Source organism: Tissierella praeacuta (assembly GCF_040396155.1).
In the GTDB taxonomy this organism is placed as follows: domain Bacteria; phylum Bacillota; class Clostridia; order Tissierellales; family Tissierellaceae; genus Tissierella; species Tissierella praeacuta_A.
Map to the genome: position 1 here is coordinate 1 of NZ_JBEBOY010000012.1, position 86,564 is coordinate 86,564.

At 29.3% G+C, this 86,564-nt stretch carries 87 protein-coding genes; 7 read left to right on the forward strand and 80 right to left on the reverse strand.

Annotated elements, in window-relative coordinates:
* Positions 1-227: 227 nt before the first annotated feature.
* The 6 genes from miaB (at position 228) to ABWP20_RS07835 (ending at position 8,671) form a co-directional block, all read left to right on the forward strand.
* The gene (gene miaB, locus ABWP20_RS07810; RefSeq protein WP_503012518.1) at positions 228-1,595 is read left to right on the forward strand and encodes a tRNA (N6-isopentenyl adenosine(37)-C2)-methylthiotransferase MiaB; all 1,368 of its coding nucleotides are present in this window, start codon (positions 228-230) and stop codon (positions 1,593-1,595) included.
* Between the two features lie 28 nt (positions 1,596-1,623).
* The gene (gene mutS, locus ABWP20_RS07815; RefSeq protein ID WP_353095231.1) at positions 1,624-4,245 is read left to right on the forward strand and encodes a DNA mismatch repair protein MutS; all 2,622 of its coding nucleotides are present in this window, start codon (positions 1,624-1,626) and stop codon (positions 4,243-4,245) included.
* Positions 4,238-6,088 carry a DNA mismatch repair endonuclease MutL gene (mutL, locus tag ABWP20_RS07820; protein ID WP_353095232.1) on the forward strand — a complete coding sequence of 617 codons (1,851 nt, stop codon included), beginning with the start codon at positions 4,238-4,240 and terminating at the stop codon, positions 6,086-6,088. Before mutS ends, mutL begins: the two co-directional genes overlap by 8 nt.
* Before the next feature lie 12 nt (positions 6,089-6,100).
* Entirely contained in the window at positions 6,101-7,063 is a 963-nt protein-coding gene (miaA, locus tag ABWP20_RS07825) for a tRNA (adenosine(37)-N6)-dimethylallyltransferase MiaA (protein WP_353095233.1), read from the forward strand.
* Positions 7,064-7,065: 2 nt separating this feature from the next.
* A complete protein-coding gene (gene hfq / locus ABWP20_RS07830; RefSeq protein WP_353095234.1) occupies positions 7,066-7,287 on the forward strand; it encodes an RNA chaperone Hfq in 222 nt (73 codons plus the stop codon).
* Between the two features lie 82 nt (positions 7,288-7,369).
* Positions 7,370-8,671, forward strand: a complete 1,302-nt coding sequence (locus ABWP20_RS07835) for a methionine gamma-lyase family protein (RefSeq protein WP_353095235.1) — start codon at positions 7,370-7,372, stop codon at positions 8,669-8,671.
* Positions 8,672-9,436: 765 nt separating this feature from the next.
* On the opposite strand, the gene lexA is transcribed toward ABWP20_RS07835, so the two are convergent.
* Positions 9,437-10,054 carry a transcriptional repressor LexA gene (gene lexA / locus ABWP20_RS07840; RefSeq protein WP_353095236.1) on the reverse strand — a complete coding sequence of 206 codons (618 nt, stop codon included), beginning with the start codon at positions 10,052-10,054 and terminating at the stop codon, positions 9,437-9,439.
* A gap of 179 nt (positions 10,055-10,233) precedes the next feature.
* On the opposite strand from lexA, the gene ABWP20_RS07845 reads away from it, so the two are divergent.
* Positions 10,234-10,542 carry a LysM peptidoglycan-binding domain-containing protein gene (locus ABWP20_RS07845; protein ID WP_353095237.1) on the forward strand — a complete coding sequence of 103 codons (309 nt, stop codon included), beginning with the start codon at positions 10,234-10,236 and terminating at the stop codon, positions 10,540-10,542.
* A gap of 25 nt (positions 10,543-10,567) precedes the next feature.
* Here the strand turns inward: ABWP20_RS07845 and ABWP20_RS07850 are convergent, their stop codons facing one another.
* The 79 genes from ABWP20_RS07850 to ABWP20_RS08240 all read right to left on the reverse strand — a co-directional run.
* Complete coding sequence (locus ABWP20_RS07850) at positions 10,568-11,542, reverse strand: tyrosine recombinase XerC (RefSeq protein WP_353095238.1); 975 nt, start codon at positions 11,540-11,542, stop codon at positions 10,568-10,570.
* A gap of 1,322 nt (positions 11,543-12,864) precedes the next feature.
* Positions 12,865-14,058, reverse strand: a complete 1,194-nt coding sequence (locus tag ABWP20_RS07855) for a pyridoxal phosphate-dependent aminotransferase (protein ID WP_353095239.1) — start codon at positions 14,056-14,058, stop codon at positions 12,865-12,867.
* Between the two features lie 38 nt (positions 14,059-14,096).
* Complete coding sequence (locus tag ABWP20_RS07860) at positions 14,097-14,480, reverse strand: PadR family transcriptional regulator (RefSeq protein ID WP_353095240.1); 384 nt, start codon at positions 14,478-14,480, stop codon at positions 14,097-14,099.
* Positions 14,481-15,296, reverse strand: a complete 816-nt coding sequence (locus ABWP20_RS07865; RefSeq protein WP_353095241.1) for a PHP domain-containing protein — start codon at positions 15,294-15,296, stop codon at positions 14,481-14,483.
* A gap of 121 nt (positions 15,297-15,417) precedes the next feature.
* Positions 15,418-15,678: a stage V sporulation protein S gene (locus tag ABWP20_RS07870; RefSeq protein WP_094900137.1), complete on the reverse strand. Its 261-nt coding sequence runs from the start codon at positions 15,676-15,678 to the stop codon at positions 15,418-15,420.
* Between the two features lie 82 nt (positions 15,679-15,760).
* A complete protein-coding gene (gene rny / locus ABWP20_RS07875) occupies positions 15,761-17,317 on the reverse strand; it encodes a ribonuclease Y (RefSeq protein WP_353095315.1) in 1,557 nt (518 codons plus the stop codon).
* A gap of 138 nt (positions 17,318-17,455) precedes the next feature.
* A complete protein-coding gene (locus ABWP20_RS07880) occupies positions 17,456-18,109 on the reverse strand; it encodes an AAA family ATPase (RefSeq protein ID WP_353095242.1) in 654 nt (217 codons plus the stop codon).
* A 4-nt stretch (positions 18,110-18,113) separates the two neighbouring features.
* Positions 18,114-18,362, reverse strand: a complete 249-nt coding sequence (locus ABWP20_RS07885; RefSeq protein WP_353095243.1) for a hypothetical protein — start codon at positions 18,360-18,362, stop codon at positions 18,114-18,116.
* Positions 18,363-18,372: 10 nt separating this feature from the next.
* On the reverse strand, positions 18,373-19,815 hold the full coding sequence (locus ABWP20_RS07890; protein ID WP_353095244.1) for an AAA family ATPase: 1,443 nt from the start codon (positions 19,813-19,815) through the stop codon (positions 18,373-18,375).
* Positions 19,816-19,817: 2 nt separating this feature from the next.
* The gene (locus ABWP20_RS07895; RefSeq protein ID WP_353095245.1) at positions 19,818-20,816 is read right to left on the reverse strand and encodes a metallophosphoesterase family protein; all 999 of its coding nucleotides are present in this window, start codon (positions 20,814-20,816) and stop codon (positions 19,818-19,820) included.
* A 36-nt stretch (positions 20,817-20,852) separates the two neighbouring features.
* Positions 20,853-21,905 (reverse strand): recombinase RecA, encoded by a 1,053-nt coding sequence (gene recA, locus ABWP20_RS07900; RefSeq protein WP_353095246.1) that lies wholly within the window; start codon positions 21,903-21,905, stop codon positions 20,853-20,855.
* Positions 21,906-21,989: 84 nt separating this feature from the next.
* Positions 21,990-23,222 carry a competence/damage-inducible protein A gene (locus tag ABWP20_RS07905; protein WP_353095247.1) on the reverse strand — a complete coding sequence of 411 codons (1,233 nt, stop codon included), beginning with the start codon at positions 23,220-23,222 and terminating at the stop codon, positions 21,990-21,992.
* Between the two features lie 14 nt (positions 23,223-23,236).
* Positions 23,237-23,782, reverse strand: coding sequence for a CDP-diacylglycerol--glycerol-3-phosphate 3-phosphatidyltransferase (gene pgsA, locus ABWP20_RS07910; protein WP_353095248.1), 546 nt, complete (start codon positions 23,780-23,782; stop codon positions 23,237-23,239).
* Positions 23,782-25,107, reverse strand: a complete 1,326-nt coding sequence (rimO, locus tag ABWP20_RS07915; protein ID WP_353095249.1) for a 30S ribosomal protein S12 methylthiotransferase RimO — start codon at positions 25,105-25,107, stop codon at positions 23,782-23,784. The genes pgsA and rimO overlap by 1 nt, the downstream gene beginning before the upstream one ends.
* A gap of 1 nt (position 25,108) precedes the next feature.
* Complete coding sequence (locus ABWP20_RS07920; protein ID WP_353095250.1) at positions 25,109-27,292, reverse strand: FtsK/SpoIIIE family DNA translocase; 2,184 nt, start codon at positions 27,290-27,292, stop codon at positions 25,109-25,111.
* A gap of 147 nt (positions 27,293-27,439) precedes the next feature.
* Positions 27,440-28,138, reverse strand: a complete 699-nt coding sequence (locus ABWP20_RS07925) for a ClpP family protease (protein WP_353095251.1) — start codon at positions 28,136-28,138, stop codon at positions 27,440-27,442.
* 241 nt (positions 28,139-28,379) lie between these two features.
* Positions 28,380-28,580 (reverse strand): GNAT family N-acetyltransferase, encoded by a 201-nt coding sequence (locus ABWP20_RS07930; protein WP_353095316.1) that lies wholly within the window; start codon positions 28,578-28,580, stop codon positions 28,380-28,382.
* A 244-nt stretch (positions 28,581-28,824) separates the two neighbouring features.
* Positions 28,825-29,064: a YlmC/YmxH family sporulation protein gene (locus ABWP20_RS07935; RefSeq protein WP_353095253.1), complete on the reverse strand. Its 240-nt coding sequence runs from the start codon at positions 29,062-29,064 to the stop codon at positions 28,825-28,827.
* Between the two features lie 88 nt (positions 29,065-29,152).
* A complete protein-coding gene (gene dut, locus ABWP20_RS07940; protein WP_353095254.1) occupies positions 29,153-29,584 on the reverse strand; it encodes a dUTP diphosphatase in 432 nt (143 codons plus the stop codon).
* A gap of 15 nt (positions 29,585-29,599) precedes the next feature.
* The gene (locus ABWP20_RS07945; protein WP_353095255.1) at positions 29,600-30,871 is read right to left on the reverse strand and encodes a M16 family metallopeptidase; all 1,272 of its coding nucleotides are present in this window, start codon (positions 30,869-30,871) and stop codon (positions 29,600-29,602) included.
* Between the two features lie 17 nt (positions 30,872-30,888).
* Positions 30,889-31,602, reverse strand: a complete 714-nt coding sequence (locus ABWP20_RS07950; protein ID WP_353095256.1) for a polysaccharide deacetylase family protein — start codon at positions 31,600-31,602, stop codon at positions 30,889-30,891.
* A gap of 225 nt (positions 31,603-31,827) precedes the next feature.
* The gene (locus ABWP20_RS07955; protein ID WP_353095257.1) at positions 31,828-32,472 is read right to left on the reverse strand and encodes an L-fuculose-phosphate aldolase; all 645 of its coding nucleotides are present in this window, start codon (positions 32,470-32,472) and stop codon (positions 31,828-31,830) included.
* A 19-nt stretch (positions 32,473-32,491) separates the two neighbouring features.
* A complete protein-coding gene (locus ABWP20_RS07960; RefSeq protein ID WP_353095258.1) occupies positions 32,492-33,682 on the reverse strand; it encodes a trans-sulfuration enzyme family protein in 1,191 nt (396 codons plus the stop codon).
* Positions 33,683-33,879: 197 nt separating this feature from the next.
* Positions 33,880-34,647, reverse strand: a complete 768-nt coding sequence (locus ABWP20_RS07965) for an S-methyl-5'-thioinosine phosphorylase (RefSeq protein ID WP_353095259.1) — start codon at positions 34,645-34,647, stop codon at positions 33,880-33,882.
* 337 nt (positions 34,648-34,984) lie between these two features.
* Complete coding sequence (gene mtnA, locus ABWP20_RS07970) at positions 34,985-36,022, reverse strand: S-methyl-5-thioribose-1-phosphate isomerase (protein ID WP_353095260.1); 1,038 nt, start codon at positions 36,020-36,022, stop codon at positions 34,985-34,987.
* A gap of 207 nt (positions 36,023-36,229) precedes the next feature.
* Positions 36,230-38,350, reverse strand: coding sequence for a polyribonucleotide nucleotidyltransferase (locus ABWP20_RS07975; protein WP_353095261.1), 2,121 nt, complete (start codon positions 38,348-38,350; stop codon positions 36,230-36,232).
* Positions 38,351-38,443: 93 nt separating this feature from the next.
* Entirely contained in the window at positions 38,444-38,710 is a 267-nt protein-coding gene (rpsO, locus tag ABWP20_RS07980) for a 30S ribosomal protein S15 (protein WP_353095262.1), read from the reverse strand.
* A 122-nt stretch (positions 38,711-38,832) separates the two neighbouring features.
* Entirely contained in the window at positions 38,833-39,747 is a 915-nt protein-coding gene (locus ABWP20_RS07985) for a bifunctional riboflavin kinase/FAD synthetase (protein ID WP_353095263.1), read from the reverse strand.
* 10 nt (positions 39,748-39,757) lie between these two features.
* Positions 39,758-40,648, reverse strand: a complete 891-nt coding sequence (gene truB, locus ABWP20_RS07990; RefSeq protein WP_353095264.1) for a tRNA pseudouridine(55) synthase TruB — start codon at positions 40,646-40,648, stop codon at positions 39,758-39,760.
* 8 nt (positions 40,649-40,656) lie between these two features.
* Positions 40,657-41,625, reverse strand: a complete 969-nt coding sequence (locus ABWP20_RS07995) for a DHH family phosphoesterase (RefSeq protein WP_353095265.1) — start codon at positions 41,623-41,625, stop codon at positions 40,657-40,659.
* Positions 41,618-41,998 carry a 30S ribosome-binding factor RbfA gene (gene rbfA, locus ABWP20_RS08000; protein ID WP_353095266.1) on the reverse strand — a complete coding sequence of 127 codons (381 nt, stop codon included), beginning with the start codon at positions 41,996-41,998 and terminating at the stop codon, positions 41,618-41,620. The genes ABWP20_RS07995 and rbfA overlap by 8 nt, the downstream gene beginning before the upstream one ends.
* Before the next feature lie 16 nt (positions 41,999-42,014).
* Entirely contained in the window at positions 42,015-44,156 is a 2,142-nt protein-coding gene (infB, locus tag ABWP20_RS08005) for a translation initiation factor IF-2 (RefSeq protein ID WP_353095267.1), read from the reverse strand.
* Between the two features lie 37 nt (positions 44,157-44,193).
* Positions 44,194-44,469 carry an RNase P modulator RnpM gene (gene rnpM, locus ABWP20_RS08010; RefSeq protein ID WP_353095268.1) on the reverse strand — a complete coding sequence of 92 codons (276 nt, stop codon included), beginning with the start codon at positions 44,467-44,469 and terminating at the stop codon, positions 44,194-44,196.
* An 11-nt stretch (positions 44,470-44,480) separates the two neighbouring features.
* On the reverse strand, positions 44,481-45,527 hold the full coding sequence (gene nusA / locus ABWP20_RS08015; RefSeq protein ID WP_353095269.1) for a transcription termination factor NusA: 1,047 nt from the start codon (positions 45,525-45,527) through the stop codon (positions 44,481-44,483).
* A gap of 13 nt (positions 45,528-45,540) precedes the next feature.
* Positions 45,541-46,005 carry a ribosome maturation factor RimP gene (rimP, locus tag ABWP20_RS08020; RefSeq protein ID WP_353095270.1) on the reverse strand — a complete coding sequence of 155 codons (465 nt, stop codon included), beginning with the start codon at positions 46,003-46,005 and terminating at the stop codon, positions 45,541-45,543.
* Positions 46,006-46,138: 133 nt separating this feature from the next.
* Positions 46,139-50,401 carry a PolC-type DNA polymerase III gene (locus ABWP20_RS08025; RefSeq protein ID WP_353095271.1) on the reverse strand — a complete coding sequence of 1,421 codons (4,263 nt, stop codon included), beginning with the start codon at positions 50,399-50,401 and terminating at the stop codon, positions 46,139-46,141.
* A gap of 44 nt (positions 50,402-50,445) precedes the next feature.
* Positions 50,446-51,495: a flavodoxin-dependent (E)-4-hydroxy-3-methylbut-2-enyl-diphosphate synthase gene (ispG, locus tag ABWP20_RS08030; RefSeq protein WP_353095272.1), complete on the reverse strand. Its 1,050-nt coding sequence runs from the start codon at positions 51,493-51,495 to the stop codon at positions 50,446-50,448.
* A gap of 12 nt (positions 51,496-51,507) precedes the next feature.
* Positions 51,508-52,515, reverse strand: a complete 1,008-nt coding sequence (gene rseP, locus ABWP20_RS08035) for an RIP metalloprotease RseP (protein ID WP_353095273.1) — start codon at positions 52,513-52,515, stop codon at positions 51,508-51,510.
* Positions 52,516-52,533: 18 nt separating this feature from the next.
* Positions 52,534-53,310: a phosphatidate cytidylyltransferase gene (locus tag ABWP20_RS08040; protein WP_353095274.1), complete on the reverse strand. Its 777-nt coding sequence runs from the start codon at positions 53,308-53,310 to the stop codon at positions 52,534-52,536.
* Positions 53,311-54,060, reverse strand: coding sequence for an undecaprenyl pyrophosphate synthase (gene uppS, locus ABWP20_RS08045; protein WP_353095275.1), 750 nt, complete (start codon positions 54,058-54,060; stop codon positions 53,311-53,313).
* 49 nt (positions 54,061-54,109) lie between these two features.
* Positions 54,110-54,667, reverse strand: a complete 558-nt coding sequence (frr, locus tag ABWP20_RS08050; protein WP_353095276.1) for a ribosome recycling factor — start codon at positions 54,665-54,667, stop codon at positions 54,110-54,112.
* 2 nt (positions 54,668-54,669) lie between these two features.
* Positions 54,670-55,383, reverse strand: coding sequence for a UMP kinase (pyrH, locus tag ABWP20_RS08055; protein WP_353095277.1), 714 nt, complete (start codon positions 55,381-55,383; stop codon positions 54,670-54,672).
* Positions 55,384-55,449: 66 nt separating this feature from the next.
* Positions 55,450-56,097 carry a translation elongation factor Ts gene (gene tsf, locus ABWP20_RS08060; protein WP_353095278.1) on the reverse strand — a complete coding sequence of 216 codons (648 nt, stop codon included), beginning with the start codon at positions 56,095-56,097 and terminating at the stop codon, positions 55,450-55,452.
* 71 nt (positions 56,098-56,168) lie between these two features.
* The gene (gene rpsB, locus ABWP20_RS08065; RefSeq protein WP_353095279.1) at positions 56,169-56,876 is read right to left on the reverse strand and encodes a 30S ribosomal protein S2; all 708 of its coding nucleotides are present in this window, start codon (positions 56,874-56,876) and stop codon (positions 56,169-56,171) included.
* A 144-nt stretch (positions 56,877-57,020) separates the two neighbouring features.
* Positions 57,021-57,440 carry a DUF6115 domain-containing protein gene (locus ABWP20_RS08070; protein WP_353095280.1) on the reverse strand — a complete coding sequence of 140 codons (420 nt, stop codon included), beginning with the start codon at positions 57,438-57,440 and terminating at the stop codon, positions 57,021-57,023.
* 12 nt (positions 57,441-57,452) lie between these two features.
* Positions 57,453-57,764, reverse strand: a complete 312-nt coding sequence (locus tag ABWP20_RS08075; protein ID WP_353095281.1) for a hypothetical protein — start codon at positions 57,762-57,764, stop codon at positions 57,453-57,455.
* A gap of 11 nt (positions 57,765-57,775) precedes the next feature.
* Positions 57,776-59,155: a flagellar assembly protein A gene (locus ABWP20_RS08080; RefSeq protein ID WP_353095282.1), complete on the reverse strand. Its 1,380-nt coding sequence runs from the start codon at positions 59,153-59,155 to the stop codon at positions 57,776-57,778.
* Between the two features lie 10 nt (positions 59,156-59,165).
* Positions 59,166-59,915 carry a FliA/WhiG family RNA polymerase sigma factor gene (locus ABWP20_RS08085; protein WP_353095283.1) on the reverse strand — a complete coding sequence of 250 codons (750 nt, stop codon included), beginning with the start codon at positions 59,913-59,915 and terminating at the stop codon, positions 59,166-59,168.
* Positions 59,916-59,935: 20 nt separating this feature from the next.
* Complete coding sequence (locus tag ABWP20_RS08090) at positions 59,936-60,424, reverse strand: chemotaxis protein CheD (RefSeq protein WP_353095284.1); 489 nt, start codon at positions 60,422-60,424, stop codon at positions 59,936-59,938.
* Between the two features lies 1 nt (position 60,425).
* Positions 60,426-61,040: a chemotaxis protein CheC gene (locus tag ABWP20_RS08095; protein WP_353095285.1), complete on the reverse strand. Its 615-nt coding sequence runs from the start codon at positions 61,038-61,040 to the stop codon at positions 60,426-60,428.
* Positions 61,041-61,051: 11 nt separating this feature from the next.
* The gene (locus ABWP20_RS08100; RefSeq protein WP_353095286.1) at positions 61,052-61,483 is read right to left on the reverse strand and encodes a chemotaxis protein CheW; all 432 of its coding nucleotides are present in this window, start codon (positions 61,481-61,483) and stop codon (positions 61,052-61,054) included.
* A gap of 13 nt (positions 61,484-61,496) precedes the next feature.
* Entirely contained in the window at positions 61,497-63,530 is a 2,034-nt protein-coding gene (locus ABWP20_RS08105; protein WP_353095287.1) for a chemotaxis protein CheW, read from the reverse strand.
* Positions 63,531-63,532: 2 nt separating this feature from the next.
* A complete protein-coding gene (locus ABWP20_RS08110; RefSeq protein ID WP_353095288.1) occupies positions 63,533-64,582 on the reverse strand; it encodes a protein-glutamate methylesterase/protein-glutamine glutaminase in 1,050 nt (349 codons plus the stop codon).
* A complete protein-coding gene (locus ABWP20_RS08115) occupies positions 64,583-65,245 on the reverse strand; it encodes a flagellar brake protein (protein ID WP_353095289.1) in 663 nt (220 codons plus the stop codon).
* Positions 65,246-66,139: a MinD/ParA family protein gene (locus ABWP20_RS08120; protein WP_353095290.1), complete on the reverse strand. Its 894-nt coding sequence runs from the start codon at positions 66,137-66,139 to the stop codon at positions 65,246-65,248.
* Positions 66,132-67,217, reverse strand: a complete 1,086-nt coding sequence (locus tag ABWP20_RS08125) for a flagellar biosynthesis protein FlhF (protein WP_353095291.1) — start codon at positions 67,215-67,217, stop codon at positions 66,132-66,134. The genes ABWP20_RS08120 and ABWP20_RS08125 overlap by 8 nt, the downstream gene beginning before the upstream one ends.
* Positions 67,217-69,244 carry a flagellar biosynthesis protein FlhA gene (gene flhA, locus ABWP20_RS08130; RefSeq protein WP_353095292.1) on the reverse strand — a complete coding sequence of 676 codons (2,028 nt, stop codon included), beginning with the start codon at positions 69,242-69,244 and terminating at the stop codon, positions 67,217-67,219. The genes ABWP20_RS08125 and flhA overlap by 1 nt, the downstream gene beginning before the upstream one ends.
* 11 nt (positions 69,245-69,255) lie before the next feature.
* Positions 69,256-70,338 carry a flagellar biosynthesis protein FlhB gene (gene flhB, locus ABWP20_RS08135; RefSeq protein ID WP_353095293.1) on the reverse strand — a complete coding sequence of 361 codons (1,083 nt, stop codon included), beginning with the start codon at positions 70,336-70,338 and terminating at the stop codon, positions 69,256-69,258.
* 15 nt (positions 70,339-70,353) lie between these two features.
* The gene (gene fliR / locus ABWP20_RS08140) at positions 70,354-71,121 is read right to left on the reverse strand and encodes a flagellar biosynthetic protein FliR (RefSeq protein WP_353095294.1); all 768 of its coding nucleotides are present in this window, start codon (positions 71,119-71,121) and stop codon (positions 70,354-70,356) included.
* A gap of 10 nt (positions 71,122-71,131) precedes the next feature.
* On the reverse strand, positions 71,132-71,401 hold the full coding sequence (fliQ, locus tag ABWP20_RS08145; RefSeq protein WP_353095295.1) for a flagellar biosynthesis protein FliQ: 270 nt from the start codon (positions 71,399-71,401) through the stop codon (positions 71,132-71,134).
* A 10-nt stretch (positions 71,402-71,411) separates the two neighbouring features.
* On the reverse strand, positions 71,412-72,170 hold the full coding sequence (gene fliP, locus ABWP20_RS08150) for a flagellar type III secretion system pore protein FliP (protein WP_353095296.1): 759 nt from the start codon (positions 72,168-72,170) through the stop codon (positions 71,412-71,414).
* A 14-nt stretch (positions 72,171-72,184) separates the two neighbouring features.
* Entirely contained in the window at positions 72,185-72,655 is a 471-nt protein-coding gene (locus tag ABWP20_RS08155) for a hypothetical protein (protein WP_353095297.1), read from the reverse strand.
* 3 nt (positions 72,656-72,658) lie between these two features.
* Positions 72,659-73,021, reverse strand: coding sequence for a response regulator (locus ABWP20_RS08160; protein WP_353095298.1), 363 nt, complete (start codon positions 73,019-73,021; stop codon positions 72,659-72,661).
* 23 nt (positions 73,022-73,044) lie between these two features.
* Positions 73,045-74,214, reverse strand: coding sequence for a flagellar motor switch phosphatase FliY (gene fliY / locus ABWP20_RS08165; protein ID WP_353095299.1), 1,170 nt, complete (start codon positions 74,212-74,214; stop codon positions 73,045-73,047).
* Positions 74,204-75,202, reverse strand: coding sequence for a flagellar motor switch protein FliM (gene fliM / locus ABWP20_RS08170; RefSeq protein WP_353095300.1), 999 nt, complete (start codon positions 75,200-75,202; stop codon positions 74,204-74,206). The genes fliY and fliM overlap by 11 nt, the downstream gene beginning before the upstream one ends.
* 13 nt (positions 75,203-75,215) lie before the next feature.
* A complete protein-coding gene (locus ABWP20_RS08175; protein ID WP_353095301.1) occupies positions 75,216-75,632 on the reverse strand; it encodes a flagellar basal body-associated FliL family protein in 417 nt (138 codons plus the stop codon).
* Between the two features lie 22 nt (positions 75,633-75,654).
* Positions 75,655-76,377 carry a flagellar motor protein MotB gene (locus ABWP20_RS08180; protein WP_353095302.1) on the reverse strand — a complete coding sequence of 241 codons (723 nt, stop codon included), beginning with the start codon at positions 76,375-76,377 and terminating at the stop codon, positions 75,655-75,657.
* Positions 76,377-77,162 (reverse strand): motility protein A, encoded by a 786-nt coding sequence (locus ABWP20_RS08185; protein WP_353095303.1) that lies wholly within the window; start codon positions 77,160-77,162, stop codon positions 76,377-76,379. Before ABWP20_RS08185 ends, ABWP20_RS08180 begins: the two co-directional genes overlap by 1 nt.
* Before the next feature lie 3 nt (positions 77,163-77,165).
* On the reverse strand, positions 77,166-77,378 hold the full coding sequence (locus tag ABWP20_RS08190) for a flagellar FlbD family protein (protein WP_353095304.1): 213 nt from the start codon (positions 77,376-77,378) through the stop codon (positions 77,166-77,168).
* A 56-nt stretch (positions 77,379-77,434) separates the two neighbouring features.
* Entirely contained in the window at positions 77,435-78,832 is a 1,398-nt protein-coding gene (locus ABWP20_RS08195) for a flagellar hook protein FlgE (protein ID WP_353095305.1), read from the reverse strand.
* 76 nt (positions 78,833-78,908) lie between these two features.
* Positions 78,909-79,289, reverse strand: coding sequence for a TIGR02530 family flagellar biosynthesis protein (locus tag ABWP20_RS08200; protein ID WP_353095306.1), 381 nt, complete (start codon positions 79,287-79,289; stop codon positions 78,909-78,911).
* Between the two features lie 15 nt (positions 79,290-79,304).
* The gene (locus tag ABWP20_RS08205; RefSeq protein ID WP_353095307.1) at positions 79,305-79,724 is read right to left on the reverse strand and encodes a flagellar hook assembly protein FlgD; all 420 of its coding nucleotides are present in this window, start codon (positions 79,722-79,724) and stop codon (positions 79,305-79,307) included.
* Positions 79,725-79,738: 14 nt separating this feature from the next.
* Positions 79,739-81,061 carry a flagellar hook-length control protein FliK gene (locus ABWP20_RS08210; protein WP_353095308.1) on the reverse strand — a complete coding sequence of 441 codons (1,323 nt, stop codon included), beginning with the start codon at positions 81,059-81,061 and terminating at the stop codon, positions 79,739-79,741.
* Positions 81,062-82,315: a MotE family protein gene (locus ABWP20_RS08215; protein WP_353095309.1), complete on the reverse strand. Its 1,254-nt coding sequence runs from the start codon at positions 82,313-82,315 to the stop codon at positions 81,062-81,064.
* Between the two features lie 11 nt (positions 82,316-82,326).
* A complete protein-coding gene (gene fliJ, locus ABWP20_RS08220) occupies positions 82,327-82,764 on the reverse strand; it encodes a flagellar export protein FliJ (RefSeq protein WP_353095310.1) in 438 nt (145 codons plus the stop codon).
* 24 nt (positions 82,765-82,788) lie between these two features.
* Positions 82,789-84,114: a flagellar protein export ATPase FliI gene (gene fliI / locus ABWP20_RS08225; RefSeq protein ID WP_353095311.1), complete on the reverse strand. Its 1,326-nt coding sequence runs from the start codon at positions 84,112-84,114 to the stop codon at positions 82,789-82,791.
* 4 nt (positions 84,115-84,118) lie between these two features.
* A complete protein-coding gene (locus tag ABWP20_RS08230) occupies positions 84,119-84,898 on the reverse strand; it encodes a FliH/SctL family protein (RefSeq protein WP_353095312.1) in 780 nt (259 codons plus the stop codon).
* A complete protein-coding gene (fliG, locus tag ABWP20_RS08235; RefSeq protein WP_353095313.1) occupies positions 84,891-85,895 on the reverse strand; it encodes a flagellar motor switch protein FliG in 1,005 nt (334 codons plus the stop codon). Before fliG ends, ABWP20_RS08230 begins: the two co-directional genes overlap by 8 nt.
* A gap of 12 nt (positions 85,896-85,907) precedes the next feature.
* Positions 85,908-86,564, reverse strand: a 657-nt coding sequence (locus tag ABWP20_RS08240; protein WP_353095314.1) for a flagellar M-ring protein FliF C-terminal domain-containing protein, incomplete at its 5' end; no start/stop codon positions are given.

Here is an 86,564-nt window from a genome sequence, read left to right on the forward strand (position 1 = left end):
AATAATTGGTAAATTTATCTAATCTCAAATTTACTAGCACAACAGGTTAATTTATTTATGAAAGAACTTTAGACTAGGATTAGTTTCCTAGTCTTTTTTTATTCTATAAGGTTTGGTATAATCTAATATAATGAGTTAGATAATTATTGAGGAGGAAAAACATGAACGAAAGAAAAAATGAAGATATAGATATTCTCCAAGACAACTTAATGAAGCAAGAATATTTTATGGATAAAATAAGACAGTTAAATGACGAATACTTTGTAAAGACTGGGAAAAGAAAAACCTATCTCAAGAAAACCTATGGTTGTCAAATGAATGAACACGATTCTGAGAAAATATCTTGGATACTGGAAAATATGAACTATATTGAAACTGAAAATATAGAAGAGGCAGACTTTATAATATATAATACTTGTTTAATTAGAGAGAATGCAGAGGTTAAAGTATATGGGCATCTTGGTTCTTTAAAGAAATTGAAACGACAAAACCCTAATTTAATGATTGCAATCTGTGGATGTATGATGCAGAAGGAAGATATTAGAAATGTTATATTATCTAAACACAAACATGTGGATATAATATTTGGAACACATAATATTCATAAACTACCTCAGTTGATTGATAATCATTTGCAAACTGGTGAGACTACTGTAGATGTATTTGAAGATATTAAGGAAATAGATGAAAATATAAATGCTAATCGAAAATATTCCTATAAAGCTTTCGTTAATATCATATATGGATGTAATAATTTTTGTACCTATTGTGTAGTTCCGTATACTAGGGGAAGAGAAAATAGTAGGGAACCGGAGAATATAATTAATGAGATAAAAGAATTAGCTAAAAATGGATGTAAAGAAATCATGCTATTAGGTCAAAATGTAAATTCTTATGGGAAAAATTTAAATAGAGATTATAGTTTTACTGATCTTTTGAAGGATATTAATAAGATAGATGGAATTGAAAGAATTAGGTTTATGACATCTCATCCTAAGGATTTATCGGATGAGTTAATCAATTGTTATGCTACTTTAGATAAATTATGTGAACATTTACATTTACCTGTTCAGTCAGGTAGTGATAGAATGTTAAAAGAAATGAATAGGCATTATACCAAAGAAGATTATTTAAAGATTATCACTAAATTAAAAAAGGCAGTACCAAATATATCAATTACAACTGATATTATAATAGGTTTTCCAGGAGAAACAGAAGAGGATTTCAATGACACATTAAAACTGGTTAAAGAAGTAAGGTTTGATTCAGCTTTTACTTTCCTATACTCTATGAGGGAAGGAACTAAAGCTGCAAGAATGGAAAACCAAATAGATGATAAAATAAAGCATAATAGATTTCAGAGATTAACAGACACATTAAATGATATCGGTTTAGAAATAAATCAAAGTTTGATAGGAGAAACATTTGAAGTATTAGTGGAAGAAGTAAGTAAAAACAACACGGAAGTTTTAACTGGAAGGACAAGAGCTAATAAACTTGTTCATTTTAAAGGTGGTAAACAACTTATAGGTTCCATGGTTAATGTGAAGATTGAAAATGTTAAAACTTTTACGCTAGAGGGCAACTTAGTTTAATTTGTTCTTGCCCAAAGGAGGAAATATTTTGGAAAATTTAACACCAATGATGCAACAATATATGAGTATAAAAAAACAATATAAAGATTCCATACTTTTCTTTAGGTTAGGAGATTTCTACGAAATGTTTTTTGAAGATGCTTTAATTGCTTCAAGGGAATTAGAAATAACCTTAACTCAGAGAGATTGTGGAATGAATGAGAAAGCTCCAATGTGTGGAGTACCTCACCATGTATGTGACTCTTATATATCTAGATTAGTGGAAAAGGGATATAAGGTGGCTATATGTGATCAGATAGAGGATCCTGCATTGGCTAAGGGAATTGTAAAAAGGGATGTAATAAAGGTTGTTACTCCTGGTACTATAACAGATCAGGCTATTTTAGATGAGAAATCTAATAACTATTTAGCATCTATTTATTTAGACAATACAGGAATTGGAATTTCATATGTGGATAACTCAACTGGAGAGATGTATACTACAGAATTTATAGGAGAATATGAGACAATCAACTCTTTTATCATAGATGAGATTGGTAAGATACTTCCTTCAGAAATCATATGTAATGAAATGTTTAGCGAAAATACAAAGATTCTAAGAGTTTTAAAAAATACTATTAATCCCTATATTAATATTTATAATAATGCAGAAGCAGAAGAAAAAGATTGGTCGGCTGTAATTTTAAAACATTTTAATATATCATCTTTAGAAGAATTGGGATTAAATAAAAAAATATATTCTGTTATTGCAACTGGTAAATTAATAGAGTATTTATATATTACACAAAAATCTTCTTTAGAGCATATTAATAATTTGTCCTATTATAAGCCTAATAATTATATGATATTAGATATAAACACTAGAGCTAACCTTGAAATACATGAAACTATTATAAAAAAAGATAGAAAGGGAGCATTAATCGGATTATTAGATAAAACATCTACCTCAATGGGTGGTCGACTTCTAAAAAAATGGTTAGAGCAACCTTTAATTAATATACTGGATATAGAAAGACGAAATAGTGTAGTAGAATATTTTTTAAATAATATTTTAATTATGGATGAGAGTAAATCTCTTTTAAAGCAAATATATGATATTGAAAGGCTTACTAGTAAAATATCCAATGGGAATTGTAATGCGAGAGATTTGATTTCTTTAAAATCTTCTATTTCTGTATTACCAGATTTAAAGGTTGTATTACAAAGTTCTGATAACAGTGAATTGAATAATATGAGTATTAATCTCGATACATTAGAGGATGTTTATTTATTACTAGATAAAAGTATTAATGAGAATCCTCCCATCTCTTTAAAGGATGGAGGGCTAATAAAAGAAGGCTATGATGTGGAATTAGATGAAGTTAAAGAAGCGTGCTTAAGAGGAAAAGAGTGGCTGGCAGACTTAGAATCTAAAGAAAGAGAAAAAACTGGTATTAAGAATCTAAAAATTGGATTTAATAAGATTTATGGATATTATTTTGAAGTTACTAAGTCTAATATTTCTTTAGTTCCTAATTATTTTATTAGAAAACAAACATTGACTAATTCAGAGAGATATTATACTGAAGAATTGAAGAATATGGAAGATAAAATACTAGGCGCAGAGGTTAAATCTTTAGATTTAGAATATCAAATTTTTACTAATATTAGAAATCAAATTAAAAAAAATATTGTAAGAATTCAAAACGCAAGTAGAATAATATCTCAGGTTGATGTATTAAATGCATTTGCACAAGTAGCATATAGATTTAATTTCGTTAAACCAAGTCTTAATAAAAAAGGAATAGTTAATATTGTGGATGGAAGACATCCTGTAGTAGAAAACAATATTGAAAATAACTTATTCGTACCAAATGATACTTATTTAGATACAAATAATAATATGGTTCAAATAATTACAGGACCAAATATGGCTGGTAAATCAACTTATATGCGACAAGTAGCTATCATTACACTTTTAGCACATATAGGATCTTTTGTACCAGCAGGTAGCGCAGATATATCCATAGTAGATAGGATTTTTACTAGAATTGGTGCTGCAGATAATCTATCCCAAGGGGAGAGTACCTTTATGGTTGAGATGAATGAAGTATCTAATATTATAAAGTCTGCCACTAAGAATAGTTTAATTATTTTAGATGAGGTAGGTAGAGGTACGAGCACTTATGATGGTTTAAGTATAGCATGGGCCATAGTAGAGCATATTACAAATGTTATAAAGGCAAAGACCTTATTTGCAACTCACTACCATGAACTAACTCAGCTTCAAGAAAAGAATAAGGGCATAAAGAATTTAACAATAGTTGCAGAAGAAAAAGGAGACGAAATCGTATTTTTAAGAAAAATAGTTGAGGGAAGCACAAATAAAAGCTACGGAATAGAAGTTGCTAAATTAGCTGGCATAGATAAAAGTATCATTAATAGGGCTAATGAGATATTATCATTAATTGAAGGTAATCATCAGATAAATATTAATAATATACCAACAGAAGAACCAAAACAGTTAAATTTAATAGATTATAAAAAAGATTACTACCTTGATAAGGTTCTAAATCTAGATATAAATAGTATGACGCCTATAGAAGCCTTAAATATCCTTTATAGTTTAAAGGAGGATGCTAAGAATCTAAGGAGAGATAATAATGGGTAAAATAAAACTATTAGATAATATTACTATACAAAAAATTGCTGCTGGTGAGGTCATTGAAAGACCTTCATCTATAGTGAAAGAGTTAATTGAAAATTCTTTAGATGCTAATTCGAATAATATAACTATTGAAATTAGAGATGGTGGTAAATCTTACATTCGAGTTACAGATGACGGAGATGGAATTGAAGATGATGATTTAAATCTAGCTTTTAGAAGACATTCAACATCAAAATTATCATCTATTGAAGATTTGTATAAAATAAGATCTTTAGGGTTTAGAGGAGAGGCTTTAGCAAGTATATCCCATGTCTCTAAGGTAGAGGTAATGACTAAAACTAAAAATGCAATAGGAGGCACTCATGCCGTGGTAGAAGAAGGAAAAATTGTTTCTAAAGAAGTTGTAGGATGTCCAAAGGGAACTACTCTTATTGTAAAAGATTTATTTTATAATTTGCCAGTGAGAAAAGAATTTTTGAAATCGAATTTAATTGAATCCAATCAAATTTCTGATATAGTATATAAAGTGGCTCTTGGAAATTTAAACACTTCGTTTAAATTTATACGAGATGATAAAGTTGTTTTAAAAACTCCTCAAAATAAAAATATGGAGGCACATATATATAGTATTTTAGGAAAAGAATTTTCAAATAATTTAATTGAGATTAATTTTGAAGAATCTGGAATCCATATTCATGGGTATATATCTAATAATAATCTATATAGAGGTAATAGAAATCATCAGTATATATATATTAATGGAAGATATATATATAATATTAATATATCTAATGCTATCGAGAATCGTTATAAATCAATTATTCCACTAAATAGATTTCCATGCTTTATTCTTTTTATAGAATTGGATCCTAGTAGTATAGATGTAAATATACATCCTACAAAGCAGGAAATCAAATTTTCTAATCAATCTCAGATATTTTCGGTAATAGATAAAGCTATAAACAATGCACTATATCCTTCTTTATCAGTACCTAAAGTAAAGTTTAAAGAAAATGAGGTGATTAAGGAAGAAAATACTCCATTATTGTTTATGCAAAAGAATACGGATATAAATATGGATGTACAGGATGATATTATAGTTAAGGACTTTACTAATAAAACAATATTCGCAGAAGAAAGCCTATCTAATAGTGAACTCAGTATAATTGCAGAAAGTGAATCTATAATTAGTGAAAATACTAATAACGAATATAGGGTTTACAATGAGATAAATGTTGATGATTCATCTGAAAATATTAAAAATATTCTTTCAAATATTGAACCAATAGGGATAGTATTTAATACTTATATACTTGCTGAGGATAAAGTAAATGATAGTTTATATTTTATTGATCAGCATGCTGCTCACGAAAGAGTCATGTATGAAAAATATTTAGAGGAATATAAGAATGAAAGTATAACTGCTCAACAGCTTTTGGTTCCTGAGATTGCTGAATTAACAAATTCAGAGATGAACAATTTTTTAGAAAATGCATCAATTTTTAAAAAGTTAGGGTTCGATGTTGAGGAGTTTGGAAATAATAGTGTGGTTATAAGATCTGTTCCTTTGATTTTTGGTACACCTAAGATTAAAGGATTGTTCTATGATTTATTAGATAATATTAATAATATTAAAAGCAACTATGATACTAAATTAGATAAAATTATGAAGATAGCTTGCACAAAGGCTGTTAAAAGTGGGGATCATATGAGTAAGATTGAGATACTTAGCTTATTTGAACAATTGAAAAAATGTAATAATCCCCATAGCTGTCCCCATGGCAGACCAACTGTTTTAAAAATGAGCAAAACAGATATAGAAAAGGCATTTTTAAGGATTATGTAGAAGGATGATATAATGAAAAGTAAAAATAATTTATTTATTTTAATAGGACCTACAGCTATAGGCAAAACAGCATTATCTATTGAGTTAGCTAAAAAATTGAATGGAGAAATTATTTCGGCTGATTCTATGCAAATATATAAACATATGGATATAGGCTCGGCCAAAATTACTAAAGCAGAAATGGAAGATATTCCTCATTATTTAATAGATATAATTTCTCCAGATGAAGATTTTACTGTAGCCGATTTTAAGGGTAATGCTATTAAATTAATTAAGGATATTAATAATAAGGGAAAATTGCCTATTGTTGCTGGTGGAACTGGATTATATATTAATTCTTTAGTATATAATCTGAATTTTACTCAGGTGGCGCCAAATGATGAAGTTAGAGCTAAACTTGAATATTTAGCTGATGAATATGGAAATGAATATTTGCATGAAGAATTACAGAAAATAGATATAGAAAGTGCTAAAAGAATAAGTGTTAATGATAAGAAAAGAATAATTAGGGCAATAGAAATATTTAAACTAACAGGCAAACCAATGTCTGAGCATAATAAGAATTTTAGAAAGCCTGTAGAAGATTATAATTTGGTAATGATTGGGTTAAATATGGATAGGAAGAAATTATATAATCGAATAAACCTTAGAGTAGATATAATGCTTGAAGAGGGACTTATAGATGAAGTAAAGAAGCTCTTAAAAATGGGATATAGTAAGAATCTTATATCTATGCAGGGTATTGGTTATAAAGAGATTATAATGTATTTAGAAGGGGATATTTCACTAAATAGGTCCATAGAGTTAATTAAACAGGGTACAAGAAACTATGCGAAAAGACAACTAACATGGTTTAGAAGGGATAATAGAATTAAATGGGTAAATGTAGATGAGTTTTCTAATCTTAATGATTTAAGTCAATATATAATTGACTATTCTAAAGATAAGATTATAATTAATATAAGGGAGGAATAAGTATGAAACAGAATATAAGTCTACAAGATGTTTTCTTAAACAGAGCTCGTAAAGATGGAATCGGAATAACAATATTTTTAGTTAATGGTTATCAAATAAGAGGGCAAGTAAAAGGGTTTGATAACTATACTATAGTTCTAGAAAGCGAAGAAAAGCAGCAATTAATATATAAACATGCTATTTCTACAATAATACCTACGAAACAGATAGACTTAGATAACTAATTATTTAATAGTTTAGTTTTGCAAAAGGTCTCTGAAATTATCAGAGGCTTTTGTATTTTAAAATTAAGGAAAGGTGAATTGAATGAACGGATTAACCATAAAAAGATTATGTGAACAATTCGACATAGATAAAGAAGTTGTTGAATTTGTTAATAAAAAAGAAAACTTAATTCTAGATAAATTTAATAGAATTAATGAAATTAAAGAATACAATCAATATAAAGTTATAAATGCAATGCAGGAATGTAAATTGGCTTCTACAGATTTTAATTGGACAACAGGGTATGGATATGGAGATATAGGAAGAGATAAAGTAGAACGAATATATGCCCATGTATTTAATACAGAGGACGCCCTTGTTAGACCTGCTATTGCTTCAGGAACCCATGCTATTACATTAACTCTATCTGGTATTTTGAAGCCTGGAGATGAACTTGTAGCCATAACAGGAGCACCTTATGATACTCTTCAGAAAGTAATAGGCGTCAAAGGCAATATGTCTGGAACTCTTATGGACTATGGAGTTATATATAAGGAAATTCCTTTAAGAGAAAATATTATCAATGTTGAAGAAGTGATAAAAAATATATCTAAAGATACTAAAATTCTTATGATTCAAAGATCTACTGGATATAGTGATAGAAGGGCATTAACAATCGATGAAATCGAAACTGCAATTAAATCCATTAGGAAATATAATAAAGATGTAATCATTATGGTTGATAATTGTTATGGAGAATTCCTTGAGTTTAGAGAGCCTACTGATGTAGGGGCTGATATTATGGCTGGATCATTAATAAAAAATCCAGGAGGAGGAATTGCTTTATCAGGAGGGTATGTTGTAGGTAAATCTATTTTGGTAGAACAGATTGCCAATAGATTAACTGCACCAGGATTGGGAAAAGAATGCGGACTTACTTTTGGAACAACTAGATCTACTTTACAAGGACTCTTTTTAGCACCCCATATAGTATCTGAGGCAGTTAAGGGAGCGTTGTTAGTAGCAATTGTATATAAAGAACTGGGATTTAATGTGGTTCCTAAGGTTGATGATTTAAGATCTGATATAATTCAAGGAGTACAGTTAAATAATCCTGAAAGAGTTGTTGAATTCTGTAGGGGAATTCAGGCAGCCTCTGTAGTAGATTCATATGTAGTCCCTGAGGCTTGGGATATGCCGGGATATGAGGATAAAGTTATTATGGCAGCAGGTGGCTTTATTGAAGGCTCATCTATTGAGCTTAGTGCAGATGGACCAATAAGGGAGCCTTATTTTGCATATTATCAAGGTGGACTAACTTATGAACATTGTAAGTTAGGTGTAATGAAATCCTTAAATAATTTATATAGGAAAAATCTAATTGATGGAATCAAGGTATTATAATAATTATTATATTTGGCAGTAATCATTGAGATATGATGAATTAATTATATTAATTGGTAACTAAGTGTATAAAACTTTCCTAAAAAATAAATGGAAGAAATATTTAACTTGAAGTATAAATCGGAAAAAAGTTTACGTAACTATATTACGTAAACTTTTTCATTGTAAGACTAGATTTGATGAAAAGTTGTTAATTTTAATTTAGGTTATAATACTCTAGAATAGGATGTACTATAGCTATAAGAGAAAAAAGACTAACTGGATATTTAATTAAGGATTATGATATTTCGTATAAATTAAATAAAGTTGGGTGAATTTTATATGCGAAGTAGATGATTAGATGATAAGTATACAATTTATAATTAACTTACTGAGAAGGAATAGATAAAGAAGGTAATGAAATAAATATTCTGGATATTTTAGATTCAGATGTTGAGAAAATGGTTCAAGATATAATAATATAGTAAGATATATATTAATAGATGTTTTATAAGCTATAGTGTATAGAGGGTAATCTTATATTCTTTGGTATTTGAATAAGTCTTGATTATTATGATAGGAAATAGGAAAGTTAATTACTAACTGGTTTTAATAAAGGTACGAAAAGTTTTTTAAATAAACGTTAGGACTTGGAATGTTGAGCTGTAATTTGTTAAAGCATTATATAGATTTAGTGAATTTTATTTAATGAGGTATTCATGAAATAGGTTTAATTCGCAAAGGAGTAATATATTATACAACAATATATTACTCCTTCTATTATTTTTACATTTTTCTAAACAACCCTATGACTTTTCCTAAAATAGATACATCTTTAGTATATATAGGTTCCATAAACTGGTTTTCTGGTTGTAATCTTATTTTATCTTTTTCTTTAAAAAATCTTTTAACTGTAGCTTCATCTTCTAATAAAGCTACTACTATATCTCCGTTTAATGCGGATTTTTGCTCTCTAACTAAGACTAAATCACCGTCTAAAATTCCCGCGTCAATCATACTTTCGCCTTGAATTTTAAGCATAAATACATCATGTCCTTCAACAAGTTCTACAGGTACAGGGTAAGTATCTTCAATATTCTCTACGGCTAATATAGGGGCACCTGCAGTTACCTTGCCTAAAATAGGTATGTCAACAGTTTTTTTGGATACAAGTAAAAAGTCATCATTTCTGTCAAGAATTTCAATTGCTCTTGGCTTTGTAGGATCCTTTCTAATATATCCTTTGGCCTCAAGTTTTTCTAAATGACTATGAACAGTTGAAGTAGATTTCAAATTAACACCTTTGCAAATATCCCTAACAGATGGTGGATAACCTTGCCTTTGAACCTCAGATTTTATATATAATAAAATTTCAATCTGCTTCTGAGTTAAATCTTCATACATAAAACACACCTCTCATTCATAATATATTTTAATAAGTTTAATTTTGATTTATTATATCATATTATCTATTATTTTTCAAACAAAGGTTCGTTTTATTTGGAAAAACTATTGACAAAGAACCTACGTTTGTGTAGAATATCTATAGAACGATTGTTCAGAACTAACGTGCGAGGTGGGTTATGAAGAAAAGGTATAGGATAGTTAACAAAACAAGATTTTATTTATTCGTTACTTCATCGTTTACATTCATACTAATTTTTTCATTTATTTTATTATCAAGAAATAGGGCTTATAGTTCGGTGTATAAAGTTGGTTACAAAGAAGTAAAAGTAGTAGAAGGGGATACACTATGGAATATTGCTTTAAATTATCTTCCTCCAAAAACTGATGTGAGGAAACTGGTGTACGATATTAAAGAGTTTAACGAAATGGAAGATTTTTATATCTATCCTGGAGATCGTATTAAAGTTCCGATTATAAACCAATAAGGCAACAAAAAAGCTAAGAAAATTCTTAGCTTTTTTTGTTGGTTCTATTAGACAATGGATTGCTTTTTACAGCTTCTCTAAGTCTATCATTATCTATATGAGTATATATTTGCGTTGTAGATACCGATTCGTGTCCTAAGATTTCTTGTAAAGCCCTTATATCAACATTTCCGTATTTATACATCAATGTAGCAGCCGTATGCCTTAGTTTATGTGTGGAATAGATAGAAGTATCTAGACCTAATTTCTCCAGGTATCTATCAATCATATGCTGTATAGCACGATTGCTCATTCTGTTTTTTCTTTTACTTATGAACATAGCTTTCTCATCTGTTGGGTTCTTTGGCCTAACTGATAGATAATCTTCTATAGCTGATATACAAGCATCATTTAGAAAAATAGTTCTCTCTTTATTTCCTTTTCCTATGATAGATAATGTATCATTATCCTTTATTTTATCTATATCAATACTAGATAACTCTGATAATCTTAAACCGCAATTTAAAAACAACATAATTATGGCATAATCTCTTTTTCTATATTCTTCATTAGTGTTTTCTAATACTATGTTTAATAATGCTTCTGATTGCTCTAAAGTGAGGTAGACAGGATGTCTATTATCTGTTTTAGGGAATTCAAGAGATTCTGTAGGGTTTTTTTCTATTAAATTTACTATGGAATATAGATAATCAAAGAAGGACCTAAGGGAGGCAACCTTTCTAGATTTAGCAAAATTTTTATTATTTCTTTTTTTATCAGCGTATGAAATGTAAGCGTGCAAATCTTGAATTTTTAATTTCTTAATTAAATCTAAATCGATATCAGATATATCAATTTCATCAAATGGCTGCTCCGAATCAACCAATCTATATCTTGATTTAATAAATCTAAAAAATGTTCTTAGATCAAAGAAGTATTCTTTTACAGTATTTGGAGAGGAACCTTTAATAGTTTCCATGTAATTTAAGTAATCTTCAAGGATTAGCGGTATATTATTCACTATATCCCCCTTTTCATAATAACATTAGTCACAAAATAGTTATTTTGTGACTAATGTTATTTTACACCAAAATTATCCAAAAAGCAAATTATTAGGATATTTAAACTTTGATAATATTTTTAAGCAATAAAAGATAAAGTTATACAGATATCAGTCTGTTATATAATCTAAAAAGATTTGTTTGGATAATATAGCAATTAAAAATATGTCTAAATAATACAATTCTATTTAACCTTAATAACAGGTTTATACTTAGTTCTTAGATGCTCAATGATAAATTACATTAACATATATTATAAAATCGATTAAAATCGATTTTATAAGGTCAAAAAACAAAGATTGCACTTTTAAATTTAAAATACACAGTTAAATCTTGAATCATTAATTTTAAATTAGATTTAAATCAATATCTAATATATTGGTTCTGTTAAATGACTGGTTAGGATAAAACTGATCATTTTGTATCAAAACTATATATGGATTTTTAATAATTGCTACATAGCTAGCTGATGAATAATATATTTTAATATTTTATAAATATTTTATAATAATACTAGTTGAGATTTAATTTCTAAAGTTTATTATAATCCGATTATGGTTATTAATAATATAATTATTTTGAACGTTGGTATCTAAATATAATAATATTTATATTTTTATCTGTTTTAATACCATTACTTCTTTATTAACTTTAATGAATCTCAACAAAGTTTACATAAATATATTACGTAAACTTATTTTAATATATCGGATAAAAGTTTTCATTAATGTTGATTTATGTTTATTATGATATTAAATTTTATTATTTCTTCTACTTCTATATGAATGACACTATATTTATTAATTTAGAATAGCTTAACTAATATAGCCTTCTTGTTCTTTGAATTCTTCTATTATTTTTTATTTACGTTCTTATCAAGAAATAGTAGAATGTAGTAATCAGTTTCATATAATCTTTAATAGTTCATATTTTCCAATATCCAAGATGTTTTCTCAGAACCATAGGTTTCCTTGAGATCTGAATTATTTAACAGATAAATAATTTTATATAAATCAAAAATATCGCCTAAATTAACCTTATTCCTTAGAACATATTTAGTTAGATTGCCTACCTTCATTTTAAATATTTTCCGGATTATTAGAGTTTGAATCTTTCCCTATAATACCAGCAACTTTTTATTACATTCTATTTTCTCCTAATGATCTAGCAATAATAAGTTTACGTAACTATATTACATAAACTTATTAGGTGTGAGTGTGACTAAAAGAAAAAGGTTGACATAAATATAATACGTCAACCTTTTTCTTTTAAATATGTTATTTTATTCTTCTACTATTTGTTTTATTCTTTCTAAGCCTTTTTTGATATTTTCCATAGATGTTGCATAAGATAATCTTATATATTTATCATCACCAAAAGCTATACCAGGTACTACTGCTACCTTACCTTCTTCAAGTAATAAGCTTGCAAAATCTAAAGATGAATTTATTACTTTACCTTTGATTGTTTTTCCTAATAGCTGTGTAAAGTTTATCATTATATAAAAAGCACCTTGAGGTTTTCTACAGCTTAATCCTTTAATTGAATTTATTGTTTCATACATATAATTTCTTCTTTCCACGAAATGTTTTTTCATTTCTTCAACACTGCTTTGTTCCCCTAAAAGACCTTCAATACTTGCATATTGAGATATGGAACATGGATTAGATGTTGCATGGCTTTGCATATTACTCATTACTTTAACTATATCTTCATGAGCAGCGGCATATCCAATTCTCCATCCAGTCATTGCATATGCCTTTGACATACCATTTATAAGTATTGTTAATCTCTTTATATCTTTATTAAATGATGCAATAGAAATATGCTTATTATCATCATATACTAATTTTTCATATATTTCATCAGAAACAATAAATATATTATTTTTAACAGCCCAGTCTGCTATATTTCTTAACTCTTCCTCAGTATATATAGATCCTGTAGGATTGCTTGGACTATTTAATATAATAGCTTTAGTTTTATTAGTTAATACCTTATTTAAATCATCTACGTTAAATTTAAAATCATTTTCTTCCTTTGTTTCTATATGAACAGGAACACCATCTGCAAGTCTCACTAATTCAGGATAACTTACCCAATATGGAACAGCAAATATAACTTCATCACCAGGGTTTAATATTGCCATTAAAGCATTATGTATAGAATGCTTTGCACCACTGGATATTATAATATTATTTGTTTTATATTCTAAACCGTTATCTCTTTTTAACTTCTCACATATAGCTTTCTTTAAATCAACTATCCCAGAAGCTGGAGTGTATCTAGTTAGGCCTTCTTTTATAGCTCTAATACCTTCTTTTTGGATGTTTTCCGGAGTATTAAAGTCTGGTTCTCCAGCTCCAAAACTAACAACATCTATTCCTGATTCTTTCATAGCCTTTGCCTTTGCAGTAATCTCCAAAGTAATTGAAGGTGCTATCCTTAAACCTTTTTCTGATAAATTAAAATTCATAAAAATCATACCTCCAAAATAATATTTGTTTTATAGAGTTATATTCTTTCTCCATATATATCTTTTAACACATTTTTAACAATAAGTAAAGAATCTTCGAAAGAACTTTTATTTTGTAGCAACAATATTTTATAATGTCGCTTTCCCTCATCAGTTATTCTATATCTTCTTATGGATCTTTTTTCAGGTTCGTCCCACCATCCTTCAATATACCCCTCCCCTTCTAACTCTCTGAGAAGTGGGTATATCATACCTGGACTTGGCTCCCATCTATTATCTAGTCTACTTTTTATCTCGTCTTTAATTTTGTTTCCGTAGTAAGATTTTTCATTTAATAGATGTAGTATATAAAGCTTTACAAAAGAAGTAGTACTTATTTTTGTAGGAAACTGTCTTTGCCTTTGTCCCTTATATATAGTCAATTATATCCTCTCCTTAAATTCTGGGATTGTATCAATATCAACAAAATATTTACCTAATATTAATTCTCCATTTATAAGATCACCATGAAAATCGGAGCCACCAGTAATTATTAAATCATTTGTCTTAGATAGATTAATTAAAAAATCGGTATCTTCTTTACTATGTTTAGAATGTATACATTCTAAACCATTTATGTCTAATGAAATACAATAGTTTATAATATCTTTATCTTTTAAAATACCTGGATGAGCTAAAACTGAAATTCCTCCAACGCTTTTTATTAATGATATAGTTTCATCAATATTTATCTTATATCTTTCAGCATAAGCTGGCTTACCTCTATCTAAGTATTTATTAAATGCCTCTTGTATATCCGATACATAACCTTTTTTAATTAATGCTCTAGCTATATGAGGTCTGCCAATATATTCTTCTCCAGAAAATTCTTTTACTTCATCTATTGAAAGATCTAAGCCTAATTCATTAATTCTATTAATCATCTCTATTCCTCTAGTTAACCTTGATTTTTTTAATTGAGTAATAATCTTAATAAGCCTAGGGTCTTGGTAATTTATAAAGTATCCGAGTATATGAACTTCTTCATCCTTAAATACACAACTAAATTCAATTCCTGGAATTACAGTAAAATTATCATATCTATTACTGTATTCAATAGCTTTTTTAATTCCAGTTATAGTATCATGATCGGTAATTGCTATTCCATCTAAGTTTTTCTTAATTGCTAAATCAATCACTTCTTCTGGTGGAAATAATCCATCAGAATGATTTGTATGTACATGTAAATCAAAAATCATCAAATTCCTCCTTATATAATAAAGTATATTGATGAATTAGTAAGTGTAAGATATATATGATTATACAATTTTAGATTTTAGAGTATAAAAAACCTGCCATGCTGGCAGGTTTTTTATAATATTATCTCGGTTCAATAATTAGCTTTATAGCTGTCCTCTCTTCACCATCTATAATTATATCTGTGAAGGCTGGTATACAAATAAGATCGATTCCACTTGGAGCAACAAATCCTCTTGCTATTGCTACTGCTTTTACTGCTTGGTTTAAAGCACCCGCCCCTATTGCTTGAATTTCAGCAGCTCCCTTTTCCCTTAATACACCTGCTAATGCTCCTGCAACAGAATTTGGACTTGATTTTGCTGATACTTTTAATACATCCATTAAATTAGCCCCCTCTAATTAAATTTTTTAAATATATTTTTATATTATTTACTTCCATATTTAGTGTTTATTTAAAAAATTATTATTTAGCGTATTCAATAGCCCTAGTTTCACGGATTACATTTACCTTAATCTGACCTGGATAATCCAATTCAGACTCTATTCTTTTTACAATCTCCCTTGCCGTATGAATTATCTGACTTTCAGAAACTTCATCAGGTTTTACTAAAATTCTAATTTCTCTTCCTGCTTGAATTGCATAAGATCTTTCTACGCCATCGAAAGAATTTGCTATTTCTTCAAGTTTTTGCAGTCTCTTTATATAAGCTTCAAGAGTTTCTCTTCTTGCACCTGGTCTTGCTGCCGAGATAGCATCAGCTGCTTGTACTAAAACAGCCTCAACAGTTTGTGGCTCACAATCACCGTGGTGAGCAGCAATACCATGTAATACTTCTTTAGACTCTTTATATCTTCTAGCTAGGTCTACCCCTATATCAACATGAGGACCTTCTACTTCATGGTCCACTGCTTTTCCTAAATCATGTAATAAACCTGCTCTTTTTGCTATTTTTACATCAGCTCCTAATTCTGCAGCCATTATGCCTGCAAGATGAGCTACTTCAACAGAATGTTTCAATACATTTTGTCCATAACTTGTTCTATATTTTAATCTACCTAGAAGCTTAATTAACTCTGGATGAATCCCATGAACACCTGCATCAAAAGCAGCTTGTTCACCTTCTTCGCGAATAATATTCTCTACTTCTTTTTTAGCTTTTTCCACCATTTCTTCAATTCTAGCAGGATGTATTCTACCATCCACTATAAGTTTTTCCAATGCAATTCTAGCGATTTCTCTCCTTACAGGATCAAAACCTGATAGAACTACTGCTTCTGGAGTATCATCAATAATTAAATCTATACCTGTTAACGTTTCTAGAGTTCTTATATTTCTACCTTCTCTTCCGATAATTCTACCCTTCATTTCGTCATTTGGAAGAGCAACGACAGTTACTGTAGTTTCAGCTACATGATCAGCTGCACATTTCTGTATTGCGGTAGATATTATTTCTCTCGCTTTTTTATCTGCCTCTTCTTTAGCTTTGTTTTCCATTTCTTTAATCATAATAGCAGATTCATGAACTATTTCTTTTCTAGTCTCATCTAATAATAATTCCTTCGCTTCATCCGAGGTTAAACCAGAAAGTCTTTCTAACTCTAATACTTGCTTTTTGCAAATATCATCAATTAAAGTCTCCTTATCTTCAACATCTTTAAGTTTTTTAGCTAGGAGATCTTCTTTTCTTTCAATCGCATCACTTTTTCTATCAATACTTTCTTCTTTATTAAGTATTCGCCTCTCAAGTTTTTGAAGTTCAGATCTTCGCTCGCGATTTTCTTTTTCTGCTTCACTTCTAAGCCTATGGATTTCTTCTTTTACTTCTAGTAATAGTTCTTTCTGACGAGCTTCTCCATCTCTTTCAGCGTCTTCAATGATTTTTTTAGCTAACTCTTCAGCATTATTTATTTTACCTTCTCCAATAGTTTTTCTTATAAAGTAACCAGCGAGAATTCCAATAATTGCCCCAAGAATTGCAATTAAAATTTCAATAACTAAACACCTCCAATTGTATAAAATTTTCAAGTTCCATACTACATTTTCATTTTCATTAAATATAAGCGTATGTTACTAGCCTAATAAATTAAAATAATAAACTGTATAGAATATACCATATAACTCAATTTTATTACTTTTAAAAGATAATGTCAAGATGTATTAGGATGTAATCCTAGTTACCATACTTTTAGAGCCTTTTATGTCTACCCTATAAGCATTGTTCCCTATAGCTGCTAGATGATGGTTATGAGTTACCATAATTATTTGTCTGTTAAATAATTCAGATGTTTGTTTTAAGAAATCAGCAACATTAAAAATAAACTCATCACTTACATGCTTAGCAGGTTCATCTAAAATTAAAGGTCCTTCAATCTTAGGCTTATGAATCTGTAAAAAAGCAATTCTTAAAGCTAAAGAAACAATATCTACAACACCGCCGCCTCTAGATAACTCAGGTTTTGTTTTAATCAATACATCTTCAATTTTATTAACTACATAAAACTCAGCATTTGATTTTCCTCTTTGTTCTTCAATTTGAATTACAAATTCAATGTCAGATTCAAATATAAATTGTAGGCATTTAGTAACTAAAGATTCAATTTGATTTTTAGCCTGTTCTCTGGCAAACTCTGAAGTTTTTTGAAATAATATACTTACTTTAGACAGTAAATCTATTTCTATTTCAATAGTCTTAATAACTTCCTTCTGTATTTCCAATTGTTCCTTGATTTTATCTCTTTTTCCTGACTCTCTTGCAATATATTCTTTTGATTTAACTAAATAATTATCTAACTCTTGTAAATTGCTTATCATTTTATCACTTCTTTTCTAATAAATCTTTTGGCAATAACTCATTAGCTTCCTTAAATAACCTATCTATTTCTAATGTTAATTTATTGATTTCATTTTCCAATTCTTCTGGTTCAACACCTAAACCTTTTAATTCCTTTATTATTTCTTCTTCTTGTTGGTTTAATTGTTCCAATCTTGCTTCAGCCTTATATTTTAAATTTTTTGCTTTTTCAAGATTTTCTTTTAAACTATTAAGTTCTTTTTCATAATCCATGTTATACCTCCTAACTATAATGACTTATAATATGTTCGATTTTATCATCATCAATTATACTAAAACATAAAGGGCAAACCTCTTGTTTTAACAATAACTCTCTATAGCTTACTATTTGAGTTTCTACTTCATCTTTATATTTTTGTACTAAAATACCTACTTTTACAGCTTCATCTTTATTAGAGCTATAGGCAATAAATAAATCTTTTAAACTAGTTAGAAGATTTATTTTTCTTTGTGAATCAATATAGACCTTAGAAATATTATCTACGTCTTGTAGCTTTTCAATATATCGCATTCCTATAGCTAAACTTTTCTTTAATGATAAATCTCTTTCTTTTATAATATTAAGTTTTTTTAATTCATAAATATTGCTATTGATTGTACTTATTTTATCTTGTAACATATCAAGGTTAGTTAATTTATTTGATATTATATTAAATTCACTAATTTCATGTTGTATTATCTCTAACTTTGATTTATATTTCATTAATTTAACCCTTAGACTATATGATGAAATCATTTTACTAATATTATTTTCAGCTGTATTAAGATCCTTTAATGAATTAATAATTTTTATGTTTTCCTCTTTATATAAATATAATTTATTTATAAGATCATTTTGTCTTTTTAAATAATTAAGCTTACTAATAGCTGAGGAAATATTGCTTAAAATGTAATCTATTAAAGTTATATCCTTAAGTTTATCTATATAAAAGTTTAAATGTTTTTTTTCTTGTAAAATGGTTAAATGCCTTTGTAATAAATCTTTGTATTTATATATTATTTCCTCTTTTTGCTGTATTTCATCCTTAATCTTTTCAACTTGATTAATCCTATTATTTAATTCATCTAAATAATCATATTCCAACAATTCCTTTTCTAATTGAGAAATATTTTCTTCTGTAATCTTTTTATTGTTGGTTAAGTTACGGTTATCTTTTAAAGTCTCTCGTAAAGCATCATCTATAATATTAACACCTACAAGACGTCCAATAGAAGTTGCTCTAGTAGAACCTTTCTCTGAAAGTAAAAAGGCACCTTCTAGTTGATCACTTAAGTTAATTGAATTTGAAAGATCACTATCCAATAATATCTTTTTAATTCCTATTTTATCAATGATTTCTTGAGGAACAGAGGTACCAAAGCCTTCAAATTTAATTTCATTATCATCAGAATCATAAAGAAAATAAGTATTTTTGCTTTTGCTTCTATATCTTTTTACTTTGGTTCCATCATTAAATATAACGGTTACACTACATTCACTACTACCTTCCCTAATAAAGTAATCTCCAGAAGGTTCATTATAAAGAGCCCATCTAATTCCTCTAAGAATTGCTGTTTTTCCACTATCTGATGGGCCTACAATTACATTTAGTTGATCATCAAATTCTATAACTGAATCCTTATGTGATTGAAAATTTTCTAAAATTACTTTTTTAATATATTTCATATTTAATCACCAGTTAGACCTTTCATCTGAATCATTGCAATTCTTCTTAAGGATTCTACCTTAACTTTTTCCTCTACATTTTCAGCAGTAGATACTTCCATTAATACTTCATTTATATCCATTTTTTCAAAATCTAAAGCCGCATCTATAGTTTGTTTAAATTCAAAAATTCTCTCGCGTTTAAATAAATTGTTCTCTATTTCTTTTCTATCTAGTATTTCCTCTCCTGGTAATGCAGTCTTCAAAGGAATTTGTTTTATTCTTATATTTTCATCTAACTCTATTAATACTACTTGTGGAACCCTTTCAATTTCCTTTAAACTATTTGTTATTCTTACTAAGCTGCCTGGATTAATAAAATACTTTTCATCAATTTTAGTAGGTTTGAATCCTGCATGATAATGTCCTGAAAGAGTAATATCGGCTAATGTGTCTTTTATATCATCAATCAGGGTATATGGAATTCCCTTTATAAAAGGCCTGTCTAATAACATACCATGAACCATATGTATTGTATAGTTTACATTATCATTTTTTTCTTTTAATAAATAATAATCTAGATGATTAGGAGTGTCAATATCATATACATATGGCTGCCCGGTTAATTGAACTTTAATATTATCTTTCTCAAGAATTATTTTATCTCCACTTTTAACTAACTTAATTACTCCTAATACATCTAATAACCCTAGCATTGTTCTATTTATTGTTTCTGGATTATGCCCATAGATATCATGGTTTCCACTTATCAAATAAAAAGGAACTTCTATTTTATCTAAAATCATTGCAAATTTACTTGCAATTGCTATTGATACATCTGGTCTGTCAAATAAATCTCCTCCATGGAGAACAAAGTCTATTTTATTTTCTTTTATCATATCTACAATTTCTAATAATTTTTGTTCAATAGAATCTACAAATATATCTTTCCGATTTTTAGGTGTAGTTCCCCTAATATGAGTATCAGTAAAAAAAAGCAACTTCAAAATATAACACCTCACAAATAGACCTCCTATTAAAGGAGGTCTATATATTTCTTATTTATCTTTCTCCTTAGAATCCTCTGCTGATACATCTATGGAGTCAGTATTATCTTTATTTAAACCAAATTGGGTACGAACTTTATTTTCAACTTCTAATGAAACCTCGGGATTATCCCTTAAGAAATCTTTAGCATTCTCCCTGCCTTGGCCAAGTTTATGCTCATTATAACTATACCAAGAACCAGACTTATTAATAATCTCGGCAGCAACAGCCGAATCTAATATATTACCTTCTTTTGAAATACCAATTCCATACATAATATCAAATTCTGCCTGTTTAAATGGTGGAGCTACTTTATTTTTAACAACTTTAACTCTAGTTCTATTTCCAATAATTTCATCTCCCTGTTTTATTGAATCAATTCTTCTAACATCTAGACGAATACTGGCATAGAATTTTAATGCTCTACCACCTGTTGTGGTTTCAGGACTACCAAACATTACTCCAACTTTTTCTCTAAGTTGGTTGATAAATATTACAGTTGAATTTGATTTATTAATAGTTCCAGCTAATTTTCTAAGGGCTTGAGACATAAGTCTAGCTTGAAGTCCAATATGACTGTCACCCATTTCCCCTTCTATCTCTGCCTTAGGCACAAGAGCAGCTACAGAGTCAACTACAACTATATCTATTGCACCACTCCTTACTAAAGCTTCAGCGATTTCTAAAGCTTGTTCTCCTGTATCTGGCTGGGATATTATAAGATCTTCGATATCTACACCCAATCTTTTGGCATATGAAGGGTCTAAAGCATGTTCTGCATCTATGAAAGCCGCAATTCCACCTAATTTTTGTGCTTCTGCAATCATGTGAAGTGATACAGTAGTCTTACCTGAAGATTCAGGACCGAATATTTCAATTATTCTACCACGTGGAATCCCGCCTATTCCCAAAGCAATATCTAGATCTAAGGAACCAGTAGGTATTACCTCAACATTTAGTTTTGCATTTTCACCTAGTCGCATTATAGAACCTTTTCCAAATTGCTTTTCGATTTGGCTTAAGGTCAAATCTAAAGCTTTCTTCTTTTCAGTATTATCGATCATAAGTATTCCAGTTGAACTGGATTCACCCCTTTCTCTCTGCGAACATTCGTTCTAATTATATATTACAACATATCCAGAATTAAGTCAATCATTTATTAATAAAAATTTTCTCAGTTCAAAAAAAGCTCTTGTAGCTGTTTTATTTTGAATAGACTCTCTATTTCCATTAAAATTACATTTTATAGTGATGAATTTATTTCTATTGGAAATACCTATATATACTAACCCCACAGGTTTATCTTCTGTTCCTCCATCAGGACCAGCAATTCCAGTTACAGATAGTGCTAAGTCTAAGTTATTTCTAGTAAGTAATCCGTTAGCCATTTCAATGGCAGTTTCTTTACTTACCGCTCCATATTTTTCTAAAATATCGGATTTAACATTAACTTCTTCCATTTTTGCATTATTACTATAGGTAATGATACTTCTATCAAAGACTTCTGACACACCAGATATACGACTAAACCTACTGCTAATAAGTCCTCCTGTACAGGATTCACAAAAACCTATCTTATAGCTTTTCTCTCTTAATAGATTAAACACTATAATTTCTATGGGAATATTATCGAAACCGTATATATGTTCATTAAATCTATTTTCTAATATTTCAATTATATTATTAACTTTACTTTCAATATTATCTTTAGCTTTCCCTTTACCTACTATTTTAATCTCAACTTCTACTTCTTTGGCAAATGTGGCAATTTTAATATCTGGGTCTTTATCTATTAAATCTTTTATCTCCATTTCTAATTGAGATTCACCTATACCAATTATATTGACAGATCTATTCACTATATTAAGGTCTTCATGAAGTAGAGGAATTACTTCATTATCAAACATTAATTTCATTTCATTTGCAGGTCCTGGCAGCATTATTATTTTTTTATTATCTTTAGATAAAAAGATACCAGGTGCAGTTCCAATAGAATTCTTTAAAAATCGACTTCCTTCTGGTTTTGAAGCTTGTTTTAAATTATTAGTAGACATTTCTCTATTTAATTTAGTAAATATATTTTTAATATTTTCTTCCATATTTTTATCTTCAATTAATTCTAGTCCTAATGCTTCAGTAATAACTTCTTTTGTTAAATCATCATGTGTAGGCCCTAATCCACCAGTTGTAATTATAAGGTCTGCTCTTTTTAAAGATATTTTTATAATCTCTTTAAGTCTATTTTTATCATCATCTACAGAAGTATGATAATAAGTTTCTATTCCAAGTTCCAATAGTTTACTAGAAATATATTTACTATGGGTATTTAAAGTACTGCCCATAGTAATTTCTGAACCTATTGCAATAATTTCTGCTATCATAATACTATCATCCTTTATCTAATGCCCATTTTAAGGGCAGACTTATTTTTATATATATAGTCTACTCCAGATATTATTGTAAAAAACAAGGAAATATATAACATAATATAATCGAAAGAAAAATTAATTAAATTGAAAGGAAAGTTATTTAACAATAAAGCAATTATAGCTACCAATTGTGTAATAGTTTTTATCTTTCCTAATGGGCTTGCAGCTATTGTTATACCTTCAGAAGCTGCAATTATTCTAAATCCAGTAATAGTAAATTCTCTTGCAATAATTAATACCACTACCCAGCCAGGAATTTTACCTAACTCAACTAAAGAAATCAACGCTGCTGATACTAAAACCTTATCAGCCAAAGGATCTACAAATTTTCCAAAATTAGTAACCATATTTCTGCTTCTAGCAATATATCCATCTAAAGTATCTGTCAAAGATGCAATTATAAAAATTGCTGCCGCTAAATAAGTACTATATGGAAGACTAGAATATAGTACAATCATGAATATTGGAACTAGAAAGACTCTGAAAATAGTTATTTTATTTGCTAAGTTCACTAAATTACCTCCCCTATTAAATCATACTCCAAATAATCTATGATTTTAACATCAATAAAATCACCTAATACTAACTCTTCTGAAGAATTAACATAAACAACTCCATCAATCTCTGGGCTATCCATATATGTCCTACCAATATAAGTATTATTATCACAAACCTCTTCTATTAAAACATTAAATATTTTTCCAACCTTACTCATCATAATATCTTCTGATATATCTTTTTGAATCTCCATAATTTCATTTCTTCTATATTCTTTTACTTCTTCTGAAACTTGATTTGGAAAATCATAGGCAGGAGTATCCTCTTCATGAGAATAAGTAAAAACTCCTAATCTTTCAAATTTTATATCCTTAATAAAATTCAATAAATCATTAAAATCATCTTCTGTCTCACCAGGAAAGCCTACGATAAATGTTGTTCTTATAACTATTTCTGGTATTTCTTTTCTTAATTTATTGATTAATAATGTAATGTCTTCCTTGCTTGTTCTTCTGTTCATTTTCTTTAGAACATTATTATTTACATGCTGTAATGGAATGTCTACATATTTAACTATTTTTTGATTATTTTTAATTGATTTAATTAGATTATCATTAAAATTATCAGGATATAGATATAATAGTCTAATCCAAGTAATACCATCTATATTATTTAATTCATCTAATAATTTGTATAATGAATATTCACCATATAGATCAATTCCATAATCAGAAGTATTCTGACCAATTAAAATTACTTCTTTTACACCATTGGAGGATAAATATTTTACTTCATTTATTATATCTTCCATTTTTCTACTTCTATGTTTTCCTCTCAATTTAGGAATGATACAGTAGGTGCAGAAATTATCACATCCTTCGGAGATTCTAACATATTCAGTAATATTAAAATTAATTCTTTTTACTTCTTCTAAGTAATCTACATCTATATTTCCTATTTTTTTAATTCTTTGAGAATTTAATTCTAGTTCTTTAATAACAGAAGAGATTTCTTTAATATTTCCAGTACCAATTATTACATCAATATCTGGAATCTCATCCATTAATTCTTGAGAATATCTTTCAGCTAAACAACCTGCCAATATTAAATATTTACAATTACCTTCATTTTTATATCTAGTCATTTCCCAAATAGTTTCTATAGATTCCTCTTTTGCTTTTTCTATAAAACCACATGTATTTACAATAATAATATTTGCTTCATCTAATGAATTAGCCCTTATATAGTTATTATTTTTTAATATACTCATCATTAACTCTGAATCTATTTCATTTTTTGCACAGCCTAAAGTAACAATATAAATTTTTTCTGATTTCATCCTATCTCTCCTTAGCAATTGACTCTAAATCTTCTGGTGATAATAGTACTTTTCTAGGTTTACTGCCCTCATATCCTCCTATTATACCCCTTTCTTCCATTTCATCTACTATTCTTGCAGCTCTTGCATAACCAATTTTTAGTCTTCTTTGAAGTAAAGATATTGAAGCCTGTCCTTCTTCTACAACTAAAGATATGGCCGTTGGCAAGAGTTCATCACTATCGTTAAAATATATTTCCTTTGGATTTTCTACTACTTCAATAATATCTTCATTATATTCCGTTATATATTGGGTTTTAAGAGAATTAACCACGGCCTCTACCTCTTCATCTGATATAAAAGCACCTTGCAACCTAGAAGGCTTAGAATAAAACGACGGATAAAACAACATATCTCCTTTACCTAAAAGCTTTTCAGCTCCTGCCATATCTAAAATGGTTCTGGAATCTACTTGTGATGATACAGCAAAAGATATTCTTGAAGGTATATTGGCCTTTATAGTACCAGTTATAACATCTACAGAAGGTCTTTGAGTGGCTACAATGAGATACATTCCTGCAGCACGAGCCATTTGGGCAAGCCTGCAAATATAGTCTTCTATTTCTTGTGCTGCAACCATCATTAAATCTGCTAATTCATCAATTATTATGACTATTGTAGGTAGAACTTCTTCTTTATTATCTTTAAATTTGTTATTATAAGATTTTATATCCCTAACATTGTTCTGGGCAAATAATTTATATCTTTTTTCCATCTCAGTTACAGCCCAATTAAGAGCAAAGGCAGCTTTTTTTGCATCAGTTACCACTGGGATTAATAAATGAGGAATACCATTATATATATTTAATTCTACCATTTTAGGATCTATTAGTAGTAGCTTAACATCATCTGGAGATGATTTATATAGAATACTCATAATTATAGTATTAATACAAACAGATTTTCCTGAACCTGTAGCTCCAGCTATGAGTAAATGTGGCATTTTATCAATAGTAGATACTATTACATTACCCGATACATCTTTTCCAAGAGCTAAGGGAATAGGAGAATCAAGAGTATTATATGCCTCTGAAGCAATGATCTCTTTAAGTAATACGCTGCTTTTTACCTTATTAGGAACTTCAATACCTACAGCTGCTTTACCAGGTATGGGCGCTTCGATTCGAATATCAGATGAAGCTAGGCTTAAAGATATATTATCAGATAATGATACTATTCTACTGAGTTTAATTCCTGGTGAAGGTTGTAGCTCATAACAAGTAATAGTAGGTCCTTTATTAATTTGAGTAATTGTAGCATCAATTCCAAAGTTTCTCATGGTTTCTTCTATTATTTTAGCATTATTCAGCATCTCTTTTTTATCATCATTATCTTGATTGGATATTGGAGATTTTAATAAAGACAAAGATGGTATATTATATGTAGAAATATAATTCTTATTTTGTTTATTTTTTATTTCAATATCGATATTACTTACTTCTTCTTTAATATCTGTTTCTTTTATATTTTCCTTTCCTTGACTTTTAGCATAATCTAAGATTTTAATATCTTTTTTAGTATCTTTCTTAATATCCTGTTGATTTATTTCAGATTTTACTTCATTTATTATTTTAGGTTTATGTGCTTTTTTTTCTCGTTTTTTCTCTACATTGTTAAAGAGTAAGAAAATGTCTTTAATCTTAATATTTGTTATAAATAAAGTATTTATTATTATAATAAATGTTAGAACAAGATAAGAGCCTATTGGACCAAATAATTTATAGATAAAAAAACCAAAGAAACTACCTATTATTCCTCCACCTTTTCCCATCTGGCTTAATATAACAGAATTATCGATTCTATCAAGAAATTTATAATCAAAAGGATTTATTCCATCAAGCATAATTAATATACTCAAGAGGATAAATCCCATGGATAGAATCATTTTTCCTTCCATATAATTATAATCATCTAAGATAAAGATAATTCCAGAAGCTATTATAATTAAAGGAAAAAAATAAGCCCCAAATCCCATAAGCGAAAAAGTAGTGCCCTTAATTATAGAACCCATTATACCCATGTTAAAGCTAAACAAACTGACCATTGATAATACACCTAATGCAACAATAATTATTCCTATAATATCTCTATTATATTTATCTTTTGCCTGAGTTTTTTTAGCTGTTTTCTTTTTACCATTTTTCAATTAGTTCACCTCGATTTTAACTATAATAGATAATAAACTTATGTTATTTAGATATTATTGCAATAATTTGGAATAATAAAGTTTTAGAAAAACTCCCCCTTTTAAAGTACATGCTGTAGTTATTATAGCATAATTTAGAGTTCTATTCTATTTATTTTTCTCTTCCATCATATTATTGAGTTTTTTTAAAGCTGTTGAAAAGCCCCCTACTTCATCAATTAATTTATATTTTACAGCTTCCTCTCCTACTAATATAGTTCCAACGTCATTGGCAATTTCGTCTGTTGAATACATTAACTCAGTTAAAGTTTCTTTATCTATCTCTGAAGTTCTCAAAATAAAATTTATTATCCTTTGTTGCATCTTTTGAAAATATCTAAAGGTTTGTGGAACTCCAATGACTAAACCTGTAGTTCTAATAGGATGTACAGTCATAGTTGCAGTAGGCACAATGAAAGAATAATCAGTTGAAGTTGCCAATGGTACCCCAATACTATGTCCTCCTCCTAAAACTAAAGATACTTTAGGTTTATCTACAGAATTTATTAATTCAGAAAGGGCCAATCCAGCTTCTACATCTCCTCCTACTGTATTTAGAATAATAAAGATTCCCTCAATTTTAGGATCTTGTTGCGCAGCTATTAATAATGGAATAATATGTTCATATTTAGTAGCTTTTTTATCATTAGGAGAAATGGTATGCCCTTCTATTTCTCCTATAATAGATATGAATTGAATATTGTTTTTAATTTCTGGAATATTTGTAGTACCTATTTCTTTAATATTCTCTAGTTTTTTTTCTTCAACTGGAGAATTATCTTCTTTTTCTTTGTCTTTCTTATCCATATTTTCCTCCTAAAATAGTTAGTATATATATCATTTACTTAAAAAATAATAATATTCTAACTAAAAGTACTATAATCTATATGATTTCATATAAATTATAGTACTTTTAAGGCTATTTTCTGCTAATTTCAAGAAAAATTATTATAATTAATTCATCATAGTAAAATGCATCTCCTAATCTTAAAGCTTATCTAAAAATAGTTTTTTGTATTATTAACTTTATTGAAAGATGTTTTTAATATCACTTTGCTACACCAACAGATTTTGGCGCTGAGTAATCAAATCCAAATTTTTTATATAATTTATCAGTGGGGATGTCTGTAATTAAACTAACATATGAGCTTTCGGGTACATTATTATCTAGGTATTTAGTTATTTCTGACATAATTAATTTACCTAATCCTTTACCTTGATATGAAGGATCAACAGCAATATCTACTATATGATAAAAACACCCTCCATCTCCTTTCTATCTCTTCTTCTGTTTTATATACTAGATTATATCTAATAACCTCTAATAATTAAAGGAATGATCTTATTAAATTTATTAATGAAATAAGAGACATTATATTAAATATAATCTTTGTCATTATAGATATACCTGTATATAATAAGAAATCTTATTAAAAAATAAAAAAATTACATATATAAAAATATATGTAATTTAAAAATGATATATAAACTTGTTAATCTAGTTCAATAATAATCATATCGTATCCTATTTTTCTAATTGCGTCCCAAGGTATTTCTATACCATTATTGTCTAAACCTAAGATTCTAAATCCTATTTTCTTTTCTGGTGCTAATAAAGAAACTATTTTTCCTGTTTCCTCCTCAATTAAAAGGTCACTATCTATTATCATACCAAGTCTACCACCATTATTTAAGTTTACAATTTCTTTTTGTCCTAGTTCGGTTAAACGCATAAAATCTCCTCCTAATTAACTATATTAAATAATATTAAAGATATTTTAATTTTATGCATTATCATTTATGATAACATCTTATTAGATATCAATATCCAGAATGACCAAATCCCCCGTCACCCCTAGAAGTTTTATCTAAGTCATCAACTACTGTTAGAATAGCTTTTTCATATTTGATAAATACCATTTGTGCAATTCTATCTCCTTTATTAATAATATATGGCTCTTTGCCTAGATTAATTAGAATTACTTTGATTTCCCCCCTATAATCACTATCTATTGTACCAATACCATTAGCTAATGTTATTCCATGATTTAAAGCTAACCCTGATCTTCCCCTAATCTGAGCTTCATATCCTTCTGGTATTGAAAGAAATAGTCCTGTTGGTACTAATATCCTGTCAAATGGATTAAGCTCCATAGAATCCTGAATATTCGCTTGTAAGTCTAGACCTGCTGCTCCATTTGTTTTATATTCTGGTAATTGAAATTGAGATTTATTTATTACTTTTACTTTCATATTAATCACGCTCCATTAAAATAAGATATTTTTTATTTCTTCTTCCACTATATCTTGATTATTAATATCTCCAACATATGCGATATTAATTGTTGCTTTGTTAAATACAATTTTTATTATTTCTTCTATATCATTTAAACTTACTTTATCAATTTTATTTAATATTTCATCAGGAGATTGTATTCTATTAAAAATCAATAAAGATTTTCCTATTTCATACATTCTACTAAATGTTCCTTCCATACCAAGAACATAACTGCTTTTTAGTTGTTCTTTTGATTTTTCTAATTCATTTTTAGATATTAAATTTTTTCTAATATCATCAATTTCCTTTCCTATGCATTTTACTGTTTTCAATAATTGAGATGGATGTAAACCAGTATATATAGTCAATGTCCCTGTATTTCTATAAGATGATAGATATGATTCAATAGCATAAGCTAGTCCCAAATCTTCTCGTATATTCTGAAAGAGTCTTGAACTCATACTACCTCCAAAAATATTATTTAATACTAATAATGCTTCCATATCTTCAGAAATAATTGGCAATCCTTCCATACCAATACAAAAATTTAACTGCTCAGTATCTTTATTAATACCTTTTAATTTATTGTTGAAATTATGATTATCATTAATCTTACTAATACCTTTACTAGAACTATTAAAGTTTCCAAAATAATAGTTTAACATTTTAAGAACTTCCTTGGTATCTATATTACCAGCCAACGATATGATTATATTTTCAGGATTATAGTTATTAAAGAAATAATTAACAAGTGCCTGTCTATTTAATTTTTTAACACTTTCCTCTGTACCTAATATAGGACGCCCCAATGATGTACTTTCAAACATTATTTCATTTAGTAGCTCGCTAACCATATCCTCTGGGGAATCTAAATACATATTTATTTCCTCGGATATTACTGCTTTCTCTTTTTCAATATCTGATTCTGAGAATTTTGAGTTAGTTATCATATCTGCCAATACATCTATTGCTATATCTATATGATTATATAGAACTTTTACATAGTAGCAGGTACTCTCCTTACCAGTAAAAGCATTTAATTGACCACCTATATTATCTATTGCTTCTGCAATATCCTTAGCTGTTCTTTTCCCTGTGCCCTTAAACAACATATGCTCTATAAAATGTGAAACCCCATTATTATGCTTGTCCTCTTTCGCAGAGCCATTATCGATTATAATTCCAATGGAAACAGAGTTGACATAAGGAATCTTTTCCATGACAACTCTTATACCATTATTTAATTTATCTATTATATACATATTCTCCTCCAATATTGCTAATCGTTTTTTATTACATCACTTATTGTACCAATTTTATAACCATTTTGATATAGGTAATTTATTATTTCTGGCAATGCCTTAACTGTTTCCTCAGTTGGATGCATTAAAACTATTGCAGAATTATGTATCTTTGAAGTAACCCTTTTAACAATTACATCTTTTGTACTGTCATCTCTCCAGTCAATCGTATCTACACTCCACATTATAAGCTCATATCCTAAATCTTTTGTTGCATTTACTGTATTATCATTATACGCACCTGATGGTGGTGCAAAATATTTTGAATCAATATCCAATGTTTCTTTAATTATATTATGAGCTTTCATTATTTCTTCTTTGTTTTTATCATAAGATAATTTGTCATAATCAATATGACTATATCCATGATTTCCAATTTCATGCTTATCATCATATATCATTTTTAAAATTTCAGCATTCTTTTCTGCCCATTTGCCAGTTACAAAATATGTAATTTTAATATCGTTTTTTTTAAATATTTCTAACATATTTGGTATATGCTCATTTCCCCAGTCAACATTACAAGCAAAGGCTACTATTTTATCATCAATATTTCCTTGATAGTATACATCAGAATTAAAAGTTTCTTTAGTCTTACTATGAACCTTTAAAATAGTAAAAGTTACTATAAGTAATATTAAAACAATTAAAATAGTTAATAAGGTCTTTTTATTCACAATAACTAATCTCATATATATCCCTCCAATATCTTATATAGTTATATATATTCGAAAGTTAGTAAATTATCCTTAAAATAAAGCAGAGAAACTACTTTTATAGTTTCCCTTTCATGGAATAACTAATTCCCATTTAAAATAAAATTTTATCATATAAAAAATCATATACTTTTAATTATAATAAGTTTTTCATCATTAAAGCAACCTGCATAATGAAAAAACACTAATATAAATATATCTTTATTTCCTTTGACCATATGTTTTAAATTTTTCTTCCATTAAAGTCATTTCCTCTTTTGATAATATAACAGGATCACCTATACATTTAGTTCTATAATAAAGTTCTGCACAGTATTCTATTTCCTCTGTAATATTAAAAGTATTTAATAAATCATTTGAACCTGCTAGTAGTCCATGATTTGCTAATAAAACTGCCTTTCTATTTTTCATCGCTTCAAAAGCATTTTCTGCAAGCTCTTTAGTACCATAGGTAGCATACTCAGCACATCTTACATTTGAGCCTGCTAAGGCCACCATATAGTGAACCGGAGGCAATGTCCAATTCAAACAAGCTAAAGTAGTTGCATACATAGTATGAGTGTGAATAATAGCATTTATATCATTTCTTCTTTCATAAAAAACTCTATGCATTTCAACTTCGCTTGATGGTTTTTTATCTCCATCTACCTGTTCACCATTGATATTCATTATAACCACATCTTCTACTCTAGTTTTAAAATAATCAATACCAGTGGGACTTATAGCAAAAAGATTTTTCTCTCTATTATATATACTTAAATTTCCTCCTGTACCCTTAGTTAAACCAGAAGTTAAAAGTTTTTTTCCATACTCTACTATTTGCTCTCTTTCTTCTTTCATCAACATATAAACTATTCATCCTCTCTTAAATCACTGATAATGCTTCATTTAAGTCTTCAATTATATCTTGAATGTTTTCAAGACCAACTGATATTCTTATCATGCTTTCGGTTAACCCAAATTTAATAAGTTCCTCCTTTGGATATCCTCTATGTGTCATAGCAGCAGGAAGCTCTATTAAAGTCTCACAGTCTCCAAGACTTACAGCCAATTGTGCTAATTTTATAGAATTTACAACTTTTTTAGCCTGCTCTAAATGCCCATCTATCTCAAAACTTATCATAGCTCCAAATCCATTCATCTGCTCCTTTGCTATCTTATAACCTTCAAAATCTTCTAATCCAGGATATAAAACTTCTTTTACCTTTGGATGGTTTTTCAAGAATCTGGCTACTTCTAATGCATTTTTCTCATGCTGTCTCATTCTAACCCCAAGAGTCTTTAAACCTCTAAGAAGTAGCCAAGCATTAAATGGACTCATCACCCCTCCAAATTCACACATATAGTCAAATTTAAGTGATTGTATATAATCTATATCATTGGAAACTGCAACTCCACCAACAACATCTCCATGTCCACAGATATACTTAGTTGCACTGTGAACTACTACATCTGCTCCTAAAGTTAGTGGTTTTTGAAAATATGGGGTGGCAAAAGTATTATCAACTACTACTTTTACTCCCCTTTCCTTAGCTATCTTGGAAATTTTTTTAATATCTAAAACTATAAGATTAGGATTTGAAGGTGTTTCAAAATATATTACTTTAGTATTATCGTCAATTAACTCTTCTAATTTATCTATATCACTTAAATCAGCCATTTTACAATTAACATTATATTGAGGAAGAACATGGGTAACTACATTATAGCTAGAACCATATAGTGTTGTATTTACAATTAAATTATCATTAGGTTTAAGAAATGAAAATAAAACTGAACTTATAGCTGCCATTCCTGAAGCAAAAGCGACTGCAGCTTTTCCTTCTTCCAATGCGACCATTCGATTTTCAAAAAGTCTCAAAGTAGGATTGTTTCCTCTAGTATATACATAATCATCACTTTCAAATGACATAACCTTTTCAACATGTTCAATATTATCAAAGACAAAAGTAGACGTTTGATAAATAGGAGGATTCAATGCATTATTGGCATTTTTCCCTTTATTTCCAGCATGTATTGACATAGTTTCAAATCCATATTTTTTATTTTTATCCATGAATATAACCTCCTAAATTTTGACTATATTTTTGTACTAGATTTACTTAAAATGATGCACTAATATTCTTTATTACTCTTGATGCAACTTTAAATAGTTCATGATCTACATGTCCAATAGTTTTAAATAAAAGTTCAAAAGTTATTAGTTATAAATTATGTAATTCAAGAAAACAACATAAAACAACTTCAGTTTAATTAAAGTTCAATAATCGAATTATTGCAGTTACAATGCTGTTGGTTAATTTCTTCATTAAATATTCTTAAAAAGGTTTTTGTAATCTTTTCTTTGTTTACAGATAAGGTCCCTTGAATATCATGAAGTGTTATATTTCCTTCTACTCCTGTACACCAGTTAGTAATTATTCCAATAGTTGAATAACACATACCTAGTTCTTTCGCCAGTACTACTTCAGGCACATTTGTCATGCCTATTACATCTCCACCTAAATTTTTATACATTCTTACTTCATGGGCTGTTTCAAACCTAGGTCCTTCTGTACATATATACACTGCATCTCCTTTAATATTAATTGATTCATCTTTTGCAAATTCATAAAACTTATTTCTAAGATTTTTACAATAAGGATCCCCCATATCTGTATGTTTTACAGGCTCATTACCACCTTCAAAGAAAGTAATAGGTCTTGACTTAGTAAAGTCAATAAAATCATTTATTATTACAATATCTCCTGGGCCGTAGTTTTCGTTACACGAACCCACTGCTGCAGTTGCATAAATATATTTAATACCTAGCTGTTCTAATGCTTTCATATTTGCCCTATAATTTATTAAATGTGGTGGAGTAGAATGTTTTTTACCATGTCTTGCTAAAAAAGCTATTTCTTCTCCATTAATACTAACTATATCAACATCTACATTTCCATATTTTGTTTCAACATTTTTAGTGTAACTTCCTTCTCCAATATCATATACCCCAGTACCGCCAATAATAGCTTTGTTCATAATATTTACCCCCTATAATTTTGTATATTAAAAATATAATTATTTATAAATTTATCATCATTAATATATAATCTTTCTATTGAAACTTATTTTTATATAATTTTTTTATTATGTTTAAGTTCCTTAAATTTAAGTGTATCATATTTATTTATATAATATAATAAAGATTATCACTTATGATAACATTTGTTATGATATTAAACTATATATATAAATTATTATTTTAGTAAAATATATTCATTTTATTACAGAAATATAGGACCATCAAAATACTATTGAAGGCCCAATCATATAATTTAAATCTAACCATCTTGGATTATACAATTAATCCCTACCATTATCTAAGCTTTAATATATTTTCTTTATATGGTGATTTTATTATTCCCTTCTCTGTTATAATACCTGTTATATTTTCACTTGGAGTTACATCAAAGGCTGGATTAAATACTTCCATTCCCTCTGGTGCTATTCTGATATTTTCAATATAAGTTACCTCTTCACTGCTTCTTTCTTCTATTTCTATTTCTTCTCCAGTTTCTATATCAAAATCAATTGTAGTTGTTGGAGCGACTACATAAAATGGTATATTATAGACCTTTGCAACTACTGATAGCATAAATGTACCTATTTTATTTGCGGTATCTCCATTTAAAGCTATTCTATCTGCACCTACTAATATTAAATCAATCTTTCCATCTCTTATTAAAGTAGCAGCTACATTATCTGCTATAAGCTTTGATGGTATTTGTTCATATCTTAACTCCCACGCAGTAAGTCTTCCGCCTTGAAGTCTTGGTCTTGTTTCATCTGCATATACAAATATATTCTTTCCACTGTAAAAGGCCTCTCGTACTACTCCTAGAGCTGTACCAAATCCTGCTGTAGCTAAAGCTCCTGTATTACAATGTGTAAGGATAGTGGCATTTTGAGAGACAATCTCATTTCCGTATTTACCTATTTTTTTATTAGTTTCTATATCTTCCTTAAGAATATTATCAGCTTCGATTTTCAATTTTTCATATATTTCATTTACTGCTAATTTTCTATTATTCTCTATAATATTTGTCATTCTCTTTACAGCCCACATCAGATTTACTGCAGTAGGTCTTGATTTTTTCAAGATATCCAATGATTCTTCCATATTTGATAAAAAGTTTTCTTTATTTCCATTTAAAAATTCCTTTGCTGCTAAAACTACTCCATATGCTGCTGTTGCCCCTATGGCTGGTGCACCTCTTACTACCATATCCTTAATGGCAAAATCCACTTCTTTATAGGTTCTACATTGAAATATTTCATAATCTAATGGAAGCTTTCTTTGATCTATTAAATATAAAATATCATCTCTAAATTCAATAGTTCTAATTTCCTTCATAAGTTTTCCTCCCTTTATAAAAATACCTTTTGTAAACTTAAATGAAAATTTAGGACTTCAAACATAAATATTATCATTTTATAAATTTTCTGTCAATAAATCATAGCTGTTTTAACTCAATTTTTGTATTTACAGTAAACAAGTATAATAAAATTACTTATTAAATACAAAAACATGAACCTTATTTTGGTTCATGCATTAGTTTTTTTATTCTTCTGTTTTAGTTTCTGGTTTAATTTCTGGCTTAGTTTCTTCTGGTAATAGTACTTTCCTAGATAAATTAACTCTACCTTGATTATCTATTTCCATTACTTTAACTAATATTTCATCTCCTACGGCCAATACATCTTCTACTTTACTGATTCTTTCCCTAGCTATATTAGATATATGAACTAATCCTTCCTTGCCGTTTAAAACATCTACGAAAGCACCAAAATTAGTTATACGTGTTACTTTACCTAAATAAATTTCTCCTACTTCAACTTCCTTGACTATTTTATTTATCATATCTATAGCCTTTTCACCATCTTCTTGAGTTACTGAGGCAATGAAAACCTTACCATCATCATCAATATCTATTTTTACACCTGTTTCATCTATTATCTTGTTAATCATCTTTCCGCCAGGCCCAATAATATCTCTTATTTTGTCTGGATTTACTTGCATTGTATACATCTTAGGTGCATATGGTGACAAATTTCCCTTTGGAGTTGAAATAGTTTCAGCCATTTTATCTAAGATATAAAATCTCCCTTTTCTAGCTTTTTCCAAAGCTTCTTGAAGAATCTGTTTATTTATTCCATCTATTTTTATATCCATTTGTATAGCCGTAATACCATATCTAGTACCAGCTACTTTAAAGTCCATATCTCCTAAATGGTCTTCCATACCTTGTATATCAGATAAAATAGCTACTTTATCATTTTCTTTTATTAATCCCATTGCTATTCCAGCTACAGGAGATTTAATAGGTACACCTGCATCAAGTAAAGCTAAAGTACTTCCACAAACGCTTGCTTGAGATGAAGATCCATTTGAACTTAAAACTTCTGATACAAGTCTAATAGTATAAGGGAATTTATCCTCTGATGGTATAACTGGTTCAAGAGCTCTCTCTGCCAATGCACCATGACCTATTTCCCTTCTTCCAGGTCCTCTTAAAGGTCTAGTATCACCTACTGAATATGGAGGGAAATTATAATGATGCATATATCTTTTAGACTCTTCCTCCCCTAATCCATCAATAACTTGGGCATCACTAATAGCACCTAGAGTAGCAATTGTAAGAACTTGAGTTTGACCTCTTGTAAATAGTCCTGAACCATGAGTTCTTGGAAGTAAACCTATATCTGTAGTAATAGGACGTATCTCATCTACCTCTCTATTATCTGGCCTTTTGCCTTCCTCAATAATCAGTCTTCTTACTTCTTCTTTTAACATATCTTCTAATATATCATTAATATCCTGCTCTGATTCTGGATATTCTTCTAAAAATACTTCTTTGATCTCTTTATTTACTTTATCAATATTATCTAATCTTTCTTGTTTCTCAAAAGTATTAATAGCATCTATTAATTTATCCCTACCAAATGCAATAATTTTTTCTCTAATTTCCTCATTCGGTTTAAATAAATTATATTCTTTTTTTGGCTTTCCTACTTCTTCTGCAATACTTTCAATAAACTCACATAATTTAGCAATTTCAGTATGTGCTGTTAAAATACCATTTAACATTACTTCTTCTTCAATCTCATTAGCGCCTGCTTCTACCATCATTATAGCATCTTTAGTTCCTGCTACTACTAAATGAATTTCAGATTTATCTCTTTCTTCACTAGTTGGATTTATAATAAGTTTTCCATCTATTAAACCCATTAATACAGATCCAGTAGGTCCATCAAAAGGTATATCTGATATAGATAATGCTATTGAAGACCCAATCATTGCAACTATTTCAGGAGAGTGATCCTGATCAACCGATAAAACTGTTACTATAACTTGTACATCATTTCTATATCCATCTGGAAACAATGGTCTAAGTGGTCTATCTATAAGTCTAGAAGTCAAAATTGCCTTCTCGCTTGGTCTGCCTTCTCTTTTAATAAAACCACCAGGTATTTTACCCACTGAATATAATTTCTCTTCATAGTCAACACTTAGAGGGAAAAAATCTATTCCTTCTCTTGGTTCCTTAGAAGCTGTGGCAGTTGCTAAAACTACTGTATCACCATATTGTACCATACAAGCACCATTAGCCTGCTCTGCTACCTTACCTATGGTTACAGTAAGATCTCTACCAGCTAATTTATACTGGAATTTTCTTTCCATACAATACCTCCTTAAGTTTTAATATATTTATTATATCCTTATTTAATAAAAATATCTAATATAAATCAATAGAGCGGGATAATCCCGCTCTTATTAACCTCTGATGCCTAATTTTTCAATTAAAGAACGATATCTTTCAATATCATTATTTTGTAAATATTTTAAAAGGCCTCTTCTTTGACCTACCATTTTTAATAATCCTCTTCTAGAATGGTGATCTTTCTTATGAGCTTTTAAATGCTCATTTACAGAATTAATCCTGTGTGTCAAAATTGCAATTTGTACCTCTGGTGAACCTGTATCACCTTCATGCAATTTGTATTCATTAATTATTTGTTCTTTAACTTCTTTTGCTAACATAAAAAGCACCTCCAAAATTTTAATATACTCCTATGGCTGTGTAAGACGTCGAGGATACGTTAAACATAGCTATAGGTAATGTATCATTATTATAGTATCATAATAAGCAATAAATGTAAATATCATTGTTTTAATTTGATCATTTCAATATCTGTTTTCATTTGCTCTATCAAAGCTTCTTTATTCTCAAATTTAATATCATTTCTAAGGAAATCTAGAAATTCAATCTCTAATATTTTTCCATATATATCTCCATTAAAATCTAAAAGATAGGTTTCTATCTTTAGTATATCTTCATTAAAAGTAGGATTATATCCAATATTAGTAGCAGAAGTATACCTTTTACCATCTACTATAGTATTAGTCATATATACTCCATTTTTAGGTATTACATAGTTATCAATAGGCTCTATATTAGCCGTTGGAAATCCCAGTTTATTTCCTCTATTCTTACCTGGTATAACTTTCCCAGTAATAGAGTAAGGTCTACCTAACATTTTTAAAGATCCAGAAACATTTCCATTAGCTATTAGATTTCTTATATTAGAACTACTTATAATATCCTCATCTTTATAAATAGGATCTAGTACAATTACATCTATATTATACTTTCTACCAAGCTCTATTAAATACTTAGAATTTCCAGAAGCTTTATATCCAAATCTATAATCAAATCCAACTACCAATAGTTTTCCATTCATTTTCTTTATAATGATATCCCTAATAAATTCTTCTCCTGATAATTTCATAATTTCTTCATTGAAATTCAACATATAAATAATATCTACACCTAAATCCTCAGCAATTTTAAATTTTTGCTGATTATTTGTTATCGTCTTAGGCTTATTATTATCTATTATAGTTTTAGTATGACTTTTGAATAATAAAAGTGAAGACTTTATACCTAATTCTTTAGATTTAGATACCATAGTTTTAATTAATTGCTGATGACCTATATGAATGCCATCGAAATTTCCTAATGCTATAGCTGTATTAAATCTTGTCTCATTATAATTTGATAGTTCAATAATTTCCATGTATACCACCCTATATTAATAAAACTTTATTCATCTTTAAGTAAAATTCGGAATCTATGTTGCTAATCTTTCCTATACCAATAAATATATCTTTACAATACACCCTAAGTAATTTGTCTACCTTATCTTCGTCTATTAAATCAAATCGTAGCACGACACCATTTACTAATTTAGAATATAAGTAATCCGGAACATTAAACTGTTCTAAGTGACCTAAAGCCTTATCCATAGGAGTAATAATCTTAGAAATTTCTTGTAACTCTAGTTTCCTAATATATTCGATACTATATGAGTCTTCAATTTTAAAATTTCCTGTACCTACTCTTAGTAAATATGACATATGTCCATAAGTACCTAAATCCATACCAATATCATCACATAATGTTCTAATATAAGTACCCCTAGAACATTTTGTATAAAACATAATCTTCCTATTATCTTCTATGTTTAATATTTTTTGATTGTATATTGTAATATTCCTAGGATTACGTTCAACAGTTTTACCCTCACGTGCCAATTCATAAAGTTTTTTACCTTTATATTTTAATGCAGAGTACATAGGTGGTAATTGAGATATATTACCAACATATTTAGACATAGCAGATATAATATCTTCCTCACTAACATGTTTATTAGAAGAAGATATTATATTTCCATCCATATCTTGAGTATCAGTTCTATATCCTAATGTTAGCTCTCCTATATATTCCTTATCACTATCAAGAAGATATTCAGCAATTCTAGTACCTTTCCCTATACAGAGAGGCAATACTCCTGATGCATTCGGATCTAAAGTTCCTGTATGTCCAACCTTTTTAGTTTTTAATGCCTTTCTTAATAAATTTACAGCATCATGTGATGTCATTCCTTTTGGCTTAAAAAAGTTTATTACACCATTCATATAATCACCTAAAACACTTTCTTTAGTTCATCTAAAATTAAATTTTCAGCAATATTTATAGGAGAATTAATAGTACAGCCTGCTGCTCTTATATGTCCCCCACCACTAAAATTAGCACAAATAGCAGATACATCTATAAATCTCTTACTTCTCATACTAACTTTAACTTCATCTTCTTTAATTTCTTTGAGTATAATAGCAACCTCTACAGGGGCTATTTCTCTTATAAATGAAACTATACCTTCAGCATCCTCTATTTTGGCACTAACCTTATTAGCCATGTCTTGGGTTACTTTTACTAAAGCAACCTTATTATCGAAATGCAAATTCAAAGTTTCTAAAGATTTTATAAATAACATAGTTCTTTCTAAACTTTTATTCTGATATAAATTTATATTTATACTACTTTTATCAATTCCTATATTTATTAATTCTGCAGCAATTTCATGGGTTTCTGCACTAGTATTATCATACATAAAACTTCCAGTATCTGAACTTATTGCAGTATAAATACAAGTAGCCATATCTTTATCAATAGAAATATTCATTCTATTGATAAAGTAATATACTAATTCACCAGTAGCAGCTGCATCACTATTTATAATATTTATATGTCCAAAATTTGTATTGCTAATATGATGGTCAATATTAATTATGGTTTTAGCCCGATTCAATAATTCTTTATTCTGCCCTAATCTATTTTCATCACTAGTATCTAAAGCAATAAAAACATCTATATCATCTTTATGATTATATTCATTAATTTCACTTATATTTGGAAGAAATAAAAAATCAGAAGGAATATCATCACTCTTAAGAACAAAAACTCTTTTTTTTATTTTTTTAAGTGCCATCAATAAAGCAAGTGTAGAACCAATATTATCACCATCTGGCTGAACATGAGAGGCAATATATATATTTTCACTTTCTTTGATTTTTTCAATTGCTATATCAAATAAAGATTCAATATTATTCATCGTTTCCATCTTCCTTAATTATACTAGAATCTTTATTTACTTTCTCGATTAGTTTAGACATATATATACCTTGTTCTATTGATTCGTCTAAAATAAAAATTGGTTCTGGAGCATATCTTAAATCAATCCTAGTACTTATTTCTTTTCTTATAAATCCTTTTGCACTTTCTAAACCTAATAAGGTATTCTCTTTTTCCTCTTTATTTCCAAACACTGAAACGTAAATCTTTGCATATCTTAAATCTCTAGTTACTTCTACCTTTGTTATAGTAGTCATAGAATTAACCCTTGGATCTTTAAGACCATTATAAATTAATTCTGAGACCACTCTTTTTACTTCTTCGGAAATTCGATTAATTCTTTTATTATTCATTTCCCCACCTCTATTTCTAAACTTCTTTTAAAACGTAAGCTTCTAGTAAGTCTCCTTCTTTGATGTCATTATAATTTTCTAGTCCTAATCCTGCTTCATATCCAGATAATACTTCTCTTGCATCGTCTTTAAATCTCTTTAAAGAGGATACATCGCCTTCAAATACAACAATATCATTTCTAAGAAGTCTTATTTTGCCATTTCTAGCTATTTTCCCATCTAATACATAAATACCGGCTATGGTACTTCCATTAGGTAATCTAAATGTAGCTCTGACTTCTGCCCTTCCTATTATTTCTTCAGCGAATTTTGGTGTATGCATACCCTTAATTGCAGCTTGAATATCCTCAATAGCTTCATAAATTACTCTATAGGTCCTAACATCTACTTTTTCTCTTTTAGCTACTTCAATAGCATTTAAATTTGGTCTAACGTTGAAGCCAACAACAATAGCATTTGAAGCAGAGGCAAGCATAATATCAGATTCAGTGATTCCGCCTACACCACCATGTATAATATTAGTTTTAACTTCATCAGTATCAAGTTTCTCTAGAGATTGTCGCAATGCTTCAATAGAACCTCTAACATCACCTTTTATTATAATATTTAAATCCTTAATCTCGCCTAATTTTATTCTTTCAAATAAATCATCTAATGATACCTTTTGATCTGATCTCATTTGTTCTGCTCGCATAATTTCTTTATTTCTCTCAGCTAAATTCCTGGCCATCTTCTCATCTTCTACTGCATATAACAAATCTCCTGAATTTGGAACCTCAGACAATCCCAGTATTACTACTGGCATTGATGGACCAACCTTTTTTACCCTTCTGTTTTTATCATCTAACATAGCTCTAACTCTACCAAATGAAGAGCCAGAAACAACTGTATCTCCCACTTGCAATGTTCCTTTTTGAACTAATACTGTAGCTAGTGGTCCCTTACCCTTATCAAGTTGTGCTTCTACAATTGTACCTATTGCATTTCTATTTGGATTAGCTTTAAGTTCTTGCATTTCTGCAACAAGTAGAATCATTTCTAGTAACTCTTCGATTCCTTGACGATTTTTAGCAGATACTGGCACTGTTATAGTGTCACCACCCCAGTCTTCTGGAACTAAAGCATTTTCTACTAACTCTTGTTTAATTCTATCTACATTAGCCGTAGGTTTATCCATTTTATTAATAGCTACAATTATTGGAACATTAGCAGCCTTCGCATGATTTATGGCCTCTATAGTTTGAGGCATAACTCCATCATCTGCTGCTACAACTAATACAGCAATATCAGTTACCTGTGCACCCCTTGCACGCATAGATGTAAAAGCCTCATGACCTGGAGTATCTAAAAAACATATTTTTTTATTATTGATATTTACAGCATAAGCACCTATATGCTGAGTAATTCCACCAGCTTCAGATTTTGTAACACTAGTTTCTTTAATAGCATCTAATAAAGATGTTTTACCATGGTCAACATGGCCCATTACTGTTACTATAGGGGCTCTAGTCTTTAAATCTTTAGGATCATCTTCATAATCTAAGTTTAATTCCTCTTCTAATGATATAGTATCTTCTTCTGATTCTGATGGTTCCTTTACTTCCAACTCAATACCAAATTCTTCAGCAATTATAATTGCTATATCTGAATCTATAGCCTGATTTTGATTTACCATTACACCTAATCCAATTAATTTGGAAATTACTTGAGATGGACTTACATTTATTTTATCTGCTAGATCTTTTACAATGATATTACTTTCAATTTCTATAACAGCCTCATTCCCTTCTTTATCAATTATATTATCTTCTTCATCTTTATTATTATTCTTTGATTTGCTTTTATTTTTTTGTTTTTTGTTTTTTTGTTTTATATTATTATTTTCTACTTCTTTAATAGTTTGTTTATCTTTTTCAACATCTATTTCACTGCTTATATTCTTATTAGTTTTTATCTTTTCATCACCATTATTAATTTCATCAAGCTTATTTTTCTCTTCCCCATTTGATAATAAAGATTTTATTATTTCTGCTTCTTCATTTTCCAAAGTACTCATATGGTTTCCCACATTTATATCTAGTTCAGAAATCTTTTCAATTAAATCCTTACTACTAATTCCCAATTCCCTAGCTAATTCGTATATTCTAATTTTTTTCATATTACATACCCCCTATTATATTTAAAGGTGATATCTCTTATTTTTCTAATTCTGATTGAATTATATCCTTTAGTTTTTCATATATATCATTTGTTACTTCCACCTCTAAAGCTCTAGAAAACTTTTTACTCTTTTGTGCTAGTTCCAAACACTCAAGATTGGTGCATATATATGCACCTCTTCCATTTATTTTACCATTTAAATCAATATTCGCTTCATTCTCATTATTTTTCACAACTCTTATTAATTCTTTTTTAGGTTTGCCTTCACCACAAGCTATACATTTTCTTAAAGGAATCTTTTTCTTTTTCACATAATCACCTCTTACTCATTATCTTGATTATATTGTGATTCCGATTTTATATCTATTTTCCAATTTGTTAATTTCGCTGCTAATCTGGCATTTTGGCCTTCCTTTCCTATAGCCAAAGAAAGTTGATAATCCGGAACTACCACAATAGCAGATTTTTCTTTTTCATCAACTATTACATTTACTACCTTAGAAGGACTTAAACTATTGGCAATAAATTCTCCTATTTCCTTACTCCAGATTACAATGTCTATTTTTTCACCCTTTAATTCATCTACTATAACTTTTACCCTACTACCTTTAAAGCCAACACAAGAACCAAGGGGATCAACATTTGGATCTTTAGAGAAAACTGAAATCTTAGTTCTAGAACCTGCCTCTCTAGCTATTGAATATATTTCTACTATTCCATCATTAATTTCAGGAACTTCTAATTCAAATAATCTTTTTATAAGATTAGGATGAGATCTTGACAATATTATTTGAGGTCCCTTTGTTGTCTTCTTAACTTCAGATATAAGTAATTTTATTCTATCTCCCTGATTATATTCTTCTCCTTCTATTTGTTCGGAAGGTGGTAATATCCCCTCAGTTTTACCTAAATCAATATATACATTATTTTTGCTAATTCGTTGAACCAGACCAGTAATTATTTCATTTTCTCTATTTACAAAATCATCATAGATTACATCTCTTTCTGCATCTCTTATTCGTTGTATAACTACCTGTTTAGCAGTTTGTGCTGCTATTCTACCAAAATCCTTTGGTGTAATCTCTATTTTTATAATATCACCAATTTGAAACCTATCATCAATTTCTTTTGCATCATCTAAACTTATTTCAAGATATTCATTTTCTATAGTCTCTACTACTTCCTTTAATGCTAATACTTTAACCTTTCCAGTAGTTCTATCCATTTCGACTTCAACATTTTGAGACGCATTAAAATTCTTTTTATAGCTGGAAATAAGCGCAGATTCTAGGGCATCAAATATTACATCTTTAGAAATGCCCTTCTCTTTTTCTATTTCATGAAGGGCATCAATAAAATCTCCATTCATTCGTTAAACCTCCTTAAAATTTAACTGCCAATTTAATTAAGGCAATGCTTTGTCTTGATATTTCAATAATTTCATCAATTTCCGTTTTTACTATAATTAGTGTTTCTTCATAAGATTCTAAAGTACCCTCTATTATCTTTTTACCGTTCATTGGCTCATACAATTTGATTTCGATTTCTTTTCCCAAGTTTCTTTTCAAATCTTTATCGGTTTTTAATGGTCTATCTAATCCTGGAGATGAAACCTCTAAATAATATGGTACAGTAATAGGATCTTTTTCATCCAATTTATCACTTAATAACTGACTCATCTTCTGACAATCATCTAAATTTATTCCACCAGGCTTATCTAAATACACCCTAAGAAAATGATTGGAACCCTCTTTTACAAATTCCACATCTACTAATTCATATTTTAATTCTTCTGCTAATTCCTCAGATATTCCTCTAACGATTCCTATAATTCCCTTTTTATTCAATTAATTCACCTCCATAATAGTTTATTTACATCAATAATTAATTTAAAATAAAAAATCAAGAGTGGGTTAACCCACTCTTTCCCAGAAAAAATTTATTTTTGTCAAATTAATTATATCACAATTTAAGGAAAAATCAAATATTAAAAAGGCTTATTTGATTACTTAATGGTAAATCACCTAAACATCCATGATTAGTTAAAACTTCTAATACAGGTTTGCTTACTTTACCACGATTAACTAAATCTTCTACAGATATGAATCGTGAGATATTTCTTTCTTCGACAATTTTTCTAGCAACATTTTCACCAAGACCTTCTAAGGATCTAAGTGGTGGTATAATACCCTCTTCATCAATTATAAATTTATCACTATCTGATTTATAAAGATCTACATTTTGAAACTTATAACCTCTCGCATACATTTCTAAAACAACCTCTAGGACTGTTAATAGGTTCTTTTCCTTTGCTGTTATGTCACTTCCTAATTCTTCCAGCTCTTCAATCTTCATTCTAACTGTTTCTTTACCTTCAATAACCAAATTTGCATCAAAATCATTTGCCTTAATAGTAAAATAGGTAGCATAAAAAGCTTCTGGAAAATATACTTTAAAATATGCTATTCTAAAAGACATCATAACATAGGCGGCGGCATGGGCTTTTGGAAACATATATTTAATTTTTTTACATGAATCTATATACCACTCTGGAATATTTAGACTTCTCATTTCTTCTTCATCTTCTGGCCCTAACCCTTTGCCTTTCCTAACCTTTTCCATGATTTTAAACGATTTTTTCTTTTCCATTCCTGCATTAATTAAATTTAACATAATATCTTCCCTTGTAGAGATTACTTTACTAAGAGGTGCAATTTTCTCTTTAACAAGGTTTTGGGCATTATTTATCCATACATCTGTACCATGGGATAATCCACTAATTCTCACTAAATCAGAAAAAGTCTTAGGTTGAGTTTCAGCAAGCATTTGCCTTACAAACTTAGTTCCAAATTCTGGAATCCCTAAAGTTCCCACTTCACATTTAATATCTTGTCTAGTCACTCCTAGAGATTCAGTACTTGTAAATAATTTCATAGTTTTTGGTTCATCTAAAGCTATCTTAGTAGAATCGACCCCTGTAATATCCTCAAGCATTCTTATTATAGTAGGCACATCATGACCGAGAATATCCAGCTTTAATATCCTTCCACTAATGGCATTGTAATCAAAGTGAGTTGTTATTACTCCTGAGCTCTTATCATCTGCTGGGTACTGAATAGGAGTAAAATCTAGGATATCCTTATATTTTGGAACAATCATAACTCCACCAGGATGCTGACCAGAGGTTCTCTTTATCCCAATACAGCCTTGAATAAGTCTATTAATCTCTGCTGCATTAACACTAAGACCTCTTTCTTCAAAATATTTTTTAACAAATCCATAGGCAGTTTTATCTGCAATTGTTCCTATGGTTCCTGCCCTAAACACATAGCCTTCTCCAAATAGTTCCTCAGTATATTTATGTGCTACAGATTGATACTCACCAGCAAAGTTTAAGTCAATATCTGGTTCTTTATCTCCTTCAAATCCTAAAAAAACCTCAAATGGAATATCATGACCATCTTTATTAAATTTAGTCTGACATTTAGGACATATTTTATCTGGAAGATCTGCACCGGAACCTACAGAACCATCATCAAAGAATTCACTATATTTACAATTAGGACATATGTAATGTGGTACCAATGGATTTACCTCTGTAATCCCACTCATAGTAGCAACAAAAGATGACCCTACAGAACCTCTGGAACCTACTAAGTAACCATCTTCTAAAGACTTCCAGACTAATTTCTGAGCTATTATATACATAACAGCGTAACCATTTTTAATTATAGAATCAAGCTCTCTTTCCAAACGTTTTTCTACAATTTCTGGTAAATGATCTCCATATACTTCTAATGCCTTATTATATGTTATCCTTCTTAACTCTTCTTCAGCACCTTCAATAACTGGAGGAAAGGTTCCATCTGGAATTGGTAATATTTCCTCTACCATATCATTTATCAAATTAGTATTTTTTATAACTACTTCTTCTGCAATTTCTTTTCCTAAATATGAAAATTCATCTAACATTTCTTCAGTTGTCCTAAAATACAATGGAGGTTGAATATCGGCATCTTGAAATTTCTGACCTGACATTAGTATCCTTCTATATATTTCGTCCTCTGGATCTAAAAAATGTACATCACCCGTTGCTACAACAAACTTTTTATTCTTTCTTCCTAGATTATATATTCTTTTATTTATTTCTCTTAATTGATTTTCATCCTTTAAAATTCCTTCTCTAACTAAATGCATATTGTTTCCAATAGGCTGAATCTCTAAATAATCATAAAACTTCACAATATTTCTTATTTCATTCATACTCTTATTTTTTATCATTGCTCTATAAAGCTCTCCGGCCTCACAAGCACTTCCAATAATTAATCCTTCTCTATTTGTTTCTATAAGAGACTTCGGAATCCTTGGTTTTCTATAAAAATATTTTAAATGAGATTCCGATACTAGTTTATATAAATTTTTAAGACCAACTAAGTTCTTCGCAATTATTATTATATGAAAGCTCTCATCCTTTGATAGATTTTTATTAGAGTTAAAAGTGTTTATCTGTCTAAAATTTATTATATTTTTTTCCTTCAATATATCTAAAATTTTGAGAAATATTTCAGCTGTGGCAGTAGCATCATCTACGGCCCTATGATGATTAACTAGACTTACATTTAAATGCTTAGCAACAAGATTTAGTTTATGACTTTTTAAAGAAGGAAATACAGCTCTAGATAATTCTAAAGTATCTAGTACTGGATTATCTAATTCCATATTGACTAATTTCATCTTTTCCCTGATAAAACCAACGTCAAAAGAAGCATTATGAGCAACTAAAACATCACCTCCAATAAATTCTATAAAATCTAGAATAACTTCTTTAATGGTTGGTTTATTTTTTACCATATCGTCTGTAATACCAGTAAGATTAGTAATAAACTCTGGTATAGCTCTCTCTGGATTTATCAGCTGACTATATGTGCCAATAATCTCTCCATCTTTAATTTTAACAGCACCAATCTCTGTTATCATATCGTTTATAGCGGATAACCCAGTGGTTTCTATATCAAAAACTATATAGGTTGAATAATCTTTATTATCATCAAAATTCTCCACTATTTTCTTTTTATCATTTATTAAATACCCTTCCATACCATAAATCATTTTTAAACCTAAATCCTTACCTAAACTCATGGCTTCTGGGAAACTTTGGACAACACCGTGGTCTGTTATGGCTAATGCCCTGTGCCCCCATTCCTTGGCCCTAATTGCAATCTTCTTTAAGGAAGAAACACCATCCATTGAACTCATTTGAGTATGAAGATGTAATTCTACCCTTTTTTCATTAGCATTATCCTTTTTACTCTCTTTCTGGATTTTATTAATAGATTTCAACATTATTACTAGACTCTTAGAATAGTTGTCAAAAGTTATATCTCCTTCAATCTTTACATAACAATCATTTTTGATATTTTCAAGAAATTCAGATGATTGCTCTTCAGATAAAAACATCTTTGCTTCAATAGAATCAGTAATATCCGAAATATAAAAGGTAACAAGAGTCTTATTGTTTCTAGTTGTTCTAATTTGAAGCTGAAAAATTGTGCCTTCTACTATACAAGAACCAGTTTGCATCGTAATATCTTTTATTTTAATAGGTACTTCTTTTATTTGCTTTCCATATATATAACACTCAGTATATGAGCTTGAAGTATTATCAGAAGAATTATATTTAGAGTTTTCAAATATATTAGTTGCATTCTCTTTTTCCTCAATACTCTTTTTATCAAAAATATCTTCATCTTCTTTAAAATTCCCATCTGATATCTTAATATTTACTTTTAATCCTATCTCTTCACAAAGTATATTTCTAATTTTTTCTATAATTTCACTATTTTCTAAGGAATAATATGATACTTTATTTGGTGCAAAAATTATAAGGGAGTCATTGCTGATCTCCCATTTTAAACCTTCAATCCAAGAGCTGCTAGATTGAATATCTGTTTTTATAATCTCTAAAAGATTACTTTCGTAAAACTTAATTTTTTCCTCTATATTTCCTTTAATATTATATTGAATTTTTATCAATATTTGAAACTCAGCAAACTTATCTTTAAAAATTTTATTTATTTTATCGGCTATTACATTGTTAATCAACTTAGAAGATTCAAGATATATTATTAAAGACATTGTTTTTTTAATTAATTTAATCTTATTAATTACGATTTCCAAATCTTTAATCTCATTAAATCCTTCTTCTATAATTAATTGAGAAAGATATAATCCATCATTTTTCATAAGTATTTTATACCCCCTTATCCTTTAACTGGGATATGAATATATTAAAGCTTTTCTATTTCTTTTATCAGCTCATCAAGTAGATTTTCTTCTTTGACTTTCTTTATTATCTCACCTTTTCTAAATATAAGTCCTTCACCTTTCCCACCAGCTATTCCTATGTCTGCCTCCCTAGCTTCTCCAGGACCATTTACTGCACAGCCCATTATTGCAACTTTTATATGTTTATCAATTCCTTCAAGTCTTCTTTCAGCTTCTTCTACTATGTCAATTAAATTAATATTCGTTCTTCCGCAAGTGGGACAGGATATTATTTCCAATCCTTCATTTAACAAATTAAGTGATTTAAGAATTTCTCTTCCTACTCTTACCTCCTCCACTGGATCTCCAGTTAATGATATTCTTATTGTATCGCCTATACCCATTGACAATAATGAACCTATCCCAACAGATGATTTTACCGTTCCTCTCCAAATTGGACCTGCTTCAGTAATGCCTAAATGCAATGGATAGTCTACAATATTAGACATCTTTTCATAGGCTTTAATAGTTAAAGGTACATTACTTGCTTTCAAAGAAATCTTAATATCATAAAAATCCATATCTTCTAATAATCTAATTTGCTCTAGAGCGCTATAAACCATAGAGTCTTCATTTACTCCATTATATTTCTCTAGAAATTCCTTTTTTAGCGAGCCAGCATTTACACCAACCCTAATAGAAATATTGTTTTCTTTACAAGCCTTCACCACTTCTCTAACTTTATCTAATGACCCAATATTACCTGGATTTAACCTTAGTCCATCAATTCCATATTTAATAGATTCTAAAGCTAATCTATAATCATATTGAATATCAGCAATTATTGGGATTCTAATTTTCTTTTTTATATCTTCTATAGCTTTTGCGTCTTCTAAATTTGTAATTGCGGACCTAATAATATCACAGCCCGCATCTTCTAATTTTTGTATCTGACTAACTGTAGAAGCAACATCTTTAGTTAAAGTATTTGTCATAGATTGAACTGAAATAGGGTTGTCTCCTCCAATTAGTACACTACCAACTTTAATTACCTTAGTTTTTTTTCTAAACAATTTTATCACCTACTAAAAAATATTAAATTTAATTATATCTCTATAAGTAACAAACAACATTAGTGATATCAATAAAACAAAACCAACAAAGTGTATAAAACCTTCTTTTTCTGGATCTATAGGTTTACCTCTAACTAATTCTATTAGTAAAAAGACTATTCTACTTCCATCCAAAGCTGGAATAGGCAATAGATTGAAAAATCCTAAATTCACACTAATAAATCCTAAAATATATAACAAATTATATATTCCAAGCTTTGCCTGTACTCCTACTTCATGAATAACCCCTATTGGACCAGATAAATGTTTGATTCCAACTTTTCCTTTAAAAAGCATGCCTATAAATTCAAACATTAATTTTAAAAACATAAAAGTATTTTCAAAACCGCCTTTTATAGCAGATGATATTGATTTTTCAGATCTAGGAGCTATACCAATTATAGTTCTTCCTTCTTCATCAGCTATAGACTTTACCATTATTTTCTTAATTTGGCCATCTCTATTAATCTCTATCTCCATTTCTTTATCTGGATTAGATTTATTTATGGAATCAACTGTAGTTTCCCAACTATTTATCTCTACTCCATTTATACTAATTATAATATCACCTGATGCTAAGCCACTTTTCTCTGCTGGTGAACCAGGCACTGTATAATCTATAGTATTCGTCGGAACACCCGTTCCATAGGAAACAATAGATAATATAACAATTGCTAGAACAAAATTCATAATTGCCCCAGCAGCTACAACTGCTATTCTTGATAGAGCAGAAACCTTATTAAAACTTCTTGGATCATTAGAATCCTCATCTTCTCCTTCCATTTTCACATATCCGCCAATTGGCAATGCCCTTAGAGTATATTCTGTTTCTCCTTTTTTCCTCTGAAATAATTTAGGTCCCATGCCTATGGAAAATTCGTTGACTTTGATACCTACCATTTTTGCCACAGAAAAATGACCAAATTCATGCACTAATATCACTACCAGAAAAACAAAAACTGCTGATATTGCTGTTAACATTTAAACACCACCTATATATTAAATTAAAAAGATACTAATATAGTAGTATATTACTGGAGCAGTAAAAATTATACTATCAAATCTATCTAATACACCACCATGTCCTGGCATTATAAAACCATAATCCTTTATTCCACAGACTCTCTTTATTTTTGAAGCTACCAAATCTCCTAATTGAGCTATTATAGAACAAACTATAGAAAGTAAAATAATTTTCCATATTGGCTCCAAATTAAAATATAGGGAATATATAATTAATAGAATAGCAGTACCAAATATTCCTCCAATAGAGCCTTCTATTGTTTTTTTAGGACTAATCTTAGGACATAACTTTCTTTTTCCAAATAAATTACCTGCCACATATGCAAATGTATCAGTACCAAATGCTATAATAAAAACTAACCATATATACTTAGTTTTATCTAAATATGCAATGTGAAAAAGTAAAAATGGAATATATATTATTCCCAAAATGGTCATTGAGACATCTTCTATCCTTATATTTTTATTAACTACAAATAATATAAGTAAAGTAATAATAAGTATACTAAAAAGAAGACCTAAATAATTATTTTGAAAAATTGTATTTATAAACAAAGCCGTTACTCCTAAATAACCTATAATATAAATAGGTCTAATCTTGATTTTTTCAATTGCTTGATAAAATTCTCTAAGACCAATAATGGAAACTATATAAATAGCAAAAGACAATAAATGTCCCCCTTTTGATACAATAAAAATTAACAGGACTAAGCCAATTAGACCACTAAATAATCTCTTGCCTAAATCTTTCACTTATATTCCTCCAAATCTTCTATTTCTTTTTTGATAATCAATAATAGATAATAATAAATGCTTTTCTGTGAAATCTGGCCATAATATATCTGAAAAATAAAATTCTGAATAAGCAATTTGATATAGCATGAAATTACTAAGTCTAAGCTCCCCACTTGGTCTAATGAGCAAATCAGGATCAGGCTGACCTTTAGTATAGAGATAATTAGAAAAATTAACTTCATTTAAATCGTCTATATTAATTTTACCCATTTCTATATCAATTAAAAGATTTTTAATACCAAATATTATTTCATTTCTTCCTCCATAATTTAATCCAATATTTAATATCATTCCAGTATTTTTAGATGTCTTCTCTATTGTCCTTATTACTTCATCTTTTGCAAACTTGGGTAATTTTTCAATATCTCCCATAATCCGTACTTTAACATTATTTCTATGTAATTTATCCAATTCTCGTCTTATATATTGAACTAAAATTTTCATTAATCCTTGAACTTCGTCTACAGGTCTTTTCCAATTTTCTGTAGAAAAAGCATAGAGGGATAAATGTTTTATTCCCAAATTTGATGCAGCTCCAACAATCTCAATTACTCTTTCCATTCCTTCTTGATGACCAAAATTTCTTGGTAAAAATCTTTTCTTAGCCCATCTTCCATTTCCATCCATTATAATTGCTATATGTTTGGGAAGATTTGTTATATCAATTTGTTTTTTTATCTCTTCTATGCTTTGGTTAATATCTACCATATACATCACCTCATCACTAAAAACCCCTTCCTATTAAGAAGGGGTTTTTCTATATTTCCATTAATTCATCTTCTTTTTTCTTTGTAACAAGATCTAATTCTTCAATAAATTTATCCGTTATTTTTTGTATTTCTGCCTCAGCTGATTTCTTATCATCTTCACTAATTTCTTTACTTTTTTCCATCTTTTTTAATTGTTCATTTAGATCTCGTCTTATGTTTCTAATTGCAATCTTAGCATTTTCTCCATTTTTCTTAACTAATTTTGTTAACTCTTTTCTTCTCTCCTCAGTTAATGCAGGAATAAGCAATCTTATTACTTTACCATCATTTGAAGGATTTATGCCTAGATCAGATTTTAATATTTCTTTTTCAATTGCAGGAATCAACTTCGCATCCCAAGGTTGAATAACTAATAATCTTGGTTCTGGCGATGAAATGCTTCCCACTTGTTTTAATGGTGTTATTTGTCCGTAATAGTCTACTGTAATTTTGTCAAGTAATGTAGGATTTGCTCTGCCTGCTCTAATGCTTTGCAGTTCTTCCTTGTAAACCGAAATGGTTTTACTCATCTTTTCTTCTGCTTCCTTGTAAAGTCCAGTATACATAATTAATCCTCCTTTACATGTGTTCCAATTTTTCCACCCAAAACAACATTAATAATATTATTGGGTTCATCAATTCCAAATACAATTAGGGGAATCTTATTATCCATACATAATGAAGTTGCTGTTGAGTCCATTATTCCAAGTCCTAAGTTTAGTATATCTATATATTTTAATACCTCAAATTTCTTTGCATTTTCATTTAGATTTGGATCAGAATCATATACTCCATCTACACCCTTTTTAGCTAATAAGATTACTTCTGCTTCTACTTCAGCAGCTCTTAAGGCAGCTGTAGTATCTGTTGAAAAATAAGGATTACCTGTACCTGCAGCAAATATAACCACTCTACCCTTTTCCAAATGTCTAACAGCTCTTCTTCTAATATATGGTTCAGCTATTTGCCTCATTTCTATTGCTGTCTGTACTCTAGTATCTACTCCCAATTGTTCAAGAGCATCCTGTAATGCTAATGCATTCATAGTTGTTCCAAGCATTCCTATATAATCAGATGTAGTCCTATCCATTTCTTTAGTTGATCTGCCACGCCAAAAGTTTCCACCACCTACTACGATAGATACTTGTACGCCCAAATTGTGTAATTCTTTAACTTCGGCAGATATTTGATTAATTGTATCTATATCAATTCCAGCACCCTTAGAACCTGATAAGGCTTCACCACTTATCTTTAAGACTACTCTCTTAAATATCGGGTCCATTCAATTCACTCCTAATATTAAGTATAGTGTTATTTAAATGGAGAACAATATTTGTTCTCCATTTAATTACATATTAATTTGCTTTGCAACCTCATCAGCAAAGTTTTCTTCTCTCTTTTCGATTCCTTCCCCAACTTCAAATCTTGAAAATCTTCTAATCTTTATGTTTTCTCCAATTTTAGAAATTTTCTCATTTAATAAGTCTTTAATCTTAACATCTGAATCCTTTATGAAGTTTTGATCTAATAAACATATTTGTTCGAAGAATTTTTCTAATCTTCCTTCAACCATTTTAGCAGCTACATGTTCTGGTTTACCTTCATTAACAGCTTGTTGAGTAAGTACTTCTTTTTCTCTAGCTATTTCTTCTTCTGGTACTTCTTCTCTTGAAATATATTTAGGATTTGAAGCAGCTATTTGCATAGCTACATCTTTAACAAATTGTTTAAATTCATCAGTTTTAGACACAAAGTCAGTTTCAGAGTTAACTTCTACTAAAACACCAATTCTACCACCATGTATATATGCTTCTACTAAACCCTCAGCTGCTACTCTGCCTGATTTCTTTGCAGCTTTAGATAATCCTTTTTCTCTTAATAAGTCAATAGCTTTTTCTATATCTCCATTTGTTTCTACCAAAGCATTTTTACAATCCATCATTCCAGCGCCTGTTCTCTCTCTTAACTCTTTTACAGTTGAAGCACTAATATTCATTCTATCCCTCCTATATTGTTAAAAATGGTAAGAGCATAAGGGAACAACCCTTTTAACCCTTACCCTTTTATTTACTCTTCTGTATCTTCTATTTGCTCTCCTTGTTTTCCTTCTAAAACTGCATTAGCCATAGTTTCAGTTAATAATTTAACTGCTCTTATTGCATCATCATTACCAGGAATAATATAATCAACCTCATCAGGGTCACAGTTAGTATCCACTATAGCAACAACAGGAATTCCAAGTATTTGAGCTTCTTTTACTGCTATTCTTTCTTTTCTTGGGTCTACAACAAATAGAACATCTGGTATTCTATTCATATTTTTAATTCCGCCTAGGAACTTTTCTAGTCTTTCTGCTTCATGTCTTAATTTGATAACTTCTTTCTTAGGTAATAAATCAAAGATACCATCTTCTTCCATCTTAGCTAGTTCATGAAGTCTATCAACTCTATTTCTAATAGTCTTATAGTTAGTTAACATACCACCAAGCCATCTTTGATTTACAAAATGCATATTACATCTTTTAGCTTCGCTTTCAATAGCTTCTTGAGCTTGTTTCTTTGTACCTACAAACAAAATCTCGCCACCATCCGCAATAGCATCCTTTATGAAATCATAAGCTTCTTCTACCTTCTTAACTGTTTTTTGTAAGTCAATAATGTAGATACCGTTTCTTTCGGTAAAAATATATTGTGCCATTTTTGGATTCCATCTTCTAGTTTGATGTCCAAAATGAACTCCGGCTTCCAATAAGCCTTTCATTGTAATTACTGACATATTGCCACCTCCAAGTTTTTTTCCTCCATTTCCTTCATACATTAAAGGAACCCGTAGGCACCGCCTTTAATGTCTAGAAATGTGTGTAATCACTATAGTAGTATAACATACGATTAATTTTAAAGCAATCATTTTTATACAAATTTACCTATTTTTTATTCCATGCATCTTCAATATAATCTCTATTTCTCTAATACCTTTATTCAACTTTCTAGCAATTTCTTCCTGTGTTAGTCCGAGATTCGCTAATTCTAAAATCTTATTATGAAGTAAATTTATATTAGAGCTATTTAAATTGTCATTATTTATAGATTCATCTATATTATATAATTGCTTCTCATTCTTTTTTTTATTTTCAATATTTATTATTTCTAATTTAGAATTAATTATCTCGTCAACTTCCTCAGCTCTTTTTTTAGTGAGGTTATAGTATTCTTTTACTCTCTTTTCTATTAAGTTTAAATCATTAACTACAATTTTGTTATTAATTAAATCTTTTCTTATTGTATAAATCGAACAGATAATTAGAATTGTTCCAACTACACTTAAAATGATAGGTATCATCGCACACCTCTATTATATTCGTATATCAACATTCTTTCCTATATCTTTGGGTTTTATTTCTTCATTAGAAGGTTTTTCTGATTTTTTACGTTTTTTATCCTGTGAATTGCCATGTTTTTTTGAACTATTATTATCACAAATTCTAGACTTATTACTTTTTTCTGTGTCTAGAACTCTCTTTTTATTTTTATTTACGATTTTCTCTTGCTGAATGAATCCACTTTCTACAATATTTCTATTTTTAATATTTTCTATATATTTCGCACTTGACATCTCTTGGGTTTTCGGAAGCATAACATTGTAATCAATAGGCTTAATAGACATACAATCACCTCTTAATATGGACCAACTTTTATATCCCCATCTTCTCTATAAAATGTACATCTCTTCATTTCGTCTCTTATATACATAATACTATTCCCAATAATGATTTTAACTCCTGGATAAATAGTATCTGCAACTTTTATTTGACCCCTAGATAAAATATTCATTTGGCTTTTTAATTCATCTAATTCTCTTCCCATTTTACTAACTTCTAGACTTAATGATAGTTGTGCTTTACTAAGTTCATCATATAGTTCTTCTTTTCTAGCATCAAGCTTATTTGACCTTTTCAGCACTTCCAACACTTTAAGAGATTGATTTATTTTTTCAAGATTCTCTTTAGAAGTCTTAAATTTTTCATCTATTTCATCATATTTCTGTTTATTATGGGTATCAAGGCCTACCTCCAATACTGTAGTTGTTGCCATTGTAGAGCCAATTATTCTAGCTCTAATTTCATACTTAGCTCTACAAACTCCTCCAACTATAAGTCCCTTTTTACCGAGAACAAGTATATTTGCCCTAGAAGCAACTTCACTATGCATAATAGCCTCTGCAGTTATGTTAGCCCCTACGTCTACGACGGAATTTTCAATAAATTTAGTAGATAAGTTCCCCTTAGTATTAATAGTTAATCTATTATACCCCTGGATTCCTTGTCGAATTAAAATATCTCCATCTGATTGAATTAATCCACCTTCTAATGCACCTTTTACTTCCACAGCGCCTCCAGTTGTTAAAGTAAATCCATTTAAAATATCCTTATTTACAATTACATTTCCTTCAAATTTAATATTTCCAGTACTATTATCAATATTTTCTACAACTAATAATTCTGAAACACTAATCTTACCATTTTTAAACTCAATTAATCCATTAATTTCTGACTGTAAAAACATTTCATCTGAAGAAATCTTCACATTCTTTCCATATTTAAATTTAGGTGTTCTACCTTTAACATATGGTATTATATCTCCATTGACCTTTATTCCTTCTTCTCCTTCAGTTGGAAGTATTAACTCAGCTAAAATATCATCTTCATTAGTAGTGTTAATAGAATCTAATTCTCTATAATCCACAGTGCCATCATCGTTTAATTTAGGTAGTAATGGTTTTTCCATTTCGAAATGATATTTAATACTCCCATCCTTACCAGGCACTGACAGTTCTCCTTCAGCAATACAAAATTTTTCACCTATGGCTCTATTATTTAAGATATTTATTAACAATTTTTCATTTAACCCATATTTAATATATTCTTTTATCTCACTTAATATATTTTCTATATTTAATTCAGACTTATTTTCACCCTCATCTTCCAATAGAGTAATATATCCATATAGTCCATCTTTGCTGACTTCTAGTATTATGTCATTACCTATATTATACATATTGCACCTCCTAAGATCCCTTAACTATTCCTTCTTTCTCTAAACAATTTTTAATGTTCAAAATAGCCTTACTATGTATTTGGGAAATTCTAGATTCAGATAACCCCATAATATTTCCAATTTCCTTATAAGTTAATTCTTCATAATAATACAAAGAGATTACTAATCTTTCATTTTTATTTAATAAATCAATTGAATTAGCTAAGATATTTTTCATTTCTGATATTTCATAGATTTCTTCTGGAACATTCAAATCTTTTTGATTTTCTAAAAAGTAGTCACCATTTGTTAATAAGAGTTCTTCTAAGGACGAAACATTGAAGGTTGATATATCCGACAATATCAACTCCAATTCATTTAATGAAATATCCAGTTGTTTTGCTATTTCATCATTTGTTGGACTTCTTCCTAATTTATTTTCAAGAAAGGATATTGAGTTTTGAATATCTTTAGATTTTTTTCTCAAAGATCTAGGAATCCAATCTAACTTTCTAATATTATCTATTATGGCTCCCTTTATTCTTATTTGGGCATAAGTTTCAAATTTAATATTCTTTGTTATATCAAATTTATCAATACTATCTATTAATCCAAGAACCCCATATCCTAATAAATCATCATACTCTATTTTACTTCCGTAAAAATTATACATTCTTCCAGCAACAATCTTGACTAAGTTTATATAATTTTCTATTAATGTTTTTTTAATTTCTTTATCTTTAGTATTAGTATATTTTATCCATAAGTTCTCAACATCCATTTTATTCCCTCCCATGGAAATTATATCGTTTTTTCTCCATGGCCAATAGTTCTTACTTGCAGTAATCCATCAACAGAATTCAGTATTATAGTTCTACCAAAATTGCCACCAGTATCTTCTGAAACAATTTTTATTTTTAACTCTTTCAATTTATCCTTAGTGGCAATTACATTTCTTTCACCAATTTTTAGAATATTATTGTTTGAATTAAAGTTAAACATTTGTGAACCGCCAGCAATCTTAGCTATTAGATTGTTTTTATTCGCACCAGACTTTATCATTAAGTCTACTAACTCATCAATTCCAGTATCTGCAAACTTAGCCTTATTATCATTATTTTTTATTTCTTTGCTTGAAGGTAACATAATATGAGCTAATCCAGCAACTTTGTTAATTTTATCGTACAATGTAATTCCAACACAAGAGCCCAATCCCAACGTAGTCAATAAATGAGGTGCTTTCGTTACACTTAGGTCAGCCATTCCAATTTTAATAATTTTAACATCCATTTCATTTTACCCCTAACGCTATTAATATTTTATCGAAGGAAGATAGATCTGGAAGGAAGAATAAGTTTCCAGAAACAAGGTTTTCTTCTTCTTCAAAAATCGTCTCTATCATCAATGCATGATCTGAAACATGGCCATATTGAATTGCTGGTACACTAAGAATAGCACCTGCCATATCGATGGAAATAGATGGAATAGATATAAATATCTTTAACCCAGTAAGGGCAGATAAGGAATTTGCATATGAAGATGCAATAATATTGCCTATTTCAGATAATGCTGATATATCCATATCGTCAAGTTCCTTGTTCTCTTTTTTCCTGTTATATAATAAATTAGTCAAGTTTATTGCAGAATCAATATCTAAAGCAAACATCATATTTCCAACAACATCTTCCATTAACTCAAAATAAATCCCTACTACTAAATTCTCTTCTCCACCTAATATTTCAGCAACATCTTTAAATTCCATTATACGAACATTTGGAACCCTCATATCAATTTTTTTAGATATCATACCTGCCAAAGCAGTAGCTGCATTTCCAGCCCCTATATTTCCCAATTCTTTAAGTACATCTATCATAAAATTATTTAAATTATCAACATTTATTGTCATCTAATTGCCCCCTAGTGCTCAAAAACTTTTGATAAATCAAGTAATATTATCAATCTCTCTTTGATTTTACCAATCCCTTGAATATAATATAAATATTCATTTTCATAAGAAGTAGGTGGAGCATCAATATCGTCATTGTGTATTTCTATAACCTCAGATGATGAATCTACTATAAGTCCTGATACAATATCTTCATTTGAAACGATTATAATACGTGAATTATTATCTATTTCTTTAGGTTCCATATTAAGTTTCAACCTTAAATCAATTATAGAAATTACTTCACCTCTTAGATTAATGACGCCTTTTACATAGTTTGGAGCATTAGGTATTCTAGTTGACTCTTGCATTTTTTCTATAGATATTACTTTATTAATAGGTATTCCATAATATTCTTTACATAATTTAAATACAACATATTTATTATCAATTACCTCAGACATTCTGACTCCCCCCTTATATTATCGAATTAACATCTAAAATTAATGAAATATTACCGTTACCAAGAATTGTAGCACCAGATAAATATTTTACTCCAGATAAATATTTTCCTAAACTTTTTATAACTATTTCCTGTTGTCCAATTAAATCATCAACTATTAAGCCAGCCTGTTTATCTCCCTTTTTAACTACAACTACAATTAATTCATCATTTTCTCTATCATCTTTAATGCCTAACATATCCTTTAATCTTATAATAGGCAACGTCATATTTCTATATAATACAACTTCTTGACCTTGTACATCTGTTATTTGGCTGCTTGAAATATTAATTATTTCAGTAATAGAACTTAAAGGAATTGCATATATTTCTTCACTTAGTTTTATAAGTAATGCTTGAATTATAGCTAATGTTAAAGGAATTCTGATTATAAACTTACTTCCTTTGCCTTTTACACTTTGTATTTCTATATTTCCATTTATTGATTCAATTTTACTTTTAACAACATCAAGTCCAACACCTCTACCTGAAACATCAGATATAGTCTCAGCCGTACTAAAGCCAGGCCTAAATAATAAGTTAATACAATCTTCTACTGACAAACTCTCCGCTTCTTTTTCATCTATTACTCCTTTTTCAATTGCCTTCTTTTTGATTAAATTATGGTCCATTCCCTTTCCATCATCTTCTACTTCAACTACAACATTGTTACCATCTGGATAGGATTTAAGTATAACAGTTCCAGTTTCAGGTTTTCCAGCTTTGATTCTATCTGCAGGAAGTTCAATTCCATGGTCGATAGAATTCCTAATCATATGAATTAAAGGATCTCCTATTTCATCAATGACGGTTCTATCTACTTCAGTATCTTCACCACTCATTTCTAAATCTATTTCTTTTCCTAGCTCCTTTGATAAATCTCTCACTAATCTTGGGAACCTGTTAAAAACTCTTTCAATTGGAACCATTCTAACCTTCATTACAGCATCATGCAAATTAGTAGTTATTCTCTCTAAATACTCAATTGCTTCTATCATATTTTCACCAGTTGTTCTTTCACTTAAATCGTCCATTCTGGTTTTAATTATTATCAATTCACTGACTAAATTCATTAAGTTGTCTAACCTATCTATATCTACCCTAACTGTTTTACCTATTTTTCCCGCATGACTTTGGGTTGTTTTTTCATTCTTCTCCTTATGCTCAGCTTTTGAAACTTTAGAATTGTTAGGTTTTTGCGATTCGCTAGATTTAGGTTGACTATCTTGACTACTTTGACTAACTTGATTGTCTTGACTATTAGAATTAACATTTTCAAAATTCGATAAATTGATTTGCTCTACTTCTGAAATTTGATTTAATTCATTTAAAATATTTGCCTTTTCATAACTACTTACCAACATAACAGAAAATCCTAAATCAAATTTTTCATCTTCAATATCTTCTACAGAAGGATTGGAATAAATTATCTCGCCGAAACTTTCTAGAGTATTAAATATGATAAATGCCCTAGCAGCTTTTAACATGCAGGATTCATTTAATACAAAATCTATATTATAGATATTTAGGCCTTCTTTTTCAGCCTTATCCACTACTTCTAAGACAAATTTATCAATATTCAATTCATTTATCTCATTGCCATTTTGTTTTGTATTTTTTTCTTTATTCAATAAATTTGTTAACTTATCTATTAATGGTTGATTTGTATCATCATCCTCTGTTCCATAATCAATAATATGATTTACTGAAGAGTCTAAAGTATCAAAACACTCAAATAAAATATCAATTATTTCTTCAGATAATTCGATATCATTATTTCTTGCAGCCTGTAAAACATTTTCCATCTCATGAGTTAAATTAGCCATATTATGAAATCCCATAGTACCTGACATACCTTTAATTGTATGAGCCACTCTAAAAATTTCATTTATATTTCCTAAGTGAGAAGGATTTTTTTCTAATTCTAATAAAACATCATTCATACTTTGCAGATGTTCCTTTGCTTCTTCAACAAATATGTTTATATATTGACTAATATCTAAATCCATAACTACACCCCCACTTTATTTATTATTTTATCTGCAATCTTATCTATAGGTAATATTACATCTATACAATTTGTAGCAATAGCCGATTTAGGCATACCAAATACGACTGAAGTTGTTTCATCTTGAGCTATAGTATAACTACCAGCTTGTCTCATCTCAATTATGCCCTTTGTTCCATCAGAGCCCATACCGGTTAAAATAACTCCTGTTTTAGAATATCCATTGATTCTCGCTACTGATTCCATCATCTTATCAACAGTTGGTCTCAAACCCATAACTTGAGGCTCTTTATTTAATCTTATTACAAGACCTTTTTCTTCTTTCATTATAGTCATATGATAATCTCCTGGAGCAATATATCCCCATCCCCTTGACAATATATCTCCTTCTTCAGCTTCTTTAATTCTTATATTTGAAATAGAATTTAATCTATCAGCTAAAGATTTAGTAAATTTAGGTGGCATATGTTGTACTATTACAATTGAAGCATTAATATTTGCAGGTAATTCTGGTATTAAAGTTTGTAATGCCCTTGGTCCACCTGTAGAAGTTCCAATAGCTACAATATTATTAAAATTTTCATGTATAATATCGGACCTATCTTTAAATATCTTTATTGGACTTATTTTTTTAATAGGCTTTCTATTATAAAGTTTTGACCTTGACCCAGCTTTGACTTTTTCTATAATCTCTCTTTTAATATCTTCTTGACTTAAACTAAAAACATTTGTAGGTTTGGGTAAGAAATCAACAGCGCCTTCATCTAATGCCTTTAATGTAAGTTCAGCACCTTCAGAAGTTAAAGAACTAATCATGATGACAGGTAAATTACTGTGTTTTATCACTATATGTTTTAATGTTGTTAATCCATCCATTAGAGGCATTTCTATATCTAAAGTTACTATATCTGGTTTTAAAATTTCTATCTTTTCTAATGCTTCTTGTCCATTTTTTGCAGTACCTATAACTGATATCTCAGAGTCTGAACTAAGAATATCAGTTAGTATCTTCCTAATTAGAGCAGAATCATCTACTATCAAAACTTTTATCATCTAAATCAATCCTTTTAATCTTAAGATTCTTTGTCTTTCAAAAATATATTTTATAATTAAATCCCTGTCCTCTTCATTTATTTCTATAAATGAAACCCCAATACTAAATTTATAATTAAGACTTTCTATTTCTTCCGACCTTACAACTAATGCCTTAGACTTTATGACTGAGTCTCCTATTTTCAATGAACAAACTACTTCATCATCTACCTCATGTTCATAATTGCAATAAAGCTTCATCCCACCACCAGAAATATTAATAGTCTCACAGGATTCTACAATTACCTCAATATTGTCTCCTTTAACTATTGAGTGCTCCTTATCTACACTTAATGTTTCTAAGAGTCTATAATAATTTCTCTGTTGAATATTTCTTGTTTCTGATATTCTTAATAATCTTAATGCATATATTGGAGAATTGTTTCTAGATAAAACTTTGGCAAGAAAATAGTGTCTTCCCATATTTTCAACATTATAGCAAATCTCTATTTCTTCATCATTATGTATAAAAACCAAATTATTTTGCTTAATTGGTCCACTAATTATTAGTTCTCCAGTTTCAATTATATCTAAAACCTGAGACGGATAAACTTCTTCATTATCTTTTAATCTTGTTATTTCTATTTTTGTACCAATATTTAAAAACTTAAAATCAGAGCCCATTTAATCACCTCTTTTTAAAAACACATCTAATATCTTTTTAGCAAAGCTTTTCTTGTCACTTTCTGCTTCCGAATTTTTTTCACCTAAACAATCTATAGCCATGGCATTTATTCTTTTTGAGATAGAATTATTAGGGTGAGAAACTATAAAAGGCGTTTGATTTCTAACGGCATAATTAACTAAATCACTTTTTTCTATATATCCTAAATATCCGATTTGAATCTTTAAAAATTTATTAGAAGCATTGTATAATTTGTCAAAAATTCCTTTACCTTCTTTTCTATCCTTAACTAAATTAGAAACAATACTAACTTTTCCACTAAATCCAGTATAAGTTATAGACTTTATTAAAGTATAAGAATCCATAAGAGATGTTGGATCTGGTGTACAAATAACGATTACTTCATCAGATGTCATAATAAAATCAGTTACAGAGTTTGAAATTCCAGCCCCTGTATCTATTATTATATAATCAGTAGAGGTTTGTAATTTCTCAATTTCTTTAATTAATTTTGAAAAATTATCATCTTTTAATAAATTTAATTCCTTTAAACCAGAGCCTCCAGAAATAATCTTTATCCCCTCTGGACCATTATTCATTATTTCAAATATATCCTTATCGGAATAGATTATATCTGATATAGTATTAGTAACATCAATACCTGCTAATATCTCAATATTACTTAATCCTATATCAGCATCCATTACAACAACTTCATATCCTAATCTTCTAAGAGATATAGAAAAATTAACAGCAAAATTTGTCTTTCCAACTCCACCCTTTCCACTAGATATTGCAATAACCTTAGCCTTATCTTGGGATAATATTTTAGTTTCATTGTTTAAATCTCTTGATTGCATAATTTTTCGTAGTTTTTCTGCTTGATCAATCATTTCTATTCTCCTCAACAAGCTTCTCAGCAATACTTTCAACATTGACAACTTCAATGTCATCTGGTACATTTTGTCCTGTAGTAAAATATGAAAGTTGCTTATTAGTAACATATCTAATATTTAAGATATTTCCATAGGTATCAGCTTCATCAATCTTAGTGACGATTAATCTATAATCTTCTAAGAAACTATATTTATCTACTAAGGATTTTAAGGCTTTATAATCTACAGTCCCATTAATTAACAAAAAAACCTCTTTTGATTTAGCTGTATTAAGTATTTCTTTTAACTCTTCCAATTGTGATAAATCATTATGATTCCTTCCTGCCGTATCAACCAAAATAATATCTTTTTCATTGAATTTATTAATTGCCTTTATCATTTCACTTCCATTATATGCTATTTCTAAAGGTAATTGCAAAATATCACTATAGATTTTTAATTGTTCCACTGCTGCAACTCTATATGTATCGGAAGTAATTAGTCCAACATCATATTTATCTTTGAGAATAAAATTTGCAGCTATTTTAGCCAGAGTTGTAGTTTTTCCTACACCAGTAGGTCCAACAAAAAAAACAATTTTTTGACCACTAGATAAGCCGATGGGTTCAGGGCTTCCTAGTCCTTCAGCTAAACTATATTTTATTATATTTTTAATTGTATCATAATCTTTCCCATCTATGTTAATTTGATTTTCAATCTTTCTTAATAAATCTATAGCGACCTCAGAATTTATACCGTTACTTATAAGTATACTATAAAATCTTTTTAAAATGGGCGAAAAAATTTGTTCTTCAGTTCTATTTACTGGGAAGCTCATCATAAGCTCTTTTAATTCAACTAATTCTTGATTAATCTCATTTAATTTATTTTCATAAGGCTTGATAGGATTTTTATCCAATAAGTCCTTATCTTCAAAGGCCGCCGTAATTTCAACTAAAGGTTTCTTGAAATATCCAAATAATCCTTTATGCCTAATACTCTTTGTATTTAATACAATGGCATCAGAACCTAATTCCATCTTTAGTTTTAACATGGCTTCATGAGCTGTTTGTCCAATATATTTTTTAATCTTCATTATATACCTACCATCCCAACTGATTGAACCTCTACTGAGGATTCAAGTTCATTATAAGATATCACAATTATATCTCTAGTCATTTGTTCCGTTAGCTTTTTAAAATACAATCTAACAATTGGTGCTGTAAGCACTATAGGCTGTTCACCAATAGAGGTAAGCTTTTGAATTGTTTTAAATGTATTGTTTAAAATTGTTTGCGCATTATTAGGTTCTATTGATAAATATGAACCTGTTTCAGTTTTATTAATTGAACTCATAATAAGTTCTTCCACTTGATTGTCCAATGTTACTACACTTAAATTATTGTTCTCAACATATTTATTAGTTATATATCCAGACATTTTTTGTCTAACATACTCTGTAAGTAAATCTGTATCACTAGTAATATTTCCATAATCTGCTAAAGTTTCTAGTATTGAAACCATATCCCTTATACTTATTTGTTCTCTAAGTAAGTTAGATAAAACCTTTTGAACTTCACCAAGGGACAATACCTTAGGTACTACTTCTTCAACAACAGCAGGATATTCCTCCCTGACATTTTCAATTAAAGTCTTAACATCCTGTCTTCCAATAAGTTCATAAGCTTTTTCCTTTATTACTTCTGTTAAATGAGTAGCTATTACAGAAGGAGGGTCAACTACAGTATATCCAAATACTTCTGCTTTTTCTCTTTCTTTTTCTGTAATCCATTTAGCTGGTAACCCAAATGCAGGTTCTACAGTATCTATACCTTCTATATTACCTTCCCCTATACCTGAATCCATTGCTAAATAATGATCAAAATAAACTTCACCCTTTGAAACTTTAACACCTTTTACTTTAATTATATATTCATTTGGATTTAATTGAATATTATCTCTCAATCTAACTATGGGAACAACTAATCCTAGTTCCATTGCAATCTGACGTCTAATCATTACAATCCTATCTAATAGATCTCCCCCTTGATCAACATCTGCTAATGGTATCAATCCATATCCAAATTCAAGTTCAATATCGTCAACTTTTAATAGCCCTAATACATTTTCTGGTTTCCTTAGTTCCTCTGCTTCTGACATCTCCATTACTGGTTCAACTATTTCATCTTTAATAACTTTTTTCGTTTTTAACCCAGCAGCAATAAATATAGCCCCTAATAAAATATTTGCAAATTTAGGTAAGGGTGTGAATATTCCAAGCATAATCATAACCCCACCAATTATGTATAAAATAATTGGATTATTAGAAAATAGTTGCTTAATCAAGTCTTGTCCCAAATTTGATTCTGATGCTGATCTCGTAACTACTAAACCAGTAGCTGTTGAAATAAGCAATGCTGGAATCTGGCCTACTAATCCATCTCCAACTGTAAGCAATGTATATTTTTGAAGAGCTTGACTAAGTGGCATACCTTTTCCTATAATTCCAATAAGGAAACCTGCACCAATGTTTATTATAGTAATAATAATCCCAGCAATTGCATCACCTTTTACGAATTTACTAGCACCATCCATTGCACCATAAAAATCAGCATATCTTTGTACATCTTTTCTTCTTTGCTTTGCTTCTTCTTCAGTAATTAGCCCAGAATTCAAATCAGCATCTATCGCCATTTGTTTACCAGGCATTGCGTCCAAAGTAAATCTAGCTGCTACTTCTGAAACACGCTCAGCACCTTTAGTAATTACTAAAAAGTTTATGATTACAATTATGAAAAATATTATAAAACCGACAACATAGTTTCCTCCAATTACAAAGTTTCCAAAAGCTTCAATAACTGCACCAGCATCTGCTTCTAGAAGAATACCTCTCGTAGTTGAAATATTAAGGGCAAGTCTAAATAATGTTGTTAACAGTAGTAAAGATGGGAAAATAGTTATCTTTAATGCATCTTCAGAATACATAGATAACAACAAAATCAATAAAGATAGAGAAATATTTAAACTTAACAGAAAATCTAGGAAACCCGTATTTATGGGTATTATAATGATAAGTATTATTCCAATTATAGCTAAAGCTACTAATATATCTCCTAATTTCATTTCCTATCCTCCTAGAATTCATCTTTTAAACTATAAACATATGCTAAGACTTCGGCAACAGCCTCATAAAGGTCCTCAGTTATTACTTCACCTATTTCAATAGAATCATATATAGCACGAGCCAAGGGCCTATTTTCCACAATTGGTATCATGTTTTCCTTAGCTATCTTTTTTATATTTTGAGCTATTACATCTACTCCTTTACCTAAGATATAAGGTGCATCAAACTTATCTTTATCATATTTTATAGCCACTGCATAATGAGTAGGATTGGTTATTATTACATCTGCTTTAGGAATATCCTGCATCATTCTACTCATTGCAATTTTTCTTTGTTTTTCTTTTATTTTACCTTTAACAAAAGGATCTCCTTCTGTTTGTTTATACTCTTCTTTTATCTCTTGTTTACTCATCATAAGATTTTTCTCATGTTCTCTCCATTGAAAGAAATAATCTAGAATTGATAGTATTAAAAGTACACCTAATATCCTTATAATAAAACTATAAATTAAATTAGAAAAATCTATAAATGACTCAAGAGTTTCCATACTAGAGTATTTAACGACTCTAGGCATTTGTTTATTTGCATATTTAAATGTAATATAGCCAACTAAAGTAACCTTTAATATAGACTTTACAAGTTCCTTTAAAGCTCTTTTTGAAAATATCTTTTTGAAACCTTCTACAGGGTTTAACCTATCTAATTTTATCTTTAAAGTTTTAGTAGTAAATAAAAAACCTACTTGAAAATAGTTGATAAGTAAAGAAGACAAAAATGCAACTATTAGAATAGGTGAACTTACTATTACAAAAACCATCGATATATTTAAAAAATTAATCATTAAATTATTATTATTGAAAAATGCTTCAAGGTCATTGATTTGACTAAACATTTCAATCATAAATCTCTTTAATTGACTATTCATTATTCCGCCGAAAATCTTTAGTCCTAGAAAACAAGAAAAAAGGATTACAACTGTATTTACCTCTTTACTCTGAAGTATTTGTCCTTCTTCCCTAGCATCCCTTCTTTTCTTCGGGGTAGGTTTTTCAGTTTTTTCGGAGAATAATTGTAAATTTATTTCTAATATCATATTATCAACCTTATATTAAGTCTTAATAAATTTATAAATATCATTAATCATTAAATCAAAAATACTGTTTATTATAGTAAAAAATACTGGCATACTAATTAAAATAATTAATAGCCCAATCAATACCTTCAATGGCATACCAACAACAAAAACATTCATTTGGGGAATAGTCTTGGAAATAATCCCTAAAACTACATCAGTAAGAAATATTATGGCTACTATTGGCGCACTTAATTTAAATCCAATCTCAAAAGATTTAGATAAAGTATTTACAATAATATTCATCGTATCTCCTGTATATTTAAAAGCACCAATCGGTAAAAACTTATAACTATCAACTAAAGCTGATATAATATAATGATGTCCATTAATACTTAATAATAAAAGAAATGATAATATATAATAGAAATTTCCCATCAAAGGAACTTGGGTTCTGTTCTGAGGATCTATTACATTGGCCATTCCAAATCCAATTTTCATATCAACGATTTGCCCCATTACATAAAAGGTTGAAAAAAAGGCATAAGATATAAATCCAATAATAATCCCCACAGTTAATTCTTTTATTATAAGTAATACTAATATCTCATTATTTAAATCAATAGACGTTGGTAAAACTGATGCAATCAATATAGATATTGAAAAAGACAATCCAATCTTCATTATATTTGGTATGTTTTGAGAACTAAAGAAAGGAGAAAAAATAAAAATCCCAGATGTTCTCACCATAACCAGTAAAAATAATTGATATTGGCTAAAAATCAAATTTATAATCGAATCCATAATAGCCACCTTAATAAATATAATTATTTATATTTGTAAGTAATCCTGATGTAAATTGGGTTATTAGCTTAATCATCCAAGGACCAAATAAAAGCAATGCCAAAAATACTGCAACAATTTTTGGCACAAATGCAAGAGTTGCCTCCTGTATTTGAGTAACTGCTTGAATAACACTAACTATTAATCCTACAACCAAACTAATTATCAACATGGGAGCAGACATAAAAAGTACAGTCCTTATTGCATCCTGTGCAAGTTTTAACATATCTACATTATTCATATAAACACCTCTACTTAAATCCAATTACTAATGATTTTACAATTAAATTCCACCCGTCAACAAGTATAAATAACAATATCTTAAAAGGCAAAGATATTATTACTGGTGGTAGCATCATCATACCCATTGCCATTAAAGTACTAGAAACTACCATATCGATAACTAAAAAAGGAATATATATAATGAATCCAATCTGAAATGCAGTTTTTAATTCACTTATTATAAAAGCAGGAATTAAAACATGTGTTGGTATTTCATTTAGATTACTTACATTTGCTGTGCCTTTCATACTCAAAAATAATCCTAAATCCTTATCCCTTGTTTGTTTAAACATAAAACTACGAATTGGCTTCATTGCTCTATCAATGGCCATATCTTGGGTTATTTCCTCTCCAACATATGGCTGAATTGCCTCTTTATTTATTTCAGTAGCAATAGGAGCCATAACAAAGAAAGTTAGAAATAGTGCTAACCCAATAATCACATGATTAGGAGGGGTCTGTTGAAGCCCTAGGGCATTTCTAATAAATGATAAAACAATAAGTATTCTAGTAAAACCCGTCATCATTATTAATAATGACGGAGCTAATGTAAGAATCGTTAAAACAAAAAGTAACTGAATAGAAAATACATAATTTTGTGGACTATTATTGTTCTCTAAGGTAACAGATTTCCCAAATAAGGATACAGATGGTTCTGCAAAGGCAATATTTGCAAATACAATTACTAAAACAATAGCTGAAATAATTATCTTAATGTTTTTTTTCATATTTCTTGCCTTCCTTATCCCTTTTTAATATTAATTTTATTAATTAAATTTTCTATTTTTTCACTTAACTTATGCTCATTTCCATTTTTGCTCAAATAATCATTTAAGCATTTATTGAATTTTTCTTCACAAATAGGAAATTCTTCTGCTTCAATTACATCAATAACACTGGTATTATTATTTGTTACGGATAAAATATATATCTTTTGATTTATCCTAGTTATGATAATCTTACATCCACCAGGAAGATTCATTACATCTAATAAATCAATATATTTACTAGATGTAAATCCCTTGTAATTCTTTGCTATAATTCTAGTTCCATATATTGTAAAGAGTATAACCAGTATAAATATTATCAAATAAAATATTAATTGAAAAACCATTTTTATTGGACTAATTTCATTGGCTTCTATAGCATAAGTTGGTAATCCCCATAAAATTAGAAAAATTGTCAAAACTAATATACTAATTTTTTTATACATTCTTTAGCTCAAAACCTTTTTTACAGCTTCCACAACCCTATCAGCCTGAAATGGCTTAACAATGAAATCTTTTGCTCCTGCTTGTATCGCTTCTATTACCATTGCCTGTTGTCCCATTGCAGAACACATTACAATTTTGGCGTTGCTGTTTATTTTCTTTATCTCTTTTACTGCCTGAATTCCATCCATTTCTGGCATAGTTATATCCATAATAACTAAATCAGGAGTCAACTCTTTATATTTTTCAACAGCTTTTAGCCCATTCTCCGCCTCTCCTAATATAGTAAATCCATTTTTAGATAAAATATCTTTTATCATCATTCTCATAAAAGATGCATCATCTACTAATAAAATTCCATTTGCCATAAAAAAACCCCCTATAAAAAATATTAAATAATCTTTCTATTTGAGCTTTCGATTTCTGTTACTCTGACACCAAAATTATCATCTATGACTACAACTTCTCCCTTAGCAATATATCTACCATTTGCATAGATATTTAAGGACTCTCCTACAAGCTTGTCTAACTCCACAACAGTTCCTTGTCCAAACTCTAGTATTTCACTGATCTTTTTATGAGTTCTTCCTAATTCTACTGTTATTTCAACAGGAATATCTCCAACTAAATCAATAGAGCTGCTTTGTGGAGAAGCAAAAGATGTATCAAAACTTTGAAATTCGGGTCTTTTAACCGTAATCTTTTCCTCATTTGTTTTACTAATATTATTATAATTCATATTCTCAGTTCTAGCAATATCCTTTACTGGTGTTTGCGGTATATTGTAGGCTTCTTTCATTATTTCTTGTACTGGACTTTCGTATTCTTTACTAATGTCATGTGATTCAACTGATTCCTCCTCAGAAACATCAGGAGAACCACCTATTAGTTTTTCAACCATAGATTTTCCAAATTCTAATGGGACTAACTGCATAATATTGCTATCTATTAAATCTCCTATTACCATCTTAAATGATATTTTAATAATTGGTGAAGATGAATTTAATAAATCAATTTTATTTTTTCCTTCTGCAAAGGTTATTTCAATAGATTTTGGAGGTTCAATATCTATTTTCTTCATAAACATTTCTGATAAAGATGTGGAAGATGAACCCATCATTTGATTCATAGCTTCACTAACAGCACTTAAATCTAATTCTGTTAGCTCTCTATCTGTATCAAAACTATCTTTACCCATCATAAGATCAGTAATTATCTTGGCATCATCTGTATTAAGTATTAAAATATTTGAACCTTTTAAACCCGCCTTGTAACTAACATCTATTGCTACAAGAGGTAATTTATAATCATCAGCTAATTCGTCGGCAGTTGTTAGGTTCACCCTAGGAGTAGTAATATTTACTTTTCTATTTAATAAAGTAGATAAGGTAGTCGCTGCTGTCCCCATGCTTATATTCCCAATTTCTCCTAAAGCATCTATTTCAACATCTGACAATAATTCTTCATAATCATCCTCGTAAAATTCTTCTGTAAATTCGTTATCTGAATCACCTGTTAATAGAGCGTCTATTTCTTCTTGAGATAACATATCACTTGCCATTTACAATTTCACCTTCCTTTAGAACTTCAACTATCTTAATAGCCATTTTTTTATTGCTTACACCTATTTCACCTTTAAATTTTATATTACTTCCAATCCTAATTGGAACCATATTATTTTTACTATCTTCTAATTTAATTGCATCTCCAATTTGTAAATTTAATATATCCCTTACTGAAATCTTTGTAGACCCTAACTCCGCTACTAAAGGAACTATAGTTTGCAGCATTCGCTCCCTTATGGCTCTTAACTCCTCATTAGAATGTTCTTTTGTTGATGTTGTAAACCAAAACTTCGTATTTAGTTTATCTAATATTGGCTCTAATAATATATATGGAATACAAACATTCATCATTCCTTCAATAGCTCCTATTTCTATATTCATAGTTATTAATGCAATAGTCTCATTAGGAGGAACTATTTGTGCAAACTGAGGATTAGTTTCAATTTTTTCTAGTACTGGCTTTAATTCAACAACATTACTCCATGCCTCTTTAATATCAATTACTATTTTCTCCATCATACTTTTTAAAAGAGATAATTCAATTTCTGTAAAGGCCCTTATTTCCTGTTTTTCAACTCCATCTCCACCTAGTAATCTATCGATTATTGTATAAATAATATTCGGAGAAATATCAATTAATATTTGTCCATTTAGCGGATTGAAATCTATAATATTTAAAAATGCAGGATTAGATAATGCGTTGCTAAATTCGCTATAGGCAAATTGATCTACTGTTAATATATTTATCTTAGCTGGCGCTCTAAGATATCCTGTTAAAAAAGTCTGCATATGTCTTGCAAAATTTTCATGTATAACTTCCAATGTCCTCAATTGTTCTTTAGAAATTTTTTGAGGATTTCTAAAGTCATATTTCTTTATTTTCTTGGAACTATCGACTTCTTGAATTTCCTCAACATCAACCTCGCCAGAGCTAAGTGCATTGAGAAGGGCATCAATTTCAGATTGTGACATTACTTCAGACAATAGAACCCCTCCTCTACTGAATTATAAAATCATTAAAATATATATTCATAATACTTTCATCTTTAAACAACTCTACCATATTAGTTTTTATTTGATCTTGTAAGCTAACTTGTCCTTCTTTTCCTCGTAATTCTTCTTCTGTTAAAGTTGATATTATTTTATTGACATCATCTCTAATAAGAAACTGTTTTTCCGTTAACTCAGCAAGGGTTTTTTCGTTGCTAGTTTCCAAGGTAATTCTTATTTTTAATATCCTCTTGCTTTCTTTAATATTACAGTAAAGATCTTCCAGTGTTAAGGAATAAGTCTTTAGTTCCTTCGCCTTTTTCCCCCCCGAATTATTGGAAAAGAAAAATATGCCTACAGCTATACCAGCGATCAATGCTACCAACAAAATAATAACTATTATTAAAATATTATTTTTAGACATATTATCACCCCATTCTATTTTACTATGGCTCTAATTCTTCATAAGAATCTTTTAATATAACAATATCCACTCTTCTATTTTTAGCTTTATTTTCAGCTGTGTCGTTAGGTAAAATTGGTCTATAATAACTATATCCCGAAGAAGAAATTCTACTTCCTTCTATATTTTCAGCCTCAACTAAATATCTTAATACATTTGTTGCCCTAGAAGAAGATAATTCCCAGTTTGTTGGAAACTTCGACGATTTTACTATTTGGTCAGAATCAGTATGCCCTTCTACTTTGATTTGTTTATTTATAAATTCTTCTCTATTAAGAAGCTCTGCTACAGATTTTAAAATCTCCAATGATTCCGGTTTAATTGTTGCACTTCCAGAATCAAACAATACATTATCCATAAACCTAATAACAACGCCTCTCTCCTCAGGCTTTATTTCAAGCCTTTCTCCCAATCCCAAAGTTTCAGCATACTCATCTAAATTCTCAATAAGACTTTTAAGATCAGCTTCCATATCTGCATAATCTTCTATAGTATCTATAGGAATATCAATTGTAGTACCACCATTTAAAACTCCTGCACCACCTTGAAAGCTAGCCATTATACTTCGAAACTTTTCGGCATCTACATTAGAAAAAGAAAACAGAAGAATAAAGAAACACAGTAACAATGTAACTAAATCACTATAAGTGGTTAACCATTCTGGCGAACCTCCACCTGACTCCTCTTGTCTCCTACGCCTAGCCACTATGCTTCCTCCTTTCCAAATTCTTTTTTAATAGATACTCTCATTTCTGGTGGAATAAAAGTCTTTAGTTTCTCTTCAATTATTCTAGGGTTTTCTCCTGCTTGAATAGATAATAACCCTTCTATCATCAACTCTTTTATTAATACCTCTGATTTACTCCTAACATTTAGCTTTTTAGCCAATGGTAAAAATATAACATTAGCTAATAAAGATCCATAAAAAGTAGTTACCAAAGCTACAGACATATTTGGCCCTATTGCTTTTGGGTCATCCATTTTTTGAAGCATGTTTATTAATCCTATTAAGGTACCTAACATACCAAATGCAGGTGCAAATGCTCCCATGGCTTCCAAAGTACCTTGTCCTTGTCCATGTCTTTCTTCTAAAAACATAAGCTCAGTTTCAAGAATGTTTCTAACAAGATCTGGATCAGTTCCATCTACTATCAGCATAATTCCTTTTTTCAAGAAATCATCATCAAGCTTAGAAGCATATTCTTCTAGAGAAAGTAATCCTTCTTTTCTAGCAACATTAGCAAGATTAATTATATCTTCAATTATATCGTTTGCTGATGTAGACTTATACGTGAATGTTTTTTGAAGAACCTTTCCTATATTAGATATATCCTTTAATGGATATGCCATAAATGTGGCAGCTGCTGTGCCTCCTAATACAATAACAACCGATGGAAAATCCCAATAGTCTAATAAACTCCCTGACTGTAAAATTCCCCAAACTGTAAAACCAATTCCTGAAATCAAGCCTAAAACTGTTGCAATATCCAATCCTTACACCTCGTTTCCATTATATCTTCTTTCAAATATATGTATTTTAGCCTTATATTCTATTACCTTCTCTATTACTTTATCAACAGAGTCCGAAACTACAATCTTTTGTCCATTTGTTAGTGTAATAACAGTGTCTGGAGTGGCTTCTATGTAAAGTATCAATTCACTATTGACTACAAACTCCTTATCATTGAGCCTTTTAACCTTTATCATAACTATCCCACCTTTTTTATTAAATAGGGTAGATAACTCTACCCTATTTAAATAGATTATCTCTTCATATTAACTAATTCTTGCAGCATCTCATCTGAAGTTGTTATAATTCTTGAATTTGCTTGGAATCCTCTTTGAGTAGTTATCATCTCAGTAAACTCAAGAGATATATCTACATTAGACATTTCAAGATTTCCAGGACTTATTGCCCCAAATCCACTAGTACTCGCCTTACCAAGCTGTGCTTCCCCAGAGTTTCTCGTATCTACAAAGAAGTTTCCGCCAAGTTTTTGAAGTCCCATTGGGTTATCAAATTTAGCAAGCATAATTTGTCCTAATGCCTTTCTTTCTCCATTAGTAAATACTCCCTCAACAGTTCCTGTAGCATCTATTGCAAAACCTTCTAAAACACCTGAAGTATTACCATCTTGAGCATATGGCTTGATATCCATTTCATTTGCATATTGGGTTAAGTTCTTAAACGTATCAGGACTTTCTGAATCAAATAAAGTTATAGTCCTAAATGTTCCTGATTTTTTTTCTGCATCACTAATTGGCTTTCCATCTTTATCTAAATTAAATTTAATTTTATCATCAATTTTAAAATCAACAATCTTTGCTGGATTTGGCTTAGGATCTAAATCTTCACCATCTAGTTTAATCAATTTACCATCGTCATTAAAAGTTAATGTTCCCATTCCATTAGTTACTCCCGGAGCAGGTCCTGCAGTTTCTTTCCCATTAGCATCAACTGCCACAGAATAATTGCCAGTTGCTAAATCTGTTACTCTTTTAATCTTATAATCCCATTCATTTGCATTTGTAGTTTTAGTTAATTCAAACGTAATTTTATATGAATTTCCTAATGAATCTTTAACAACAGTATCAATCAAATTATTTTCGCCATCTTTTGCATTAGAATCCAAATTACCCTTAAAGTATATTAGTTCAGTTGCAGTAGGTGCTTTAGTTTCTGATTTATTAATCTTTATATTAGTTACATCAGACATTATGTTTCCATCATAGTCAGCTGCATATCCTAATACCTTAAATCCATCAGCTGTAACTAAATTTCCATCTCTATCTAGAGAAAAGTTTCCTGCTCTAGTATAGTATCTATTATTAAAGCTTGTATCATCAGATACTACAAAGAATCCTTCTCCATCTATCATTAAATCTGTAGGGTTATCTGTTCTTTGTCCTGGTCCTTTAGTATGAATTGTATTGATTGAACCTACTGCTGCACCCATACCTACTTGTTGAGGGTTTGTACCTCCTTTTCCACCTGCTGGTGCACTGGCTCCTCTTACTACTTGGCTAAATACTTCTTGAAAGGTAACTTGTCCTTTTTTAAAGCCCACTGTATTTACATTGGCTATATTGTTACCAATGGTATCCATCTTTCCTTGATGTATCCTCAGTCCTGATACGGCTGAGTACATTGACCTCATCATATTTTCATTCCTCCATTTTCCTGAGCAGATATAGACCGTCTGTCATTCAGGCCTAGATAACTTCCTATTGGTCCAGTTATATTATTACTGCTCCATCAATATTAGTAAATATATTATCTTTCAGCTGCTCTTTATTAACTGTTGTAATTACTATTTTATTGTTGATATTAGCTATAAAAGCTTTATCATCCATTAAAATTAAAGCATCCTTTACTCCCTTACTTTCTGCTTTATGAAATGCTGTTTTTAACCTGTTAATTTCATCTGTGGTTAAATTCATTTCTCTGCTATTTAATCTTTCAGTTGCATGTTTTGAAAACTTAATTTCTTCATCTTTGTTTTGAATTTTTTCTAATATATGTCCAAAATCTTTATTTAAATTGACTTGTTTTCTTCCTGTGGATTTCGATGAATTAATTAATTGATTTTCAAGTTGCCTAATATCTATTTTATTCATAAAAACAACTCCACATTAATCTTCTATTTTACTGCCCTCACCATCATTTTCCTCTGGTTTTTCTTCTACAGATTCTTCACCTTTATAAACTTCCATTGCCTTTTTTATATTTATTATTTCTTTTAATATTTCAACATTTGCATCTATTTGATTTTGATTCATTAATTTTAACATTTCTTTTGTTTCTTCAGATTTATCAACAAATGTTTTATTTAAGTTCTGCATTTGCTCTAAGGAACTAAATTGAGCTAACTGTGCAATAAACTCCCTATCTTCAATTGGATTAAGAGGGTCTTGATTAGCTAATTGTGTAGTTAATAGTCTTAAAAAAGCATCCTTATCTAAATCATTATTTGATGATTTAGCAGTATTTTTTTGTTTTTCTTGGTCTTTAAAATTATAAACATATTCCTTATATTCATTATTTACTTTCATTTTCCTCCTCCTCTCTATGCAAATAAGTTTAATCCATTTTCTACATATGTTTCATTGGTACTTGTCATATTCTCTACGGCTTGTTCCCCGTATCCTACTACTGCTTTTCTATCTTGAGATTTAATTTTTATCTTTTTATTATTTTGTTTTAAATTAAATTCTTTAGAGTTATGCTTATCAAAATCACTATTATTACCTACAAAAACTTCTACCGTCTTAATTTCTAATCCTGTTTCTTTGATTCCTTCTTTAAGTTGTATTAAGTTCCCCTCAATGATTTCTTTAGTTTTTTGATTATCAACCATAATCTTAGCTATAACTTCTCCTTTGACTACTTCAATATTCATAGTCATATCCCCTAATATTTCTGGTTTCAATTTAATTCTCATTTCATTTTTCACATCAGATAAATCAATTTTAGCACTCTCCACTATTTGCTGAATTACTTCTTTTTGGTCTATTATATCTAAATCTTCTAGTTTAATAAAATTATCCTTTTCAAACTTAATACCATTTTTATCCATGGAGATAAAGGATTCCATATTTAGTTTAATATCCTTATCTGTTTCTTCTAGCTCAGCAGTGTCAAGGTTTTCCTTAAATGAAGAAGAACTATGATTGTTATTCTTTTGTCCTAAATTAAATTCCATTTTTTCATCTGGCTGCTCAACATAATTTAAATTGCTTTCATTAACTATAGTCATCTCTTCATTATTTTCTTCTTTATTCCCATTTAGCAGTAATTTAAAATTAGTTTTAATCTCATTATTTGGAAGTTTGTCCTCTTTAACAGTATTATCTGTTATACCTGATTCATAATTTAGACCAATTTTATTAGTGTCAGCAATTTCTACATTTTCCTTTATAACAGTATCTAGAATTTGATTTTGTATAATTACTTCATTATTTTCATCTAAATTATTTTCTAAGTCTAATTCTATATCTAAACTTTCAACATTAGCATCCACATCTAATTTTGTTTCTTTATTCTCTATAGAATCATCTGCTATATTAATTGTATTAGTAAATAGAGACATTATATTTTCATATACTAAAGAATAGTCTTTATCATTCTCTTCTTCTATTACCACATCTGACTCTACATCCTTATTCTCATTCTGTACATTTCCTTCCTTAGATAAATCAATATCCTTCTTATCATTAAAATTCGAAGTGATTTTATTTGAATTATTTTGAGAAGAAACTTTATTATCACTCTTATTGTTTATAGATTCTAATGTAGATGAAAAATCCTTAGTTTTTATTAGATCTTTTTTAATACTTGATTCAGCATTTGATTTTAAGGAATTTTTGAAATCAAAAACTATAGCTTCCATTTATTCACCTCCTTGATTATTATTTTTAGGCTTAGCTAAAAGCCTTGTAATTTGAGAAGCCTTATCTGGCTCCATAAAATCTAAAACCTTTGATAAGGTTTGATTTTTCATTTTAGATAACACATCAACAATAATGATACTATCTGATAACTCATATACTTCTTCAGAATTTAGTTCAAAAGATGTTATTGTATCATTATTTTTCATCATTTGTTCAACAATCTTTGCTACTTTATCTGGAGACATCTTTTCATAAATAATAACTAGATCCTTTATTTTATTTCCATATTCATTTAAAAACTCCATGGCCTTACTAATATCACTAGTAATATTAGTATCAGATTTAGTTAGTTCCTCTTCACTCATTATTGATGCAAATAATTCTTCTATAAAAGCTTCATCTTTTATATTCGAGAGTAACTCTGCTGATTTTAAGACAGATAAGTTCTTATATATAATTCCTAATTTATATAATGAATAAGTATCTGTATTTCCTATTGCATTTATTGCAACATCAGCTGGTTTTGTTTCATATACCTTAGCTAAATCTATTAAAGTATTTACTTCTTTTGTTTTTTCATAAATAATTCCTTCAATTATCATTTTTTTATCTTCTTTAAAGGTATCTAAGATATAATTTCTTATATCCGAATCTACATAATAAAGTACTTCGCCTAATTTATCTTCTTTTATTTCAGATATTATCTTTAAAAATTCTCTATCAGCAAATCTTTTCTCTATTTCTAATAGAGATTTTAAAGTATCTTGCTTCTCAAATCTAGCTACTTCCGATAATAGTCTTTCTTTTTCTTCTTTCTGTGCATCATCATATATGGAAAACAATAAATCTTTTCTTAATTCCATATTTCGAATCTTAACCACTACATCTTCTGTTTTAGTTACTGAAATTGAATTCATTTCCCTAATAATATCTACATACAATTTCTCATCATCTTTTTTTATTATATACATTTTATCAGCAGCTATATTTGCATCAAGATTTATAAAATAATTTGATAAATAACTTATCTTTTCATTTTTTTCAGTTTCTGTAGGGTAGTTCTTAAAATATTCCCCTACAACTCCTGGCATCTTTGATAGTAAATTATTCATATTATTTTTAAACTTCTTATTGCTACTATAAATAAGACTTACAATAGCCAAAGGAACAACTATTAGGCTAATAACTACTATCGCTATTATCTTATGTACCTTATTATTCTTTTTGTCATTTTGTACTGTGGTTGTTTCCATAGATCTGCCCCCTATTTTTGGGTAGTACTATTAAATGTAACTATTCCATCAATTATTTTATCCTCATTTTTTTTAGCTTCGCAAAGAAACTCATTATAATCATTTTCTTTCAACTTTTCAAATACTTTCTTTTCTCTTACTGCAATAATCAATTCTTCTTTTGTTTTTTCAAGTTCTTCTTTAATATCAGAAATTATATTTTCTTGTTTTTTTATATTGGAAGATATATCTTGTAAATAATTATTATATAATTTTAAATTACCAGCACTAATGTTTTTAGTAGATTCATTTTTTCTAACAAGTAGATCTTCTTTATGAATACTATAATTCAATAGTTTTTCTTCTTCATCATTAAGTCTTTTATTAACATCTCCATATTCAGCCTTTTTTAGATTTTCTATATTTTCTTTATAATTTAGAACCTTTTCCAATCTAAAACTATAACCCATCAATTAATTTACCCCCATTATTAGCTATTTCATTTGGTTGTTAATATTATTCATAGCTTCTAAAGTTTCTTCAAAAGTCGAAGTTTTATAGGTTTCCTGCTTTAAAAAACTTTCTATATCATCTATTAAATCAATGGCTGTATCAATTTTTTTATTTGAACCTCTTTTATAAGCACCGATATTTATTAAATCTTCTGCCTCTCTGTATACTGCCATAATATCCTTCATAGAACTAGCTGCTTTTAAATGTTCTTTACTTGATATATTAGGCATTACTCTACTGATACTAGCAAGAACATCTATGGCTGGATAATGATTAGCATTTGCAAGTTTTCTAGATAAAACTATATGTCCATCTAATATTCCCCTTACAGTGTCAGTCACAGGTTCAGTTAAATCATCTCCATCTACTAATACAGTATAAAGTCCAGTAATAGTTCCTTTATCCGAAGCACCTGTCCTCTCTAATAGCCTTGGCATAGTTGCAAAAACAGATGGAGTATATCCCCTAGTTACAGGTGGTTCTCCTATAGCTAGTCCAATTTCACGTTGAGCCATTGCAAACCTTGTTAAAGAATCCATTAATAGCATTACATTTAATCCCTTATCCCTAAAGTATTCAGCAATTGCTGTAGTTACCATGGCGCCTTTTACCCTTATTAAAGCTGGCTGATCTGAAGTTACCACAACTAATACGGATTTTTTCAACCCTTCTTCTCCTAAATCGTTTTGGATAAATTCATTAACTTCTCTTCCACGTTCTCCTATTAGCCCGATAACATTGACATCAGCTGTACTATTTCGTGAAATCATACCCATCAAAGTACTTTTTCCTACTCCTGAACCAGCAAATATACCAACTCTTTGTCCTTTACCACATGTTAACAGTCCATCAATTGCCCTTATTCCTACAGATAGAGGCTCCTTTATAACTTTTCTTTCTAATGGACTCGGTGGAGAATTAGAGACAGGATAATATTTATTTGACTTAATCGGACCAAGTCCATCAATAGGATTTCCTAAACCATCAAGAACCCTCCCAATTAATTCCTCTCCTACATTTACCCTAAGAGTTTTGCCACTTCCAACAACCATACTTCCACTGGCAATACCTTCCATTTCTCCAAATGGCATCAAAAGTATTTTATCCCCTCTGAATCCAACTACTTCTGATGAAATTGGCTCACTGCTTCCATATGGATATATATAGCATAATTCACCAATTGTTGCCATAGGTCCATTAGATTCAATAGTAAGACCAGTAACTTCTGTTATTTTACCAGTATACTTAATAAATCTTTTTTCTTTTACAGCAGAAATATATTTTTTTATATTAATTGTATTTTCCATGTAATCACTCATTATTTAATATTGTAGTTAATAATTCTCTAACTTCATCTAACTGATTTTTAAGGCTTACATCAATATTTCCTTTAGATGTTTCTAAAATACAATCACCTTTTTCTAGAGAAATATCGTATCTAATATCTAGATGGGAAATCATACTAGCCTTAGCCAATATTTCATTTTTCGACATCTCTAATATACTAAAGTCCTCTTTAGAAGTAATAATAGTTAATTTATCTGTTAAATCCAGTTTATTAATTCCACTTAACACTAAAGAAATTATCATTTCATTATCTTCTTGATTTTTCTTATTTATTACTTTTTCATAAATACTAATGACTAATTCAATAATATCTTCTTCTAGTTCTTTCAATAAACCTTTCTTCTTATCTATATACCCATTTTTTATTTCCAATGCTTCATTTATTAGAGAGTCAGCCTTAATCTTTCCTTCATTATATCCTATTTCATAGCCTTCACTATATCCTACATCATATCCTTCAGTATATCCTGTTTCCTTAGCTTGTTCCAAAATTTCTTTTGACCTAGTATAAGCCATATCTATTATAGATTCTTTTTGATTTTCAGCTTCTTCTATTATTTTCAAGGATTCTTCTTTGGCATTATTGATTAATTCTTCATATTCTTTCTGTCCTTTAGCCCTTGCTTCTTCGATAATTGACTCTATGACTTCTTCATCAATCTTTTTTTTTTCGTCAGGTAAATCTTGTATAGGATTCGGCGTTTCTATTTCTACTACCCTAAAGGATTTTATAACATTAGACAATTACCTCATCCCCTCCTCTAGGAGTAATTATTTCTCCATCTTCCTCAAGTTTTCGGATAATATTAACTATATTTTGCTGTGCATCTTCTATATCCCTTATACGAACAGGACCCATAAATTCTATGTCTTCTTTTATCATCTCAACTAGACGTTTTGACATATTGGCAAATATAACATTTTTAACTTCTTCACTAGCACTTTTAAGAGCAATAGCCCATCCCGAATTGTCTATCTCTCTAATAATTCTTTGGATACTTCTATTATCAAGAGTGATAATATCTTCAAATACAAACATTCGTCTTCTAATTTCTTCACTTAACTCTACATCTTTAACATCTAAATCTTCCATTATATGTTTTTCCGTACCTCTATCTACAGAGTTCAAAATATCAACAACTGCTTGAATTCCTCCTGTAGTTGTATAGTCCTGCGCTAATATGTTTGAGAACTTACTTTCTAAAATATCTTCTATTTCCCTTACTACTTCTGGAGATGTTCTATCCATTATTGCTATTCTTCTCATTACATCTGATTGTTTCTCCTGCGGCAAAGATGAAAGAATCTGTGCCGCCTGTGTAGAACCTAAATAAGATAGTATCAAAGCAATCGTCTGCGGATGCTCATTTTGTATATAGTTTAGAAGCTGATTTGGATCTGCTTTCCTTATAAACTCAAATGGTCTTACATGTAAGGAAGATGTTAACTTATTAATTATATCCAAAGCCTTATCAGATCCTAAAGCTCTTTCTAATACATCCTTAGCATAATTAATTCCGCCTTCTGATATATACTCTTGAGCTAAACATATTTGGTAAAACTCTTCAATAACCACTTGTTTCTCCTCTGGAGAAACCATCCTCATATTTGCAATTTGTAAAGTTAATTCTTCTATTTCTTCCTCATTTAAGTGCTTAAATATCTCAGCAGATTTTTGAGGACCTAATGCTATAAGTAATATTGCTACCTTTTCTTTTCCATTAAATTGCCTTTTAGACATATTAAACCGCTCCTATTCATTTAACCAATTTCTAAGTAATTGAGCAACCGAATCTGGTTTCTTTTCAATAAATTTATCAATCTGAGCTTTCATTTTAGATTCCTCTGCATCAAAGTCAAGGTCTGCAACCTCCAATTCTATTGAAGATTTTTCTTCTAACATTCTTTCCAGCTCATCAGCAGCAGATCTCTTAGATTTAGATCTGAAATAAATAATCGTAATTATTGCTATTATTAATAATACTAATAAACCAATGCCAATATATAACCATTTATTTGATTTACTTTGAAGCCCATTAGCTGCCGCAACCTGTTTATTAAATCCTGCAGCCTTTACTTGAACCTGTTTTGTATCTAAACCAGTCGCTGCAAATATTAAATCAGAAAATTCCTTTTCTCTCTCAGGTGTCATTTCACCATCTACCAAAGCATCTTTATTTACCAGTACTGCTACAGTAACACTTTCTACTTGACCTGGCATCTTTTTAATTTCTTTATTTATCTCATTTAACTCATTATTTATTATTCGGCTTGCTTTATCATATCTACTAGAACCATTATCTATTGTAGCATAGTCCTCTACATTAGTATCAGTTCCTGGAACACCACCTGTAGCACCACCTACCATGTGTTCCTCCACTTCCTCTAATGAACGAATTAACCCTTCTTC

What these genes read in the sequence shown, in the direction of transcription:
- ABWP20_RS07965 (WP_353095259.1), bottom strand. Translation starts at nt 34,647, where the DNA reads ATGAACAAAGCTATTATTGGCGGTACTGGGGTATATGATATTGGAGAA.
- ABWP20_RS07890 (WP_353095244.1), bottom strand. Translation starts at nt 19,815, where the DNA reads ATGAAATATATTAAAAAAGTAATTTTAGAAAATTTTCAATCACATAAG.
- ABWP20_RS08175 (WP_353095301.1), bottom strand. Translation starts at nt 75,632, where the DNA reads ATGTCTAAAAATAATATTTTAATAATAGTTATTATTTTGTTGGTAGCA.
- ABWP20_RS08160 (WP_353095298.1), bottom strand. Translation starts at nt 73,021, where the DNA reads ATGGCAAATGGAATTTTATTAGTAGATGATGCATCTTTTATGAGAATG.
- fliG (WP_353095313.1), bottom strand. Translation starts at nt 85,895, where the DNA reads ATGTCTAAAAGGCAATTTAATGGAAAAGAAAAGGTAGCAATATTACTT.
- flhB (WP_353095293.1), bottom strand. Translation starts at nt 70,338, where the DNA reads ATGATATTAGAAATAAATTTACAATTATTCTCCGAAAAAACTGAAAAA.
- ABWP20_RS07885 (WP_353095243.1), bottom strand. Translation starts at nt 18,362, where the DNA reads ATGGATTATGAAAAAGAACTTAATAGTTTAAAAGAAAATCTTGAAAAA.
- rpsB (WP_353095279.1), bottom strand. Translation starts at nt 56,876, where the DNA reads ATGTCAGTAATTACAATGAAAGGCTTATTGGAAGCCGGAGTTCATTTT.
- ABWP20_RS07945 (WP_353095255.1), bottom strand. Translation starts at nt 30,871, where the DNA reads ATGTATATAATAGATAAATTAAATAATGGTATAAGAGTTGTCATGGAA.
- rbfA (WP_353095266.1), bottom strand. Translation starts at nt 41,998, where the DNA reads ATGAATAATAAAAGAATTAATCGAATTTCCGAAGAAGTAAAAAGAGTG.
- ABWP20_RS08100 (WP_353095286.1), bottom strand. Translation starts at nt 61,483, where the DNA reads ATGTCTGAGGTAATTGATAATAAATATGTTGTATTTAAATTATGTAAA.
- tsf (WP_353095278.1), bottom strand. Translation starts at nt 56,097, where the DNA reads ATGAATATTAGTGCTTCAACTGTAAAAGAGTTAAGAGAGAGAACAGGC.
- ABWP20_RS08085 (WP_353095283.1), bottom strand. Translation starts at nt 59,915, where the DNA reads ATGGATGTTGAGAACTTATGGATAAAATATACTAATACTAAAGATAAA.
- truB (WP_353095264.1), bottom strand. Translation starts at nt 40,648, where the DNA reads ATGAATGGTGTAATAAACTTTTTTAAGCCAAAAGGAATGACATCACAT.
- ABWP20_RS08190 (WP_353095304.1), bottom strand. Translation starts at nt 77,378, where the DNA reads ATGATAAAGGTTAAAAGGCTCAATGATAAGGAGTTTGTAGTCAATAGT.
- ABWP20_RS08080 (WP_353095282.1), bottom strand. Translation starts at nt 59,155, where the DNA reads ATGTATAATATAGGTAATGACATAATACTAGAAGTCAGCAAAGATGGA.
- mutL (WP_353095232.1), top strand. Translation starts at nt 4,238, where the DNA reads ATGGGTAAAATAAAACTATTAGATAATATTACTATACAAAAAATTGCT.
- hfq (WP_353095234.1), top strand. Translation starts at nt 7,066, where the DNA reads ATGAAACAGAATATAAGTCTACAAGATGTTTTCTTAAACAGAGCTCGT.
- fliP (WP_353095296.1), bottom strand. Translation starts at nt 72,170, where the DNA reads ATGAAAAAAAACATTAAGATAATTATTTCAGCTATTGTTTTAGTAATT.
- ABWP20_RS08070 (WP_353095280.1), bottom strand. Translation starts at nt 57,440, where the DNA reads ATGATACCTATCATTTTAAGTGTAGTTGGAACAATTCTAATTATCTGT.
- ABWP20_RS07995 (WP_353095265.1), bottom strand. Translation starts at nt 41,625, where the DNA reads ATGAATAATATTGAATCTTTATTTGATATAGCAATTGAAAAAATCAAA.
- fliQ (WP_353095295.1), bottom strand. Translation starts at nt 71,401, where the DNA reads ATGAATAATGTAGATATGTTAAAACTTGCACAGGATGCAATAAGGACT.
- frr (WP_353095276.1), bottom strand. Translation starts at nt 54,667, where the DNA reads ATGTATACTGGACTTTACAAGGAAGCAGAAGAAAAGATGAGTAAAACC.
- ABWP20_RS07880 (WP_353095242.1), bottom strand. Translation starts at nt 18,109, where the DNA reads ATGATAAGCAATTTACAAGAGTTAGATAATTATTTAGTTAAATCAAAA.
- ABWP20_RS08115 (WP_353095289.1), bottom strand. Translation starts at nt 65,245, where the DNA reads ATGGGCTCTGATTTTAAGTTTTTAAATATTGGTACAAAAATAGAAATA.
- nusA (WP_353095269.1), bottom strand. Translation starts at nt 45,527, where the DNA reads ATGAATGGAGATTTTATTGATGCCCTTCATGAAATAGAAAAAGAGAAG.
- ABWP20_RS07925 (WP_353095251.1), bottom strand. Translation starts at nt 28,138, where the DNA reads ATGGATAAGAAAGACAAAGAAAAAGAAGATAATTCTCCAGTTGAAGAA.
- ABWP20_RS08210 (WP_353095308.1), bottom strand. Translation starts at nt 81,061, where the DNA reads ATGGAAGCTATAGTTTTTGATTTCAAAAATTCCTTAAAATCAAATGCT.
- infB (WP_353095267.1), bottom strand. Translation starts at nt 44,156, where the DNA reads ATGAAAAAAATTAGAATATACGAATTAGCTAGGGAATTGGGAATTAGT.
- ABWP20_RS07865 (WP_353095241.1), bottom strand. Translation starts at nt 15,296, where the DNA reads ATGATTTTTGATTTACATGTACATACAAATCATTCTGATGGATTATTT.
- fliY (WP_353095299.1), bottom strand. Translation starts at nt 74,214, where the DNA reads ATGGCAAGTGATATGTTATCTCAAGAAGAAATAGACGCTCTATTAACA.
- ABWP20_RS08090 (WP_353095284.1), bottom strand. Translation starts at nt 60,424, where the DNA reads ATGGATGTTAAAATTATTAAAATTGGAATGGCTGACCTAAGTGTAACG.
- rseP (WP_353095273.1), bottom strand. Translation starts at nt 52,515, where the DNA reads ATGTTAACAGCAATATCAGCAGTTTTTGTTTTTCTGGTAGTGATATTA.
- rimO (WP_353095249.1), bottom strand. Translation starts at nt 25,107, where the DNA reads ATGAAATCAGAAAAAATTTATATTGTTACTTTAGGCTGTGCAAAAAAT.
- flhA (WP_353095292.1), bottom strand. Translation starts at nt 69,244, where the DNA reads ATGAAATTAGGAGATATATTAGTAGCTTTAGCTATAATTGGAATAATA.
- ABWP20_RS08075 (WP_353095281.1), bottom strand. Translation starts at nt 57,764, where the DNA reads ATGTCTATTAAGCCTATTGATTACAATGTTATGCTTCCGAAAACCCAA.
- ABWP20_RS08155 (WP_353095297.1), bottom strand. Translation starts at nt 72,655, where the DNA reads ATGTATAAAAAAATTAGTATATTAGTTTTGACAATTTTTCTAATTTTA.
- ABWP20_RS07950 (WP_353095256.1), bottom strand. Translation starts at nt 31,602, where the DNA reads ATGAGATTAGTTATTGTGAATAAAAAGACCTTATTAACTATTTTAATT.
- recA (WP_353095246.1), bottom strand. Translation starts at nt 21,905, where the DNA reads ATGATCGATAATACTGAAAAGAAGAAAGCTTTAGATTTGACCTTAAGC.
- ABWP20_RS07870 (WP_094900137.1), bottom strand. Translation starts at nt 15,678, where the DNA reads ATGGATGTATTAAAAGTATCAGCAAAATCAAGTCCAAATTCTGTTGCA.
- uppS (WP_353095275.1), bottom strand. Translation starts at nt 54,060, where the DNA reads ATGGTAGATATTAACCAAAGCATAGAAGAGATAAAAAAACAAATTGAT.
- ABWP20_RS08125 (WP_353095291.1), bottom strand. Translation starts at nt 67,217, where the DNA reads ATGAAGATTAAAAAATATATTGGACAAACAGCTCATGAAGCCATGTTA.
- fliJ (WP_353095310.1), bottom strand. Translation starts at nt 82,764, where the DNA reads ATGGGTTATAGTTTTAGATTGGAAAAGGTTCTAAATTATAAAGAAAAT.
- fliI (WP_353095311.1), bottom strand. Translation starts at nt 84,114, where the DNA reads ATGGAAAATACAATTAATATAAAAAAATATATTTCTGCTGTAAAAGAA.
- ABWP20_RS08095 (WP_353095285.1), bottom strand. Translation starts at nt 61,040, where the DNA reads ATGACAATAAATGTTGATAATTTAAATAATTTTATGATAGATGTACTT.
- ABWP20_RS08195 (WP_353095305.1), bottom strand. Translation starts at nt 78,832, where the DNA reads ATGATGAGGTCAATGTACTCAGCCGTATCAGGACTGAGGATACATCAA.
- ABWP20_RS07955 (WP_353095257.1), bottom strand. Translation starts at nt 32,472, where the DNA reads ATGTTGATGAAAGAAGAAAGAGAGCAAATAGTAGAGTATGGAAAAAAA.
- pyrH (WP_353095277.1), bottom strand. Translation starts at nt 55,383, where the DNA reads ATGGACCCGATATTTAAGAGAGTAGTCTTAAAGATAAGTGGTGAAGCC.
- lexA (WP_353095236.1), bottom strand. Translation starts at nt 10,054, where the DNA reads ATGTATGAAGATTTAACTCAGAAGCAGATTGAAATTTTATTATATATA.
- ABWP20_RS07935 (WP_353095253.1), bottom strand. Translation starts at nt 29,064, where the DNA reads ATGCGTTTAACCGAACTAGGACAAAAAGAAATTGTAAACTTAAATAAT.
- ABWP20_RS07975 (WP_353095261.1), bottom strand. Translation starts at nt 38,350, where the DNA reads ATGGAAAGAAAATTCCAGTATAAATTAGCTGGTAGAGATCTTACTGTA.
- ABWP20_RS08110 (WP_353095288.1), bottom strand. Translation starts at nt 64,582, where the DNA reads ATGATAAAAGTTTTGATAGTAGATGATTCTGCTCTAATTAGGAAGATA.
- ABWP20_RS08215 (WP_353095309.1), bottom strand. Translation starts at nt 82,315, where the DNA reads ATGGAAACAACCACAGTACAAAATGACAAAAAGAATAATAAGGTACAT.
- ABWP20_RS07845 (WP_353095237.1), top strand. Translation starts at nt 10,234, where the DNA reads ATGAAGAAAAGGTATAGGATAGTTAACAAAACAAGATTTTATTTATTC.
- dut (WP_353095254.1), bottom strand. Translation starts at nt 29,584, where the DNA reads ATGAAAGTAAAAGTAATAAATAAATCTCAATTTCAATTACCAGAATAT.
- ABWP20_RS08205 (WP_353095307.1), bottom strand. Translation starts at nt 79,724, where the DNA reads ATGAAAGTAAATAATGAATATAAGGAATATGTTTATAATTTTAAAGAC.
- ABWP20_RS07905 (WP_353095247.1), bottom strand. Translation starts at nt 23,222, where the DNA reads ATGATAGCAGAAATTATTGCAATAGGTTCAGAAATTACTATGGGCAGT.
- fliR (WP_353095294.1), bottom strand. Translation starts at nt 71,121, where the DNA reads ATGGATTCGATTATAAATTTGATTTTTAGCCAATATCAATTATTTTTA.
- mtnA (WP_353095260.1), bottom strand. Translation starts at nt 36,022, where the DNA reads ATGAAGGAAATTAGAACTATTGAATTTAGAGATGATATTTTATATTTA.
- ABWP20_RS08105 (WP_353095287.1), bottom strand. Translation starts at nt 63,530, where the DNA reads ATGGATTTAGATATTAGTCAATATATAAACATATTTGTTGAAGAAGCA.
- rpsO (WP_353095262.1), bottom strand. Translation starts at nt 38,710, where the DNA reads ATGTTAGCAAAAGAAGTTAAAGAACAAATAATTAATGAATACAAATTG.
- ABWP20_RS07985 (WP_353095263.1), bottom strand. Translation starts at nt 39,747, where the DNA reads ATGGAAATTATTGAACTATCAAATTATAATGAGACAAGATTTAATACA.
- ABWP20_RS07855 (WP_353095239.1), bottom strand. Translation starts at nt 14,058, where the DNA reads ATGAATTTTAATTTATCAGAAAAAGGTTTAAGGATAGCACCTTCAATT.
- miaB (WP_503012518.1), top strand. Translation starts at nt 228, where the DNA reads ATGGATAAAATAAGACAGTTAAATGACGAATACTTTGTAAAGACTGGG.
- ABWP20_RS07960 (WP_353095258.1), bottom strand. Translation starts at nt 33,682, where the DNA reads ATGGATAAAAATAAAAAATATGGATTTGAAACTATGTCAATACATGCT.
- miaA (WP_353095233.1), top strand. Translation starts at nt 6,101, where the DNA reads ATGAAAAGTAAAAATAATTTATTTATTTTAATAGGACCTACAGCTATA.
- ABWP20_RS08200 (WP_353095306.1), bottom strand. Translation starts at nt 79,289, where the DNA reads ATGAATAAAATAGATATTAGGCAACTTGAAAATCAATTAATTAATTCA.
- ABWP20_RS07835 (WP_353095235.1), top strand. Translation starts at nt 7,370, where the DNA reads ATGAACGGATTAACCATAAAAAGATTATGTGAACAATTCGACATAGAT.
- ABWP20_RS08120 (WP_353095290.1), bottom strand. Translation starts at nt 66,139, where the DNA reads ATGATTGATCAAGCAGAAAAACTACGAAAAATTATGCAATCAAGAGAT.
- ABWP20_RS08025 (WP_353095271.1), bottom strand. Translation starts at nt 50,401, where the DNA reads ATGAAAAATGATGGATTATATCTTTCTCAATTAATTATAGAAGAAGGA.